This is a genomic window from Paraburkholderia sp. MM5496-R1 (assembly GCF_050436205.1).
In the GTDB taxonomy this organism is placed as follows: Bacteria; Pseudomonadota; Gammaproteobacteria; order Burkholderiales; family Burkholderiaceae; genus Paraburkholderia; species Paraburkholderia tuberum.
The window spans coordinates 626245-741587 of sequence record NZ_JBNDLT010000003.1; the positions used below are offsets into that span (position 1 = coordinate 626245).

Here is a 115343-nt window from a genome sequence, read left to right on the forward strand (position 1 = left end):
CTGCACGCAGCGATTCTGCGCTCGCCGCACGCGCATGCGGAACTCGTTTCCATCGATACCGAAGCCGCATCGAAGCTGCACGGCGTACACGCCGTGCTCACGCGCGACGATCTGCGTCCGTGGTCGCGACCCTTCGTCGTCGGCGTGAAGTCGCCGATGGAGCAGTGGGCGCTCGCGATGGACCGCGTGCGCTACGTCGGCGAGCCGGTGGCGGTGGTGATGGCGGAATCCCGCGCGCTAGCTGAAGACGCGCTCGACCTCATCAAGGTCGACTACGCGATGCTCGATCCGGTCACGTCGATCGAACAATCGGTGCGGGGCGATGCGCCGGTGCTGCACGAGCGCGTCGGCAGCAACGTGATCAGCGACCGGCGTTTCCGCTATGGCGAACCGGAAGCCGCGTTCGAAAACGCGCCGCATCGCGTGAAGCTCGTCGCGCACTATCCGCGCAACACGTGCGCGCCGATCGAATGCGGCGTGGTCATCGCCGAGTATCTGTCGGGCGGCGAAGGCTATGACGTCACATCCAATTTCATGGGACCGTTTTCGCTGCACGCCGTCATGGCGATGGCGCTCAACGTTCCCGCGAACCGTCTGCGTCACAAGGCCCCGCGCGATTCCGGCGGCAGCTTCGGCGTCAAGCAGGCGGTGTTTCCGTATGTCGTGCTGATGTGCCTCGCCTCGCGCAAGGCCGGCGCGCCGGTGAAATGGGTCGAGGACCGGCTCGAACACCTGAGCGCGGCGACTTCCGCGACCGCGCGTCTTTCGACCATCGAAGCGGCCGTTCAAAGCGATGGCCGCATCGTCGCGCTTTCCTACGATCAACTGGAAGATATCGGCGGCTACGTGCGCGCGCCCGAACCCGCGACCTTCTACCGGATGCACGGCTGCCTGACGGGCGCATATGCCATTCCGAATCTCGTCGTGCGCAACCGCGTCGTGCTCACGAACAAGACGCCGACCGGCCTCGTGCGCGGCTTCGGCGGACCGCAGGTCTACTTCGCGCTGGAGCGGCTCATTCAGCGTATCGCCGTCGAACTGAGGCTCGATGTGCTCGATGTGTACCGCCGCAACTTCGTTCCCGCCGATGCCTTTCCGTATCGCGCGACGGCGGGCGCGCTGCTCGACTCCGGCAACTATCAGGAAGCGCTGCGCCGCTCGATGACCGAAGGCGGCTACGACGAACTCGTCGCGCGACGCGACGCGGCGCGCAAAGTTGGGCGTCTTTATGGCATCGGCTTCGCGGCGATCGTGGAGCCGTCGGTATCGAACATGGGATACATCACGACTGTGATGCCGCCCGACGCCCGCAAGAAAGCCGGGCCGAAGAACGGCGCGATCGCCAGCGCGACGGTGAGCGTCGATCTGCTCGGCGGCGTGGTCGTCACCATCGCGTCGACGCCAGCGGGCCAGGGCCACATGACGGTGTGCGCGCAAGTCGTCGCGGATGTGCTCGGGCTCGACCCGAAGGACATCGTCGTGAACGTCGAATTCGATACGCACAAGGACGCGTGGTCCGTCGCGGCGGGCAATTATTCGAGCCGATTCGCGGGCGCGGTGGCCGGCACGGTGCATCTGGCCGCGACCCGCGTGCGCGAAAAGCTCGCGCGCATTCTCGCGAAGCAGTTCGGCTGCGCGCCCGGCGACGTGCGCTTCGAAGGCGCGCGCGTCTTTCCGAACGGTGCCGAAGAGCGCGCGTTGCCATTCGCGCGCGCCGCAAGCAATGCGCCGCACTGGGCGCCCGCGCTGTTACCGGAAGGCGAGGAGCCGGGTCTGCGCGAGAGCGTCTTCTGGTCGCCGCCGCACATGGACGCGCCCGACGAGCAGGATCGCATCAACACGTCGGCGGCGTATGGCTTCGCGTTCGACATGTGCGGCGTGGAAGTAGACCGCGTGACGGGGCGCGTGCGCATCGACCGTTATGTGACGACGCACGACGCCGGCACGCTACTCAATCCCGCACTCGCCGATGGCCAGATTCGCGGCGCGTTCGCGCAAGGCGTCGGCGCGGCGCTGATGGAAGAGTTCCGCTACGGCGCGGACGGCAGTTTCCAGTCCGGCACGCTCGCCGACTATCTGATGCCGACGACCTGCGAAGTGCCCGACCCGTTGATCGTACATCTGGAGACGCCGTCGCCCTTCACGCCGCTCGGCGCGAAGGGGCTCGGCGAAGGCAACAACATGAGCACGCCGCCGTGCATCGCGAATGCGGTGGCCGATGCCCTCGGCGTCGACGATATCCGCCTGCCGCTCACGCCGCCCAAAGTGATGGCGCTGATCGGCATCGACGATCCCGAACCGTCGCGGCCCGAACTGCGCGAAGCACCGGCTGCGAAGCCCGCGACGCCGGGCGGCAAGGCGTTGACGGCGCGCGGCACGGTCGATTTGCCCGCGACGCCCGAAGCCGTGTTCGGCGTGCTGCTCGACCCGAAGGCGCTCGCGAAGGTCATTCCCGGCTGCCATGCGCTCGACGAGACCGCGCCGAATCAGTATCGCGCGGACGTGACGGTGGGCGTCGGCATGATCAAGGCGCGCTTCGAGGCGCGCATCGGCTTGTCGGAGATCGACGCGCCGCACCGGCTGCGGCTCGCGGGCGCGGGCATCTCGCCGCTCGGCAGCGCGCGCGGCAACGGTCTCGTCGAGCTGACGCCGCAGGCAACCGGCACCCGCCTCACTTATGACTATGAAGCGCAGGTGTCGGGCAAGGTGGCGGCGGTCGGCGCACGCATGCTCGAAGGCGCGGCGAAGGTCGTGCTCAAGCAATTGTTCGAATCGCTCGGACGGCAGGCGGCGGGCCAGCCCGTCGAGCAGCGCAAGTCGTGGATTGCGCGGATTTTCGCCCGCTTCAGGAGGCACGTATGAAGCCCGCGCCGTTCGATTATCTGCGCGCCATGACGACGCAAGACGCGCTCGACGCCCTCGCGCAAACCGGCGACGACGCGCGCGTGCTGGCGGGCGGTCAATCGCTGATGGCCGTGCTCAACATGCGGCTCGCGCAGCCGCGCGTGCTGGTCGATATCTCGCGCACCGCCGAACTCGACGCCGTGCGCGTGGATGACAAAGCAGGCCATCTCGTCGTGAGCGCGGCGGCGACGCAAGGCAGCGTCGAATGGCGTCCCACGCTGCGCGACGAAGTGCCGATGCTCGCGATGGCGTTCCCGCATATCTCGCATTTTCAGATTCGCAATCGCGGGACGGTGTGCGGCTCCGTCGCGCATGCGGACCCGAGCGCAGAACTGCCGCTCGTGCTGGCCGCGCTCGGCGGCGACGTGATGCTGCGCTCGAAAAAGAAGCGCCGCACGCTCGCCGCGCAGGACTTTTTTCAGGGAATGCTGATGACCGCGCGCGAGCCAAACGAACTCGTGGAAGCCGTGCGCTTTCCGCTCAGGAAGCCCGGCGAACGCTATGCGTTCACCGAGTTCTCGGCGCGGCACGGCGATTTCGCGATCGTCGCGTGCGCGGCGGTGGTGACGGACGATTCGATCCGTATCGCGGTCGGCGGCGTCGCGGACCGGCCGGTGGCGGAAAGCTGGCCGCGTCTGACCGGCGACGACCTGCGCGGCGCATTGAACGACCTGAGCTGGAAACTGAACGCGCAGGACGACGCGCACATCAGCGCGAAATATCGACGCAATCTCGTCCGGCAACTGGGATGGCGCGTGATCGAGGAGGCTACGTGAGCAGCAACACATCAGACAACATCATGCGGCAAGGGGAGCAGCGGCGCATCACGCTGACGCTCAATGGCCGCGAACGCAGCGGCCATTGCGAGCCGCGCGAACTGCTGTCGGATTTCATCCGCCACGAACTGGGCGCGACCGGCACGCATGTCGGCTGCGAGCATGGCGTGTGCGGCGCATGCACGGTGCACGTGGATGGCGTCGCGGCGCGCTCGTGCCTGATGCTCGCGGTGCAGGCCGATGCGCGGCGCATCGACACAGTCGAAGGTCTTGCGCCCGACCAGACGCTCGGCGATTTGCAGCAGGCGTTCCAGCGCCATCACGCGCTGCAATGTGGCTTCTGCACGGCGGGCATTCTGATGTCATGTGCGGACTATCTGCAGCGGGTGCCGAATCCGACCGAGGATCAGGTGCGCGACATGCTCTCGGGCCATATCTGCCGCTGTACCGGCTATACGCCGATCGTCGCGGCCGTGCTCGATGTGGCAGCGCGTCGTCAGGTCGAGGCGCGCGGCGAGAAGGAGGCCGAACATGCTTGATCTCGGCCGCACGTTTCTGCAAAGCGTCGAGCGCAGCCCGAACGCGCTCGCGCTCGTCGATGGCGACATGCAACTGACCTATGCGCAGTGGCATCGCATAATTCTGAATGTCGCCGATGCCCTGCGCGAACTCGGGCTGCAACGCGGCGACCGGTTGCTCGTCGTGCTGCAAAACCGCTGGGAAATGGCGACGCTGCACTGGGCGGGGCAATTCTCGGGCATCGTGATCGTGCCGCTCAACTGGCGCGCGAAGCCGGAGGAAGTCGAGTACTGCGTGACGGATGCGGACGTGAAGGCGATCGTCTACGAACCCGTTTGCGCCGATGCCGTCGTGGAAAGCGCCGCCGCGCAGCACGTGCCGCGCATCGGTCTGGACGACGCCCCCGGCCGCACGATGGCCTTCGACGCGCTGCTCGCGGAACGCACGCGCACCGGCGAGACGACGCACGCCACCGCCGACGATATCTCGCTGATCCTCTACACGTCCGGCACGACCGGCAAGCCGAAGGGTGTCCCGCGCCGTCATCGGCATGAACGCGCGGGCGCGCTCGCGCACGTCGCGCAGAACCTGTACCGGCGCGGCGAACGCACGCTCGGCGTGATGCCGCTTTATCACACGATGGGCGTGCGCTCGCTGCTTTCGATGGCGCTCGTCGATGGCGTCTTCGTCTGCCTGCGTCGCTGGAACGCGAAGCTCGCGCTCGAATCCATCGCGAAGTACGCGCTCACGTGCCTCTATCTCGTGCCGACGCTTTATCACGATCTGCTCGCGGACAGCGCGTTCGCCAGCACCGATACGTCGTCGGTCAGAAAGCTAGGCTTCGCGGGTGCGCCGATGAACGATGGTTTGCTCAAGCGCCTGTCGGCTGCGTTCGAGCCGGAGATCTTCGTCAATCACTACGGTTCGTCCGAGGTCTACACGGTCAGCATCGATCAGGACGCGACGCGCAAGCCGGGCAGCGCCGGGCGCGCGGGCGTGAACACGCGGCTGCGCGTCGTGAAGCTCGACGCCGTGTCGCCCGATGAGATCGCACAGGCCGGCGAGGAAGGCCAGATCATCGCGGACCTGCTCGGCGACGAAGCATTCGAAGGCTACTGGAACCGCCCGGACGCGAACGCGAAGTCGCTGCGCGAGGGCTGGTATTTCACCGGCGACACCGGCTATTTCGACCGCGACGGCGATTTGTACGTGACCGGCCGCGTCGACGACATGATCATCAGCGGCGGCGAAAACATCTCGCCGGTGGATATCGAATCGGTGCTCTCGCTGCATCCGGCCGTCGATGAAGTCGCGGTCGCGGGCGTCAAGGACGAGCGCTGGGGCCAGCGCGTGGTCGCGTTCATCAAGCGCCGCGAACACGTCGATGCCGAGGCGCTCGACGCCTGGTGTCGCCAGTCCGACCTCGTCAACTTCAAGCGCCCGCGCGACTACGTGTTCGTCGACGATATTCCGAAGTCGCCGGTCGGCAAGATTCTGCGCCGCAAGCTCTCGGCGGGCGAATACGCATCCGACGGCAACGTTCAACCTACACAGACCACAAAGGAGTAATCCGATATGAGCGATTTGAACCATCGCGGCCAGACGCTGCTGCAAGACCTCGACGGCTTCTCGGTCGAGATCGACGCCGAACGCGAGCGCGCCGACATCATCCTGCATCGGCCGCCGTTGAATGTCATTTCGATGCGCGCGCGCGACCAGTTGCGCCTCGTCTTCGAGGCGCTGGACGACGACGAGCGCGTGCGCGTGATCGTGGTGCGCGCGACGGGCGAGCACTTTTCGAGCGGCGGTGACATCAAGGGCTTTCTGGAAGCGTCGCCGGAGCACGTGTCGAAGCTCGCGTGGAATATCGCGGCGCCCGCCCGTTGCTCGAAGCCGGTGATCGCGGCCAATCGCGGCTTCTGCTTCGGCGTGGGGTTCGAGCTGTCGCTGGCTTGCGATTTCCGCATCGTCACCGAAACGACCTTCTATGCGCTGCCGGAGCAAAAGCTCGGGCAGATTCCCGGCTCGGGCGGCTCGGCTCGTCTTCAGGCGATGGTCGGCATCGGCCGGACGAAGGACATCGTGATGCGCTCGCGCCGCATTCCGGGGAAGCAGGCTTACGAGTGGGGCATTGCGGTGGACTGCGTGGCCGACACGGAACTGGAAACCGCCACCGATGCGCTCGTCGACGAACTGCGCGCGTTCTCACCGCTCGCTCAGCGCACCGCGAAGAAGCTGCTGAACGATTCGGAAGATGCGCCGCTTTCCATTGCTATTGAACTTGAAGGGCATTGCTATAGCCGGCTGCGCACATCGGACGATTTCCGCGAGGGCGTCGAGGCGTTCCATGGCAAGCGCAAGCCGGTGTTTCGCGGAAGTTGATAAGCAGCGTCACAGAAGAACAGGAGACAGAGGATGGAACGCTTCGATTACGTCATCGTGGGCGGCGGCTCTGCGGGATGCGTGTTGGCGCATCGGCTGTCGGCCGTGCCGTCGCTGCGCGTCGCGCTGATCGAAGCAGGCGCCGATACGCCGCCGGGCGCGGTGCCCGCCGCCATCCTCGACAGCTATCCGATGCCCGTCTTCTGTGGTGAGACCTACATCTGGCCGGACCTGAAGGCGAAAGCCACCAGGGACGCCGCGCCGCGCGTCTACGAGCAGGGCCGCGTGATGGGCGGCGGGTCGAGCATCAACGTGCAATCGGCCAATCGCGGCCTGCCGCGCGACTACGACGAGTGGGCTGCGAACGGCGCCGATGGCTGGGCGTGGCGTGACGTGCTGCCGTACTTTCGCAAGCTGGAACGCGACGTCAACTTTCCGGGCGGCGAACTGCACGGCAGCGACGGCCCCGTGCCGATTCGCCGCATCATGCCGAAAGACTGGCCGCCCTTCTGCGATGCGTTCGCCAAGGGCTTGCGCGCGAATGGCGTCGCGCAATTGCAGGATCAGAACGGCGAATTTGGCGACGGCTTTTTCCCCGGCGCGTTCTCGAACATCGACGACAAGCGCGTGTCCACGGCCATCGCCTATCTCGACGAAGCCACGCGCAAGCGCCCGAATCTCACGGTGTATTCGAACCTTCGCGTCGAGCACATCGTGATGGAAGGCGCGGCGGCGCGCGGCGTGATCGCGCTGGCGCAAAGCGGCGAGCGCGTGCGTTTCGAGGCGGGCGAAGTCGTGCTGAGCGCGGGCGCGCTTCAGTCGCCTGCGCTGCTGATGCGCGCGGGTATCGGCGATGCCCGCGAACTCGCGGCGCTCGGCATCGCGTGTGCGGTGGATCGGCCGGGCGTCGGGCGCAATCTGCAGGATCATCCGTCGCTCACGTTCTGTCATTTTCTCGAACCGCGCTTTCGCATGCCGCTCGCGCGACGCCGCGCCAGCATGATGGCCGCGCGCATGAGCTCCGGCGTCGCGGGCTGCGACGAGTCGGACCTGTATCTGTCGAGCGCGACCCGCGCGGCATGGCACGAGCTGGGCAACCGGCTGGGCCTTTTCTTCCTGTGGTGCAACCGGCCGTACTCGCGCGGCCGCGTGCAGCTCGTATCCGCCGATACCGCCGCCGCTGCGCGTGTCGACCTGAATCTGCTCGACGACGAACGCGATCTGCAACGGCTCGCTACCGGCGTGCGGATGCTCGCGAGCGTGGTCGAGGCGTCGGGGCTCGGACGCGATCCGCGCGACTTCTTTCCAGCGGCGTTTTCTCCGCGCGTCAAAGCGTTGAGCCAGGTCGGCGAGCGCAACGCGCTTTTGACTTCGATGCTCGGCACGCTGCTCGATACGCCCGCGCCGCTGCGTCGTTTTCTGATCGAACGCTTCTTCACGCGCGGGCTGGACATGGCCGCGCTTTTGGCCGACGACCGCGCGCTTGCCGACTTCATCCGCGCGAACGTGTTCGGCGTGTGGCATGCGAGCGGCACATGCCGCATGGGCGGCGCGCAGGATCGCGACGCCGTCACGGATACCGAAGGGCGCGTGCACGGCGCGCAGGGACTGCGCGTGGTCGATGCATCGCTGATGCCGAGACTGCCTTCGGCCAACACCAACATACCGACCATCATGATCGCCGAGAAGATCGCCCACGCGATGGTCGCGCAGCGACGCGCGAGCTTGGCATCGGGCGCATCCAGCGACTCCGCTGCGCCGCCGCTCGCCGCCGCGCACTGACGATTTTTTAACCTCAACAAGAGCACGCCAAAAGACAAACGTGCCTGCGACACGGGGGCGATCGAAAGACGGCCCAGTGACATACAAGGAGATGCAAATGTCCGTAGCAGCGCAAGAAGGTGCCGCCGCGCTTCACGTCAATCAGCGCCAGGTCATGGGCGCAGTCGTGGCCTCGTGCATGGGTTGGGCGCTCGATCTGTTCGACCTGTTCGTGTTGTTGTACGTCGCGCCGGTGGTCGGGCGTCTGTTCTTCCCATCCGAGCACGCGATGCTCTCGCTCGCGGCGGTCTATGCGTCGTTCGCGGTGACGCTGCTGATGCGCCCGCTCGGTTCCGCGCTTTTCGGCTCCTACGCGGACCGTCATGGCCGCAAGGGGGCGATGATCGTCGCGGTCGTTGGCGTTGGCCTCTCGACGGCGGCCTTCGGCATGCTGCCGACGGTCGCGCAGGTGGGCCTCGTCGCGCCGGTCCTGTTTACGCTGCTGCGCCTCGTGCAGGGCGTGTTTGTCGGCGGCGTGGTGGCTTCGACGCATACCATCGGCACGGAATCCGTCGCGCCGAAGTATCGCGGCGCGGTTTCGGGGCTGATCGGCGGCGGTGGCGCGGGCCTTGGCGCACTGCTCGCGTCGCTCACGTATCTCGCGATGTCGTCGCTTTTTCCCGGCGATCTCTTCGACGTCTGGGGCTGGCGCTGCATGTTCTTTACCGGCATCCTGAGTTCGCTGCTCGGCCTCTTCGTATTCAATAGCCTGGAAGAATCGCCGCTCTGGAAGAAGCTCGCCGCCGAGAAGGCCGCCAAGGCCGCCGCGCAGGTCAAGAGCGGGCAGGTGGAAGTGGTGCGCTCGCCGGTTCGCACGCTGTTCTCGCGGGACTATCGCAAGGTGCTGTTCGTGAACCTGCTGCTGACCATCGGTGGCGGCAGCGGCTATTACCTCACGTCGGGCTATCTGCCGACCTTCCTCAAGGTCGTGAGCCACGTGCCGAACGGCGCGGCCGCCGCGATCCTGATGATCTGCAGCGTGGCGGTGGTCGTCGCCTCCGTTGCGGCGGGGCATCTGAGCACGTTCATCGGGCGCAAGAGCGCGTTCGTGTGGCTCGGCCTCATCCGGCTGGTCGCGCTGCCTGCGCTCTTCGTGCTGCTGCCGACCGCGCAGAACATCACGATGATCGGCGTGTACGCGGTGCTGCTCTCCGCGCTCGGCAGCGCGGGCTATGCGCCGATCCTGATCTTCCTGAACGAGCGCTTTCCGACTGCGATCCGCGCGACCGGGACGGGTCTTTCATGGAACATCGGCTTCGCGATCGGCGGGATGATGCCAACCTTCGTCTCGCTCGTCGCGAAGGATGCGAGCCAGTTGCCGTCGACGCTCGCGATCTTCGTCGGCGCGATCAGCGTGATCTTCCTGATCGGCGCGTTCGTCGTGCCCGAGACGCTCGGCAAGCTCGAAAACGGGGCGGCGCGCAATCCGTCCTGAAGCATGCAAGCATCGGCGGGCGCGCCGAAGAGCGCGCCCGCGCATCGTCCGATAGAAAAAGGAGACGCTCATCATGAAGTATGACGACGACATTCGCGCGCGATCCTACAAGTTTCGCGACGAATATGTGCAGGCGACGCCGTGGTGGTATCGCGGAGAGATGCATCTCGGTTTCACGCTCATTTTCACGACGGCGGTGATCGTCTATTGCGCCGCGCAGCTTCATGCGCCGACGTTTGCGGAATGGCTCGCGGTCGTGCCGCTCTTTCTGTTCGGCAACTGGGCGGAATGGGCCGCGCACCGCTATGTGCTGCATCGGCCGACCAAATATTTCAGCATGGTCTACAAGCGCCATTGCGCGGTTCATCATCGCTTTTTCACGCATGTGACGCTGGAGTACAAGGGCCACAGGCATTGGCGCGCGCTGCTGTTTCCGCCGTTTGCGCCGGTCGCGTTCGTGCTCGCGGCCACGCCGCTCGCGCTGGTGATCGGCTTCGCGTTCTCGCGTAACGCGGGCTATATCGCGCTCCTGACGATGGCCGCGTACTATCTGATGTACGAAGGGCTGCACACGCTTTCGCATGTGACGGACAGCCCGTTTCTCGACCGCGTGCCGCTCATCAACACAGTCCGGCGCCTGCACGTCACGCATCACGATCCCGAACTTATGGCGACGCAGAACTTCAACCTCACGTTCCCGATCTGCGACACGCTGTTCGGCACGCGCAGCGATGCGTCGCGCAGCGCGCGTGAGCCGATGAGCCCGAGCGGCGGTTGAGTTTTCACTAAGCCCGCGCGCCAGTGGTCACGCGCCGGATCTCCTCGGTGATGATCGCAATGAGCGCCTGCGCGGCCGGCCCGATCGGCCGCTTCGGGTGCGTGACCTGAATGATGTGACGCACGATCGGCGGCGAGTCGATCGTGCGCGCCCGCAGCAGGCCTTCGTCCACCTTCGCCTGCACCACGACGCGCGGCAGGATCGTCGCGATGCTGCTCTGCTCGACGAACTGCACGATGGTGCTGAGCAGATCGATCTCGAACTTCGGCTGAATGACGACGTCGGCCGCCATCAAGGCGGCGTCGAGCGCGCCGCGCAGTCCGTTGCGGCGCGTGGGGAGCACAAATTCGATACCGGACTGCGTGACCAGATGCATCGTCTCCGGCAGATCCGGCCCGTGCGCCGCGCTCGTCACCAGCACCATTTCTTCCACCAGCAGCGGCTCCACGTCGAGCGTGAGCCGCCCGCGCGGCTTGTTGATGATCGCGGCATCGAGTCGGCCCGCTTCGACGGCGTCGATGAGTTGCGCGCTGAAGCCGTCCGCGACGGACACTTCGACTTGCGGAAAAAGGGCGTCGAACCGTGCGAGCGATTCGGGCAGCACGCTTTGCGCCTCCGACGACACCATCCCGAGCGACACGCGTCCCGTCACGATGACATCGCGCCGGCTCAGATGCTCGCGGGCATGTTTGATGTCGCGCATGATCGGCGTGTAGAGGCGGTACATGAGCCGCGCCGCTTCGGTCGGAGCCATGCCATGCGGGCCGCGCGCGAAAAGTGTCTGCCGCACTTCGGCTTCGAGCTTCGAAATCTGCATGCTGAGCGCGGGCTGCGCGATGTTCAGCCGCTTGGCCGCGCGGGTCACGGTGCCCTCCTCGAAGAGAGCGATGAAATACTGGATCTGCTTCAGTTCCATGGGGCGGTGGTCGGGCGGAAGGCATCGGCTGTCGGTTGAACGCAGATATCGTAACGCCGCGCGGGATTTGCGTCGCCCTTAAGACATCGGGCCGCTCGCCGTTAGCCCGTCGTTTTTCTGCTGCGGATAACCCGGGGATCATGCGGGCGACGGCGACTGCGGCGACGCATAGCTGCCACCAAAGCGGTAGTCGCCAGATAACGCACCCGAGTTCGCAGCCGCCGACGGGGATGTTTGCGTCGCAACCTTGCATTGCAGCGGTGCGTAAGCCAACAGCCTCGGCGTATCGAGCTTGGCGTAGTCTTGATAGCCTCGGATAGGGACGGACGCCGTGAGTATTCTTTGTCGAATCAAGATTGCCGTGACGGCCTGCTCGGTTGCCGCCGGATGCGTGTCGCAGCCCGTAGGGCCGGCGGTAGCCGTGAAGCCGGGGCGCGACAAGCCATTCACCGTTTTTCTGCGGGACGATGCGCAGTGCAAACAGTATGCGAGGGAGCAGCTGGCGAGCGGTGTCGACACGCGCGCTGCGAGCGACGCCCACGTGCCGCGGGCACAACTGAACGTGCAGCAAAGATACGATCTCGCGTACCTGGAGTGCATGCACGCGAAGGGGAATGATGTGTCGGAGCGTGCGGAGCCAACGACGGAGCCTGAACCGGACATTCGCACCTCGGCAGCCGCGAATTTCCCCTGCTTCCGAGTCACCCGTCTGACGGCGAGTGCCTTGCCTCAGACCAACCACCGCTTGATCGCCTCAACCATCGTCGACGTGGAAATTCCGTAGCGGTCATGGAGCGTAGGTAACGCACCGGCAGCAAGGAACGCATCCGGCAGTCCCACCTGCCGGAACGGACAGGACACGCCCGCGCGCATCAGTTCCGCCGCCACCGCTTCGCCGAGACCGCCAATTACCGTGTGATTCTCCGCTACCACCACGAGCCGACCCGAGCGCTTCGCTTCGCGGAGAATCGTCTCGGTGTCGAGCGGCTTGACGGTCGGTACGTGCAGCACGCCCACGTCGATCCGATCTTTTTCAAACGCCTTCGCCGCTTCAAGTGCACGCATCGTCATGATGCCGGAGGAGATGATCAGCACGTCGGCGCCGTCGCGCAGCATCTTCGCTTTGCCCAGTTCGAAGGTGTAGTCGTATTCGTCGAGCACAGCAGGTACGTTGCCGCGTAGCAGGCGCGCGTACACCGGTCCTTTATGTGCGGAAATCGCCGGCACCATCTGCTCGATATCGAGCGCATCGCACGGGTCGATCACCGTCATGTTCGGCATCGCGCGCATCAACGCGATATCTTCAGCCGCCTGGTGGCTCGGACCATAGCCAGTAGTCAGACCCGGCAATGCGCAGACGATCTTGACGTCGAGGTTGTCCTCGGCGATGGCCTGATGCATGAAGTCATAGGCGCGGCGCGTAGCGAATACCGCATAGGTCGTGACAAACGGTTGCGCGCCCTCGTGCGCAAGGCCGGCCGCGGCGCCCATCAGCAATTGCTCCGCCATGCCCATCTGGTAGTAGCGCTCGGGAAACTCCCTGGCGAAAATGTGCAGGTCGGTGTACTTGCCGAGGTCGGCCGTCATGCCGACGACGTTCGTGTTCTGCCGTGCCAATTCCACCAGTGCGTGGCCGAAAGGCGCCGAACGCGTGATCTGTCCTTCGCCGGCGATCGAGGCGATCATGGCCGAGGTCTTCAGGCGCGGCTTGCTTGTCGTTGCGTTGCTCATGCTTGTCTCCCTGCTTCGAGTGCCTGCAGCGCCAATTGCCATTCGTGGGCATCGACGCGGATAAAGTGGTTCTTCTCGCGTTCTTCGAGAAACGGCACGCCGCAACCCATGCGTGTATCAGCGATGATCATGCGCGGTTGCGCAATGGGATGCGCGCGGGCCGCGTCGAACGCAGCGGCCACGGCGGCAATATCGTTGCCGTCGACGCGTTGCGTGAACCAGCCGAACGCCTCCAGTTTTTCGACGAGCGGCTCGAACGCCATGATCTGCGTGGACGGGCCGTCGGCCTGCTGGTTGTTCACGTCGACCACCGCGATCAGGTTGTCGAGCTTCCAGTGGCTTGCCGACATGATGCCTTCCCAGATCGCGCCTTCATCCAGTTCGCCGTCAGAGAACAGCGTGTACACGAACGAAGCAGAATGCTTGCGCTTGAGTCCGAGGCACCGTCCGACCGCGATGGTCAGGCCGTGGCCGAGCGAACCACCGGACATCTCCATGCCAGGCGTATAGCTGGCCATGCCGGACATTGGCAAGCGGCTATCGTCGCTGCCGTAGGTTTCTAGCTCTTCGGCCGGCAGAATGCCTGCTTCGAGCAGCGCCGCATACAGCGCGATTGCGTAATGTCCGTTGGACAACAGGAAGCGGTCGCGCTCTTCCCACTCAGGGTCTTCGGGGCGATAGCGCATCGCGCCAAAGTAAGCAACGGCCAGCACATCGGCGATGTCGAGCGCCTGCCCGATGTAGCCTTGTCCCTGGACTTCGCCCATCAACAGGGCGTTTCTGCGGATACGGTAAGCGTGCTCGGCAAGCGATGCCGTCGAGGCATTGGATGGACTGTTCATGTCGTCTCCTGTGATCAGTCGGAATGGGTGAAGGAGGTTCAGCGGTTCACGGTTTTAGCGGGCACCAGGAAGACAAGGCAGGCACCGAGCGTGATAGCGGTCGAGATGAAGATCAGCCCCGCTGTTGACTTACCTGTCAGGTCGTTCAGCCAGCCCACGATCGCTGGAGAAAAGAAGCCGGCGAGATTGGCGACGCAGTTCACGGCAGCTATTCCGGCTGCGGCAGACATGCCGCCTAGCAAGGCTGTCGGCAACGACCAGAACTGCGACGACGAGGCGAGGATGCCTGCTGCCGCGATACTCAAACAGACGATCGAGGCGGGGATGCTGCCGAGCGTGGGCAATACGGCGAAGCCCGCGGCGGCGACCAGCATGGGAATCGCCAGGTGCAGCCGGCGCTCGCGGCGACGGTCAGCGCTCATGCCGATCAAGGACAGCGCGATGATGGCGCACAGATACGGGATCGCAGTGAACAGTCCCACCCACAGCGGATCGGCAACGCCGGACTTGCGGATGATCGTCGGCAGCCAGAACGTCAGACCGTACTGCCCGAGCACGACGCAGAAGTAGATCGCGGCCATCAGCCACAAGCGACGGTCCCCGATGAACGATCTGACCGAGATGTGGGCGATCTTATGCGCGTTATCGCTCGCGACATTGCGTGCGAGCAGGGTCTTTTCCGATTCGGTGAGCCACTTTGCCTTGACAATGCTGTCATCGAGATACAGCAGGATCGCTATACCGAGCACGAGCGAAGGCAGCGCTTCGAGCAGGAACAGCCATTTCCAGCCGGCCATATCCAGCGTGCCATGCAGCGAGTGCAAAATCCAGCCCGAAAGCGGGCCGCCGATTATGCCGGCCAGCGGAATCGCCATAAAAAACAGCGAGAGCGCCTTCGCTCGGCGAGCAGCCGGAAACCAGTAGGTCAGATAGAGAATTACGCCAGGTGCGAAGCCCGCTTCAGCGACGCCCAGCAGAAATCGCAACGCGTAGAACGCCGTCGGTGATTTCACAAACACGAAGCTAGCGGAAATCACCGCCCACGTGAGCATGATTCGCGCGAGCCATTTGCGCGCGCCGACACGGTGAAGGACGAGGTTGCTCGGCACTTCGAACAGAAAATAGCCGAGAAAGAAGATGCCTGCGCCCATGCCGTAGACGGTCTCGCTAAAGCGCAGATCGTTGAGCATCTGCAGCTTCGCGAAGCCGACGTTGACCCGATCGAGATATGCGCCAAGGTAGCACAGCATGAGGAATGGGATGAGCCGGCGGCTTACTTTCGCGTAGGTCTTCGATTCGAAGCTGGGCGAGTCGGCAAGGGGCAACACGCCGCCTTCGATGGGCGAAGCGGTATTCTTGGATTTCATGGTTTGTCTCCATCCACTGGCCCCGGGTTCGCCCGGGTACCTGGAATTCAGCGCCCTCTCTCGGGCGCACGCTGTCAGTCAATGAATAAGCATGCCGCCGTTCACGTCGAGTGTGACGCCGGTGAGATACGTTGACAGATCGCTCACCAGAAAGAGGCACGCGTTTGCGACATCGGCAGCATCGCCAAGCCGGCCAAGCGGAATGCCTTTGATGATGTCCACGCGCATCTCCGCGGTGAGTTTGTCGCCGGTAATGTCGGTCTGGATCAGACCGGGCGTGATCGAGTTGATGCGAATGCTGTCGGGACCGAACTCTCGCGCCATCGCACGGGCGAGACCGAGTACGCCGGCCTTCGCGGCGCTGTAATGGGGGCCGCCGAAAATACCACCGCCTCGTTGCGCCGACACCGACGACATGCATACGATGCTGCCACCTTTCTGCTCTTTCATCGCCGGCAATACGGCTTGCGACATATAGAGCGTGCCGCGCAGATTGACGTCGACGATTGCGTCGAAGCCCTCGGCGGTGATGTCTAGTGTGCGCACCGGCTGCGTGATGCCGGCGTTATTGATGAGGCCGTCGATGCGGCCGTATCGTTCGAGCGTCGCCTTTGCGGCCTTCACGCAAGCGTCTTTGTCGGTGACGTCGCAGGCGAGCCCGAGATGGGCTTCGCCGAGATCGGCAGCGGCCTGTTTCGCGTCTTCTTCGCGCAAGTCGAGGATCACGATTCGCGCGCCTTGCTCGGCCAGTGCTTTGGCGGTGGCTTTGCCGATTCCGCGCGGTGAAGCCGCGCCCGTGACGATAACGACCTTGTTGTCGAGCAGCATGATTGTCTCCTGGGTGTTGATCTGATGACGCAGTGTCCGGCACGCGGTCACTCGCATCAACACCGTGGCGCTCAACTATGCTTGAGAAATTTTCAGGTAACCGGCTGCCAGCCCGCGAGGCATGCCGGGTCGCTGTGTCGACGCGCCGAAACAACCCGCATGCTCATGCACGTACCGGAATACCCTGATGCCGATTCGGCGCAGTCATTACGCCGTACGGTCCCTGTGACCGATTTCCCGCTCGATCCAGGCGATGAACCGCGCAACGCGTGGGAGCTCCGCGTTCTGGGGCGGATAGACCAGATGATGCGCGCCCACTTCGACAGAGTGCGAATCAGCGAATACCGGCACGAGCGCACCTTCCTTGATTCGTACCGACGCGAGCATCAGGCTTTCTAACGCAATGCCCAGGCCAAGTGCGGCCGTCTCGAGCGACATGTACGAGCGGTCAAACGAGAAATCGAAAGTCTTGTGCGCAGCGGACACGCCGGTGCGTCCGAACCACTGCTTCCACTGGACGAGCGGCGTCTCCGAATAGATCAGACGATGCTCCAGAAGGTCTTCCGGCGTTCTGACCGGATGGCTTTCCAGATATCTCGGCGAGGCGAGCGGCGCGATGAATTCATTGCGCAGTGTCCTGACCTCGAGATCGCGCCAGTTCGCATAGCCATGCCGCAAGTCGATGTCGTAGTAGCCACTGGTAAACGATACATCTTCATACGAGCAGGCCAGATTCAACTGGATATCGCCATTGGCTTCCTGAAACGACTCGAGCCTGGGCAACAGCCACATGAGCCCGAAGCTGGGGCTGGAATGCACACGCAGGATATCGACGTCGGCGCGGCTCGATGCGCGCTCGGTCGCGCGGCTCAGATCAGCAAGAGAGCCCGTCACGTCCGACAGATAGCGCTCGCCTGTCGGTGTCAGGACGAGACCCCGGCCCGACCGATAGAAAAGTGGTTGGCCGATGATCGATTCGAGGTTGCTGATCTGATGGCTCACCGCCGAAGCGGTCAGACCAAGTTCCTCGGATGCACGGCTGACACTCCTGGTTCGGGCCACGCTCTCGAAAGCGACGATAGCTTTCACGGGTGGGATGCGCATAGTGAAATTTATTTCAGTCGAAGTTGAATGAAACCGCCTTGTTAGCACGCCATCCGCACTGCCATTCTGTGGGCAAGCCGCTTAACCCGGGACCGTGAAGTTTCCTGATGCTGACAGCGTCAATGCCCGGGCAGCACCGCGGTAAACCATAGACATATATTGCGCAGCGCAACAGCTGCGCAGGAGACAGCGATGAATTATCCGTCCTTTCTGCTGACGGCGCGTTCGATCGTCAAAAGCTTCGGACCCACGAGCGTATTGAAGGGTTTTGATATTTCAATCGCCGCAGGCGAAGTGCACGCGTTTCTGGGCGGCAACGGCGCAGGCAAATCGACGCTCATCAAAATCATCTCTGGCCAGTTCGACCGCGACGGCGGCTCGCTCGAATTCGACGGACAGGACATCGGCACATCCGTGGGCGGCCATGTCGCCGCGGGCACCATTGCCGTGGTCAATCAGGAACTGGCGCTGCTGCCGCATCTATCCGTCGCCGAAAACATCGCCATGCCGCGCTTACAGCGCGGGTGCGCCCGCTACAGCGAACGGGCTTCGATGGCCATCGCCATCGAAGCGCTCTCACTGATCGATCCTCACTTGCTCAACCACACCGGCATGCGAGTCGACCGGATGCCGGAAGAAATCGAAGGCTGGAAGCAGGGCATGAAATCGCTCGCATCGGCTCCCAACGTTTTCTGCAAGATATCCGGACTGGGCATGGGAGACTGGAAATGGACGGTGGATAGCATCCGTCCGTTCGTGCTGCACGCGATTGAAGCGTTCGGGGCAAACCGCTGTATGTTCGCGAGCAATTTCCCGGTCGACAAACTGTTTAGCAGCTATGACGCCGTATTCAATGCATTCAAGGAAATTACGCAAGAATTTTCGTCCGACGAGCGGCGCGCGCTATTTCACGACAATGCGGAGCGGGTGTATAGGCTCTGAACTGAGCGTTTTTCCGGCTTGCTGCGAAAAGCAATCTGCCGAGGGGGCACTTCGGGACATGCCCGACTTGCCGATGTGCCGCAATTGGGCTCGTGAACTGCCGTTCGCAGGCGCCTCGCGACACTCTGTACAGGATCGCGAAAAACCGTGGGAACACTTCCCGGTCGCCGGTCAGCGGGAACATCCGCTCGCTGAAATAAACCTGTAACTCCCGGTGTGCGGGTGCAATATGTCAGCGAGCGTTGTCATACAAGGCACAGATGGTGCTATCCCGCAGCGGCGTGCTGACTCGAAAGGCCTGCCAGTATCTTGCCCGGCAAAATGGGCAGGTCGCGCACACGCAAGCCAATGGCGTCGTAGACGGCTGCGGCCACTGCGGCATCCACGCCGGTCGCGCCGAGTTCTCCGATGCCGCGGGTACCGATCGCACTTGCATGCGGATCATACTCATTGACGAAGTGGATCTTGATATCGAGCGGAATGTCCGCACACACCGGGACCGCCACGTTCGACAGATTCTTCGCGAGCCAGCCACCGGTATTGGGCTCCTGCACGCTTTCTTCCATCGTCGCCTTGCCCCAACCCCAGATGATCGCGCCCGTCATCTGGCTTCGCGCCGTTTTCGGATTGATAATCCGGCCCGCGGAATAGGCACCCACCGCCCGGCGCAAGCGCACGAGGCCAAGCTCGGGATCGACGCCTACTTCGACAAAGATCGCACCCCACGTCCGCATCGCGTATGGCGTACCGTCGCCGTCCGCGCTGAAGCTGGCGCCACCCGGAAGCGTGAACGCACCGTCCGCGACCATCTCCGGTAGATTAGCCCGCCGCAGGCTCGCGCGAACGTCTTTCCCGCCGAGCGCATCGAGCTTCGCGTTGATTTCCCGGCAAGCCAGTGCGATCGCGCTTCCCGTGCTGCCCGTGGCGCTCGATCCATAGACGGGACTCGCCGGGTGAAGGTTGGTATCGCCCCACACAATCGACACGTTCTCGATCGGCAAGCCCAGCTCTTCGGCCGCGATCTGGCAAAAGACCGTCTGCGTGCCGGTGCCGATATCGTGCGTGTTCGCCTCGATCAGCGCCGTGCCGTCGGACCTCAGGCGCACGCGCGCCCCGCCGGGAAAGCGGAAATTGCCCATTGAGCTCGTCGCCATCCCATGTCCGATGCGCCACGCTCCGTCTCGTCGTGGCGTCTCGCCGCGCGTGCGCCAGCCATAAAGCCGCGCGCCTTCCTCATACGCCTCGCGAAGCTTTTTTGACGACCAAGGCTTGTTCGTATGCGGATCGACCTCGGCGTAGTTCGCCAGTCGTAGATCGAGCGGGTCGATCTTCAGCGCCACGGCGAGTTCGTCCATCGCGCTTTCGAGCGCCCATAGCCCCGGACCTTCCACCGGCGCGCGCATTGGCGTGGGCAAGTTGATGTTGCGCCGCTCCAGCCACTGCCTGGTGCGAATGGCGGGCGACGCATAAAGCGTCTTGCTTGCTTCGCTTGCGGGCTCCAGATGCGTGTCCGCAATCGCGCTCGAATTGACGATTTCGTGATCGATGGCGCTGAGCCGGCCGTCCGCCGTTGCCGCAAGCTTGATGTCCTGTTTCACCCACGGCTGATAGCCGACGCAGACGAACTGATCGTGACGCCGCAGATGAAGCTTCACGGGCCGCCCCGCGACGCGTGCCGCGGCGGCGGCAAGAATCTGGTGCGGCCACACATATCCCTTCGAGCCGAACCCGCCGCCCGTGTGCGGTGCGATCACGTGAATGTCGTCCGGCCTCATGCCGAGTGCCGCGGCTACGACAAGCGGCACATTCTCGCTCGCCTGAACCGCATCCCACAGCGTGAGCTTGCCGTGCTCGAATCGCGCAACGGTGCCCGATGTCTCCATCGCATTGTGGTGACGCGCGGCTTGAATATACGTCGCCGCCACGCTTGCCTGTGCGGTTCCGAAAATCGCATCGACGTCGCCCATCTCCAGATCGTCGCCGAGCATGCGTGGCTCGGGCGGCGGCTCGCGCGGCGCGGCGCCGGGAAGGATGGGGGCGTCGCGCTCGCAACGGACAAGCACGGCATCGCGGCCGGCTTCCGCCGCCTCGATGGATTCCGCAAGCACGATTGCGACCGGCTCGCCTTCGTACCGAATCGCGTCGTTTTGCAACGGCAGTGCGAGCACCGCCGCTGGCGGCTGAACCGCACCGAATCGCGGCATATCGTGCGCGGTAAGCACCCGCACCACACCGGGTAAGGTAAGTGCCGCGGTGGCATCCACGTCGATCAGCCGGCCCGACGCGACGGGCGCGCCGACCAACGCTGCATGAAGCGTGCCGGGCGGCGTGTTGTCAGCCGCGAATTTCGCCTGTCCCGTGACCTTCGCCTGGCCTTCCACGCGGGAGACCGCCGTGCCGATGCTCATGATCGCCCTGCTGCCGTCAGTAACGCACGCACCGCGGCATTGCGCGCCATCGTCACCTTGTAGCCATTGTGAGCGAGCGGCCGGGCGTCGCTCATTGCCGCGTCGACAATCGGCGTGACCACTTCCTTGGTCGGCGCCTGCCCGGCCAGCGACGCCTCCGCGGCTGGAAGGCGCCACGGACGTTGCGCCACCGAGCCAAGTGCGATGCGCGCCGACACAATGCGATCCCGATCGAGCTCCACGGATGCGGCTGCCGAGACCAGCGCATATTCGTAGCTGGCGCGCTCGCGGACTTTTACGTAGGCCGATCGTGCGTCCGCGCGGATGGGTATGTGAAAGGAGACGATCACTTCGTCGGCAGCCAGTCTCGTCTCGAGCCGGGCGGCATCGCCGCCCATGCCGGCCGCTTCCTGCTGCGTCAGGTGGAACTCCGTCATCTTGATCATTCGACCGCCGTTCGGCCCGATGACCTCAGCTGTCGCATCCAGACAAGCCAGTGCCACAGCCGGATCGGACGGTTGAACCGCGACGCATGCATCGGTCCAGCCAAAAATTGCATGCCGTTCGTTGATGCCATTGCGCGCCGGGCAGCCCGACCCGGGATTGCGCTTGTTGCAGCCCCATGGCAACGGCGCTTCCGAACGAAAATAAGCGCATCGCGTCTTTTGCATCACATTGCCGCCGAGCGTCGCGCGGTTGCGCACCTGCGCCGAGGCGGCGAGCAGACAGGCTTGAGCCAGCGCGCTCGCGTGGGCGCCGACGAGCGCGTCTTCACCGATCACGTTCAGGTCCGTCAGCGCGCCGATCACCAGATCGTCACGCTCGCGCACAATACGAACGAGACCTGTGAGTCCACCGACATCGATGACGCGATCGGGCGCTGCGATGCCGAGCCGCATCCAGTTGAGCAGCTCCGTACCGCCCGCGATGATCGCCACGTTGCCCGCCGCCAACGACGCGACTACCTGTTGCGCGGTTGCGCCACGCGCGTATTCGAAGTTTTTCATCGTTTGTCCCCGGCCGCGCCGGCGGCATCGAGCACGGCCGCCGCGATCTGCGGATAGCAAGAGCAGCGGCACAGATTGCCGCTCATCCATTCGCGAACGCTCGCCTCATCGGTCGCGTGCCCTTCAGCGATGCAGGCGACCGCGGAGACGATTTGCCCGGGCGTGCAATAGCCGCACTGAAAGGCATCGTGCTCGATAAATGCCTGCTGTACCGGATGCAGCGTCCCGTCGGAGGCGGCCAGACCTTCGACAGTCGTGACCTCGCAGCCGTCACATTGCACGACGAGCGTCAGACAGCTGTTCATCCGCTTGCCGTCGACCAGCACGGTGCAGGTGCCGCATGCGCCTTCATTACAGCCCTTCTTGGCGCCGCTGAGACCCGAGTCTTCGCGCAACCAGTCCAGCAGCGTGACGCGCGGGTTCACCGTAGCGGCCCGCGGCTGGCCGTTCACACGCATCGTCACCGTGACGCTGCTTGACCAATGCAGCCCGGCGTCTCCATTTGGAGCTAATTGCTCCCCGAAAGTAGCGTCGTCCATTCCCAATTCCTTGCCGGTTTCAACAATCACTCTGCTTGTATATAGACCATATGGAGTTGATATCAAGGGACGATATCCCTCCTGCTTCCGCACCGTCTCCCAAAGAATCGATCCGGCTCGAACTGCAAGGGCGAGCTGCTCGCATGCACCCGCTCGACACTTGCAAGCCATAGCGTTATACATAAGTCCTTAGCCGAGCCCGTCGCGGAGCGCGCGTAGCGTGTCAGCGGCAGCGAGTACCTGATCGAGCCCTCGCCAGATGGTCTTGGCACCCGGTTCACCGTCGCTCTTTCGGCCGAGGAAACCACCGATTTGCGCAATCAGCCGCACGACCTCATTCACAGTGGGCGGCGGCGTCGGCATCTTCTTTTTGGCCAGCAGGTGGGCGCCACGAATTTCGTCCGGATCGAAGAACAAGGCGGCATCCAGATCCGGACAGGTCCGGCCTTTGCGCATCAGATACGTCACACGCCATGCCACTACCAGGAACAAGGCCAGCGCACGCTCGATCCGGTCGACAGCGGCCAATTGCAGGGTCTCGACTTCGCAGCCGTTCTTGAGCACATGGAAATAGAGGTGAGTAGGCCGCAGGAATCTCACCTCCAGCCTCTCGCAGAACGGTGCGTGAGCCTCTCGACTCACACCGCTCCCATCAAGCGAACGCACCTGTCATCCCCCGTTGCCAGTGTACGAACAGTCGCGGTTGCCGCTTCGCAATGCCTTCGACGAAGAGAGCTGCCCGCGTTCTGTGTCCTTTCAGACGCTTATACTTCCGCATTGCCCAAGCGATCAACGTCCTGTTGAAGTGTCTGAGCACCGGATACATCGCTGACGGACTGAATTTCCCGTAATAGCTCAACCAGCCTCGCAGGACTGGGTTGTGCATACGGGCGATGTCAGCCACGCTGAGATATGTCCGGGTTTGGAAGCGTGCCTCGCGAGTCGTCTGCCGCATGGACTTTAGGGCCGCCGCACTGACGGCTGGCGTGAAGTTCACAAATATGCTGTTGCGTTTGCGATTCCTCACGATTCGCCGTCGAAAGCAGTATCCGAGAAAGTCAAACTGCGTGTTCGGATACCGCCCTTTGCGACTGCCATCCTTGCAGTAGACGATTTTGGTCTTGTCCGGATGCATTTCCAGATGGCACTCCGCCAACCTTGCCTGAAGCGCCGCCTTGACGGCTTGCGCTTCCTGCTCAGTCCGGCAGTGAACCAGTCCATCATCCGCATACCGGCACCAGGGAAGATCAGGAAACGTCCGGCCCATCCAGACATCGATCGTGTAGTGCAGGAACAGATTTGATAGCACTGGGCTGACGACCCCGCCCTGCGGTGTCCCCCGGGTGCGTTCCACCCGGGTTCCGTCCGACAGTTGCAGCGGGGCCTTCAGCCACCGGTCGATGTACAGCATGGCCCAGTCGCTCTTCACATGCCTTCTAAGAGCGCGCTGTAACAGGTCATGGTCGATGTTGTCAAACAGGCCTTTGATATCAAACTCAAGAACCCAGTCATATTTCCAGCACCGCTCCCGGGTTACCCCGACAGCATCCAGCGCCGATTTCCCGGGCCGGTAGCCATATGAGTCCGGCAGGAAGATCGATTCGATCTCCGGTTCAATGACCTGCTTGACCACCATCTGTGCCACACGATCCGATACAGTTGGCACCCCTAGAATTCTCTCCCCGCCATTCTTTTTCGGAATGGCGACCGCTTTGACCGGATCGGGGAAGTAGCTACCCGAGGACATCCGATTCCAAACCTTGTACAGATTGCCTTTCAGGTCCGCCTCGAAGTCCGCGAGCGACTGTTGATCCACCCCAGCCGATCCCGCATTGGCTTTAACCGCCTTGAAAGCCTCGTACACCAGCCACTTGTCAATGACAAACGGTTTTGTCGTGCTCATGAGTTTCCTCCTGTTGCCAGTTGAACCCCAAGCACGACTGCCTGACCCAACCCCTTTGCTCCAGCCGCATTACCAGCCTTCATCGCTCGTACGGGTTGGTCCGTCCCAGTGCTCCGCATCGGTACTCTCGCCTCGTGGCTTCTACCACTTGAGCTTCTCCCTTCACATCGGAACGACTGGTTCCCGCAGTTCCACACAAGAGCCTGGATCAGCTTCACGCCCCCTCTACGCCGGCCGCCGCCTGCCCAGTAATCAGGTTTCCGGCAGGCTTGTCCCAGAAGATAGAAACGCCCCTGGTTTTGACGACAAGTCTCTGGATTACGACGCGTGATCGGAAGGTTCACTTTCGTTCGTCTCTCTGATCCATACCTGCCCGAGGTATATCCTCAGCGCTTTGACCCCAACGCTCACCACCACGGCTCTTTACCGCAGCAGCTTGGGGTGGTTTGAAGCCCGCGCCTGAACGCCGACTCCGAGGGGCCTGCCCTCATCTCTCATGCAGCTTGTACACAGTCCATCAGTTCATACCGAACCTCTTTCCTGTGTGCTGCGGCACACTTTCGATTTCCCATCGGGCCCGGTACCAATTGATCAGTTCGACCGCGTCTTCCTGGGTTGCGACGGCTCGGTTGGTCAGCAAACGCCACTCAATCGGCTTGATGCCAGCGGGCGCCCCCACTTCGCGTGCGATTACGCAGTGAACCTTGAGCTTGCCGCGTTCGCCGTCCACTATCTCGACTTCGCGAGCCCACAGTTGCTGGCGTACGGTGCGGCTCTTCTGAGTCTCGCGGGCGCCGGTCATGAAGGTGATTTCACCCAAGGGCTCAGCGCTGGTTGTACTCGCCCACAGCCTGGCGCCGTCACCGCCGGGCAGGCAGCGGTCATGTTGGGCGCGCACCAGCCAGTCCGCTGGCGTGCCCAGTTCGTGCGCCCGGCGCATCATTTCCACCATGTCCGCCTCGCGGTCGGCCACGTACACCAGTCGCGTGTGCGGCATGTCCGGCGCCATTTCCGCCACGCGCTCGTAGCCTTCGATCCAGCGCGTGCTTTCTTTCGGCCCAGGACGTACACCATCGGCGTCAAGCTCCTCGCGCGCCCACATCCATGCATCGAGCACGCCCAGCGGTTCGCGTTCGGTCGTCACCGCATAGGTCGGGTGCAAGTACAGCCCGCGCCTTGCTTCGTAGTTCAACGGCCCCAGACCGTCGATGTCCTGGCCGTTAAAATCAAGCTCGGTGGTGTCCTGGATGCACAGCACGACCGACTGGCTGCGCATGCGTTCCTGCGTGCTCGCCCAATGCGGCTCCAGGATGGCTTCCCAGGCCACATCCGTATTGCGCAAAAATCGGTACGCCGCGCACGTCTCGCTCCAGCTATCGCACGCCTGGGGGATACTGGCCGTCGGATTGGCCGCAAGTCGTTCCATCAATTTCTTTGCCCTCCTGTCCAGGCGGGCGTCGCCAAGGTCCAGCCCCGCAAATTCCTGCTCGATCCACTGCTGTGCCGCCTTCGTCACCGCGTCCGCCCAAATTACGAGAGTAGACGCGATCCGGCCAAAGTTTACAAGCACGGCTTTCAAGTCATTGAATGTAAACGGCTTGCTGGCGCGGGCGGCTGCCGCAGCGAGATGTGTATAACGCTATGACTTGCAAGCGGGCCAGGATTAAGTGAGCCGATTTCGACCTGATGCTGATTGAGGCCCCAGGTCCCAGGCCCCAGGCGCCAGCGAAATGCAGTCGATGTAGGTGATGGCGGTCCGCACGATCCAGATAAAAAGTGTCGGCGCAGGGTTCAGCGTCGCGCCCGACCCGTTGTTGAAGGCGACGGTGTTGCCGTTGCCGATCGAGAAGCTGTGCCAGTCGATCACGCCGCGGGACGAGGACTGGTCGATCGTTAGCGAAGTGGTGCCGCTCGTTATCGCGCCCTGGCCCCGGACGAAGGCGCCGCCCTGCGGCAGTGGTCCGGCCGCGTGGGCCATCGGCACGCACCACGCGGCGAGCGCGAGCGGCACCCATAGTGCAAGCGTCAGCGGGCGCAGAACACGGTTCCACGCGGAAGGCCGCGACCGAGGCGCGATGAGTGCCGCGCCGGCATAAGCCAGCGAAAAGGACAGCCCATTGCGCGGGGTTGGGGGCGACTGGATCGCCAGTCTGGATGAATGACGCGACATAATCCCTCCCGAAACGTGGTTCGTGGAAAGTCGTCGTCGCGGAACGCAGATTGTTGCGACCAGGCAAGGCGCGAAAGCCGCCATACCGCACAACACAGCCTAATGGCAGCAGCGCGTTTCAAAAGACCAACCGGTATTTGGGCATGCACCCGGTGCTTGCTGGTACCGCTTCAAGCGTGGATGTGTGTCGGTCGCCGCGGCGGCAGGAATGGCCGTTCAACCCTCGGAAGCGGACGGAGAGAGCGGCAAGAAGCATTGGTCGCCGGCAAAAGCGATAGAATGCCCGCTCTGCAAAAGACAATATTGACGGGGTACACGGCATGGAGCGGCCGGGCGCGCAGCGTTGGCATGAGCAAACGTTTCTAGGTGTCTTTCGCGGACAACCTGAGAAGGAGCAGGCGCTCCTCCGGATATGCCTGGGCATGGTCGTGTTGATCGGCTATATCGCCGTCGCCGCGCTCCAACGCACGGCCGCCGCGTATGACACTCTGGGCGTGGTTTTCGCATACGTTGTATTCGGCGTGGCGACATACGTAGCCGCGACCGCCGCGACAGTTCGGCCGCGCCTTCGATTGACGGTCACCACCATTGCAGACCAGGCGCTTGTCATGACTGCCTTGGCGCTCGGCGGGCGCGTGGCGCTGCCCTTGCTCTGGGTCGTGTTCTGGTTCCTTGTGGGTGCCGGTTGCCGCCACGGCAAGCGGCCGTTGCTACTTTCATGTGCAGTTGCGCTTGCAGGCGTCGTGATTTTGATGCACGTCGAGCCGTGGTGGAGAGAAAACCTCGCGGTGGGATTGGGCATCATGCTCAGCATCGCGGCGACTTCCGTGTACTTGATGGCCCTCGTGCATCGGCTCGAACGGCAGGCTGCGACGGACCCTCTGACAGGACTCAGCAACCGCACTCGCCTCGAGCAGGCGATCGCTAAAGCGACTGCGGCGCGAGACGACGATAAAGGACAGTCTGTCTTGCTGTTCATCGATCTCGACGGCTTCAAGTACGTCAATGACGCTTATGGGCATGCGGTGGGTGATGAACTGTTGCAGTGCTTCGCCAACGGTCTGCAGACACGCATTCGCCGCGGCGATACGGTTGCCCGCCTGGGAGGCGACGAGTTCGCGGTGCTCGCCCGCCATGTGCATGGCAAGGTCGGCGCGCGCGCGATTGCCGACGGTATTCACGACATCCTTCATGGGCTTCGAGAGATCGGCGGTCATCCCGTCGCCGTATCGGCCAGCATTGGCGTGCGCATGCTCGGTACCAATAGCGCGGACGAACGTCTTGATGTACACGCCCTGATGCGCCAGGCCGATAGCGCGATGTATCGCGCCAAAGCGAACGGGACGGACAAAACCTCATTCTTCGATGAGACGGGTGCCGGCGCGTAAGCGGACCGGGTTCCCCGCGGTGCCCTGCTCGTGTTGGCGAGCGCATTTGATGCAGGTGCCCGGCCGCGGCCGCTCGTATCTGGGAGCATGTGCGCGTCGTCTCGCTGCGGAAGGTAGTTTCATTTCGCGGCTGGAGTTTGGCCCGGAGTGGGGCGAACTGAGACGGTCGCCATCCGGCCACGAACGGCCATACGCTCGAGCATTCGGACAGACACTCAAACGTCCGGTCCACTCAGATAGCGGACCTATGCCTGTCAGTCGAGCTCATTGCGTTACCTCACGGAAGCACACAACCAGGAACGGTCGCATGCCTTACGGACGGTGTGCTCAGTACACACCTGGCACGCCCGGTGGACGATTCTTGAAGCGTCGATGCACCCAGTAATATTGCTCTGGGCACCGATTGATCTGCGTTTCAAGAAATTCATTCAATCGGCGCGCGTCGATCGTCTCACTTTCTGAAGGAAAGTCGCTGAGCGGCTCGAAGATGGTCAGCTTATACCCGCGGTAATCGGGCAATACTTCAGTCACGAATGGTACAACCCGCGCATGGGCCAGTCGAGCAAGGCGCGAAACCGAAGTGAGTGTGCACGCGGGGACGCCAAAAAACGGCACAAAAACGGAGTTGTGTATGCCGTGATCCATATCAGCAGCCAGCATGACTGGTTTGCCTGAACGAAGTAAGCCGACGATCTTTCTGGCGCTTGTCGAACGTTCAATCATCTCGGCGCCAAATCTGCCGCGTTGCCGCTTGGCTAGACTGCAAAGCCGCGCGTTCGACATGCGTGTATACAGTGAGGCGGCGGGCAGGCGCGTTGAGTAGAGTATGCAGCCGACCTCGATGCTCACGAAATGGAAGCCCAGAAAGATGGTCGGCGGAGCATTCCTGTCTTCCAGATCGATTCGACTTTCGATGTGGACCAGCTTCCGTATCCTTTGCGCGCTGCCAAACCATTGAATGCCTCGTTCGAGATAGCTTCGAACGACGTGGCGAAAATGGTTTCTGGCAAGGTCGTCGTACTCGCGCTCGCTCTTGCCCGGAAAACAGAGACGCAGATTGACGAGAGCGATATGTTTTCGGGAGCTTGGAAGTGCATATAACATTGCCCCAAGCGCGCTGCCGAACCTTGCGACGAGCGTATAGGGAAGGACTGCGAAGACGCGCAGCAACACTACAATCAAGACATAGCCTAATCGCCCCAACAACCTCCCCCGCTTGCGAGAATCACTCATCGCGACACGGAAAAATACGAATACTTACGGATGTATAACAAAATTCGAGATCCTGGTGGCATAGCATGGCGATGGCAGAGAAGTATCGCACGTACTGCGTTGTGACGGGCTACCCAAATGGACGCTAGGGTTCTCGGTTCTCCCTGGCGAGAACGACTGCGTATGGGCAGCAAGCGCCTGCAGCGCGGATGCACCACCAGGCGGCCGTTCTACTTTGAAAGCCGCCGCCGAGTCCGCATTGGGGCGAAGGGCAGATCCGGGTCGCGAGCCGCCGACCGCCGTCAGGCAGAAGTCGGCCCAAGAGCGGCCGCTCGGACGCACGTTGATGCAACCCCTGGAATGTCGGCTCCCGCCCAGACTCCACACCTTCCGTCCGCAATCCGGCCATGGTCTGGCGTCGCATGCCCCATCCATCGCCATAAGCATGGTGGCAACGTCTTCGAAGCTACCGACGCCGCTTCGCTCAAAACGCTTACGTCCACTGGAACAAGCCGGCCCTCTCGGCAAGAGCCGATCGGCGTCGAGGTTTTTTGTTTCGGCAAAGATCCAGGTGACGCGTCTCTCAGCGCCCAACCGGCCTGAATAAGCGATTCTTGTCGAGCGTGGCTGGATCGAGCGTATTCTCGTTGCCTTCCGCAGGCGACTCGGGCGCGGCGTCTTCCAGCGCCGGCCCGGTATAGCGGCCTCGTGGCCGTATGACCTTGCTCACCCGGAGTTGCTCAATGCAGTGCGCGAGCAAACCCACGCTCCGGGCTGTTGCGAACAACGCGAACGACGCATCGCGCGGCAACGCCAGCTGAGCCGTCAGGGCCGCAAGCGCAACGTCGATATTTGGCTTGAGCCCGGTCAGCTCAACCACCTTGTTGATGAACGACATGATCTCTTGAGGCGGATCCAGCACTTCGAGCACTGCGGCCGCCCTCGGATCGCCGTCCGGATACAGATGATGTCCAAACCCGGGGATTGGAATGGCCGACTGCAAGTGATGGGCAACCACGTGCTGCGCACCGAGTCTTCCGACGTCGTCGAACACGGCCCGCACGCGGCCTGACGCGTCGCCATGCAGTGGGCCGGAGAAAGTCGCGAGTCCCGTGAGCAGGCATCCGGGCAGCGACGCGCCGGTGGAGGCGGTAATCCTGGCGGCGAACGCGGAACTCGTAATCTCATGGTCGGCCACGAGGACTAAGGCACGGCGGATAAGTTCGGCGCCATCGCGGTCCTGGCCCCAACCAAGCGCGAGCCGCTCATGCGTCATTTGTGCGTTCGCGCCGCGTCGCGCACCAAACGCTTGTGCGATGAGCGCCACGAGCCGGCCGGCCTCGACATGCAGTGCGCTGTCCGTGCGTCCGAGGGTCGAGTGTCCACAGGCCGCGAGCGCTGCCAGCGATGTGAACGCGCATTGCCTGCCGCGCTCGTCGCCCTGTAGCGGCAACTCGCCGCTTTCGAAGGAAACGGGGGCGCGCGCGTTCCAGAGAATGGCCGCCACGTCTTCAAGCGTCGCCGCGTCCGAAAGCCGGATGCTATCCCGCCCCCGGTAGTAGGGCCGGCCTTTTGAGAAGGTGGTAATGCTGCTGTAAATGCAGGGTTCCGCACCGAATATGGTCCCGGCGGCGAGCGCTTCGCGCTTGCGTCCCACCTGCTTTTTTCGGCACAGACCGGCGACGTCCTCCGCGCGATAGAGGCTCTTGCGTGGGTCGAGCGGATCCGGCATGACGGCGATGGTACCTCGACTTACATACGCATAGACAGTCTGCGCCTGCACTCCGAGTTGTCGAGCCGCTTCAGTCAGAGTGATCCAGTTTCGCATGGGATGGCAAGCAAGGTGATGCAGCGCAACGGGGCAACGGGGGAGTGACGACGCAGATCGCGCCTTGCACTCGAGCACGACCGATCCAGCGCCAATATTGACGTTTTTTCAGGTAAAAGTCATCTCGGCGGGTCGCCGCTCCAGTATCTCAACGAGAACGTCACCGGGCGAGCGCACGAAGCAGGCTCTGACGCCGGGGCGAACCTGCTTGATCGGTTCGACGATTTCCGCGTCGCAGAGCAACAGATGCACGAACGCCGCGTCGATATCGTCCACGACCACGCCGAAATGATCTATGCCCTGCTGCCGCTCGCAGCGAGGGTGGCCGGCTTGGACGCTCGCCAGCGAGGTGATGAAAAGGTTGATGCTGCCGATGCGCAAATCCACTCGCCCAGGACGACGCACGATCTCGGCGTTCAGGCAGCGCGCAAACCATGCCGCAGTGGCTTCGGCGTCCGCCGAGCACAGTTGCAGATGATCCCACTTGAATTCAATCATCCGATTTCACCGTATAGTTGAAAGCATCACAGTTCGATGCGGGAAAGCTTGCCCAGCAGCACGGAATACGAAAACGTTCCGAGCAGGCAGATCGCGCCCATCAGGTTGAGGGCCCAGTAGAAGTGGCCGGTGTGCTGGGTGATGTAGCCGATCATGAGCGGCGTGGTGACGGCCGCGATGTTGGCCGCGAGGCTCGTGATGCTGCTGGTCAGTCCCACGTACTGTCGAGGCGCGATTTCGGAAACGGCGGCCCACGACATCGACCCGACGCCCTGCGCGAAGAACGCGATCGTCAGGATGGCGATCACCAGCTCGTTCGACTCGACGAAATTGACAAGCACGATAGACGCGCCGAGCATCGTGCCGATGATGAGCGGAGCCTTGCGCGCTGTCGAAAGCGCCACTCCGCGCCGAATAAAAAAGTCCGAAAGGGAGCCGGCCGCGAGGATGCCGACCGTGGCGCCGATAAAAGGCAGTGCCTGGAAGATCCCAACCTTGATCATCGACATGTGACGCGCTTCGATCAGATAGGTCATGAACCACGTGGTGAAGAAGACCAGCAGCGTGTTGTTACAGAACTTTCCGAGACAGATGGCGAGAACCTGGCGGTAGCTGAGCAGCTTGAGCGCCATGCGCCAGTCGAACTTCTCGCGGGGCTTGCGCGTCGCCGCGGCACCTTCATTGATGTATTGCAGCTCGGTGGCATTCACGCGCGGGTGCTGATGCGGATCGCGGTAAACCCGGTACCAGAGCAGACTGAACAGAATGCCGAAGCCACCGGTCACATAAAAAACCGTCCGCCAACCGTACGCGGCGAAGATCCACAGCAACACTCCGGTGAACAAGGGCGTCCCGATGTATTGCCCCATTACATAGACGCTGGTCGCGAAGCCGCGTTCCCGGGCGGGAAACCACAAGGTCACGGCGCGTGCGTTTGAAGGGAAGGCCGGCGCCTCCAGTGCGCCGATGGCGAGCCGCGACCCGAGCAGCATCTGATAGCCGGTCGCGAAACCCTGCGTCAGCGTGGCGAATGACCAACCGACCAGAGACAGCGCATAGGCGAGGCGTGAGCCGAGAATGTCGGTCAGCACCCCGCCGGGCACCAGCGCAATGGAATAGGCAAGACCAAATGCCGCAAACAGCTCGCCCATCTGCATCTTGTTGAGCGCCAGCCCCTTCGAGAGGCCCGGCGCAACGATGCCCAGCGCCGACCGGTCCACGTAATTCAGAATGGTGGCCATGAGCAACATCGAGAGCACGACGTAGCGGACTCTGGAGCGATTCGTGGTATCCGCGTAAGCCGGGGTTCCCACCGGCAATGTTTGTTCCTCTGCGATTTTCATCGGTGTCTCCGTAACATTAGCCTGTTGTTTTTTTAGTTGGCTTAAGGGCGATTTATCCGCGGCCGACGAACGGCATGGCGGTCGCCATGATGGTCATATTGAGAACATTGGCTTCGAGCGGAAGACTGGCCATGTGCACGACTGCATTCGCCACGTGCGTCACATCCATTCTTGCTTCGGGTGCCAGGCGTCCGTCCGCTTGCAGTACGCCGCGGTTCATCCGTTCAGTGAGCGATGTGGCGGCGTTGCCGATGTCGATCTGGCTGCAGGCGATGTTGAATGCGCGTCCGTCCAGCGCGATCGATCTGGTGATGCCAGTCACAGCATGTTTTGTTGCCGTATAGGCAATGGTGTGCGGCCTTGGCGAGTGGGCGGAGATCGATCCGTTGTTGATGATTCGTCCGCCTTGCGGGGACTGTTCCTTCATCAAACGATAAGCGGCGCGAGCGCAGAGGAAAACGCCGGTCAGATTGGTGGCCACGACGTCGTTCCAGAAGTCGACTTCGTAGTCTTCCAGAGGGACAGCCCCAGCATTGCGCCCCGCGTTGTTGAACAGCACGTCGAGCCGACCGAATGCCTCGGCAATTCCCGAAAACGCGTGCTCGACCGATGCTGCGTCGCCAACGTCGGCCTGGAATACATCCGCTTCTCCCCCCGCCCTGCCGATTGCTTCCTTTGTTTCCAGCAGCGGCTCGGCTCTGCGCCCGATCAGCGCGACAGCGAATCCTGCGTTAGCAAGTGCGACGGCGGCGGTTCGGCCGATGCCGGAGCCGGCGCCCGTCACGGCTGCGAACTTCTTCGATGCAGACATTTCCTTTCCTCTCGTCAAGTCAATTGGACATGGGAAACAGAGTTGCATTCGCATCAGGGGTTGAGCAATCTTGATTCATTGAATCAACATCCGCGGGCCTTGCGGATGGGGATCGCATCAGGGTTTTCCTGATGCGCGTGTGGCCGCAAGCAAGATTGAAGAGGGACAAGACGGAAACAAATCGCAACGCGCAGGCGCCGCGAACAATAGGGGCGTGTCATCACCGAGGAGTTGATTCATCCAATCAACATTGACGGCCCGGCCAGCGATTTCGTAGTCTCTCGACGTCTGCCTACCAAAGGAAAAACCATGTCGGAAGATAAACGCACCAGCCTGTTGATTGCGCGAACGGTTCCCACCGCCGTGGCGAATCGCGCTGCGGCCGAATTCCATGCCTTCGTGACCGAGTCCGATATGAACTCGTGGTCTGTCGTCGACTTCTGCAAGAAGCACGACGTGCCGGCCGTACTCATCGGGAAAAAATCCGGCCTGCAAGCGGAACACATTGCCGCGCTGCCTTCGACGGTCAAGATTATTGCGAACGCGAGCGCGGGCTTCGATCACATGGACGTAGCGGCGGCCCGTGACAGGGGAATCGTCGTGACGAACGCGCCCGATGCGTTGACCGAGTGCACAGCCGATTTTTCCATGCTGCTCTTGCTGGCTGCGTGCCGTCGCGCGTCAGAATACGAACGGATCATGCGCAACGGATGGGGCAAATCGTTCGGCATGACCGAGATGCTGGGTATGCGAGTGAATGGCAAGACGCTCGGCATCGTCGGATTTGGGCGTATTGGACGGGCGGTCGCTAAGCGTGCGCAGGGATTCGGCATGCGCGTGATCTACACGGACATGCACCGTGCGGCCCCGTCGCTGGAAAATGGCGCGACCTTCTATGCCACTCTCGACGAAATGCTGCCGCACTGCCAGGTCCTCACGCTGCACGTGCCGGGTGGAAGCGTCCCGCTCATGACGAAAAGAGAGTTTGGACTCCTTCCCGCAGGCGCGATTTTCGTTAACGCGGCGCGTGGCGGCCTGGTGGACGAAGATGCGCTTTATGACGCCCTGACGTCGGGTCATCTGTTCAGCGCGGCTCTGGATGTGTACCGGAACGAGCCCAACGTCGACAAGCGGTTTGCTGAGCTCGACAACGTGTTCCTGACGCCCCATATGGCCAGCGCAACGATCGAGACCCGCGACCAGATGGGCTTTACGGCGCTGGACAATATCGCCGCCGTGCTGGAAGGACGGCCCGCCTCGAATCCTGTCTGAGGCTCGCCCTCATGGGGACAGTACGTTGCGACGCACGGCGGATTCAACCGGTCGATGCAATAGTTCGATGGAACCGTTCAGCCGGCGTTTCGTAATCCAACGTCTTCCTTGGACGCTCGTTCAGCCATCCACCACGGCGCAGTTCGTTATCTGACGCCATTCGCGGGGGGCGGCGAAAATCTCTTCCTCTGGCCCGAGACAGGTTTCTCCATGCGCGCCAACCATGCTTCGCCTACGCAAACTGGCATGCCCGTGCTCCAGACGACGGGCCACATCTCCTCGTTCGGCAACGACGCGATTGCATTGCGCTGGACGAACGAGGACAAACGTCTCGCCGGTTTCTCACTGATCGACTGCGAGCGCAAACGCACGTTGCGCGTCGTCGCGCCGTTCACGCTCACGCTCGCTGACGGAACCACCATCGGCCTGGCCGAGCTGAGGGTCGTTGCGCCCGTGAGCGACGCTGCGCTCGAACCCAACCCGCATGCGTCCCGCTTGGGCGAACGAATCGCAGGGCGACGCGCGAGCGTCTCCCTGGTAGATACACATGGACACCTAAAGGTGCAATGGAGCGTGGAGCAGCGCGAAGGGTCACGATATCTGCGCGTCCAGCTGGCGATTACGGCGCTTCTTCAGGACGAAGCGATCGCTGCCGTCTCATTGCTGAAGACGCGCGCTCCAGGCGCCAGGGCCAGTAGTGAGCGCAAGGGCACGCCGGTCATTGCGGGCAACTTCTATCTGGGCTTCGAGCACCCGCTGGCGACAAGTCAGGTGAAGGGCGACAGCCTCAGCTTCATGCTGCATCGCGCGTTGCCGCTGGAGAAAAACAGGACGCTGGTCTACTCCGCTGTGGCAGGTGTAGCCAGCGACGGCCAGGTTCGGCGCGACTTCGGCATCTATCTGGAGCGGGAACGGGCTCGCCCGTATCGCCCGTTTCTGCACTACAACAGTTGGGGCGACATCGGCTACCTCACGCCGTACACGCAGGAGCAGGCGCTCGAGCGCATCGCAACAATCGGCCACGAGTTGCACACAGCGCGCGGGGTGCGGATCGATTCGCTTCTGTTCGACGATGGCTGGGACGACCTTGGCGGCGGCTGGCATTTCAGCAAGGCATTTCCACATGGCTTCGTTCCGCTGCGCGACGCTGCCGCGCGATTCGGCGCCGCTCCCGGCATATGGCTTTCCCCGTGGGGCGGCTACGGTGCGCCGAAACAGGAACGCGTGACGCGAGGACGTGCCGCTGGTTATGAGGTCATCGACAACGGTCTCGCATTATCGGGGCCGACGTATTACCGGCGCTTTCATGAAGTCGTGATGGACTTGCTCGACAAGGGCGGCGTCAACCATTTCAAGTTCGACGGCACAGGCAATGCCGACAGGGTGTTCCCCGGCAGCCTGTTCGACAGCGATTGGGACGCGGCGATTCAACTGATCGAGGACATCCGCGCGGCCAAGCCCGAAATTTTCATTAATCTCACCACAGGTACGCATCCGTCGCCGTTCTGGCTGCGCCACGTCGACTCCATCTGGCGCGGCGGCAGCGACGATGGCCTGGCGGGCAGCGGCACGAACCGCGAGCGCTGGATCACATACCGCGACACGCAGACGTATCACAACGTCGTGGAGCGCAGTCCGTTCTTTCCACTCAATTCGCTGATGCTGCACGGCATCCTCTACGCGCAGTGCAATCCACGCCTCAATGCGTCGGCGGGCGACGCATTCTCCAACGAAGTGTGGTCGTACTTCGGGACCGGCACGCAATTGCAGGAGCTCTACATTACGCCGGCGCTGCTGGGCGAGCACGACTGGGATGTGCTTGCGCGCGCCGCCCGATGGGCGCGAGAAAACGGCGACATACTTCGCGACAGTCATTGGATCGGCGGAGCGCCGGACGAACAGGCGGCCTACGGTTGGGCAGCGTGGGCGCCGCACAAGGCGATCGTGACGCTGCGCAATCCTCACAGTCGCACGCAACGCTTCACACTCGAGCTGCGGCGCCAACTCGAACTGCCGGATAACGCGGTGGCACGATTCGAATCGCGCAGCCTTGGACGTGCGGGGGATTCCGGTATTCCTGCTCAACTGGACGCTGATCTGTCGCAAGCAGTGCAACTGGCGCCGTTCGAAGTGCTTACGCTCGAACTGCTGCCGGTTGCCGCCGCGAAGCGGTGAAGGGGGGACGATACGTAGGCGCTAGCACAACCTGTCGGCCAGTTGAATCGGCTTTGCCTCGATCTGATGGAGGTCGAAGACCAGCACCTCGTTGTTACCTTGCACGAGCCACGGCGCGGGACAATACAGGCGCCTTTGCGGGCCGATGTTCCAGTAGCGTCCGAGATTGTGGCCATTGACCCAGACGATACCCTTGGTCCAGTTGCTCATGTCGAGCCAGGTGTCGCCGACTTCAGTCAGCAGCACGTTCGCCTTATAAAAGAGACCGGGTTTCCCTGGGTTCGTGCAGTCTTCGTTGAGGTTGGCGATAAACGTTTCATCCATCGGCAGCAGGTAGATGTCCCATTCCTCGAGCAACGCGAGCGAGCCGTCGACGTGTTTCATCGTGACCGGCTCGAGCAGACCTTTACGGTCAACGATCGCGGGTCCGAAGTTGACGCGCCCCATGGCCTCGACGAGTATCTCCAGCGCTACCTGGCCGTCCGGGTTCGACCCGTGGTTGTGCCGCGCCGAAGGCAGGGCAAGCGGCGCGCGATGCATCATGTGGAGCGACTGCGCGTACTCCTGCGGCAGTTGCGCTCTCGATACGCCGCCCGCGTACCGTTCACCAAGGAAAACCGTTGCGTAGTCGTGAACGGCGCTGATATCCAGCACACCGCGCGCGTGCTCCGGCAAAGACTTGCGATACAGCACGAAGCCAAACGCCTGACCGTAGCGTTCAAACGACTGCGGCTCGACGCCATGCTCGCGTGGCAGTGCCGCGGGCAGGTTGTCCCAGATCGAGGCGTAGAGCGTCGGCATCAAGGCCTCAGCGCCGGCGCAGTCAAGCGTGGCGATGACCTCGGGTATGGCTGGCAAGGGTTCGGGCAGATAGCTGGCGATCAGGTCTCGATACTTGATGTACTTCGGCGTCGCCATGCCTTGCTCGCTGATCGGCGCGCAGTAGTCGTAGCTCGTGATGTCGGGCTGATAGTTGCCTGAAGCGTCCACGTTCGCGCCGGCAAAAAAGCCAAAGCTCGTGCCGCCGTGAATGACATACAGGTTGAACGACAGCCGCGCCTGCATGAACGTGGCCAAGGTACTGGAGAGGTCGTAGTCCACGCCCGCGAACCCCGCTTCGCCCCAATGCGTGAGCCACCCTGGGTACACCTCGCCTGCCATCGCGGGCACCGAGGGGAATTCGCGGCGCACGGTTGCGATCTGCGCTGCGTCGCCGTTGCTCAGCGCGATCGCGCCGCCCGTTACCGTGGTGCGATTGCGTTCGAGTTGCGGGAGACCGTCTTCGGTGTAGAACGGCCCGGTTATGCCTCCTGCTAGCCAAAGCTGCCTGAGCTCTTCGAGGTAAGCCGGATTGCTCGCATACGAACCGAATTCGTTCTCGATCTGGATCAACAGAATCGGTCCGCCGTGCTCGCTCATCAATGGCTTGATACGCGGAACCAGTTCGTCGATATAGCGAGCCACCGCCGCCATGTAGCGAGGATCGGTGGCCGAGTCGGTCCGCAACTGGATGTCCGGATCGCGTAACAGCCAGGAAGGGAGGCCGCCCAGATCCCACTCTGCGCACACGTAAGGCCCGGGGCGCAACAGCACCCACATCTGCTCGGCTTGGCATAGGCGGATGAAGGCCTCGATATCGCGATTCCCGCTGCGGAAGTCGAACACGCCTCTATGCGTCTCGTGGTAATTCCACATGATGTACAACGCGATGCAGTTCATCCCCATCGCCCTTGCCATGCGGATCCGGTGTCGCCAGTACTCGCGCGGGATGCGGGCTGGATGCATCTCGCCGCTGCGAATCTGGAACGGCAGGCCGTCGAGCAGGAAATGTTCGCCGTCGGGGCTAAAGGAGAAGGTATGGCTGCGTTCGAGGTTCACGATGGGCGTTGTCAAGTTGACGAATGCAGGCTACCTGTAAATCGGCTGCACCTGCGAGAACGGTAGAACGCAGTTCCTTAACGATCAACAGCTTGCGAACTTTTTCGGTCCGCGGCGGCGCCATGCCTCGCACGGACCAAAGGTGTCGTTCGCCGGACCGGCCGACCAACGTCAGCTGAGGAACGGCGGATTCAACCGGTGGACGCGATCGCTCGATGGAATCGTTCAGCCGGCGTGCGTATTGCCGGTGCGTGAACTATTCTGAAAAGATCGCAATTGTTCATTCCTTTTCAGGTATTCGACAGGAGGTGTGCCATGTCGATGTCGCCAACCTTGCAGGACCGCCTGCGCAGCAAGGGTTCCCGCTACGAAGTCGTGCGTCACCCATACAGCCACTCGAGTATCGAAACGGCTGCTGCGGCGCACATTCCGGGCGACCGCCTCGCCAAGACCGTGCTCCTCGAAGACGAACACGGCTACGTGGCCGCCGTGCTGCCGTCAACTTACGCCGTGCAGCTCTCCGAACTCTGGAGCAAGACAGGGCGCCGGCTCGCCCTGGCCACGGAAGTCGAACTACGCGAATTATTCAAGGACTGCGATGTGGGTGCGCTGCCGCCAATTTGTATGGCGTATGGCATGAAAACCTACCTGGAATCCAGCCTGGCAGGCCAGCCCGACGTCTACTTCGAGGCGGGCGATCACGAAGAACTGATTCATATGGAAGCGGATCAGTTCCTCATGCTGATGGACGATGCGGAGCGCGCCCATTTCGCCCGGCGGATGCGAGGGTTGAGCGGGCGGGCCTGACCCAACTGGCCAGCCCGTGCGCTGGCCGCGATAATTTGACCGCCTTTTGGTTCATTTGTCAGGGGGTAACTAATCAGCGGAAGCTAGAATTTTTTTCCAACTTCCGCTTGATTAGTCACGCGTCATTGCGCCAGCTGCCAGCGCAGCACCGGATGCGTCGCGCCGGCAGGCATCGCCCACACCCCCGTCGGACTGAAGTCCTCACCCACGAATGATGCCGGTGTGCTCATCTGCGCGGTGGTCAGCCCGTTCGCCGCGGGAATCGGCGTGCCGTAGACGACGCCGGCTGTGGCGGTCGTGGTGTCGGTGTCCCAGTACACATCGTTCCCGATCGTGCCTGTATTGGCCCGCGCGATGCCGATCGGCTGATAGTTGCTCCGGCTGACCCGGGAAGAAATTCATGGTGAGCTTTGCAGGAGTCCCGCACGGATTACCTGACTCGCCTCGGAAATCGAAAGCTGTTTTTCGAAGAGGGGGAGCGGGTTATCAGCGACCGCGGCATAAATCGACTACCCGTCACACTTCTTGCGTTCGACCTCGATCACTTCAAGAGAATCAACGACCACTTTGGGCACAAGACCGGCGACGAGGTTTTGAGGTCATTCGCGGAAACCGTTCGAACCGTGACGGGTACGGACGCGATTCTTGCACGCATCGGCGGCGAAGAATTTGCCGCCCTGCTGCCGGGCTACGACAGCGACCGCGCAAAAAAGCTAGGCGAGAACGTTCTCAGCCGGTTCGCCGCAATGTCCCATGGCGCCGACGGCGACCGGATTCGCGCCACCGTCAGCATTGGACTCGCCGAGTCAAGTCGCGAAACGGCTTCCCTCACCGACCTGCTCTCAGCCGCCGACCAGGCGTTGTATCGAGCCAAGTCGCTGGGCGGCAATCGGCTTGAACAGACGCCAACGACCGCGCTCGCCGCCGCCAGTTGATCTTCGAGTGGCGGCAATCGGATTCAAGCTCCCGCCGGATAGAGTGTGGGGAAGTTTCCGGTCCCGCTCGAAACACTGAATTCATTTGCCAGCACGGCTCCGTCGATTTTCCGCGTGGCCGAGGAGCCACGCGGATTTTCGTCCGAGCGCGATTGCGCACGCAGGTACGACACATGGATGCTCACGAACCCGACACGCGGCCGACCCAGCCCGTAACCCGCCCTGTCCTTGTCTGGGACGCGCCGGTGCGGTTGTTTCACTGGCTGGTGGTCGTGCTGGTCACGGCCGCGTATGTCACGTTGAAGCTGAACTGGATCGACTGGCACGTGCGCGTCGGCGAGACGCTGCTCGCCCTTGTTATTTTCCGCCTGCTGTGGGGCTGCTTTGGCAGTGAGACCGCCCGCTTTCGCAGTTTCGTGGCATCACCCGCGGCTGCGCTCCGTCATTTGCGCCGCCTGTTTCATCGCGAGCCCGATGTGCAGGTAGGCCACAATGCGGCCGGCGGCTGGATGGTTCTATTTCTGCTCGTCTTGCTGCTGACCGAGACGCTGAGCGGGCTCTACGTCAACAACGATATCGCCGACGAAGGGCCGTTTAGCGAACTGGTGCCCGTGTGGCTCGCCAACGCAATCTCGGCGTTGCACGGCCTTGTCTGGTACGTGCTGCTTGCCGCGGTGGTGCTGCACGTGCTCGTGATCGCCCTCTACGCGGTAGCGAAGGGACACAACCTGCTGCGCCCGATGCTGACCGGCTACAAACTGCTGCCCTCGTCCGTGGACGCCCCGCGGCAGGCGCCAGCGCTGCTGGCGCTGCTGCCATTCGGCGTCGGCGTTGCCGTGGTGATGCTGCTCGCGGCTTATCTGTGAGCCTGCCGCAAACCCGCTCTCCGGGCGCGGCTACCGTGCCTGGATCAACTGCCCTTCGGCGGCTTCACCTGGCCGCGGATCTCGCCATTCGGATTGTCCTTCGTGTGAACGTTGATGTACATGTCACCGGCTTCGAACATCTTGGCGTCGTCCGGAGATAGCGTGGCCTGACCGGTGATCGGGCTCGTCACCTCCATGTTGCCCTTCTGCGACAACCAGACTTTTATGCCTGCGTTTTTACCTGCCGGGGCGGGCCCGTGGAAATGCGCCATCGTGGCCGGACTCGTCAATCCGCTGAAGCTGATGTTCCAGGTGACGACCCGCGTGCTGGGGTCGTACGTGAGCTTGGCGGTGCCGCTGCCAGGCGTCTGCACCGGCGGAACCTGTTGGGCGCCCGTCAAAGGCACCTCGAACGAGACGGGCGCCGCTTGCGCCAAGGTCAGCGTACCCGCGAAGGCCAAACCACAGAACACCATGAAAGCGCGCCGCGTGATGGATCGTGACATCTGGTTTTCTCCTGTTGGGTTTGCCCTTGGTGCGCGGGCGATTATTGAAGACTGCAGAAGACCTCGTCGGCGTTGTTGGCAGCCAAACAAGTGAGTCAAGCATAGACGCAAGCAGGCCGTAACGCGAAGGTTGCATGAGGCCGAAATCCGGCTATGCGCGGCGACCGCCCCGTTACGTCGACGCCAGATCAGTCTGTCCAGCGATTCGAAAGGAAATCGTCGGGCGAAAATCGTTGAAATTTGATCCGGCGCGAAAAATTCTTCCGGTACGAGATGCGCTTTGTGCGAAGGCAGCGGATGTAACTGGCGCGACCTGGTGTTGCGCCAGGAGCCTTCATGGATCACACCCATTGTTGCGCTGCCATGTCCATCCCGAACGCCTTCATCGGCATCGCGATTCTGTCCTGCCTGATGAGCGTCGCCGTTCTCGGCTCGCTGTTTCGCGCTCAGGTTCCGGGGATACGCCATTGGTGTGTGGCAAGTGGCCTGCTGGCCGTCGCGGCCACGCTCCTTCTGTTCCGTCGGTCGGATATCGTCGTACTGGGCGCAAGCGCGTTGCTGCCACTGGCCTCGCTCCTCGCGATCCACGGCTTCCGGCGATTCTTTCATCAGCAAACGGCAGAAACTGCGTGATGCTGGCGGGGTCGTCGCAGCGTGCCGATGACATCGTTTTCAGTTTTTCGGCTTAGGAAAGGCTCCGCGCAGGGCTGCGCAGGAGACGCCTGAGCGATCGTCCATTCGCACTGCCACTGCAAAAAAAAACCGGCACACAGTCGCCCGCATACCGGTCTCTATTGGGGCCCAGTCGCGTCACCGCGAAAAGGGCCGCCGCGCCGATCCGCGCCAGTCCGCGCTTTACTTGCGCTTCAATTGCGAAATATCGCGCACCGCGCCGCGATCGGCCGAGGTCGCGAGCGCCGCATACGCCTGCAATGCCTGCGACACGACACGCTCGCGATTGGTCGGCTGCCATGCGTCGTCGCCGCGCGCTTCCATCGCCGCGCGACGGCGTGCGAGCTCTTCATTCGACACCGCAAGATGCATCTTGCGCTGCGGAATGTCGATCTCGATCACGTCGCCGTCTTCGACCAGACCGATCGTGCCGCCTTCCGCCGCTTCCGGCGACGCATGGCCGATCACGAGGCCCGACGAGCCGCCCGAGAAACGGCCATCGGTAAACAGCGCACAGCTCTTGCCGAGGCCCTTCGACTTCAGATACGAAGTCGGGTACAGCATTTCCTGCATGCCCGGACCGCCCTTCGGACCTTCATAGCGGATCACCACGACGTCGCCCGGCACGACCTTGTCACCGAGAATCGCGTCGACCGCGTCGTCCTGGCTTTCGAACACGCGCGCGCGACCCGAGAACAGCCACTGCGATTCGTCGACACCCGCGGTCTTCACGATACAGCCCTTCTCCGCGAGATTGCCGTACAGCACCGCGAGGCCGCCGTCCTTCGAGTACGCGTTTTCCTTGCTGCGGATACAGCCGCTCTTGCGGTCCGTGTCGAGCGTCGCGTAGGTCGCTTCCTGGCTGAAGGCGACCGTGGTCGGAATGCCGCCCGGCGCCGCGCGGAAGAATTTCTGCGCTTCCTCGCCCGCGCCGCCGGCGATGTCCCACTTCGCGATCGCGTTGCCGAGGGTGCCGCTATGCACGTTGCCGCACGACAGATCGAGCAGCTCCGCGCGCGCGAGTTCACCGAGAATACCGATGATGCCGCCCGCGCGATGCACGTCCTCGATGTGGTACTTGTCGGTCATGGGTGCGGCCTTGCACAGGCACGGCACCTTGCGCGAGATACGGTCGATGTCCGACATCGTGAAATCGACGCCCGCTTCCTGCGCGGCGGCCAGCAGGTGCAGCACGGTGTTGGTCGAGCCGCCCATCGCGACGTCGAGCGTCATCGCGTTTTCGAACGCCTGCTTGGTGGCGATGCTGCGGGGCAGGACCGAGGCGTCCTCTTCCTGATAATAGCGGCGGCACAGATCGACGACCAGGCTGCCCGCCTGTTCGAACAGGCCCTTGCGCCATGCGTGCGTCGCGACGATGGTGCCGTTGCCCGGCAATGCGAGGCCGATCGCCTCGGTCAGGCAGTTCATCGAGTTCGCGGTGAACATGCCCGAGCACGAACCGCAGGTCGGGCACGCGCTGCGCTCGACTTCGGCGACTTCGGCGTCGCTGATCTTCGGATCGGCGGCCTTGATCATCGCGTCGATCAGGTCGATCTTCGCGATCACCTGGCCGTCGGTCGGCGACTTGATCTTGCCCGCTTCCATCGGACCGCCCGACACGAACACGACCGGAATGTTCAGGCGCATCGCGGCCATCAGCATGCCCGGGGTGATCTTGTCGCAGTTCGAGATGCAGACCATCGCGTCCGCGCAGTGCGCGTTGACCATGTACTCGACCGAGTCCGCGATCAGTTCGCGCGACGGCAGCGAATACAGCATGCCGCCGTGGCCCATCGCGATGCCGTCGTCGACGGCGATCGTATTGAATTCCTTCGCCACGCCGCCGGCCGCTTCGATCTGCTTCGCGACCAGCGCGCCCAGGTCGCGCAGATGCACGTGGCCCGGCACGAACTGCGTGAACGAATTCACGACCGCGATGATCGGCTTGCCGAAATCGTCGTCCTTCATGCCGGTGGCGCGCCACAGCGCGCGGGCGCCGGCCATGTTGCGGCCATGAGTCGAAGTGCGTGAGCGATAGTTAGGCATCTGTATCCTCAGGTATTGCTGTTATCGGTTTTGATGAGCGCCCGCGCGGGCGTGGGGATCGCAGCGCGGACTTTGCGCTGGGAACGAATAGTGCAAGAACGCCAGTAAGACGTCCAATATATTTTTTCTGCGTAATTAGGTCGAGGAAAGTATTAAACGATGCCGCCACCGCTCAGCCGATTTCACCTTTTCTTGACATTGCCCGCGCTCACCGCGAATAATGCAGCGTTCGTTTAACGAAACCGTGTTCACCATAAGAACACCGAAACGGAAACAGAGGTCTTTTCGAGCGCAACACCGGGTTCGAGGCCAGGCGCGCCCAAGCCTGGGCCCACCCTCCTGGATTCGCGCCAATCTGTCCGCTGTGATCAAGATCAGGTAAGGCAAGTTTGCCGCCAATACGCGCCAGCACCCCGCGCCGGCGCGCCGTACCCGCCCCTCCGCCCAGCACAGGGCCGGGCACTACACAGAGTCACACACATGAAGCGAGACACTCCCTCCCGCGCCGCCGGCCGACCGGCCGCTTCGCGCGGCATCGTCGAAGGGCTGGTTTATGTTTTCGAGCAGGTCATGCCCGACCCGTTCGTACTGTCGATCTGCCTGACGTTCTTCGTCGCCGTGCTGGCGATGCTGATCGCACCGAACGGCACATTGCCGACGCTGCTCGACTCCTGGTACACCGGCACGTTCGGCATTCTGGGCTTCGCGCTGCAGATGATCCTGATCCTCGCGACCGGCTACGCGATCGCGGAAGCGCCGATCGTGCAACGCGGTCTGCGCGCGCTCGCGTCGCATGCGAACTCGCCGACGCGTGCCGCGCTGCTCGTGTTTCCGGTCGTCGCGGTTGCCGCGTGGCTCAATTGGGGGCTCGGGCTCATCGTCGGCGCGTTGCTGTCGCGGGAAATCGCGCGGCGCGTCGACGTCGACTTCGCATGGCTCGTCGCGGGCAGCTATTCGGCCTGGTCGATCTGCAACAGCGGGCTGTCAAGTTCGATCGCGCTATCACAGGCATCCCACGGCAATGCGCTGAATCTCGTCGAGAAAGCGACCGGCCACGTGGTGCCGCTCAGCGAAACCATCTTCGCGCCGTTCGTGTTCATTCCGACCGTGCTGGTCGTCGTCGTGATGACCGCGATCTTCATCAAGATGCATCCGAAGGCGGAGAACGTCGTCGCGTTTCGTCAGAGCGGCGAAGCAGCCGCCGACGCGCCGAGCGACGACCCGCATGCCCGCGCGAGCAGCGAGACATCGCTTGCGGCGCGCCTCGAGCAGTCGATGCTCGGCACACTGCTGATGCTCGCGCTCGGCATCGGCTATCTGGCGCTGACGTGGCACAAGGAAGGATTCGATCTCGACATCAACAACACGATCCTGATCTTCCTGATGATCGGTCTCGCGCTGCAACGCACGCCGATCGCGTACGCGAATTCGATTCGCCGCGCCGCGCGTCAGACCGGCTCGATGCTGCTGCAATATCCGATGTACGGCGGGATCATGGGCATCATGAAGGGCACGGGTCTCGCGTCGATGATCGCGAAAGCGTTCGTGACGATCGCGTCACCGGTCACGCTGCCGCTGTGGAGCTATCTGAGCTCGCTGATCATCACGCTGCTGGTGCCGAGCGCCGGTGGCCACTGGGCGGTGCAGGGTCCGTTCGTGCTGCCCGCGGCGCTCAGCCTGCATGCGTCGGTGCCGCGCACCGCAATGGGCGTCGCGATGGCCGAGAATGTATCGAACATGCTGCAGCCGTTCTGGGCCGTGCCGATCGTCGCGATCGCGGGTATCCGGATTCAGCGCGTCATGGGCTATACGGCGGTGACGTTCGCGGTGTCGCTGGTGATTTACGCGGTGGCGTTGTGGCTCGTGCCGTAACCACAATGACCTGAGTCGAACGATCTCGCTACCGTCAAAACAAAGGGCCGATGAAGCAATGCTTGATCGGCCCTTTGTGCTTTTGCGGCGTACCGCTCGCTGTTACATCTTGACGACGTCCAGCAGCGTCTTTTTGCCGTCCTTGTAGTCGTACAGCGAGATCACGCCGTGCTGAAGGTCGCCCTTCGCGTCGAACGTCGCGATTGGAGCCGCGTCAATTGGCGGTCGTTTCGTCGCTCGATTCAGCGGGAGGGTTTGATTCGTTCAGGAAATCGTCAGCAAAAGTGACGAGATAAGCAGCAACTCTGCGAATCACGGCTTGAAATCGGCCAGCATCACACCGTCGCGGATATGCGCGAGAGCGGCCGCCACGTAGTCGACGACCGGTGCCGGTGGATGGTCCGGCTTCGCCCACACGAAGCCCGAGCACTTGTGCGGCTCCATGTTCGCCAGTTCGCCTTGCCATGAACGGCACACGAGAAAGAAGCTGATGCGGTTCGTGTCCGAGTCGCGCCGCATCACGAGTTTGAATTCGAGCGCGCCGGGCGCGATCGTCACACCGGCTTCTTCTTTCGATTCTCGAATCGCGCATGCCTCGATCGATTCGCCCGGTTCGAGATGGCCGGCAATCAACGCGTACTGGCCGTCCCTGAAACCGGTATTCGCGCGCTGGATGAAAAGGCACTCGCCCTGCCCATTCAGGAACAGCACGTTCACATCGACGATGCTTTGCATTCGGCTCATTTTCTTGCCGGCATCATGACGGACTAGCCGCGTTGCGCGGTCAGCAGCTTGATGCCGAGCGCGACGAAGACGAGCCCGCTGCCGCGTTTGATGGCCGCGACCCAACGGCTGGCTCCGACGCGCGTATGGATACCGCGCACGCCGAGCGAATAAATGGTGTGCACGAGCGCGACGGTGACCGCGATCGTCAGATACATCACGATGAACTGCTCCGACAGGCCGCGCTCGTGGTCGATGAATTGCGGCATGAACGCCGATAGAAAGATCATCGTCTTCGGATTGCTGCCCGACACGAGCAAGGCTTCGCGGAATACCTTCTTGCGCTCGAACGTATAAGCGGACGATGCGACGCCCGCCGGCTGCGCGGCCCGCGATGCCTCTTTGTTGCCGCCGCGCAGTTGCCTGATGCCGAGATACACCAAATAACCCGCGCCGAGCACTTTCATCGCGACGAAGAGCGGTGGCAGCGTCGTCAATACCGCGCCGACACCTAGCGCCACGAGGACGACGACGACTCCTTGCGCGAGCAGATTACCGGCCACGCTCGCCGCCGCGCCGCGGTTTCCATAGCGGACCGAATTGCGGATCACGAGCAGAACGTTCGGTCCCGGCGAAATAGTGGTGAGCAGATAGGCACCGGCGAAAAGCAACCAGGTATGGAAGGACATGGCAGGCCCAGCGGTTCGTTGTGGTTGAATACCAATACACCGGACATCATCATGCCACGGAAAAAATCGCTGCCGCGTCGCGCGCCGCCTCAACGCTTCAGCCCGTCACCAGTTGCAGCGGCGTCTCGATCACCTTCGACAACTCGCGCTGCTTGCGCCGCTCGGTCACCGCCTTCAACGCGAAGTCGATGCCGAACACGGTCTGGCGGCCGGCGAACTGGTTCATCGTCGCGAGCACGCGGCCGTCGGCGAGTAGCGGCTTGATCGCATCGATCGCGTCGTAGCCGGTGACATAGACGCCGCCGCCGCGACCCGCGTCGCGAATCGCGTCGACCGCGCCCATCGCCATGTTGTCGTTGCCGCATAACAGCGCGCGCAACTGCGGATGCTCGGCCAGCATTTTCGTGGCCACGTCGCGGGCCTTGCCGTACTCCCAGTCACCCGACTCGACCGCGACGACCTGCACGCTCGCGGCATCCATCGCATCGCGGCTGCCGGCCGTGCGCTGCTGCGCATTGCTGCTCACCGAAATGCCTTCGATGATGCCAACCTGATCGCCGGGCTTCAGCCGCGTGGCCAGATATTGGCCGACCTGCTTCGCGCCGTTGCGATTGTTCGGCCCGACGAACGGCACCGAGATGCCGGCGGCCGCTTGCGCCGCATCGTCGAGCGGGTTGTCGATCGTGATCGTGATGATGCCGGCCTTGATCGCGCGCGCGATCACCGGGATCAGCGCCTTCGAGTCGGTCGGCGCGATCACGATCGCGTTCACCTTCGCCCTGATCGCCTCGTCGACCATGCGGATCTGCGCGGCGGTGTCGGTCTGTTTGGCCGTGCCGCGAATCGTCAGGCTGAATTGCGACGAGAAGTGGTCCTGGTAATTGCGTGCAGCGTCGACCATCGCGACCGTGAACGGGTCAGACATCGATTTGAGTACGAGCGCGATCTTCGGCTTCGTGCCGGGCAGCACTTCGGCGCCGGCATCGTCCGCGAACAGCGCGATGCCAGTGAGACCGGTTGCGGCCAGCGCGCCCGCGAGCAGCACGCGGCGGCGCATGTTCTGCGTCATGGCTTGACTCCTTCGCGGACGTGCCGGTTGCGGAGGTGCCGGTTGCGGACGTGCCGGTTGCGGACGGGCCGATCGAACGACGCGACGCTGGCGGCAATTTCGTCGAAGAGCGGCCGGCTGTCGATATCTTCGCTCAGACAACGCGTCTTCAAGGCGGCGAGTTGCGCGTCGAGTCCACCGGATACCTCGCAACGCTCGAGCAGTTCTTCGAGCAGACAGCCGTACGCCCTCACTTCGAGCCGCTGCAACGCGATAGCGAGCTCGCGATCGCCGGCGTCAAAAAACGACGCCGCCCCGAAATCGCCGAGCAGCGCGCGCCCCGCGCCGCCGTGCAGGATATTGTGCGCGTACAGATCGCCGTGCATCACGCCGCCCCGATGCAGATGACTCGCGACCTTCGCGATGCCGCTCGCGATACCGAGCACCGTCGCAAGGTCGAAGCGCGCGTCGTCGCGATAGATGTCGCGCGTACACGATGCGAGGCTCGGCGGACCGGCGAGATTGGCGAAGCGCGTATCGATCAATCCCATCACGAGGCCATGCGTATCCGACGGATGCCCGATCACCTTGCCGAGCACGGGGATCAGGTTCGCATGTTCGCCGCCGCGAATGCAAGCAGCCATCTCGCAGTCGGGCAAACCGTCGCTCGTCACCGCGCCCTTGAACAGCTTGACGGCGACCGCACGCGGCGCGGGCTCCTTGTCCGCGTGCAGCGCCGCGCGATAGATGACGCCCGATGCGCCCTCGCCCAACGGCCGTTCGAGCTGCAACGCATCCCAACGAATGCCGCTGATCGGTGTGTCGATGAGCGCCGCCTGTTCAAGCGCCGCGTTGAACGGATTGCCCGCATACGCGAGCCACGCGAGCCGCGGCAGACGCAGCAACCAACGCGGCAATGCATCGAAACGATTCGCCGCGACCCTCAGCAGTTCGAGCCGCGTGCATGCGGCCAACTCCTCGGGCAGCGCGCGCAGCCGGTTGCCGGCAAGCATCAGCTTCTGCAGTTGCGTGCAGCGGCCGAGCTCCGCGGGCAAGCGTTCGAGACCGTTGTCGGTCAGAATCAGCCAACGCAGCAGCGGCGGCAGCGCGCGCGCCGGCACCTCGCGGATGCGATTCGACTTGAAGCCGATCATGCTCAGTTGAGCGCATTCGCCGAGCACGCCGGGCAATTCGGTGAACGGGTTGTTGGACGCGAACAGGATACGCAGTTTGCGCAGACGCGGCAGATCGTCCGGCAGCGTCGTCAATGCGTTGTTCGACAGGTCGAGCACTTCGAGCGTATCGGCGAGATCGAAAATCTCGCGCGGAAATTCGCTCAGGCCGCACGCGAGTTTGAGTTCGCGCGCACCCGCCAGTCGCCCGGCCCGCAGTTGTTCTAAAGTCGTGGTCACAGTCGTGGGAAAGAAGATCGGGTAGCGCCCGCAGCGCGTCGTACCGAAGCTGTCGATTTTACTGAGTCGAAGGTCATCTGGGGTTCTCTGCGGTACAGTGATGCGAGCGTCGCGGGGGTCACGGCCGTCGCGGCCATGTCGAATGCGAATGAGACAGCAATATCTGGAGCGCGTTCGGGCCACGCAAGCGACACACTATCGGATAACGGCGCAGCCTTCATGCGGTTTTGCGCGTCCGGTCGTCGAAACGCCGCCTCGCAAGTCCTTGCGCCGCCACCCTGTCAGGAGCCTGAGAAAGTGACGTACGCATACAAGTTGATCGATTCGCCGGTCGGTCAGTTGAAGCTGGTGGCGAAAGGCGAATGCCTCGCCGCGATTTTGTGGGAGCACGACAAGCCTGACCGCGTGCGACTCGGCGAGATGAGCGAAGCGAACGAGCTAGCGGTGCTCGTGGAGACCGCGCGGCAATTGCACGAGTACTTCGCGGGCACGCGCCAGGCCTTCGATCTGCCGCTCGACTTTCACGGCACCGAGTTCCAGAAGCAGGTCTGGCGCGCGCTGCTGACCATTCCGTTCGGCCAGACGCGCAGCTACTCGGAGATCGCGCAGCAGATCGGCAACGTCAATGCGGTGCGCGCGGTGGGCGCGGCAAACGGCCGGAATCCGATCTCGATCGTCGCGCCGTGTCATCGCGTGATCGGCGCGTCGGGCGAGCTGACGGGATTCGCCGGCGGCCTCGCCAACAAGATGCTGCTGCTTTCGCTGGAGGCGGGGCAGACCTCGCTCGAAGCAGCGGCGGACCACGCGCAAAGGCGGGCGCCTGAGCGGGGAGCGGCGCAAGCGGTCAAGGACGATGCGCCCGCGAAACCGGCGCATCGTCAGCCGAGCCCGGGGAACGCAGGGTTCGCTGTTCGGTAGCTAAAGCAGCGCACACACCCGGCACGATGCGCCACCCACCGGCCGTAATCGCCGATGCTTCGTCCGCGATCAGCACCATCGCCCGCGCATGCAACACCTATCCTTAAGATGCCCTTTGGGGCATCGAACAGGAGGATGACATGCGCATGCTTCTCAACATACAAATACCGAACGAACCGTTCAGCACACTCGTGCGCGAAGGCCGAATCGGCGACCTGATGAGAAAGATCCTCGAGGACATGAAACCGGAAGCCATCTACTTCACCGAGCAGCAGGGCAAACGCGGCGCGGTGGCGGTCGTCGAGGTCGCCGATGCATCGGCGATCCCCGCGCTTGCCGAACCGTGGTTCCTGACGCTCGACGCCGACTGCGAGCTGCGCATCGCGATGCTGCCCGAGGATCTGATGAAAGCCGGGCTCGACGCGCTCGGCGACAAGTGGAAGTAGCGCGGCCCTCAGGAATGCCCAGCCGATAGCTGCAGCAGCATCGAAGCCGCGGCCGTCGCCGCGACCTGGCAGCCGAGCACGATATGCGCCTCGGCCGTGTCCTCGATAAAGTCGTGACTCACGCCGCCGATGCTCGGCACGAACATCATGCACGCCGGCATGCAACGCGCGATCACCTGCGCGTCGTGCGCGGCGCCGCTCGGCATGCGCAGCCACTGGCCCGGCGCGAGTGCTTCGGCGGCTCGCGCGATGTGCTCCGCGAGCGTAGCGTCCATGCTGACGGGTTCGATCGGCTCGTCGAGCGTCTGCAATTCGACGCTCACCGCGTCGTGCGCGTTGAAATCGCGCACCAGTTCCGCGAGCGCGCGTTCCATGGCCTGAAGCCGTGCGGGGTTCGCATCGCGGAATTGCAGGTACATGTCGGCCGCGCCGGGCACGACGCTCATCGAGCCCGGATCGAGATCGATGCGGCCCACGGTCCAGACGGTATCCGCGTCCGCCAGCTGCCCGAACGCGTCGTTCATCCGCGCGATGAACGCGACGAGCGCCGCGCCCGCGTCGCGGCGGATCGCCATTGGCGTCGTGCCCGCGTGGTTGCGCTGACCGGTGAAGCGCAGCCGCGATTCGCGCAACCCGACGATCGTCGTGACGACGCCGATCGCTTTGCCGATCGCTTCGAGACGTCCGCCCTGCTCGATATGCGGCTCCAGATACGCGACCTGGCGCCCTGCCTCGAAACGCGCACGCGGTCGGCCCGCCAGTCCAGCGGCCTCGAGTACGTCGGCGAGGCGTTCGCCCTGCCGATTCGTCGCGCCGCGAATCGAGTCGTCGACCGCCTCGCCGACGAAGCTGCGGCTGCCGAGCAGGCCCGAGAACGTGCCCTCCTCGTCGATCCACGACGCGACGTCGACGGCGAGGTGCCGCGTCGCGTCATGCTCCGCTAGCGCGCGGGCGATTTCGAGCCCGTACATCACGCCCATTGCGCCATCGAGCCAGCCGCCGGTCGGCTGCGTGTCGGTATGCGAGCCGATCACGAGCGCGGGACCGCTATTGCGTGAGCGTCCGAACACGGTGCCGACGCCGTCGATGCGCGCGTCGAGCCCCGCCTCCGTCATCCGGCCGACCAGCCATTCGCGTGCCGCCAGATCGACCGGCGACAGCGCGAGCCGGACCACGCCGGGACCGGTCGCGCCGAAACCGCGCAGCCGTTTGAGGTCGGCCATCAGCCGGTCAGGATCGATCTTCACCACGTTGTCATCTCCATGAATTGGTTGCGGATATACGCGTGAAGCCCAGCCTCCGGCTCGAACAATCGATACAGCGTGGGCCGCGACAGCTGCGACATGGCCAGCACGCAGTCGACCGTCAGATCAGGTTGGCCGGGATTTGCGTCGATATAGCGGCGCGCTGCCGTGAACATCGCGGTGCGTGCCACCGCCCGCGCACTGCCGGTCAAGCCTGTTTCCTTGCCGAACGCCGCCGCCATCAACAGCGCGCAGATGTGGAGCGCTTCCTGAGCCGCGGGCGCGTCCATCGTGGGCAACGTGCGGCACAGATCGGACGGCCGTATCAAGAAAGCGCCACGACCGCGGGCACTCTCACGAAGCGGACGAGCCGTCCGCTTCCGCCATTCACCAACTCATTTCCACAGCGTGCGGCCAAAGAACGTCAACGTACGATCCCACGCCTGTTGCGCCCAGACCGGGTCGTATTGCGTCCTCGCGATGCGGCCCGACCCGACCGCCGTTTCGTTCGCGAACGCGTGACGCGCCAGATAGCGATGAAACTCGACGTCGACTTTCGCGTCGGTGAGTTTCTTTTCGAGCGCGTCGACGGTGTCGGCGGCGAAGAACTCGTCCTGCAAACCCCAGTGGCCCATCATCGGAACCTTGATCTTCGACGCGTCGATATAGTCGAGCGGCGGGAAGCCATACCAGACGACGCCGGCCGCTACTTCAGGCACGTTGCACAGCGCGAGGAACGTCAGCGCGCCGCCCATGCAATAGCCGGTCAAGCCAACCTTCGCCGCGTGCTGCTGCAGATACTGGACCGCGCCGCGCACGTCCTGCGTCGCGGCATCGCCGAAATCGAGGCCGCTCATCAAGTGGTGCGCCTCATCCTCTTCGACCGTCGACTTGCCGCGATACAGATCGGGCACCAGCGCGAAGTAGCCGGCTTTGGCGAGGCGATCGGCGACGCCGCGAATCTGGTCGTTCAAGCCCCACCATTCCTGGATCACGACGACCGCGGGCGCGCCCGCGGTTTTTTCAGGCTTCGCGAGATAGCCCTGTAGCTGCTTGCCGTCGGGACGGTTGAACGTGATCATCGAACCTGCGTGTTGGGTCATCGGTCGCTCCTCGAGTAGACGAAACCGCTAGCATAGCGCCGCTACCCCGTTTTCTGTTCAATCGGAATCGTGCCAACGCGCGAGCGTGATCCCGCGGAATCTGCGCGTTATGTGAAACGCGACGCAGAAATCAGGCCCGCGCGACATGTGATTTCGCGCACGCATTCAAGCGCTTTTATCCAATGGGTGAATGACTCGACTGAAAGCTTGACGTATTGCGATGCGCGCTAGAACCGCTCTATCACACCGAATTGGACGCCCGCGACCGGCGCGCCCGGATAGGCAACGGGCAGCCCGGTCACGTTGACGCCGCGCAGCGTGAAGCGCGAGTCGTCGTGATTCGCGAGATAGGCGGCGCTGAAATACAGCAGCAGCGTCGGCGACATGCTGTATTCGAATGCCGCGCTGAACTGGTCCGCGCTGCCGCCAGGCGTCGTGTAGTCGCGCACGTGCGCATAGCCGAGCGAGGCACGCGCATTGGTCGAAAAACTGTACTGCGCCGACAGCGAGCCGCCCGCGCCGTGATAGACCGGCGTGCCGCCATCGCCGTTGAAAAAGGACAGCCACACGCGCAGCTTGCCGAAGGCGTAGTTCGCGCCGCCGAGGTTCGCGCGCAGCGCGCCGGCACCGTGCGTCTGCTGGCGCGCGTACAGCAGATGCAGGTGGTCGAGCCGATACGACGCGCTCACGTAATAACCGTCGATGCCGTTGCCGTCGGCCTCGGACGGATCGCGCATCGCCATCATCAGCGTCGCACTGAAGCCGGCAATGCGCGGCGACAGATACGCAACCGCGTTGTTCGCATACGGCGTGATCTTTGACAGATTGTTGAGCCCCGAGGCGATCGTGCCGGCGCCGAACGCGTCGAGATCGCCCTTGAACGGAATATAGATCGGCGAATACTGACGGCCGACGCGCAGTTCGCCCCAGCTGCCGCTCGCGCCGATCCATGCCTGGCGATTGAAGATCGAGCCGGGCACCTGCAAGCTGCCGTCGGTCGAGCTGAAGCCGTTTTCGAGCGTGAACACGATCGCGTTGCCGCCCCCGAGCGGCTGCGCGCCATGCAGCCCGACCCGCGAGCCGCGATACGCGCCGGAGTCCATGCGCGCGACCCAGCCCGAACCGGGGTCGGTGATTTCGACGCTCGTATCGATCACGCCATACAGCGAGACGAAGCCGGGGTTGATTCCTGAGGCGGCGCCGGTGCCGGTATCGATGTCGGTGTCGGTGACGGCGGCTGCGCCGTGCGCATAGAGCAGAAGCGCGCCACCTCCCCAAACCGCTCTCGCGCCGACGCTGATCGTCAAGGCTTCGCGGACTGTGTTCAGCAGGCAAGCCATGGCGTGACGCAGGATGAGTTCCTCCTCGAACACATCGATCGGATATTCCGCGAGCGAACGTACCACGTTCGGGCGTACCCGTGCGAGCCGTCCAGTACGCTCGCGCACATCCCTACGATGCAAGCGCGCGCCAGCGTCCGCGACTGGAGGACGGCGATGCAGGAGTCGCCGCGGCCCGTGTGCGGCGCCGTGCCCGGGGCACCACCTGTTTCCCGCGCCGTGTGGTATTTCGCGCGACGAATTCTTTTGACCAGGGGAAACCCGTATAATCCTCAAGACGTCAGACAACCTGCGTACAATCGCCGGCAGCCTGACCGCGATCCGCCGTGCAGCGTCCACCCCGAACCGCCTTCTGCCCGATCCGTGAATTCCACCGCCCCCGTCAGTTCCGCCGCCGCCGCCCCCGCCCTGCCGTTTCGCCACGCGCTTTACGCGATGCTCGGCATCGGCCTCGTCAACATGCTGGTCGCGCTCGACCAGACCGTCGTCAGCACCGCGCTGCCGTCGATCGTCGCCGAGCTGCACGGCTTCGAATATTTTGCGTGGATCGCAAGCGCGTACCTGCTCGCCTCGGTCGTCACGGTGCCGGTGTTCGGGCGGCTCGGCGACTACTTCGGCCGCAAGCGCTTCGTGATCGCCGCGGTGATCACGTTCACGGTCGCGTCCGTGTTGTGCGGCCTCGCCAACAGCATGCTGTTTCTCGCGATCGCGCGCGGACTGCAAGGCATTGGCGGCGGCATGATGGTCGGCACCGCGTTCGCGTCGATTCCCGATCTGTTCCCCGACCCGCGCACCCGCGTGCGCTGGCAGGTCGTGCTGGCCGCGGCCTACGGCATCGGCACGGCGGCCGGCCCGTCGCTCGGCGGCTGGATGAGCGAGCACCTCGGCTGGCGCTCGACGTTTCTCGTCAATCTGCCGGTGGGCGCGGCGGCGCTCTATTTCATCTGGACGCATCTGCCGAATTTCCGGCGGCCGCATGACGGCGAAGTAAAGATCGACTGGCTCGGCGCGGGGCTCGTCGCGGGCGTGCTCGGCGGCTTGCAGGCGTTTATCGAAGCGGTGCCGAAGCACGGCCTCACCGTGGGCAATCTCGTGCTCGGCGCGTGCGTGATCGCCGGCGCGATCGCACTCTTCAGGTGCGAAAAGCGCGCCACGCATCCGATCGTTCCGCTCGATCTGTTCAAGGACGCGCAGCTCGTCACGCTATTCACGCTCGGCATGCTGTCCGGGTTCGTGATGTTCTCGCTGATCTTCTTCGCGCCTTTGCTGCTGCAAGGCGGCTTCGGTCTTTCGCCGCAGCAGGCCGGCCTGCTCGCGACGCCGATCGCCGCGTGCATCGCACTCGGTAGTGTGGTGAACACGCGCATCGTGATTCACATGAAGAAGCCCACGCGCATTCTGACGATCGGTTTCGCGCTGCTGATGTTCGCGTCGATCGCGCTCGCGTTCGCCAATCCGAACACGCCGCACTGGCGCATCGTGCTGCCGATGGGCGCGGTCGGCATCGGCCTCGGCTTCATCCTGAACAACCTGAACGTGTTCGGCCAGGAGATCGCCGGACGCGAGCGCTTCGGCATCACGACCGCGCTTTTGCAATCGACGCGCATGGTCGGCGGCATGCTCGGCACCAGCATCGTCGCGACTGTCGTGCAGCATCACTATCGCAATGTCGTCACGCGCACGATGAGCGTGCTCGGAGAGCCGGCCTCATCGCAATGGCAGCCGCGTTTCGTCGATCTGCGCATCCTGATCGACGAAGCGTCGCGCACACAGCTGATTGCGGATATGAAGAAGTCGGGACTCGATACGCTCGCGCTGATCGATAGCGCACGCGACGCGCTCGTGCAGTCGATTCATATCGGTGTGTGGCTGACGGCGGTGGCATCGCTCGCGGCCGCGCTGCTGGTGCAGCGGATTTCGCATGTGGTGTTTCGCAAGAGCTGACAAGTGGTCCGATGGTGGCCGCCGACATCCGCGCTGCGGCTATCTCGCACCGTGCAATGCAAAAGGAAACAAAAAAGCCTGGTGAACCGCATCTTTCGTGCAGCCCGCCAGGCTTTTTGATTGAGTTGAATCGTCCTTAACGCACGAGACACGGCCGCTTGTTGTCGAACTTCCAGTTCGGAATCAGATATTGCATGGCAATGCCGTCGTCGCGCGCGCCGAGGCCGTGCTGCTGATACATCGCGTGCGCCTTCTCGAGCGCATCCATATCGAGTTCGATGCCGAGCCCCGGCTTCTGCGGCACCTTGACCTTACCGCCGACGATCTGCAGCGGATCTTGCGTCAGGAACTGACCGTCCTGCCAGATCCAGTGCGTATCGATCGCGGTGATCTTGCCCGGCGCCGCGGCCGCGACGTGCGTGAACATCGCGAGCGAAATGTCGAAGTGGTTGTTCGAATGCGAACCCCACGTGAGGCCCCAGTCGTTGCACATCTGCGCGACGCGCACCGAGCCCTGCATGGTCCAGAAATGCGGATCGGCGAGCGGAATATCGACCGATTGCAGCTGGATGGCGTGACCCATCTGACGCCAGTCGGTCGCGATCATGTTGGTCGCCGTCGGCAGGCCGGTTGCGCGACGGAACTCGGCCATCACTTCGCGGCCCGAATAGCCGTTCTCCGCGCCGCATGGATCTTCCGCGTAGGCGAGAACATCGTGCTTGTCACGGCACAGGCGCACCGCTTCCGCGAGCGACCATGCGCCGTTCGGGTCGAGCGTCACGCGCGCTTCGGGGAAGCGCTCAGCGAGTGCCGTGACCGCTTCGATCTCGGCGTCGCCCGGCAGCACGCCGCCCTTCAGCTTGAAGTCGTTGAAGCCATAGCGCGCCTTCGCGGCCTCGGCAAGACGCACGACCGTCTCCGGCGTCAGCGCTTTCTCGGTGCGCACGCGCTCCCAGTCGTCACGCGCGCCGGCGTTGTTCGCGTACGGCAGATCGGTCTTGTTGCGATCGCCGATATAGAACAGGTAGCCGAGCATTTCCACTTCGTCGCGCTGCTGGCCTTCGCCGAGCAGTGCCGCGACCGGCACGCCGAGATGCTGCCCGAGCAGATCGAGCAGCGCGGCTTCTAGCGCGGTCACCGCGTGAATCGTCGTGCGCAGGTCGAAGGTCTGCAGGCCACGCCCCCCAGCGTCGCGATCGGCGAACTGCGTGCGCACCTTGTTCAGGATCGCCTGCAGATTGCCGATCGACTGACCGACCACGAACGGCCGCGCGTCGTCGATCGTCTTGCGGATGTTCTCGCCGCCCGGCACTTCGCCCACGCCGGTATGGCCCGCGCTGTCGCGCAGAATCACGATGTTGCGCGTGAAGAACGGACCATGCGCGCCGCTCAGATTCATCAGCATGCTGTCGCGACCGGCGACGGGCACGACGCGCAGTTCGGTGACGACCGGCGTGGCGTTCGATTCGGTAGGTTTGGTGGACATGGGAAAAGCACCTGTGTGATGAAGTAGGCCGGCCGGCGGAAGCCGCCGCGCGCGGCGCGCGTGTTCGACCGGACCGGATGAGAACTCGAATACAGAAAAATCGACGGCCGCATGCGAGCCGTCAGTGTAGTCAATGCGCGTTGCCGTGCAACGAATCGGGCAACGGCTCGCGATTGCCGGGCTTGTTGCGCGTCAGGAAGCCGGCCGCCGCCGCGAGCAGCGACGCGACGCCGAGACCGTACAACCCGCCCGTGATCGAGCCCGTGTGTTGCTGCAGATAGCCGAAGGTGGCCGGCGCGAAGAAGCCGCCGAGGTTGCCGAGCGAATTGATCAGCGCGAGCACGCCGGCGGCGACGCGCGCATCGAGGTAGCCCTGCGGAATCGGCCAGAACAGCGACGACGCCGCCTTGAAGCCGATCGCCGAGAAGCAGATCGCGACGAACGAGAACACCGGGTTGCCCGACGTCGACGCGAACAGACCGACCGCCGCGATGACGAGCGCGACCGCGAGCCAGCCCTGCTGATGACGCCACTTCGCCGATACGACCGCGAAGCCGTACATCGCGACCATCGAGATCAGCCACGGAATCGCGTTGAACATGCCGACCTCGAAGTCGGACAGGCCGCCCATCTTGCGGATGATGGTCGGCAGCCAGAAAGTGGCCGCGTAGATGGTCAGTTGGATCGCGAAGTACAGGAAGCAGAACAGCGCGATTTGCGGGTCCTTCAGCAGCTTCACCGTCGGCAGATGCGCGCCGCCTTGCGCTTCGCGCTCGCCCTGTTCGGCCGCGATGGATTGTTCGAGCACACGCTGTTCTTCGGCCGTGAGCCAATGCGCGTCGCGGATGCGCGACTTCAACAGCAACCAGCTCACGACGCACAGCGCGATCGAGAACGCGCCTTCGATCAGGAACATCCACTGCCAGCCTTGCAGGCCGAGGCCGCGAATCGACAGCAGCGAGCCGGTGATGGGACCGGACAGCACCGACGCGAGCGCCGAGCCCGACAGAAAGATCGCCATCGCCTTGCCGCGTTCCTTTTGCGGCAGCCACTGGGTGAAGTAAAAGACGACGCCGGGAAAGAAGCCCGCCTCGGCGACGCCGAGCAGGAACCGCAGCACGTAAAACGACGTGTCGTTCCAGACGAACGCCATTGCGCCCGCCACCAGCCCCCACGTGCCCATGATGCGCGTGAGCCAGGCGCGCGCGCCGAACTTCTGCATCAGCACGTTCGACGGCACTTCGAACAGCGCGTAGCCGATGAAGAACAGCCCGCTGCCGAGCCCGTAGGCGGCCGCGCCGATGCCGAGATCGGCCTTCATGTGCGCGTTGACGAAGCCGATGTTCACGCGGTCGATATAGTTCGCGATGAACATGATCAGGAAAAGCGGCAACACGTTGCGCTTCACCTTCGCGACCGCCGATTCCAGCGGGTCGAGCGCGGTGCTCAGAACTGATGTCAAGTTGTGTCTCCCTGTCGGCCACGAGGCCTGGTGGAACGCAGCGCGGCGCACCCGGTGGGTGCAAGACCCTGCTCTACGCCTGATATGTTGTCTGACGACAGTCTACCGCGTTACTTTTGTCAAATCCAATGGGGTGTTTACCCTGTGTTTCCCGAGGGATCGCCTTGAAATAATGGCAGATTCAAAGGTTGAGAACCCTGTTGACCAACCCGGAATCCGCCTCGAACTAAGACGTCTGATGTCTCCAATTGGCAGACTGTCGTCTGCAGCCCTTGCGTTTGCGCAAATGTCCGCCTCATCCCCGCCCCCAACCGCGCATCCGCACGCAAAAAATAGCCCGCGCCGATGCCGCCGAACGCGGCAGAATCGAGTACAGTCCTGTGCGATACTTTGCAGGATCAGTCAACCAGCCACAAAAATGAGCAGCCTAACTGAAAAGGTGGTGGCCACCCTTTCCGATGAGATTCGCCGCGGGGCGCTGAGGCCAGGCGACCGCATCCCCACCGAAGTCGCGATGATGAAGCAGCTGTCCGTGAGCCGCTCCGTGGTCCGCGAGGCGATTTCGCGTCTGCAGGCAGAGAGGATCGTCGAGACGCGTCATGGCATTGGCACGTTCGTGCTCGCGCCCGCCGCCGAAAAGCCGATGCAGCTTCCCGCCGCCGATCTCACCAGCATGCTCGACGTGATGGCGATCATCGAGTTCCGGATCGACGTCGAAGCGGCCGCGGCCGCGCTCGCGGCATCGCGGCGCACCGAGCGGAACCTGAAGCAGATCCGCACTGCGCTCGATCGATTCGAGTCGGAGCTCGAGCGCGGCAGCACCGACACGCTCGCACACGACATCGAGTTCCATTTGCAGATCGCGCGCGCGAGCGGCAACCGCTATTTCTTCGACGTGCTGAGCCAGCTCGGCCGCTCGGTCAGCCCGCGCACCCGGCTCGGTTCGGCGGAGATCGCGGAGCTAGACCATATCGAGGTGTTGCGCAGCGTGCTCGGCGAGCATCTGATGATCTATCGCGCGATCGAGCGTCAGGATGCCGACGACGCGCGCGCCGCGATGCGCATGCATCTGAGCAACAGCCGCGAGCGACTGCGCCGCGCGCATGACCTGACGAAGGCTGGCGTGTGATCACATGCGGGGCTGAGCGGCCGCTCCGCAATACGACACGCCGCCGGCAATGCCCTCACTGCCCCACGTCGAGATCCATTAACGCCGAGCTCAGCGATTTGCCATGCGCGTCGAGCGCGAGCGAACGCGTAACGCCGCCGCCGAGCGCGTCGCCGAGCACGAAGTTGAATGCGGCAAGGCCCGGCAACTCATGGCGCACCACCTCGCCGCGCACCACGTCGCGCAGATGCGTCTTGACGCGCTCGGGCGTCAGCACATCGCGCAACCGCTCGTAATGCAGCGCGTCGTAGCAGATCACCGAGATATTGAGCGTATTGCCCTTGTCGCCGGTGCGCGAGTGGGCCAGTTCCCGTAGTTTCATCTCAAGCCTCCATCAGCGAGAAAGCCGGCGCCGCATGCTCGCGCGGCAGCAGCACCGACTGCACCGCGACCACCTCGCGCGCCGCCTTCGTCACGCCGCCGCCGCCCGCCGGTCCGTTCGTGTACAGCGTCTCGACCTCGTTGCCGATGCGCAGCGCCTGCGCGAGCGACGCCGTGCGTCCCGCCACCCGGGCGCGCACTTCGTACGGCTCGCCATGACCGGCCGCCGCCGCGTCACCATGCAGTGCGTTCACGCCGATCAGATCGAAGCGCAACTCGCGCGTCTGCACGCCGGTCAGCGCGAGACGCTCGCGCACGATATCGAGCGCGAGCCGCGCCCGCGCGAGCGCGCCGGGTCCGCCGTACGAAATCTGCCCCTCGCCGATATAGCCGTCGAAATACGCAACCGACACTTTCAACGTCGCGGTGCGCTCGGTGCCGCCACCGCCGGTGACGCGCACCCGGTCCACGGCTTCCTGCTCGACGCGCACCTGCGAGAAATCGGCGACCACGTCGGGCTGCAGATAACGACGCGGATCGTGGATCTCGTAGAGCAACTGCTCCTTGCAGGTCGCCTCGGTCACGAGCCCGCCACTTTGCGCGAGCTTCGTGATCACCACTGAACCGTCCCGCGCAACTTCGGCGATCGGAAAGCCGAGCCGCGCGAGATTCGGCACGTCCTTGAAACCGGGGTCCGCGAAATAGCCGCCGGTGATCTGCCCCGCGCATTCGAGCAGATGGCCGATTACCGTCGCCTGGCCGAGCATCGGCCAGGCGTCCATGCGCCAGCCGAATTCGTGGATCAGCGGCGCGACGAACAGCGACGGATCGGCGACGCGCCCGGTCAGCACGATCTGCGCGCCGGCCGCGAGCGCCTCGACGATGCCGCTCGCGCCGAGGTACGCATTGGCCGATATCAGCCGGTCCGCGTGCGCGGCCACCGCCTCGCCCGATTCGACGAAATGGAAGTCTCCCGCGCGCACGACGTCGAGCACGTCGTCGCCGGTGACTGCGGCAATCCTCAGGCCGCCGAGACCCAACTCGCGCGCGATCTGCGCGGTCCGGCGCGCTGCCGCGAGCGGATTGGCCGCGCCCATGTTCGACACGATACGCACGCCGTTGCGCGCCGCGACGGGCAGCACCGCGCGCATGCGCGCTTCGAGCAGCGGGTCGTAGCCGAGCTCCGGGTCCTTGCTGCGCGCCTGCTGCGCGATCGCGATCGTGCGTTCGGCGAGGCATTCGAACACGAGATAGTCGACCTGGCCGTGTTCTGCGAGTTCGAGCGCGGGTTCGATGCGGTCGCCCGAATAGCCCGCGCCCGCGCCGATGCGAACGACGCGTCGAGATTCAGTGGCTGTCATGGTGCTCCCGTTCCTTCAGTGAAGCTCACAGTGGAAAGATCCCGAGCACGACGCACGCGATCGTCATCACGACCGACGCGCCGAACAGCAGGGGAAACGTGAATCGTTGATGATCGGCCAGATCGATACCGCACAGCCCGACCACGAGGAACGTCGCGGGCGTGAGCGGACTGACCGGAAAACCGGTGGTCATCTGTCCGAGCAACGCGGCCTGACCGACGTGCACCGCCGGCACGCCGAGCTGGCCGGCCACTTCCGCGATCACCGGCAGTACACCGAAATAAAACGAATCGGGATCGAACAGCATGCTGAGCGGCATCGACAGCAGGCCGAGCACGATCGGAATATGAGTCGCCATCGCCGGCGGCACGAAGCCGACGGCCGCCTGCGCCATCGCCTTCAGCATGCCGCTGCCCTGCATCACGCCGGTGAACACGCCGGCCGCGAGCAGGATGCCGGCCATCATCAGCGCGGCGCGCGCATGCGCGTCGATCCGTTTGCGCTGCATGTCCACATTCGGATAGTTGACCATCAATGCGATGCACAGGCCCACCATGAACATGATCGCCGGCGGAATCTTCTCGCCCATCACGACCATCGTGCCGAGCACGACGAGCGTCAGCACGATGTTGAACCAGAAGTTTTGCGGGCGGCGCAGCGCCTGTTGTTCCGGCGTCAGTTCGCGTTGGGGCATCGGCACGGAACCGCTCGCAGCGTTGAGACCGAGGCGCTTTTCCTCGCGCCGCCCGAGCCAGTACGCCATCGAGAACACAAATACGAGGCCGATCGCCTGCACCGGAATAAGCGGATTGAACAACGCCGAGATCGGCAGATGCAGCGACGCGGACGCGCGGATCATCGGCCCCGTCCATGGCAGGAAATTGATGCCGGCCGCCATCGATACCGCCGCGGCGAGCACGCGCCGGTCCATCTTCAGGCGGTCGTAGAGCGGCAGCATCGCCGGAATGGTGACGAGGAAGCAGACAGCGCCGGAGCCGTCGAGGTGGATCAGCAGCGCGAGCAGCGTGGTGCCCATCACGATGCGCGTGGGCCGTGTGCCGACCGCGCGCAGGATGCGCTCGATGATCGGGTCGAGCGTACCGGCGTCGGTGATCGTGCCGAAGTACAGGATCGCGAAGACGAACATGCAGACGACGGGCGCGAGGCTCTTGAGGCCATCGACGACGAACTTGCTCGTCTGCAAGCCGAAGCCGCCGAGCAGCGAGGCCGCGAGCGGCACGATGATCAGCGCGACGAGCGGCGACATGCGTTTGGACAGGATCGCGCCGAGCAGCACGACGATGGTAGCCAGCCCCAGCAATGGCAGCATGAGCTTGTCTCCAGGTTGTTTTTTAGTGTGATCGAGCGTAAGTTCGGGGCAGCAATAATGCAATTGAAATGAATTGATTGCAGCAATCACAAATCATCATGGATCTGAATCTCCGGGACATCCGCGCGTTTATCGCGGTCGCGCAAACGGGCAGCTTCACGCGTGCGGCCGCGCGGCTGCATCTGTCGCAACCGGCGTTGACGGTGCAGATTCGCCGGCTCGAGGAAACGGTCGGCCTGCGCCTGTTCGATCGCAACAGCCGCAACGTCGCCCTGACGCCGACCGGCCGCGAGCTGCTGCCCGTGCTGCAGAAATCGCTGCACGACATGGAGCACGTGCTGCTCGATGCGCGCGCGCTCGGCGAAGGCGGGAGCGGCACGGTGCGCATCGCGTGTCTGCCGACCTACGCGGCGAGCGTGCTGCCCGAGCTCGTGCAGGCGCTGAGAAAAGCCGTGCCGCGCGTCGGCTTCGAGGTGCGCGATGTCGTCGCGAGCATGGTCAACACGTTGGTGCGCAACGAGGAAGCCGATATCGGACTGACGGGCGGCGAGCTGAACGACAGCGGGCTCGAGGTACTGCATGCGGGCCTCGACCGGCTCGTCGCCGTGCTGCCGAAGCAGCACGCGCTCGCGCGGCGGCGCCGGCCCGTCACGCTCGCCGATCTCGCCAGCGAGCCGCTCGTGCTGACCGCGCAGGGCACGAGCGTGCGAGCGGTCGTCGACAGCGCGTTCGCCGACGCGCAATGTGAGCCGCGCATCGCCTGCGAACCGACCTACATGATGAGCGCGGTAGCGATGGCGCGCGCCGGGCTCGGCATCACGATCCTGCCGGCGTCGGCGCGCGAGGTACGCGCGGAGCCCGAGCTGGTCGCGCGGCCGATCGACGAAGCCGCGTTCACGCGGCGCATCGCGCTGATCAAAAAGCGCGGCCGAACCTTGCCGCCGGTGACCGAGACCTTCGTCGCGATGCTGATCGAACGGCTCGGCGCGTCATAGGGCCGCACAGCGTCGTTTTGCGCGTCGCGCGCAGCCCCTAATTTTCACGATACGAAACGATGCCGCGCGTCGTAAAAAATCATGTTGCGGGGCACAAAGCGGCCATTTCACGATGCCCGGCGGCGTTGCACATCGCAAAACGGATCGCACAAGCCTTTGTTTTTACACGGATATTTTTAATATAAAGACCGGTTCGATGCCAATTGCCCGCCGATTCGCTGACGTAGACTCTTTCACAAGAGCACGCGCTTCACGCAGTCGGATTCGAGGGGCCTCGCGACATGGCCACCCAAATCCCGCAGATTGCGAAGAAGCCGTCACGAATCGCGGCTTTTTTTATTGGCAACTGGGAGACTAAAAATGAAAGGCTTTCGCTTTGGTTCGACGCAGGGAGCGTTCTACATTCTGCCGGGTCAGGACGGCTGGGAAGCCACCTACGGCAACGAAACGCTCGGAGAATTCTCGAGCCCGCAACAGGCCGCCGACGACCTCGCGCGCGGTCTGAGCTGCGAGCATCTGTCGGAGCTCGACACGTCGACGCTCGAGATTCCGGAGAAGCTCGCCGAATGGGAAATCGTTCACGTATAAGGACGGGCATGACCGACGGCGACGTAGCAGTGACAGTAGAAACGACAATGGCGCCCGAAGGCGCCATTGTCGTATTTGCGGTCCTGCTTGCGGCCTTGTCCGCGGTTGTGCTGCGTGCTTACCGCGCGGCTTTCGGGGCCAGCGCAGGTGCGGCCGCGGCGCTTACCGCATCAGTCGCCCGCGCGAGCTCAAACCACCGAATCGACGATTGCGTTCAGCGTCGCGCTCGGGCGCATCGCCTTGCTAGTCAGCTCGACGTTCGGACGGTAGTAGCCGCCGATATCCACCGGCTTGCCCTGCGCCGCGCCGAGTTCCGCGACGATCTTCGCCTCGTTGTCGGCCATCGCCTTCGCGACGCCCGCGAACTGCGTCTGCAGCGCGGCATCGTCGGTTTGCGCGGCCAGTGCTTCGGCCCAGTACATCGCGAGGTAGAAGTGGCTGCCGCGATTGTCGATACCGCCGACCTTGCGCGCCGGCGACTTGTCGTTGTCGAGGAACTTGCCAGTCGCCTGATCGAGCGTCTTCGCAAGAATCTGCGCCTTCGGGTTGTGATATGCGGTGCCCAAATGCTCGAGCGATGCCGCCAGCGCGAGGAATTCACCGAGCGAATCCCAGCGCAGGAAGCCTTCCTCGACCAGCTGCTGCACGTGCTTCGGTGCCGAACCGCCCGCGCCGGTTTCGAACATGCCGCCACCGGCCATCAGCGGAACGATCGACAGCATCTTCGCGCTGGTGCCCAGTTCCATGATCGGGAACAGGTCGGTCAGGTAGTCGCGCAGCACGTTGCCGGTGACCGAGATCGTGTCCTTGCCGGCGCGGATGCGCTCGACCGAGAACTTCGTCGCTTCGACCGGCGTCATCACGCGGATGTCGAGACCGTTCGTGTCGTAATCCTTCAGGTACTGCTCGACCTTCCTGATGATCTGCGCATCGTGCGCGCGCGCCGCGTCGAGCCAGAATACGGCCGGCGTGTTGGAAGCGCGGGCGCGGTTCACCGCGAGTTTGACCCAGTCGCGGACCGGCGCGTCCTTGGTCTGGCACATACGGAAGATGTCGCCCTGTTCCACCGGCTGCTCGAGCAGCACCGCGCCGGCTTCGTCGGTGACGCGGACCACGCCGTTCGCCGGGATCTGGAACGTCTTGTCGTGTGAACCGTATTCTTCGGCGGCTTGGGCCATCAGCCCGACGTTCGGCACCGTGCCCATCGTGACCGGGTCGAACGCACCGTGCTTCTTGCAGTCTTCGATCACCGCCTGGTACACACCGGCGTAGCAACGGTCCGGAATCACCGCCTTCGCGTCGTGCAGCGCGCCATCGGCGCCCCACATCTTGCCCGACTCGCGGATCATCGCCGGCATCGATGCGTCGACGATCACGTCGCTCGGCACGTGCAGGCTCGTGATGCCCTTGTCCGAGTTGACCATCGCGAGCGGCGGACGCTGTTCGTACTGCGCCTTGATGTCGGCTTCGATCGCCGCGGCCGTTTCAGCCGGCAGATCCTTCAGACGCGCGTACAGGTCGCCGATACCGTTGTTCGGGTTGAAGCCGACCTTGGCCAGTGCTTCCGCATGCTTCGCGAGCACGTCCTTGTAGAACACCGACACCACGTGACCGAAGATGATCGGGTCCGAGACCTTCATCATCGTGGCCTTCAGGTGCACCGAGAACAGCACGCCGTTCGCCTTCGCCTCGGCGATCTGCGCTTCGATGAAGCTGCGCAGCGCGTTCTTGCTCAGCACCGACGCGTCGATGATTTCGCCTGCCTGCACCGGCGTCTTCGCCTTCAGGATCGTGATCGTGCCGTCGGCGGCGGCCAGTTCGATCTTCACGCTACCGGCCTGGGCGACCAGCGCCGACTTCTCGCTGCCGTAGAAATCGCCATCGCTCATGTGCGAGACGTGCGACTTCGAGTCCGCGCTCCATGCGCCCATCTTGTGCGGATGCTTGCGCGCGTAGTTCTTCACCGACAACGGCGCGCGGCGGTCCGAATTGCCTTCGCGCAGCACCGGGTTCACCGCGCTGCCCTTGATCTTGTCGTAGCGGGCCTTGACGTCCTTCTCGGCGTCGGTCGTCGCGACGTCCGGGTACGACGGCAGCTTATAGCCCTGGTCGCGCAGCTCGGCGATCGCGGCCTTCAACTGCGGCACCGACGCGCTGATGTTCGGCAGCTTGATGATGTTCGCTTCCGGGCGCATGGTGAGTCTACCGAGCTCCGCCAGATCGTCGGAAGCCTTCTGCTCCGCGCTCAGGTAGTCCGGAAATGCGGCAATGATCCGGCCGGCGAGCGAGATGTCGCGCGTTTCGACGAGCACGTCGGACGAGCGCGTGAACGCCTTGACGATCGGCAGCAGCGAGTACGTCGCCAGTGCGGGCGCTTCGTCGGTCAGGGTGTAGATGATCTTCGGCGGTGTGGACATGATTAATGCTTTGCTAGGAAGTGATAGACAGAGCGTTGGCAGTCGAGGCCAGCGCAAACCGTGACGCGACGGCTGACGGCGTCAGTTCGGCTCGACGCAACCCCGCGACCTTCGTTTTGCGATACGACCGAGAGTATATGCGCGTTTTCCACTAAATGTGACTAGACAAACAGGTCGCGAGACCCTACCCAAACGGGTCGATCCAGGACTGGCAAGGGTTTGCCGCCGATTACCCCGGTCTTAAGACAGATATCTTATAGATGACTTGAGGAATATTATTTTTGGATGAATGCGAATTGGTCGCATTGACGAGCCGCAAATGCCGCCACCGAGCCGTGACTGCTGCCCTCCAGCGGACGACGCCGCGGGTAGTGATGGGCGGGTGCCGAAGAGTGTGACTCGGATGCCGGCGGCGAAGTGATGGGGTCGCTCGCCGCGGATTGGTTTAGTTCGTATCGTCTTTCCCGTCATTCCAGAATCGTTTGAAGTCGGGCGAGCGCGTCCTCGACTACCTCGGCCGGAGCGCGCTCGACTTTGCGTGCGCCACGGGCCTCGAGGTCCAGAGTGCGCACCATATTCACCAGAGCCACCCCCTGAGTCCCTGTTCCCGAACCCGAGAGCGGTACCGCGAACCCAGCGTATCGAGCGAACTCCCCCCCCTGCGTGATCGGCGCAACGAGCGCGACCCCAAGAGCATTGAATGCGGCAGGCGACAAAACCAGCGCGGGACGGAAATCGCCTTGCTGCTCCTTGCCAGGCGTCGGATTCAGGCTCACGCGCACGATATCGCCGCGCTCGAACTTGATGCGCCTTACCATGCTTCGCGCCCCGCCGGTTTGACTTCACTCCAGACGTCGAGATCGGCTGGCGGTGGCGCCTTCGGATCGCACTGCGCGACGAGTTCATCCAGTGAATACTTGCGACGCGCAGGCGTAAGCAACACCCCCTCGGGTCGCACGTCCGCGTTCAGCGAGCTGCCCACCGACGCATGAATTTGCTCCAACAACACGGCCGGCAACCGTACCGCAGCGCTGTTGCCCCACTTCTGAATCTTGAGTTCCATATCCCAGCTCCAAATGTATATCCATTGTAGATACTCACAGCGAAAACAGCAAGTCGCCCGTATCTACATTGACTCTACATTTGGAACTTGAAATCGCCTGTTAGTCGGCGAAGAAAAGAACCCAAACCTAAACGAGGCAACCAGCCCGCCGCCGCAACGACGCACCAGTCGCCCACAACGACAACCCTGCTTATTGCCCGCGTCCCAGGAACTCCCCCACCATCCGGTTGAACTTGTCCGCGTGCTCCCACTGCGCCCAATGCCCGCAGCGGCCGAACACATGCAGATCGGCGTTCGGCATCCCGGCAACGAGCCGCAGGCCGATGTCCATCGGCACGAAACGATCGTCGCGACCCCAGATCACGAGCGTCGGCGCGGTTACTTCGCCAAGGCGCGGCCCGTAGTCGTTGAACTGCTTCGGATTCGCGGCGAGGCTCGCGACGAAGTTCTCGAGATGATCGCGGCGCGCCAGCATGTTCGCGAGGCGCGCTTGCATCAGGTCTTCGGTCAACGCCTTCGTGTCGAACACGAAGACGCTCATCATGCGCTGCAGGTTCTCGATGGTCGGGTTGCGGTACAGCCCTTGCAGCAGCTTGATGCCTTCGGTCGGCATCGGCACGAACTGGCTCGGGCCGCCGGTGCCGCCGCCCATCAGCACGAGCTTGCCGACGCGTTGCGGCTCGGCGAGCGCGAACGCGACCGCGCTATGCCCACCCATCGAGTTGCCGATGATATGCGCGCGTTCGATATCGAGAGCATCGAGCAGCGCCTTCAGGCAGCGCGCGTTCAGTTCCGAGCGCGAGCCCTTGCAGACGATCGGGTCGCTCTTGCCCCAACCGAGGCAGTCCATCAGGATCACGCGATAGCCCGCCGCGACGAGCGGCTCGACGTTCCGATTGAAGTTGGCCCAGCCGGTCGCGCCCGGTCCCGAGCCGTGCAGCATCACGACCGTTTTCTCACCCTGCCCCACGTCGTTGTAGTGAAGCTGCATCTCGCGGCCGTCTTCGGTGATGCGGACGAATCGGCTGGTCGCTTCCTCGGTGATCGCCGCTGCTTGCGTGTCGGTGTTGCTCATGTCGAATTCCTTTGTTTCACGGATCAAGTGACCGCGAGTCGCCGTTGACGGCGGACCCGCGCGGTATTTCGGGCTGCAAAGCTATTGCGCGGCCACCGGGGTATAACGAAGTGTCGAGCGATTCACGACGAGCCACGCGCCAATCGCGGCGACCGCGATCAGCGGAATGCTCGCGCCGAGCAGCACGCTCGCACCCTGACCGATCGCGAGCAGTTGCCCGGCGATCAACGGTCCGAGGATCGAGCCGAGACGGCCCACCGCCACGGCCGCGCCGACGCCGGTGCCACGCACTTCGGTCGGGTACAGGCTGCTCGCCAGCGCATACAACACCGACTGGCCGCCAACCAGGAACAGCCCCGCGAGCAGACCGCCCCACGCCATCGACGTGCCGCCATGCGCGCTCAGCAACGCGCCGAGCGCAACGACGATGCCGACATACATGCCCGCGACCGTGCGGCGCCGGCCCATCCGGTCCATCATGCCGGCGATCACGATCGCGCCGATGCCGCCGCCGATGTTGAACATCATCTGTACGACACCGGACTGGACGCGCGTCAGACCGCGAGTCAAGACGAGCGACGGCAGCCAGTTGATCAGGAAATACAGCACGATCAGCGTGCCGAGATAGCTGATCCACAACGCGATCGTCGTGCCCGCGCGTCCTTCCTGCCACAGCGCGTGCGTCACGCTCGCCGACGCATCGCGTCGCGCGCCTTTGGTTGCACGCGCCGCGACGAACTGCGCCGACTCGCGCAGGAACAGCGCAAGCAGCGGCAGCACCAGCAACGGCCCGAAGCCGCCGACGTAGAAGATATGCCGCCAGCCCGCGTCGCCCGGGCTGATGATGCCGACCACCGCCGCGAGCGCCGCGCCGAACGGCATGCCGCAATACATGGCGCCGACCGCGCTGTTGCGCTGATGGGGCGGCGCCGCTTCCGAGCACAGCGCGATCAGATTCGGCATCGCTGCGCCAAGACCGAGGCCGGTCAGAAAGCGCGCGGCGAGCAGGCTGTTCAGGTCCCACACCTGCGCGGTCGCGAGCGAGAAGATGCCGAATAGCGCGACTGACCACATCAGCACGCGCTTGCGCCCGAGCCGGTCGGCGAGACGTCCGCCGATCGCGGCTCCTGGCAGCAGCCCGAACGCGCCGATGCTGAACGCCCAGCCCATCTGCGCGACCGCGAGATGAAATTCGCGCGCCATGCGCGGTGCCGCGAGGCCGGTCGATTGCAGGTCCACGCCTTCGAGCAGCGCGACGATCAGGCAGAGCCCGATCGTCAGCGCGCCGCCGGCAAGAGGTTTCGTCGACTGTGTTGTTTGCGTTGCTTGCGTTGACTGCCGCATAAAAGTCTCCAATGTTGAGTCAGCGTCGCTCTTGCGGCGACCTTGCTGGATGAAATGAACGCTGCGCGCGCGGCATGCGGCGCCGTCGCGCAGCGTCCGGGTCATGAAGCCACTGCGTCGGTTGCGTGCGCGCGCTTCAGATCCAGTGCGACGTCGACGATCATGTCTTCCTGGCCGCCCACCATGCGGCGTTTGCCCAGCTCGACGAGAATGTCCACGGTCTTCAGGCCGTATTTCTTCGCGGCCACTTCCGAGTGGCGCAGGAAGCTCGAATACACCCCCGCATAGCCGAGCGCGAGCGTTTCGCGATCGACGCGCACCGGCCGGTCCTGCAGCGGACGCACGATGTCGTCGGCGGCGTCCATCAGCGTGTAGAGGTCGGTGCCGTGATTCCAGCCCACGCGCTCGGCCGCCGCGATGAACACTTCGAGCGGCGCGTTGCCCGCACCGGCGCCCATGCCCGCGAGCGATGCATCGATACGGTCGCAGCCCTCTTCGACCGCGACCATCGAGTTGGCCACGCCCAGCGACAGGTTGTGGTGCGCGTGCATGCCCGTCTGCGTTTCGGGTTTCAGCACCGCCTTCACCGCGCGGAAGCGGTCGCGCACGTCGTTCATCGTCAGCGCGCCGCCCGAGTCGACCACATAGATGCAGGTCGCGCCGTAGCTCTCCATCTTCTTCGCTTCGATGGCGAGGTTCTCCGGCGTAGTCATGTGGCTCATCATCAGGAAGCCGACGGTGTCCATGCCGAGTTCGCGCGCGTATTCGATGTGTTGCTTCGAGATGTCCGCTTCCGTGCAATGCGTGGCGACGCGCACCACGCGAGCGCCCGCGTTGTATGCGGCCTTCAGATCGTGGATCGTGCCGATGCCAGGCAGCAGCAGGGTCGCGATCTGAGCGTGCTCGACCACGTCAGCCACCGCTTCGATCCATTCGAGGTCGCTGTGCGCGCCGAAGCCGTAGTTGAAGCTCGAACCCTGCAGGCCATCGCCGTGGGCAACTTCGATGCTGTCCACCTTTGCGCGGTCCAATGCGCGTGCGATGTCCTGCACGTTCTGGATCGAGTACTGGTGACGAATGGCGTGGCTGCCGTCGCGCAGCGTCACGTCGGAGATATACAGTTTCTTGTCCATGCGGGAAGTCTCCTTAAGCCTCTGATGCCTGCACGAGCGCCTGCGCCATGCGCTCGGCGGTCGCGAGAGCGGCCGAAGTCATGATGTCGAGATTGCCCGCGTAGGCGGGCAGATAGTGCGCGGCGCCTTCCACCTCGATGAAGATCGAGGTCTTCAGACCGCTGAACTTGCCGAGGCCCGGAATGTTCAGCGGCGCGCTCGCGCTGATTTCGTCGAACTGCACCTTCTGCTTCAGGCGATAGCCCGGCACGTACGCCTGCACCGCGGCGGCCATCTGCTCGATCGACTGCTCGACCTTGTCGAGGTCGGCCAGCTCCGACAGCGTATAGACCGTGTCGCGCATCATCACCGGCGGCTCGGCCGGGTTGAGTACGATGATCGCCTTGCCCTTCGCGGCGCCGCCGACCACTTCGATCGCCTTCGACGTGGTCTCGGTGAATTCATCGATGTTCGCGCGCGTGCCTGGGCCCGCTGACTTGCTGCTGATCGACGCGACGATCTCCGCGTAATGCACCTTCGCGACGCGCGACACGGCCGCGACCATCGGAATGGTCGCCTGTCCGCCGCACGTGACCATGTTCACGTTCGGCGCGTCGAGATGCGTGTCGAGATTCACCACCGGCACGCAGTACGGGCCGATCGCTGCCGGCGTCAGATCGATCACGCGAATCGAGGGCTTCAGCTTTCGCAACAGCGCATCGTTCTTGACGTGTGCGCCGGCCGAGGTCGCGTCGAACACGAAGTCGATGTCGTTGAACACGGGTAGACGAGTCAGACCTTCGACACCATCATGCGTGGTCGCGACGCCACGCCGCGCGGCGCGCGCGAGGCCGTCGGAGTTCGGATCGATGCCGACCATCGCCGCGACTTCGAGATGCTTGCCGTGACGCAGGATCTTGATCATCAGATCGGTGCCGATGTTGCCGGAGCCGACGATCGCGGCCTTCAGTTTTTCGCTTGCCATATGAGTTCCCAATCGAGTGCTTGCGAGTGCATGCTTTATGCGGAAAAAGTCGCGCGGACGTTGCCGAGACCTTCGATCTGCGCGCAGTAGGTGCCCGGCTCCTTGACGGCGACCATCGGGCCCAAAGCGCCTGTCATCAGCACGTCGCCGGCACGCAGCGGCGTGCCGAGCCGGACCATGCGATCCGCGAGCCAGGCGGCGGCATTCAGCGGATTGCCGAGACACGCGGCGCCATTGCCGCGCGACAGGACTTCCGCATCCTTCGATAGCGTCATTGCGCAGGCCGCGAGATCAATATCGCGCAGCAGGACCGGCCGGCTGCCGAGCACAAAGCGCGCACTCGACGCGTTGTCCGCGACCGTATCGACGAAACGGATGTTCCAGCCTTCGATGCGGCTGTCCACCACTTCGATCGCCGCGACCGCATACGCGGTTGCGCGCATCAGATCGGCGTACGTGTGCCGCTCGTACAGCAGATCGTGTTCGAGCACGAGCGCGATCTCCGCTTCGACCTTCGGCTGAATCAACTGCTCGAGAGGAATCGACTGGCCGTCGCCATACGCCATCGATGCGAACAGCGCGCCGAAGTCAGGCTGGTCGACACCGAGTTGACGCTGCACCGCCGGCGACGTAAGTCCGATCTTGCGTCCGACGACGCGCTCGCCCGCCGCGATGCGCGCGGCCACGTTGGCCTGCTGCACCGCGTACGCGAGCTCCTCGGCGTCGGCCGGGTTCGACAGTTCGACGAAACGCCGGTCGTCGCGCAACGGCGCGATGGTCGCGCGCGTACGTTCCGATTCGCGCAGGCGCAGGGCCAGCGCGTCTATATTGCTTTGAGTGGTCATAGCGGGTTCCTGATTCGGTTAGACGTGGGCCGTCACGGGTCGGGCATGCATCGCGCCGAAGCCCGCGATCCATTCGGGAATCGGACGGTAGTAATCGAGCGACGCGCGATACGGGCCGCTCGCGTTCAGTGCGCCGAACGCGGCGATCCACGTGCGGATTTCGTGCGCGGACTTGCCGGCCTCGCGCGTGATCGCGTGGTTGGTCAGACCGTCGAGCGCGGTGAGTTCGCCGTCTTCGAGCAGCTTCAGGAACGCGCGATCCCATTCCGGATTGAGCGGATGCAGACGGCTGTCGCCCGCGGCGAACGCGCGCGCCGCCGCGATCGTGCGCGCCTCACGCGCCGCACGCGATTCGGCCGACGGATTGCGGCCCGCGATCAGACGCTCGGCGGCTTCCTCGCTCGCGCCCGCGAGTTCCGGCACCGGCGGCTCGTGCGAGATGCCGCCCGAGCCGATCACGAGCACGCGTTGCTTCGAGCGTGCGAGCGCTCGACCCAACGCATCGCCGAGCAGACGCGCGCGGCGGCATGAAGCCATCGGCGCGGCCACCGAATTGATGAATACCGGCACGACCGGATATCGATCGAGGCCGCCCGTCAGAATCGCCAGCGCTTGCGCGCAACCGTGATCGACCTGCATGCGGTACGAGACGGCGACGTCGACGTCGCTCGCGAGCACCGCTTCGGCAAGGTCGAGCGCGGTATGGACGGGCACCTCCAGCGGACCGGCGAGGCTCTTGAAGTCGCCGATCGCGCTCGCCGATGCGCCGATGCAAAACGGCGGCATCACGTCATAGAAGAAACCGTTGTAATGATCGGGCGCGAACACGACGACCAGTTCGGGATCGAACTCGACGACGCGCGCACGCGCTGCCGCATGCACGCGCTCGACTTCCGCGACGACTTCGGGCGCGGGATCGTAATAGCCGTGCAACGGCGTGTGCGAAAGGCATTCGAGCAGCATCGGCATATCAGGCTCCGGCGGTTGCTGCGGTGGCGAAAGTGGCGACGGCATCGGGCGCGAACGCTGCTTCGTTGCCAGAACCGGCCACGTCAGCCCGCCCCGCCAGGTCGAGATGCAGCTGCCGCGCGAGTGCGACGACGAGTTGCGACACCTGCTGCGGCGAGCCCACGCCCGCGACGAAACGATCGGGACGCAACAGCACCACCGATTCCGGCACTCGCGTGAACCAGTCCTTCAGCCGCGTGTTCACATCGCCGATCGCGATGACGTCTTCTGGCACGTCGTCATGGAAAGACATCTGCGTGTCCGGCTTCGCGACCACGAAGCAGCCGCCGAGCCGCCGCCAGATCGCACGCGCCTGCTCCGACAAACCGAAGGTCGGTTCCGCGCCCCAGCCGACGATCGCGAAGCGGTTGCCGAGCACATCGTCGAGTCGCACGACCTCGCCGCTCTCAGTGCGCACGCGCGGTTGAATGAACATGCGGCCGACCGGCGAATGACAATGCGGGTCGCGTCCATACACCAGACGGCCGAGCCGCGACTCGCGCTTCTCGCTCATCAGACCGAGCAGGCGGCCCGGCGCCGAATGCCCCGAGCGTTCGAGCACGCGCGCGAGCCAGCCATGCTTGCGCGGCGTGCGCGCCAGCAATACGACGCCGCTTTCATAGCGTGGCATCGGCTTGAAACGCATTTCGACGAAGTAGCGCTTGACCGCCGGGAACCAGTTGAACGTACGCACGAACGCGTCGCGAAACTTGATGCCGAAGCGGCTCATCGGCGCGAAGATGTCGCCCGCGACCTCGGAGAGGTGGATCATCGAGCGCGCATGCGAACGGCGCTCGGCGGTGTAGCTATCGAGCAGCGCATCGCCGGCGACGCCCTTGACCACCATCGCGAGTTTCCAGCCGAGGTTGCTCGCGTCGCGAATACCGCTGTTGTAGCCCTGGCCCTGCCACACCGGCATGATGTGTGCGGCGTCGCCGGCGAGCAGCACGCGCTTCACGCGGAAGCTGCTCGCGAGGCGCGCGTTGTGCGTATAGACGCGCTTGCGGATGTAGTCGACCTTCTCCGGCTCGGCGACGACCTTGCGGATCAGCGCGGCCATGTTCTCCGGCTTCGACAGCTCTTCCTCGGTCTCGCCGGGCATCACCATGAATTCGAAGCGGCGAATCCCGTGCGGCAGCGCGGCCGACACATACGGGCGCCGCGGATCGCAATGCATGTACACGTGCGGCGAGCCGATCGGGTCGTTGCGCACGTCGACGACGATCCACTGATTCGGTTTCGTGCGGCCCTCGAACGGCACGTCGAGGGTGCGGCGCACGAAGCTGTTGCCGCCGTCCGCACCGACCATGTACGACGCGCGGATCGTGCGGCGGCCGCTCTGCGCGTGTTGCGCTTCGATCGTGACGCCGCTGCCGTCCTGCGTGAACGAGTCGACCGTGTGGCCGAACAGCACCTCGACGTGCGGGAAGCGTTGCAGGCCGTCGTACAACACGCGATCGGCCAGCGGCTGAATGAACGCGTTGCGGCGCGACCAGCCGAATTCGTCGGTGCGCGGCTCGATAGATGCGAAGCAGTGACCGTTGCTCGTGACGAAGCGCATCCAGTGATCGGGGGTCGTGTGCGGCAGCAATGCATCGGCGAGGCCGACGGACTGAAACACGCGCAGCGCTTCGTCATCGAGGCCGATTGCGCGCGGATAGTCGATGATCCCGTCGAGCTTTTCGATCAGCACGACGCGCACGCCCTGCAGGCCGAGATAGTTGGCGATCATCAAGCCGACCGGGCCGGCGCCGATGATCGCGACGTCGGTGGTGACGGGTCCACTGTGGCCTTGCGCGGCCACCGGGTCGAGCGGTTGGGGCATGTTGTCTCCGTATGTCGACCAGAGTGACCGGGTCGAGATATTCACGGAGCGCGGCGGCGGGAACCGGCTGTCGCCATGGCGAAAAATCGCCTGCGGACAACAGCTTGCGTCTCCATGAAATCGTTGATTTGGTGGCAGTCTAGGACCGGCCACCTGCCCGCTCAACAAAATCTGGAAATTGTGCATAGAATGCACATAGTTGATTTGATTGAGGTTTCAAGTGACCAAATACACGAACGTGCGAGGTCTGTCGCGCGGCTTGCAGGTGCTGCAGGCGCTCAACTCGATGGACAGCGGCCGCGCGACGAGCCAGCAGATCAGCGAGCTGACCGGCCTGCATCGCACCACCGCGCGGCGGCTGCTCGAAACGTTGATGGAGGAAGGCTTCGTGCGGCGCAGCGCGTCGGACGACAGCTTCCGGCTCACGCTGAAGGTGCGCGCGCTGAGCGAAGGCTTCACCGACGACGAACGCATCGCGACGATCGCGCCGCCGGTGATGGGGCGTCTGCTGCAACGCGTCGCGTGGCCGTCCGATCTGACCACGCCCGACGGCGACGCGATGATCGTCCGCGAGACCACGCACCGCTTCAGTCCGCTATCGTTTCATCGCGCGATGGTCGGCCGCCGTTTGCCGATCCTGCTGACCGCGGCGGGTCGCGCGTACTTCGCGATGTGCCCCGACGAGGAGCGCGAGGACATTCTCGATCTGCTGCGCGCGGGCGCGGGCGGCGAGGAGCAGAAGGCGCTCGCGTCGAACGACGCGTTGATTCGCAGTCTCGTGCGACGCGTGCGCGCGGATGGGTTCGGCTCGAATCACGGCGACTGGGCGGATCAGGGGAAGATCGGCGCGGTCGCCGTCGCGATCGTGTTCGAGGAACGCGTGCTCGCGAGCTTGAACGTAGTGTTTCTGTCGCGCGCGGTGTCGCTCGCGGAAGCGAAGCGGCGCTATGTGCCCGAGTTGCAGACGGCCGCGCGGGAGATGGTCGAGGAACTCGCGGCGCAGACCCGCGCGAGGAGCGGAGCGGGCAAGACGCGTGCGGGACGCGAGCGGAAGTCGTGAGGTGGCATTCGCAAGCCGTCCCGCAACTCAGAATCGCGTGCGAATACTCGTCGTCAATTGCAACTGGTTCTTCGCGCCAAACGTCGTCGCGACGACGCAATCATTGTGAAGCTTCCTCTTGTGCTAGAAGCGACCCACGCGGTCAGCCCGCTTTCAAGGCTTCACGTCATCGACGAACTGATCGGTAAACGTGCGCGACAGATCGATATGCCGCCCCTTCACCGCCGGATTGAAGCTCGACAGTACCTTCAGCACCGTCTGCGGACCGTCGGCTGGCATCTTGCCGTCGACGGTGTACATCGGCAGCGAGGCCTGCAATGCGCTGATATACAGCGCCCTGTCGTTGCCGATGTCTTCTTTTGGCATCTGCGCGGCGATTTGTTCCGCGCTGTGGGTGTGCATATAGCGCAGCGTCTTGACGAATGCGCGCGCGAGTTTCGCGGCTTCGTCGGCATGCGCGTCGAGCCACGTGCTTTGCACGTAGAGGCTCGACGCGGGATACATGCCGCCGAGCGCGGCGCGCGTGCCATCGACATTGCGCATGTCGACGAGTACTTTGGCGTCGCCAGCTTTCAATAGCTGAGTGACGGTCGGCTCGGTCGTCATACCCGCGTGAATGCGTCCTTGCCGCATCGCCGCGATGAAACTGCTGTCCGCGCCGACCGGCAGCAGCGTGTATTGCGTGGACCGCACGCCCGCGCGCTGTGCGAGGTACTGCGTGAGAAAACTCGTCGACGAGCCGAGCCCCGTCACGCCGAGCGTTTTACCGCGCACGTCGGCCATGCTCCGGATCGAATCGGCCGATTTCGCCGCGACCAGTTGCACTTCGCCGGGCACCTGGCTGAACACGACGATCGTCTTCACTTCCTTGCCGCGTGTCTGCAGATCGATCGTGTGATCGTAGAAGCCGACCACGCCCTGCACCGCGCCCGCGAGCATTTCGTTTTCGCCGTCTATTCCAGTCGGCTGCGACAGCAGTTCGACGTCGAGCCCTTCGGCCTTGAAATAGCCGAGCTGTTCGGCAAGACGCGCCGGCAGATAGATGAGCTTGTTGGTACCGCCCACCATGATCGCGAGTTTCTCCGGCGCGGCGGCTTGCGCAGACGTCGCGAGTCTCGCGAGCGCGCACAGCGCGAGCGACGCCGCGACGGCGGCATAGGCCGCGCGCGAGAAACGCGTCAAGGAAAGCTTCATTGGGGCTGTCTCCGTTATCTTGCGTCTGGGCGCCGCGCGGGTCGCCTGCCCGTGATTTTGAAGGTGCGAACCCTTCCCGATGCTTTTCCCGGCTGTGCATGTTGCGCAAACCTCGGGTTTATCCCGATCACTTCGGCGTTGCGCGCGGAAACGTCACGGCGATATGCACACCCTTGCCGCCCTCGCCCGCCTTCAGCGTGATCTCGCCGTGATGGGCGTCCGCGATTTCGCGCACGATCGCAAGACCGAGGCCCGTGCCCTCGGTATCCGTCGACGCACGAAAGAACGGCTCGAACACGCGGCTGCGCGATTCGGCCGGAATGCCGGGGCCGTTGTCGGTCACGCTGACCGTCACCGCATTGGCCGCAGTATCAGCGTTCACGGCGACCGTCACGTGACCACCGCTGCCCGTATAGCGAATCGCGTTCTCGGCGAGATTCGCGATCAGTGCCTGCAACAAGCCGAGATGTCCGAGCACCGGCGCCGCGCCGTGCAATTCCGCGCCCAGATCGATTTCACGTGCCTGCGCGAGCAGGCCGAGATCTTCGACGACCTCCATCGCGAGCGGCACCAGATCGACGCGTTCCATGGCGATCTGCGAGTTGTCGGCGGCCTCGGCCTGCGCGAGCAAAAGCAGCTTGTTGGTGAGCCCGACCATCGACCGGTTGCTGCGATGCATCGCGGCAAGCGCTTCGTCGAGCGCGGGATTGAGGCCTTCCTGCTGCCGCGCGAATTGCAGTTGCGTGCCGAGCAGCGTGAGCGGCGTGCGCAACTGATGCGCGGCGTCGGCGATAAAGCGCCGCTGCGCCGCCACCTGCACGCCGAGCCGCGCGATGCACTGATTGATCGCATCGACGATGGGCCGCAGTTCCGTATGCAGACGCTCGACGCGAATCGGTTCGAGCTGCATCGGATCGCGGTCGGCCACCTCGTCTTTCACCTTCATCAACGGCCGCAACTCGAACGTGAGCCCGATGCAAACGAGCGCCACCGCCAGCGCGATCATTTCGAGCTGGCGCACGAGTTGCGGCCGCCACAGCTGTTGCGTCATCGCATCGCGCGAGCGCACGGTCTTGCCGACCGTCACACGCACGGGACGCGTCGCGCCGTTGTCGTACATGAGCCGCACGATGTCGACAGCGCGCACCTGCTGGCCGTGCAACTGCGTGTAGTACGAATCCGGCACGTCGGGCGCCCGCAGCGGACGCGGCGGAAAATCAGGCGTACCCGCGAGCAGCCGCCCCTCGTCGACACGCACGCTATAGAACACCTGGTCGCGATATGGCGATGCGAAGATCTCGAGCGCGGCGGGCGGCACATCGACACGCAGAAAGCCGTCGCTCCATTCGACCTCGCCCGCGATCATCCGCGCCGACGCGACCAGCTGATTGTCCTGCACCAGATTCGCGGTGTGCCGCGCGTTGTCGTACTCGGTCTTGCCGGTCACGAACACATAAAGCGCGAGCGGGACGAGCAGCCACCACAGCAGGCGTATGCGTAGGCTATTGGCCATCGTTACTGGTCGTCTTCCCGCTTGCGCAGCAGATAGCCGAGCCCGCGCAGCGTGACGATCGCGGCCGAGCTGCCATCGAGCTTCTTGCGCAGACGCGAAATGTAGATCTCGACCGCATCCTCGCTCGGCTCGTCGGCGAGCGTGAAGATCGCATCGACCAGCGCCGGCTTCGTCACCGTCTTGCCGAGGCGCAGGATCAGCGCTTCGAGCACCGAACGCTCGCGCGGCGTCACATTCAGCGGCGCGCCCTTCAGCGTGAACTGGCGCGTGTCGATGTCGAACGACAGATCGCCGCACACCACCTCGCCCGCTTTCGACGGCGACTGCCGCCGAATCGCCACCTTGATGCGCGCGATCAGCTCGCGCACTTCGAACGGCTTCACCAGATAGTCGTCGGCGCCGGCGCCGAGCAGCTCCACCTTCTCGTCGATCGAGCCGCTCGCGGTAAGGATCAGCACCGGCGTCGCGTCGCCACGCTGACGCAGCCGGCGCAGCACGTTCTTGCCCGACAGCTTCGGCAGGTTCAGGTCGAGCAGGATCACGTCGTAGTGATTGGTGCGCAGCAGGCGGTCGGCTTCATCGCCGTCCTGCACGGCGTCGAGCGCGAAGGCCTCCTGCTCCAGCATCTTCGCGAGCCAGTGCGCAAGCGTGGGGTTGTCTTCGATCAGCAGCAGCTTCATGGCGGCAACGGCAAAAGTCAGGTCGTCGATTGTGCCTTAAAACAAGGGGGCCGCGCGCATACCGTGTGGTGTGCCGCATACGTCCAGTGCCCGCCGCGAGCGCGGTGCCGATCCGCGCGCAATGTCGGCGCATTTTCGGCGCATTTTCGGGTTAACACCCATGTTTTGCGCCAAACCCCGAAAGCTGCCAGAAGGTTTCGCGTTTCTATAATCGCCCCCATTGACCCAGAAAAGCGCCGCGCACCACGGGGTCGCGGCGACCCACCTAAGGAGACTGCTTCATGCGTACCTTGCGCCAGATTGCCGCTGTATCAGGAGTTGCGTTCGCCCTTGCCGCCGCTTCGGCCGCCGCTCACGCCGAGAAGATCACGATCATGGTCGGCGGCGCCACCAAGATCATCTATCTGCCGGCCAAGCTCACCGAGCAGCTCGGTTACTTCAAGGACGAAGGCCTCGACGTCGAGATCCTGTCGCAGCCGGCCGGCGTCGATGCGGAGAACGAACTGCTCGCGGGCGCGGTGCAAGGCGTGGTCGGCTTCTACGATCATACGATCGACCTGCAGAGCAAGGGCAAGGAAGTGCAGGCGCTCGTCGTCTTCGGCCAGGTGCCGGGCGAAGTAGAGATGGTCTCGACGAAGGCGGCCGATTCGCTGAAGAGCATGGCCGACGTCAAAGGCAAGACGCTCGGCGTGACCGGCCTCGGTTCGTCGACCAGCTTCCTCACGCAGTACCTCGCGCAGCGCGCGGGCGTGCCGTCGACGCAATACACGATGTTGCCGGTCGGCGCGGACAACAGCTTCATCGCCGCCGTCAAGCAAGGCCGCATCGACGCCGGCATGACCACCGAGCCGACCGTCTCGCAACTGCTCAAGACCGGCGACGCGAAGGTGCTGGTCGACATGCGCAACGTGGACGGCACGCGCGCCGCGCTCGGCGGCACCTACCCCGCTTCGAGTTTCTACGTGCAGCGCGCGTGGGCCGAAGCGCACAAGGACGAGGCCGCGAAGCTCTCGCATGCGTTCGCGAAGACGCTGAACTACATCGCGACGCATAGCGCCGAGGACATTGCCGCGCAGATGCCGAAAGACTACTACGGCAACAACAAGGACCTGTACGTGAACGCGCTGAAGGCGTCGCTGCCGATGTTCACGAAGGACGGCAAGATGCCCGCCGACGGCCCGGATACGGTACTGAAGGTGCTGTCCGCATTCAATCCGTCGGTGAAGGGCAAGCATATCGATCTCGCCAAGACCTACACCAACGACTACGTGTCGGCGCCGGTCAAGACCGCGTCGAAGTAACGCTTCTTTCATCTTCACAGAACTGCGAGGCACCCGCCGATGAATCAACCTATGTCACGCGAGACGCCAGCGATCGAAATGCGCAACGTGTCGTGCCGTTTCATTTCCCCGGACGGCAAGGCCACGATCGCGCTGCGCGACTTCAGCATGTCGGTGGCACGCGGCGAATTCGTCGCGGTGGTCGGCCCGACCGGCTGCGGCAAGTCCACCACGCTCAGCATGATCACCGGCTTGCTGAAGCCGACCACCGGCGAAGTGCGCGTGATGGGCGCGCCGGTGGACGGCATCGATCCGCGCATCGGTTTCGTGTTTCAGGCGGATGCGGTGTTTCCGTGGCGCTCGGTGCTCGACAACGTCGCGGCGGGTCCGCTGTATCGCGGCCGCTCGAAATCGGCCGCTTACGACGAAGCGAACGAATGGCTGCGCCGCGTGGGCCTCGACAAGTTCGGCAAGCACTATCCGCATCAACTGTCCGGCGGCATGCGCAAGCGCGTCGCGCTTGCGCAGACCTTCATCAACAAGCCGGAAATCCTGCTGATGGACGAGCCGTTCTCGGCGCTCGACATGCAGACGCGCACATTGATGCAGGACGAGTTGCTGCAATTGTGGGGCGGCGCCGGCTCGGTCGTGTTCGTCACGCACGACCTCGAAGAAGCGATTGCGCTCGCCGACCGCGTGTTCGTGCTAACTGCCCGCCCCGCCACGCTGAAGAAAGTCTACGAAATCGATCTGCCGCGACCGCGCGTCACATCGGAGATCCGCTACGACTCACGCTTCATCGAAATTTCGCGCGATATCTGGCATGACCTGCGCGAAGAAGTGCAGATCGGTTAATCAAGGAACGGCAAACATGTCTACACCCTCTCAACAGATGATGCCCTCGGGCATCGACGCCGCGTCGCTCGCTCACGTCGAGCGTATTGCGCAGAAGAAGATCCGCCAGCGCCAGGTTCTGGTGATTTCGCTGCGCATTCTCCTGCTCGTGGTCGTGCTCGGCGGCTGGGAACTGTCCGCGCGCCTGAAGTGGATCGACCCTTTCTTCTTCTCGATGCCGACCGAGATCTTCGCCCAGATCGTCGACTGGTTCGTGAACGGTACCTCGCAAGGGCCGCTGCTCACGCAGGTGTGGGTCACGCTCGAGGAAACGGGGCTCGGCTTCATCATCGGTTCGATCGGGGGCATCTTCTGCGGCATCGTGCTCGGCCGCAACAAGCTGCTCTCCGACGTGTTCAGCCTCTACATCAAGATCGCCAACTCGATCCACGCGCGTCGTGCTCGGCTCGGTGTTCGTGATCGCGCTCGGGCTCGGCATGGCATCGAAAGTCGCGCTCGCGGTCGTGATGGTGTTTTTCGTCGTGTTCGCCAACGCGTTCCAGGGCGTGCGCGAAGCGGATCGCTACATGATCGCGAATGCGCAGATTCTCGGCGCGTCGCGCCGTCAGGTGACGACCTCGGTCGTGATTCCGTCGGCGCTGAGCTGGATTCTCGCGAGCCTGCACGTGAGCTTCGGCTTCGCGCTGGTCGGCGCGGTGGTCGGCGAGTTTCTCGGCTCGAAGCAGGGCATCGGCTTGCTGATCTCCACCGCCCAGGGCGCGTTCAATGCCGCCGGCGTGTTCGCGGCGATGATCGTGCTGGCGGTGGTCGCGCTTGCCGCCGACTACCTGCTGACCGCGGTGGAGAGTCGATTGTTGAAGTGGCGGCCGAGTTCGGTTTAAGCCACGGCAGCGCAGAGTCCACAAACAGTAGTTCGCTTCACCGATGCCGCTCAGTCTTCTGGACTGAGCGGCATTTTTATTTGCTAACGCACATCCTGTCTCCCGCCAGCAAACTGTTTTTCGCAATACGTTGGCCACCTCGCAACACTTCTTTCTTTCAATCCCCCACCAGAAGCCAACATCCGGCTGCCAGCCCGTTCCATGCGCTATGGCACGCTCGATGCATACCCCACCGCGCAAGTCAGGCGATCGCCAACATCGATCGCGGATCGAAGCGAGGTGAGTCATGTCGAGTGCACAGAGTCAACGCCGGTCAACCAACGGGTACGGCGGCCCGTTCATGCGCGCCAACACCGCGAATCGCCGCGATCGTCATCATTCGAGCGGATTCGTGCTGTTCGGCTTGCACACCGCCGGTGTGATCGGCCGCGGACCGAAACGCCTCTGGCCGTATGTCCTGCCCTGGTTGTTCATCTTACTGACGATCGGCTCCATCTGCCTCGTCGTGCGCGGCGTGCTCACGCGTCAATTGCTGGTACCGCCGGTGGAGACACCGCAAACGCTGACCGAGCGCGGCTATACAGCGAACTTTCTCGCCGAGCGGATCATGTCGGCGATGAAGGAAATCGGCCAGGATGCCGAATCGATTCCGCACGACACGATGACCAGCAACGACGCGCAACAGGACATCCAGATTCCGGGTCAGGAAATGTCGTATGCGACGACGGTGCGCTTCATCAAAGGCGTGCTCAAACGCGACGATGTCGCCGTGCACATCGGCATCACGAAGACGAATAGCAGCGCGGATTCATACGTCGCGCACGTGCAGATAGAACACGGACCGTTCAACGGCCGCGAAAGCACGGTGCCGTTCGAAGGGCGCGACCTCGAAAAGCTCGTGCACGACATCGCCGTCACGGCGATGCGCCTCGCCGAACCTAACATCCTCGCCAGTCATCTGTTCACGCAGGTGCAAAAGACCAAATGCTCGCTCGCGCAATGCGACTATCGCGAGATCGTCGGGATCTATGACGAAGTCCTCGCGTTGCCCTCATCCGAGCAAGCCCAATGGGCAGTCGCGGGCAAGGCGTGGTTGCTCGACAGTCAGCAGCGCTCGACAGAAGCCGAGCAGCAGATCCGCGAAGCATTGACCCAATACAAGCACTCGGCGGTGCTGCGCGCGAGTCTCGGCATTGCACTCGAACAGCAGAACCGCATCGACGATGCGGTAAAAGAACTGCGGGCCGGCGCGAAGGAAAAGTCGCGCACCGCTGAAAACCTGCGACTGCTCGGCGACGTGCTGTTGCATTCGAAGAAGCACGATCGCGAAGCACTCGAAGCATTCCGGCAGGCTGCCAAGATGAACCCCGACTCCGTCGACACGCTGCACGACTGGGCCGAGGCGCTCGTCAAAACCGGCCACGACGACGAAGCGATCGACAAGCTGTCGCACGCCGTCGCATTGCGTCCCGATCTCGCGCCGTCCTATGTGGAATGGGGCCACGCGCTGGAACACAAAGGCGCGCTGCGCGAGGCCGCGCGCAAGTATGCACAGGCATTGCAGCGCGACGCCGGCACGTTGTCGGCGCGCGAACGCGAGCTGGCGCTCTCGACGGACGCATCGCCCGACGAAGCCGACACCCGGACATCGAGGCCTGAGCTGCACGTCAAGCCCGTTTCGAATCCCATGACGTCGTACCCGCTTCGGGCCTCGCTCGATACGGTACGCGACGCCGTAGGACGGGCGATGCGAGCGGCCTGAGCCGCGCGCATTCGCCATTTGAGTTGGCAACACAGCCGAACAGGAGAGAGTTCGATGGACAGCTTCGAAGATGCATTCAAAGCCTTGATCGGAAACGAAGGTGGGTACAGCTTCAATCCGGCCGATCCAGGCGGCGAAACGATGTGGGGTGTGACGGCGTGCGTCGCGCGCAGTGAGGGCTATAACGGCGCGATGAAAGACCTGCCGCTCGATACCGCCCATCAGATCGCCAAGCGCAGGTACTGGGACCCGTTGCATCTCGACGAACTCGATCCGCGCGTGGCTTTCCAGATTTTCGATGCGAACTACAACGGCGGCCTCGTCGTGCTGTGGATGCAGAAAGCGTCCGGCGCCAGGGAGGACGGCAAGTTCGGCCCCGACACGCTCGATGCGGTCAAGAACGCCGATCCGATGAAGTTCGTGATGCGCTTCGCCGCGTATCGTCTGCGCTACCTGCGGAACCTGCATTCGTGGCCGAATTTCAGCCGCGGCTGGACCGAACGCATGGCAGCCAATCTTCTCCTGGGAGCAGCATGATGGACTGGTCTAAAGTTGCGAAGAATATCAACAGCACCGCCCCGCTTCTCGCCGGGCTCGTAGGGGGGCCGGTCGGCCTCGGCGTGACCGCTGCCGCCGCGATCATCTCGCACGCGCTCGGCACGCCGAGCGACCCGGCCTTCGTGGAACCCGCGTTGAACGACCCCGGCGCACTCGAAAAACTTCGCCAGGCCGAAAGCGCGAATTCGCTGCAATTGCAGCAGTTGATGGTGACGGCCGCGCAGTCGAGCCTCGCGCACGACGCCGACATGGCCCGCATCGCCACGAGCGACACCGCGAATGCACGCGCGATGGGTGTCGCCAATCGCGACTGGGTCCCGAAGGTGCTCGCGATGGCGGTCACCACCGGCTTCTTCGGCATTTTGCTGCTGATGGCGTTCCAGCCTTTGCCGGGTACCAACAAGGATCTCGTCAACGTGATCGTCGGCGCGTTGGGAACCGCGTGGATCAGCATCATCGGCTATTACTTCGGCACGTCGGTCGGCTCGATGCGCAAGACCGAGCTGCTCGCGAAGCCGAGCGTGTCGATCACGGCCGATAGCGCGTTGACGTTGCGCGAACCGGCGTCGCAGTCGGGAGCGCACGCACCGGCGGCGGCCGCGCCGTCCGGCGACCACTTCCCATCGTTCGCGCCGGGCGGGCAAGGTCCGATCTTCTCGGGCGGCAGTTGAGTCGATGCTACGCTAAGCGAGTCATGCACGCGACGAAGTACATTGACCGTCGCGTGCATGTCCGCATCAAAGCAGGGCTCTTTCGCCGGCGCGCGTTTTGCGCTAAGTTGGCAACGCGAAGTCCATCCCGTCCCGAGTGGAGCGATAAAAGATGAGTGACGTCGAGCAGAACGCGCAGAACGATCCGATCGAACACGTCGTGCTACTGTTGATGGAGAATCACTCGTTCGACCAGATGCTCGGCTGCCTCGACGCCGTGCACGACAAACTGGACGGCGTGCGCAACGCGGCCGGCAAATCGAACGCCGACGGTCAAGGCCACACCTTCTATCCGCGTGAAACGCGCGAGCGGCAGATGAAGCACGATCCGAATCACGAGCACAAGGCCGTGATGGAACAGATCGCCGCCGACAACAGCGGTTTCGTGCGTACGTTCGTGAACGACTACCCGAAGAGCAGCCTCGCCGCGCGGCAAGACGTGATGGGCTATTACCCGCTCGGCTTTCTGCCCGCGCTGCACACGCTCGGTTCGCAATTCACCGTGTGCGACCGGTGGTTCTCGTCATTGCCGGGGCCGACGTGGCCCAACCGTTTTTTCGCGCTGACGGGTACGTCGAAAGGCGAGATCGAAATGCCTTCGGGACTCGACGGGCTCAATCCGCGCTGGTACACCGAGCAGGATCAGGACACGATTTTCGATCGGCTGAACGCCGCGCGCAAAACGTGGAGCGTCTATTTCTACGACTTCCCCGCCTCGTTGCTGCTGAAGAACCAGCGACGCGCGGAAAACCTCGCGAATTACCGCTCTTTCGATCAATTCTTCGAGGACGCAGCGGGACCCGCCAGTCAGTTTCCGCAATTCGTACTGATCGAGCCGAAGTACTTCGGCGAAGCGCAGAACGACGATCATCCGCCGCACAACATCATGAAGGCAGAGAAGCTGATCGCGGATACCTACAATGCGCTGCGCTCGAATCAGGCGCTGTGGGAGCGCACGTTACTGGTGGTCCTCTACGATGAGCACGGCGGTTTCTACGACCACGTATCGCCGCCGGCCGACGCGCTCGCGCCCGACGACCACACCGCGAGCTTCGATTTCAAACGACTCGGCGTGCGTGTTCCCGCCATCCTGGTGTCACCGTGGTGCGAAGCCGGCGTGTGCAACGAACGATTCGATCATTGCAGCCTGCTGAAGTACCTGTGCGACAAGTGGCAAATGCCACCGCTCGGCAAGCGCACCGAGGCGTCCGCGAACCTCGGTGTGGCGATTCGCCGTGGCGGCGGCGCGCGCACCGATACGCCTCCGTTTATTCGCGTGCCCAATCAATCGCTGATTGCGCAGCACGTCGAACTGGAACGCAAATCGTCGAATGGCAATCAGCATGGCCTGCATCATTTCGCCGACTATCTGCACGCGGAACTGGACCGGCTCGCCGCCGAGGCGGTCGAGGCGGCCGCGCAACTGGCGCGCACCGGCAACGCATGGGTGCGCTTCAAGAGCGCGTTGGGCTCGCTGATGATGAGTCTCGGCCAGTGGCTCAGCAAGGACTTCTACGACGCACGCGACCAACGCGATGCACGCACGAGCCAGGCGTTCACGCGCTTGCGGCAATCGGTCCGTGAGGCGACGCCGGGCATCGCGCGAGACGATGCGGAAGAAACGGCCTTGCCCGTCAATCCGGTCTCGGAGAAATAGCACGCCGCAAAGCGGTGGTAGTGCGGAACGTTGCCGGATGCCAGAGTTCGTGAAATCGGGGACTTTGGATTTCTTCGACTATTTCAATCGTCTTGACGCAGTGGCCGGTTGGCAGTGACGGTATCAGTGAAGCGGACGGTGAATCGTGCCATAGAAACTGGGAGTTTCGGTTCGGACCGCCGCAGCGCAGCGCCGCCGGCTATTTTCCCGGCGACAAGCGCTATCGCGCGAACAACGGCCACAAACAGACAGTCGACACGGTGATCAAAACCGTTGACAATTTCCTCAACGGCTCGCCACTCGTCGCATCGAGATGCCGGCCCAACGACTTCAAACAGTTCCCATCTAACAAGCATGAGCAACGTTCCTCCTGTCGTTTTCGTTCACGGCTTCATCGGTACGCTCGACGTCACCGGATACGAGTTGCCGCATGCCGCGCCCGATCTGCTTGGGTACGGCGAGCACCAAAACGTTCCGTTCAATGCCATATCCCTACCGGGCCAAGTCGAGCATCTGCGAGCGTTCGTGGATGCCCGTTTTGGAAGCAAACCAGTTGACGTAGTTGGTCATTCCGTTGGTGGTGCGATCGCTATGTTGTTCGCTCGGACCTACCCTGAGTACATCCGCAGGATCGTCAATGCCGAAGGGAATTTCACGTTGGAGGATGCGTTCTGGTCCGCGTCGGTAGGACGGATGAACCAGAGCGAGGCTGACGCCATGCTGGCAGATTTTCGTGCTGACCCACTAGCCTGGATCAGCAGTTCCGTTACTACATCTGCGCCGTATGTCGGCGAGATCGCCGCCCGGTGGCTTGCTCATCAGCCAGCATCCACTCTCCGCGCAATGGGTCAATGTGTAGTCACGACGACGGGAAAAGATGATTACCTAAGATTGCTCGAGCAGGTCTTCGATCGGCATCCGGTGTATTTGCTGTCCGGTGAGCACTCCCGCAAAGGCTGGAACGTACCAGACTGGGCATCGAAAAAATGCGCTGGAGATTACACGATTGCCAACAGCGGCCATCTGATGATGCTCGACAACGATGTCGAATTTTCAGCAGCGATCAAGCGATTCTTGGCAGAATAGGTCGGCTGCTGCGGATCACGTGGGGGGCGACAGTCGCCGCGACGCGACAGGCACAGTGCGGCCAAGACGCGTCGTTCGCTTATGCCGTCGCTCTGACGTTCAGACGCCTGTTCCTCTCAGCAAGCAGCCATTCGGCATGCAAAGACGAAGGTCACATCATCACCCGTTTGGGGCATGTACGGCCTGTGACAAGGCAACTACAGGACTTGGGCCGACACACCGAGGTAGTGCGGCTGCACACATGCCCCACTTTGCCCGCAACATCCACCACGCTAGCTACGTCCAGCCTTCTTCACGCCCCGCCGGCGCGGAGTGCCGCTGTCATGGTCCATACTTGCGAACGTCGGCAGCACACTGAGAATTGCATCATAATGGTGTAAAGTGGTGCATCTTAGCCAACGGAACTCATGATGACAATCGGCAGGAATAAGGAAGGGGTAAGAGCGAGGGGCGATGCGGCGGTTCGTGCCTCGGTGAGTTTCCCGCCCGAGTTGTATCGTCTTCTCGAACACATCGCCTTGCAGAAGAAGGTCTCCATCGCTTGGGTTATCCGCGATGCTGCCGAAAAGTACGTCTCCGATCAATTGCCGAATGCGGGTTAATGCTGAACCGGAGCGAATAAGCTTGAATTGCAAGCAGGACATGGGGATGATGCAAAACGATATGACACGATCTCAGGCGCTCAATGAAGCGCTGGAGCAGCCGAATGGCGCGCGTTTTTATCGCTGCGCTCTTCAGGTTAACCCGTTTGCTTACCACGGTCGCCATGCCAAGCGGTCCGCGTTTCAAAACGAGGCGGACTATAACGCCGCGATCATCGAGGCTTGTCATAACAATGGCATCGAAGCGATTGCCATCACTGATCACTACCGCGTTAGTGATTCCTTTGGCCTAATCAATGCGGTTCGGGCGGCTGGCATTTTCGCGTTTGGCGGCTTCGAGGCGGCAACCAGTGATGGCGTTCATTTTCTATGCCTCTATGATCCTGACAAAGACAATCTCCTGGAACGTTTTATTGGCAAAATGGTGGGCGTGCGCGATCACGCAGCGCTCTCACCACTAGGCGACAAGAACTGCCTTGATCTACTGGCCTGCGTACACCATCAGGGTGGCATCGCAATCGCCGCCCACGTCGCCGCAGACAACGGCCTGTTGGCTACCCTTGAGGGGCAGCCGCGCATGAATGCGTGGAAATCCGCTGATCTCTACGCCTGCGCCCTGCCTGGAGCAGTTGACGACGCTCCGCAAAACGTGCGCGCCATCTTGGAGAACAAGGATGCGGCGCATAGGCGAGAACGACGCGTCGCCATTATCAATGCATCCGATGTGAACAGCCCAGAGGAATTGGCTGAGCCACGATCAAGCTGCTTTATCAAAATGTCGGCTCTGTCGGTAGAGGGCCTACGTCAAGCGTTTCTCGATCCAGACTCTCGGATACGCCTGCACAGCGCTCCCCACCCCGAGCCCCATGCCGAGTTCATCGCCATGACTTGGGAAGGCGGATTCCTTGACGGAACGCGCCTGCATTTCAACGGCAACCTGAATGTGCTGGTGGGGGGGCGGGGCACGGGGAAATCGACGGTCATCGAGAGTCTTCGCTACGCCCTTGCCATCGATCCCATTGGAGAAGAGGCAAACAAGGCCCACCAAGGCGTTCTGAAGCACGTCCTGAAAAGCGGTACCAAGATCTCGTTGCTCGTGCGGTCACATCATCCCGCCAGGCATGATTACACGATCGAGCGGACGATACCCAACCCGCCTGTGGTCAAGGACGAGCTTGGTAACGTTCTAAACCTGTCGCCTCTTGATGTGGCACCGGGCGTTGAGATATTCGGCCAACACGAAATCTCTGAACTAACCAAGAGCCGACAGAAGCTTACGCTCCTGTTGGAGCGATTTGTCGAGCGTGATCCGAATGCCGGCGCCCAAAAAGCGAAATTGCGCCTGGAACTCGAACGGTCACGCGGCCGGATCGATGATGTGCAACGGGAAATCAAGCTGATCGAGGAGCGCCTTAGCCTTTTGCCGAGCCTGGAAGAAACGCAAAAGCGATTTCAGGACGCTGGTTTGGAAGAGCGATTGAAGGAGAAGAGTCTCCTAGTACGGGAGGAGCGAATTTTGGGGACCATCAAAGAAAGGCTGTCTCCAGTTTCGACGTTGCGCGAGGAACTGGCCGGACTTCTGCCGATCGATACTGCTTTCCTATCCGCCAAGGCGTTGGAAGGCCTCCCGAACCGTGAGATGCTGCTAGAGGGTGCAGCGATTCTCGACCAAGTGACCGCGCAACTTCAAACGATTGCCGGACAGATCGAACAGGCGCTTTCCACCTCCGATATTAACCTGTCGGCCTTGCGTAGCCGTTGGGACGAACGCAAGCAAACAGCAGAAGCCACTTACCAAGCCCTCTTGCGCGAACTTCAGAAGTCCAAGATTGACGGCGAGGAGTTCATCCGTCTGCGCCGGCAGATCGAGGAATTAAGGCCGCTTCGGGAAAAAAAGGAAGCGCTCACTCGTGACTTGGTCGCGTACGAGCAGAATCGGCGCAACTTGCTCGATGAGTGGGTCAACCTTCAGTCCGCCGAGTATCGCGCCTTGGAGAAGGCCGCCAAGCGTGTCTCCAAAAAGCTGTGTGGCCGGGTGCGGGCCGCGGTTACGATGGGCGGCAATCGTGAGCCGCTAGAAAAGCTTTTGCGTGATGAAATTGGCGGAAATCTTGCAGCACTGCTGGAACGCTTAAAAAGCCGCGATACCCTGTCGCTGTTGGACTTCGCGCAACGCTGCCGTGAGGGTAAAGATTCGCTCGTCAGTAACTACAGCATTCCGCCCGCCGCTGCTGAGCGCCTTGCCCAGGCAGGGCCTGATATTTTCATGCGGCTGGAAGAACTGGAGTTGCCCGCGACTACCAAGATGGAGCTAAACACCTCCTCCGAAGGCGGCCCGGAAACGTGGCAAACGATTGAGGCCCTCTCGACCGGCCAAAAGGCAACGGCCGTTCTCCTGCTTCTGCTGTTGGAGTCGGAAGCCCCTCTCGTCGTAGATCAGCCCGAGGACGATCTCGACAATCGCTTCATCACGGAAGGCGTTGTGCCGACAATGAAGGACGAAAAGCGTAAGCGACAATTCGTCTTTTCGACGCACAATGCCAATATCCCAGTGCTTGGCGACGCCGAGCTAATTATCGGCCTTTCGACCGGCGTTCAAAATGAGGCTGTTCAAGGGCGCATCAACGAACGGCACGTGGGCTCGATTGATATGGCGCCCGTGCGCGAGATGGTGGAAGAAATCCTTGAAGGCGGTAAGGCCGCTTTTGAGATGCGCCGCCAGAAATATGGATTTTAGATATGACCATGACCCACACCGAATTGCTTGAAATCATCCGCAATGGCGAAAGCTCAGGCGTCGAATTCAAGCGTGACGATATTCAAAACCATGACTTGGCGAAAGAACTCGTCGCCTTCTCCAACCTTGAGGGCGGGATCGTCTTGTTGGGGGTTGAGGATGACGGAAGCATCAGCGGCATCACGCGGCAACGCCTAGAAGAGTGGGTTATGACAGCCTGCCGAGACAAAATACGACCAGGGCTGATTCCGTTCTACGAGCAGATCAAAGACGTTGAGCCGGGAAAGGACGTTGCGATTGTGCGTGTTTCACGCGGATTTGATGTTCATACTCTTTGGCACAACAACAGGAATGCGTATTTTATTCGAGTTGGAACCCAGAGTCGCGAGCCAACTCCGGAGGAACTCGGCCGGCTTTTTCAGCAGCGTGGCAGCTTCCGTGCCGAACTGCGACCCGTATCCGGCGCAACCTTGGACGATTTGGACATGCGGCGTCTATCGAATTATTTCGTATACGTGAGAGGGCAAGATGCGCCGGATATCAATGATGAATCTGCGTGGGAGACCTTACTCTTTAATACGGAAATCATGGTCGAGGACGGTATTACTGTTTCTGGCGTTCTTCTGTTCGGCCGGACACCAAATCGATTCCTGCCACAAGCCGGCATCGATGCCGTCGCTTATCCGGGCGTAGAAAAAGACTACGCGGCCCGTGAAAGAGCTGCTTTGCGGGGACCTATATCTCCTTTGCTAAACAATGCCGACGAGATCGTTGATGCCGGTCTTGTGGAGCAAGCCATTGCATTCGTCCAACGCAATACGCCGATTGGCGGGCAACTCGAGGAAGGCGGCGCGCGGCGCGAAAGCCGCCCGACCTATCCCGTCGAGGCTGTTCGCGAGGCGATCGTTAACGCCCTGGTGCATCGAGACTATTTGCTTTCCAGCACCGATATTGAGCTTTCGATCTATGAGGATCGGCTAGAAGTCACTTCTCCCGGCCGCTTGCCTAACGGCATTACACCCGCACGAATGCTTACTGGCTGCCGCGCCGCGCGAAATCAACTTCTCAAAGACATTATGCGCGACTACGGATACCTTGAACATTCCGGCATGGGTGTTCCGCGCAAAATTGTGAAATGTATGCGAGAACACAATGGGACCGAACCAGAACTGATCGAGGATGGAGAACGTTTCACTGTTCGACTTCTCCGGTAATCCGGGCGGCCGGTGAGTGATCCATTCTGTCATAGTGGAATGCAATGATGAGCATGGTATTTTTAGTGATACGGGATGTGGATGTATGTGCAATAGCAAGCGAGTAGCAGTGAGCCAAAAATTGGACAAGATTCGGATAGCGTTATGGCGCGCTCAATATGAGGTCGGACAGGGGTGTTCATCTTGAGCGCGCGCCTAACACCGGGACAGCAACTGGGACCGATTAACGCCCCGATCAACTTCATGGGGCAATCGACAGCTATACTTTGCGGTCATTGCCAAAGCCCGAATCCGAACGACGCTTCCGGGTCGTTCACGGTCCTCCGTCGTCGCCGGTAACGGTTGTCGGTGTAGCGAACAACAATTACGAGGACCAAGGGCAGCGTAACGCGAAGACTCTGATGCAGATCCTCGGCGGCGACGCAATTCAGCCTTGAACGCCAGCAGGCAGCAGTCGGCCAACTGCGGTCAGTCACCGTCACTGGCTGGATTGCCGACAATCGGCTCGCCAGCAATGCAGGTGACATCGCCTCTCTTCACCGCCCAAGCTAGGCTTGCACCAACAGCGCGGGCATCCCACCTCCAATATCTCCGAAGTCCGCCTCGGAAAATATTAGCCTTCTTGCAGACGAGACAATGACACTCCCTTCCCGCATTCCTCTTGTTCAAGCTCCGATGGTCGGTTCTCTGAGCCCCCTTGCAATTGCGGTCAGCCAGGCAGGTGGCCTAGGTTCGCTTGCTTGTGCAGCGCTCACTCCTGCGCAGCTACGCGAACAGATCGGCGCAATTCGCGCGGAAACGTCAGCTCCGTTCAATGTGAATTTCTTCTGTCACGTCTCGCCGAGCCTGGATGAGGAAGCTGAAGCGATATGGCTCGAATTACTCGCCCCCTATTACAGGGAAGTCGGCCTTGATTTGTCCGCTGCCCAAAGAGGACCGGGCAGAGCGCCTTTCAATGAGTCCATGTGCGATGTAATCGAAGAGACCAGGCCACCTGTGATCAGCTTCCACTTCGGGCTGCCCGACGAGGGCCTGCTTGCGCGGGTGAGATGCACCGGTGCGATGATTGTGTCTTCCGCGACGACGGTCGACGAGGCGCGCTGGCTTGAGAGTCGCGGTGTCGACGCCATCATCGCGCAGGGCGCAGAGGCCGGCGGCCATCGGGGCATGTTCCTCACCACCGATATCACTGCGCAACCTGGCTTATTTGCGCTTTTACCGCAGATCGTGGACGCGGTGAGCGTACCTGTTATCGCAGCGGGCGCGATTGCCGACGGAAGGGGGATTGCAGCAGCCTTTGCTCTTGGCGCGAGTGCCGTGCAGTTGGGAACGGCCTACTTGATGACGCCTCAGGCTGGCAGGTCCGGCGTTCACCGCGCAGCCTTGCGTGCCGCGCGTGACGACATGACACGGCTGACTAATCTTTACACGGGTCGGCCGGCACGTGGATTGATGACCCGCTTCATGCGCGAACAAGGACCGATGAGCGCGGTCGCACCGACATTTCCGCTGGCAACCGGTGCCGTGGATCCGCTTCGCGTCGCGTTCGAGAAAAGTGGATACAGCGATTTTTCGCTTCTCTGGGCGGGCGAAGCGGCAGCATTGGCGCGCGAGGAGGATGCCGGGCTTTTAACACAGCGGCTCTGGGAGGAAGCGCTGAAATGCGCGTCCGGTCTTCGTTTGTAGGAGAGTGTGAGCCAGAGGCGCCAGGATCCGGGCATACGCGTGCAGACGCCGTTCACAGCGCTTTCGTCCGGCGCCACACAGGTTCTAAAGACAACGCGTCTTGTTCAACTGTGGGTACGATCCGGACCGGTCCTATCCGCTTTTCTCTGCGGCCGCAACGAGATGCCGGTCCGTGGAGACTGTGTGACCTTGGTAGACACCCGGTAGCCTAGCAGCTGTCGACGTGATCCTCGTGAATGTCTGTGATCGAGAAAGCTGAGGGTGTACTGTGGGTCGCTATGTAAAGCTTTGCATAGCGACCCCTATGTATAGATCTCAACTATGTATAGTTTGCTGGCTTCGAATTCGCGTAATGTAGGCGCAGCGCGGCTGGTGGCAGGCCGGTCAGCGATCTTCTAGACATAGTTTTGGTATCGGAGTCCAGTGGTGGTTCCACTTCAGGAGACCGTCATGGGAAACGTCCGACTGCCTCAACGCAGCTTCAGCAACTGGCTCGACGTGGGGCCCTTGGCGCCTCATGTCGATGCGTTCGTGCAATATCTGGCGGACCGTGGTTACGCCAAGAACAGTTTTGCCACTTACGTGCGCAGCATCGATCATTTTGCGCAATGGATTCATCGCCGTCGTGTGGATGTTTGTCGCATCGACGAATCAGTGCTCGCCGAGTTTCTGAACGAGCACCTTCCGTCCTGCCGTTGCGACGGTGTCGTTCAACGCCATCGACCCAGTCTGAGCGCTGCACTAGGGCATCTGCTGGTAGTGCTACGCGCTCGAGGAGTGATCACCCCACCGGTCGTGAGCAAAGCGCCGGTAAGCGAAGAACTACGCCAGTACGACGAGTACATGGATCATGTTCGTGGCCTCGCTCCCAAGACCCGGGAGTCGGCACTACGCATCGTAGGTCGGTTCCTGACCTCGCGGTTCGGCGACTACGTCATCGACATCCCGATGGTCAGGCCTGAGCACGTGCGCCGCTTCTTCGCCCAAGAGGCAAAGCTCTACAGCAAGCCGGCGAGTGCCGGCGCAGTGGTGGCCGCGCTGCGCGGCTACTTCCGCTACCGCGCGTCACTCGGCGATCTTGTACATGGGCTCATCGGCGCGCTCTCGTATCCTGCCAACTGGCAATTGGCTTCGCTGCCCAAGACCCTGACGACCGAAGAAGTCGAGCGGCTGATCGGGTCTCTCGGCCAAGCCGGCCGCTGCCCGATGCGGCGTACCGCCATCGTACGATGTGCCCTTGATCTTGGGCTTCGCAGCGGTGAAGTTGCGCGGCTCGGCCTTGATGACATCGACTGGCGCGCCGGTACGATCACACTCCGGCACACCAAGGGGCGTCGGGAAGACGTACTGCCGCTGCCATCGACCACCGGCGCAGCGATTGCCGCGTACCTGAAGGATGAACGTCCCAAGACCCGCAATCGCGCTGTCTTCGTACGTCACGTCGCCCCACGCGGCGAGCCCGCAGGCCCCGATCTCGTGCGCAAGACGATTCGCCAGGCCTACGCTCGCGCTGGGCTGCCATACACAGGCTCACACCTGCTTCGCCACACCATGGCAAACCGACTGCTGGCAAGCGGCTCCTCCCTCAAGGAGGTGGCCGACGTGCTGCGCCATCGGTCCCTGAACACGACACTAATCTACGCCAAGCTCGACAGCCGTAAATTGGTCGAGGTGGCGCTGCCGTGGCCGGGGAGCCCATCATGAGCGCCGTCCTCTCTCTGCACGCGTACGTTGAGCGCTACCTTACTGAGCGCCGCGGCCTCGGGTTTGGTCTACGCAGCCCGGCTTATGCCTTACGCAGCTTCGCACGGCACGTTCAGTCCATCGGTCACCGCGGACCGTTGACTGTGGAGGTCATGGCCGATTGGGCGCGACGCGACAGCCATGGCAGCAGCGACCCGCACACGTGGGCGAGACGACTCAAACAGTTGCGCTCGTTCATGCGCTGGCTGCAACAGTTCGAGCCGCGTACCGAGGTTCCCGACGATGCGATCTTCGGTCGCCTGCCGGAGCGACAGGCACCGCATATCTATAGCGAGAGCGAGATCGTTGATCTGCTGGCTGCCGCTCGACAGCTTGGGCCGGCCCCGGGCTTGCGCGGAATCATCTTCGAGACACTGTTCGGACTGGTCGCCAGCACGGGGCTGCGAATCTCAGAAGCGCTGGCGCTGCGCATCGAGGATGTCGACCTCACGCGCGGCATGCTCACCATCCACCAGACCAAGTTCGGCAAGTCGCGGCAGGTACCTATGCACCCCACCACGATCGAAACCCTGCGTCGCTATCGGTTGACGCGTGACCTGTCTGGCGAGTCCGTGCAGGAGGACGCACCGTTCTTCGTCGGCACGCGCGGTCAACGCCGGGGACTGCCGCTGGGCGAGCGCCAGGTACATCGCGTCTTCAAAGGGCTACGCGAGAACCTGAACTGGCGCAACCGCGGGACCCATCACGCCCCGCGTATCCACGATCTGCGGCACACCTTCGTCGTGCACCGCATCATGCGATGGCACACGCAGGGTGTTGATATCGATCAGGCGATGCTATCGCTGTCGACCTACGTCGGGCACGCCATGGTGACCAACACGTATTGGTACCTCTCGGCGGTTCCGGAGTTGATGGGTTTGGCTGCAGAGCGATTCGAGTCGTTCATGCCCCAGGTGGAGGTGCCCGATGCGTAATGCCGTCGCACCCAAGCCGCCTTCATTCGCTTCGCTCGTGCAGCAGTTCTTTACCGAATACCTGGTCACACAGCGCGCGCTCAGCTCGCGCACGGTAGCGTGTTACCGCGACGCCCTGGTGCTGTTTCTGGACTTCGCCGGGCGCAAGCTGGGCAAGGAGCCGACCGCGATGCAACTCGTGGACATCCAGCCCGATCTGATCCTGGCATTCCTGGATCATCTGGAGCGCGAGCGGAACAACTCGGTTCGCAGCCGCAATCTGCGGCTGACCGGGCTGCGCGCATTCCTGAAGTTTGCCGGCCGACGCGATGTCGCCTCGCTACATGTTGTAGAGCGAGCCTTGGCGGTGCCGATGAAGCGCTTCGAACGCCCGATGCTGGGTTTCCTCACTCGCGAAGAGATGGTGGCAGTCCTGGGGCAACCCGGACCGACCTGGTCCTCGCAGCGCGACCATCTACTCATGGCGATGCTCTACAACACCGGCGCTCGTGTGTCCGAGATTATCGGCGTGCGCGTGAGCGATGTCGTACTCGACGGAGCGGCTTGCGTGCACCTGCAGGGCAAGGGTCGCAAACAACGATCGGTACCGCTGTGGAAGACGACTGTGCAGGAAATCCGCGCATGGCTGCGCCTCAACCCACAACTGCGAACTGAAGCAGCCTTGCTTCCTAATCGCGACGGGCGCGCGATGACTCGCTGTAATGTTGGGCAACGCTTGGATCTTGCCGTCGCCCGCGCCGCGACCAGCCTGCTGAGCCTTGCCAACAAGCAGGTTTCACCGCATACGTTGCGTCACACCACGGCGATGCACCTGCTGCAATCGGGCGTGCCCTTCAACGTGATCGCACTCTGGCTCGGACATGAGAGCACCAATACCACTCACCGCTACGTTGAGGCAGACCTCGCCATCAAGGAGAAGGCACTCGCTCGGCTGGAAGCTCCCGCGACCAAGATGCGGCGATTTCGTGCGCCGGATTCGCTCATCCGCTTCTTACAGACGCTATAACTATGTAAAGATCCGTCGGCCCCTCAAGCCCTGCGGAACAGGGGCCGATACCCGCCTTCGAGCCAACCTATACATAGTTGAGATCTATACATAGGGGTCGGTTTCTGCCGATAGTCGTCAAGCAGAGGTCGGCCAAGATCGTTCACCGGTTCACGACCAGCGCTCCTTCGCTCGTGCTACGATCGCGGAGCCTAACTGAAGTAACGAAAGCAGGCCTTGATCCGCCCCACGGTTAACCGTATAAACCTCTATTCGAACAATGCACGCAGCTGCCTGGCCTCCCTCGAAAATGCACTGAAAGCCTGTGTCGATGCGGTAATTGCATCGACGCTGGCGTTCGTCCCGGGCCTGTGAACAACAGTCCGGTGATGTCGCTCGAATCGAATTTCTTGCCTCTAGATTCGTGCGATTGCATTTTCATGAGACCACAACATGCGTATTTTCAATACGATGGCGGCTCGCGCCATCCCGCTCGTTCCTCGTGCACTGATCCGTAAGATTTCTCGCCGCTACATTGCCGGCGAAACGCTAGTCGACGCCCTCGCGCGCATCCACGCGCTCGACGCAAAAGGCTTCCGAACAACCATCGACGTCCTGGGCGAGACTGCGTCCTCTTTGGATCAGGCAGAGTCGATGACTGGCGATTATCTCGATCTCGTTCAGGCGCTCGGTGCGGAAAATATGCGCACCGAGTTGTCGATAAAGTTGACCGCGCTGGGGCTGCATCTCGACGAAAACGCGTGCCTGGCGCGTGTCTCGAAGATTTTGCGGGCGGCGGCGCCGCACGGAATCAGCGCGTGCATCGACATGGAGGACGTCAGTTGCACCCAGAAAACGCTCGACGCTTTCTGCAGGCTCGAAGCCGAGGGGTATCCAGTTGGTATCGCACTACAGGCATATTTGACGCGGACGAACACGGACATTGTCTCGCTGCAGGCACGCAAGAGCGCAATGCGCATTTGCAAGGGAATTTATGCAGAGGCAAACGAGCATCTCGTTGACGGCGCATCGAGAGACCGTGCTGCGATCAATACCCACTTCGTTCGGCACGTTTCGAGCGCAATACAGGCGGGGGCATTCGTAGGTATTGCAACGCACGATGCTCAATTGATAGATGCGCTGATCGATTGGCTGCAACGCGAGCGGATTGACAGGTCACGATTCGAGTTCCAGATGCTACTAGGGGTATGCGAACCGCTGCGCGACGCTCTGCTTGCGCAAGGTTTCAACGTGCGCGTCTATGTGCCATACGGTCATGACTGGTATGGCTACAGCACCCGGCGAATCAAGGAGAATCCGCGCATTGCGGGATATATCGTGGCGACGATGATAGGTAGCGCTCGAGCGGGGTGGTAGTTTCGGCAGAGCGAGCGGAGCGGGACCGACCAAATCGTTGATCCCGCTTCGATGTTAATCGAGGATGACCGTAAAGCCCCGGCCCGCCGCTAGCGCGGTCTATGTTTCGAACGGCCACTTTCGATAAGTCCGGACGGCCGTTGTGGGGTCGTTCACTGCCCTCCGTCGTCGCCGGTAACGGTTGTCGGTGTAGAGAACAACAATTACGAGGACCAAGGGCAGCGTAACGCGAAGACTCTGATGCAGATCCTCGGCGGCGACGCAATCCAGCCTTCAACGCCAGCAGGCAGCAGTCGGCCAGGAACGGACGGTCGACGCCCTCGGTAAGATCGCTGACAATTTACGACCTGCGTCTGCCGAAAGAAGGAGTCGACCGATAACTCATCCGGCATCACGCTTCAATTGTCTAGAAATCCCTCTTCACTCAGGACGCGCTGGACCGTTGACCTATCCCTGACACGTTCGTACCAAGCCTGCAGGTGACGGTGCAAACTGAAATCAACGTTCGCGTTGTACACGGACTGCATCCATGTAGCCTTACCCCAGCCCGTTAGCGCGAACAAATAGGCGTCGGCGATGGTGAAAACGTCTCCCATTAGAAACTGCTTGCCAGCGAGTTGCTGATTAATCCACTCGTACCTGCTTTCGAGCTTTGGCCTAGCGGTATCGACCCATCTGCCCGCCGCGACAGCATAGAGCAATGGGATGAAGCCTTTATGAACTTCAGAAGTCAGAAAATTGAGCCATTCAAGCATTTGGTAGCGTTCTCTCGTGCCGTGGGCGGGTGCCAATCCCGACTCGGGGCGCTGATCGGCAAGATACTGCGCGATGACAGGTCCTTCACGCAAAAACGTACCATCGTCTAGCTGCAAGAGCGGTACGTATCCCAGTTCGGCAAGATCGTAGTAGCTAGTTCCGTCATCCAATAAATGATTGCGGGCATTGACCTTGATGATTTCCGTATTCAACCCGGTTTCCTGCAAGACGATGCAAATCGCTTGTGAGCAACTACCGGGTGCGTGATATAGCTTCATGCGTTTTTCCTCATGACCGAAAACATGTACCGCCACGTTTGTGGGGTGGAAACTAATATCGCCCATCGAGGATAAAAAGAGAAGAAGGCAGAATTTTGTGGTATAGGTACAAAATATATACTTAAGCGGGAAAAAGCAATGAAGATAAGCGCAACAGGGTGTTCAGTTGAAGAGGCAATGCGCTTGCTGGGTGGTCGCTGGCGCCTGCTGCTGGTGTCATATTTGCTGAATGGGCCAAAGCGGTTCAACGATCTGCGCAGGGATGTCCCGGGAATATCGCAGCGCATGTTGACGCTTGATTTGCGTGCACTCGAACAGGTCGGCCTTGTCCAACGGACAGTGTTCGCCGAAGTGCCGGTAAAGGTGGAGTACCAACTCACCGAGGATGGGCAGCGGCTAAAGCCTGTCGTCGACGTCATGCGCGACTTTGGACTTTGGCTTAAGACCCGCCCTGAACTGGAACCTGAAAGTCCAGCGCTCGAATCTCTCGAGGAGACACAAGCAGTTGCGCCTCCGAACAGTACTTGATTTCCGAACGTCCGTTGTTGGCAGAGGCGAGGGGCTGCTCAGGGTCGCTATGCAAAGCTTTACATAGCGACCCCTATGTATAGATCTCAACTATGTATAGGTTGGCTCGAAGGCGGGTATCGGCCCCTGTTCCGCAGGGCTTGAGGGGCCGACGGATCTTTACATAGTTATAGCGTCTGTAAGAAGCGGATGAGCGAATCCGGCGCACGAAATCGCCGCATCTTGGTCGCGGGAGCTTCCAGCCGAGCGAGTGCCTTCTCCTTGATGGCGAGGTCTGCCTCAACGTAGCGGTGAGTGGTATTGGTGCTCTCATGTCCGAGCCAGAGTGCGATCACGTTGAAGGGCACGCCCGATTGCAGCAGGTGCATCGCCGTGGTGTGACGCAACGTATGCGGTGAAACCTGCTTGTTGGCAAGGCTCAGCAGGCTGGTCGCGGCGCGGGCGACGGCAAGATCCAAGCGTTGCCCAACATTACAGCGAGTCATCGCGCGCCCGTCGCGATTAGGAAGCAAGGCTGCTTCAGTTCGCAGTTGTGGGTTGAGGCGCAGCCATGCGCGGATTTCCTGCACAGTCGTCTTCCACAGCGGTACCGATCGTTGTTTGCGACCCTTGCCCTGCAGGTGCACGCAAGCCGCTCCGTCGAGTACGACATCGCTCACGCGCACGCCGATAATCTCGGACACACGAGCGCCGGTGTTGTAGAGCATCGCCATGAGTAGATGGTCGCGCTGCGAGGACCAGGTCGGTCCGGGTTGCCCCAGGACTGCCACCATCTCTTCGCGAGTGAGGAAACCCAGCATCGGGCGTTCGAAGCGCTTCATCGGCACCGCCAAGGCTCGCTCTACAACATGTAGCGAGGCGACATCGCGTCGGCCGGCAAACTTCAGGAATGCGCGCAGCCCGGTCAGCCGCAGATTGCGGCTGCGAACCGAGTTGTTCCGCTCGCGCTCCAGATGATCCAGGAATGCCAGGATCAGATCGGGCTGGATGTCCACGAGTTGCATCGCGGTCGGCTCCTTGCCCAGCTTGCGCCCGGCGAAGTCCAGAAACAGCACCAGGGCGTCGCGGTAACACGCTACCGTGCGCGAGCTGAGCGCGCGCTGTGTGACCAGGTATTCGGTAAAGAACTGCTGCACGAGCGAAGCGAATGAAGGCGGCTTGGGTGCGACGGCATTACGCATCGGGCACCTCCACCTGGGGCATGAACGACTCGAATCGCTCTGCAGCCAAACCCATCAACTCCGGAACCGCCGAGAGGTACCAATACGTGTTGGTCACCATGGCGTGCCCGACGTAGGTCGACAGCGATAGCATCGCCTGATCGATATCAACACCCTGCGTGTGCCATCGCATGATGCGGTGCACGACGAAGGTGTGCCGCAGATCGTGGATACGCGGGGCGTGATGGGTCCCGCGGTTGCGCCAGTTCAGGTTCTCGCGTAGCCCTTTGAAGACGCGATGTACCTGGCGCTCGCCCAGCGGCAGTCCCCGGCGTTGACCGCGCGTGCCGACGAAGAACGGTGCGTCCTCCTGCACGGACTCGCCAGACAGGTCACGCGTCAACCGATAGCGACGCAGGGTTTCGATCGTGGTGGGGTGCATAGGTACCTGCCGCGACTTGCCGAACTTGGTCTGGTGGATGGTGAGCATGCCGCGCGTGAGGTCGACATCCTCGATGCGCAGCGCCAGCGCTTCTGAGATTCGCAGCCCCGTGCTGGCGACCAGTCCGAACAGTGTCTCGAAGATGATTCCGCGCAAGCCCGGGGCCGGCCCAAGCTGTCGAGCGGCAGCCAGCAGATCAACGATCTCGCTCTCGCTATAGATATGCGGTGCCTGTCGCTCCGGCAGGCGACCGAAGATCGCATCGTCGGGAACCTCGGTACGCGGCTCGAACTGTTGCAGCCAGCGCATGAACGAGCGCAACTGTTTGAGTCGTCTCGCCCACGTGTGCGGGTCGCTGCTGCCATGGCTGTCGCGTCGCGCCCAATCGGCCATGACCTCCACAGTCAACGGTCCGCGGTGACCGATGGACTGAACGTGCCGTGCGAAGCTGCGTAAGGCATAAGCCGGGCTGCGTAGACCAAACCCGAGGCCGCGGCGCTCAGTAAGGTAGCGCTCAACGTACGCGTGCAGAGAGAGGACGGCGCTCATGATGGGCTCCCCGGCCACGGCAGCGCCACCTCGACCAATTTACGGCTGTCGAGCTTGGCGTAGATTAGTGTCGTGTTCAGGGACCGATGGCGCAGCACGTCGGCCACCTCCTTGAGGGAGGAGCCGCTTGCCAGCAGTCGGTTTGCCATGGTGTGGCGAAGCAGGTGTGAGCCTGTGTATGGCAGCCCAGCGCGAGCGTAGGCCTGGCGAATCGTCTTGCGCACGAGATCGGGGCCTGCGGGCTCGCCGCGTGGGGCGACGTGACGTACGAAGACAGCGCGATTGCGGGTCTTGGGACGTTCATCCTTCAGGTACGCGGCAATCGCTGCGCCGGTGGTCGATGGCAGCGGCAGTACGTCTTCCCGACGCCCCTTGGTGTGCCGGAGTGTGATCGTACCGGCGCGCCAGTCGATGTCATCAAGGCCGAGCCGCGCAACTTCACCGCTGCGAAGCCCAAGATCAAGGGCACATCGTACGATGGCGGTACGCCGCATCGGGCAGCGGCCGGCTTGGCCGAGAGACCCGATCAGCCGCTCGACTTCTTCGGTCGTCAGGGTCTTGGGCAGCGAAGCCAATTGCCAGTTGGCAGGATACGAGAGCGCGCCGATGAGCCCATGTACAAGATCGCCGAGTGACGCGCGGTAGCGGAAGTAGCCGCGCAGCGCGGCCACCACTGCGCCGGCACTCGCCGGCTTGCTGTAGAGCTTTGCCTCTTGGGCGAAGAAGCGGCGCACGTGCTCAGGCCTGACCATCGGGATGTCGATGACGTAGTCGCCGAACCGCGAGGTCAGGAACCGACCTACGATGCGTAGTGCCGACTCCCGGGTCTTGGGAGCGAGGCCACGAACATGATCCATGTACTCGTCGTACTGGCGTAGTTCTTCGCTTACCGGCGCTTTGCTCACGACCGGTGGGGTGATCACTCCTCGAGCGCGTAGCACTACCAGCAGATGCCCTAGTGCAGCGCTCAGACTGGGTCGATGGCGTTGAACGACACCGTCGCAACGGCAGGACGGAAGGTGCTCGTTCAGAAACTCGGCGAGCACTGATTCGTCGATGCGACAAACATCCACACGACGGCGATGAATCCATTGCGCAAAATGATCGATGCTGCGCACGTAAGTGGCAAAACTGTTCTTGGCGTAACCACGGTCCGCCAGATATTGCACGAACGCATCGACATGAGGCGCCAAGGGCCCCACGTCGAGCCAGTTGCTGAAGCTGCGTTGAGGCAGTCGGACGTTTCCCATGACGGTCTCCTGAAGTGGAACCACCACTGGACTCCGATACCAAAACTATGTCTAGAAGATCGCTGACCGGCCTGCCACCAGCCGCGCTGCGCCTACATTACGCGAATTCGAAGCCAGCAAACTATACATAGTTGAGATCTATACATAGGGGTCGGTCTGAGGCATTCACATAGGTGGGCCGAGTGTTTGACTCGGCCCTGCCACCACCGGTCATTCGACACTGACGCCTGAATCGCTGATAATCGGTAACTGCCCGCCGTTATATCCCTGAGTCTTGGTCGCAATCATGCTCAAACTCGCCTATCTGTTTCTCTCGATCACGCTCGCCACCCCGCTCTCGGCCCTAGCGTACGGTAGTGATAATCCAGACTACGATCAATGCATTCTGCATTCGTTGGGAAACAGTCAGAGCAGCTTTGCGGCTCGCCAGATCAGCAACTCGTGCGACGCGATTTACAGAAATGGCGCAATGCTTTTGCCGCGCGAAAGAGCGTATCACCTGTGTGTCCTGCAAAATGTGCAGACCGTGAGAGGAGCATTTGCGGTCAACGAGATACTGCATGCATGCCGACGTCAAAATCAGATGTAGGACGGACGCCATTGACGATTGCAGCCCTGGGATTCGCAAGATTTAATTTCGATTGCGTTCATTGACCTCGCCCCGTGGAGACGTGGCGAGACACTGGCACGAACGGCTGCTTCCGGAAAATGCCAAGGTCCGCTTCGGGTCCGACTGCTGCCCGACCCGAGGCATCAATGGCGGAGCACGCCGTCAGCTCATCGTCGGACCGGGTTCGGCCACAACCGGTCACTCGGCAAAGCGGCGAGAATTGGCGACAATTTTCGTTCGACGTATCCTTGAGGATCGATGTTCTGACACTCTTGGCCAACGACCCGATAACAAAGCCCGATGCAATCACATCTCAGAATCGCCAGGCCTGTCAGTGACCTTACGCGGGCAGAAAGCATGTATTGCGCCGCGCTCAGCTTGGTTGTGCTGGCAAAATTTCAAGACCATCAGGGGTTCGATGGGGTGATGCTCGGACGTTCCGGCATGGACTATCACTTCGAGTTCACACAGTGCCGCGAACATCCGGTAGCGCCAACACCGACACGTGAGGATTTGCTGGTGTTTTACGCCCCGGATCGAGTTGAGTGGCGGTCGACTTGCGATCGCCTCGCCGAGAGCGGATTTGTTTGCGTGACGTCGCTCAACCCTTATTGGGATGTGTCAGGTAGAACATTTGAGGATCACGACGGCTATCGAATCGTTTTGCAAAACTCGGCATGGTCCTCATGATGCATGCGTAATGCAATTCGACGCCAGCTCGACCGCTTTGCAGCAAGTCGCCCGGTCGCGTAAAAGGCAAACTCCGGCCACAAGCCGTCACTCGACAGTGGCTCTCGAAAGCGGCCGCTCACTGACATTGACCTAAGGAGCGGCAAGCTCTAACATGCCTTTCATGCTCGCTTACGCCCATTCCCCCTCCCGCCTCGTTCACGCATGCTGTCACGGCCTGCCAGGGGGAGCTTGCGTCTAGCGCGCCAATCTGCGTCACGTCCGAGCCTCAACTGGCCACCCGTTGCGAAACCGGTGGCCTTTTTGTTTTTCACGATCGCTCCACCACGCGAAAATTCCAATGCCACTCGTCCTGTATGACACCTGGTCGCGCGCCGTGCGCCCCTTCATGCCGATACAACCCGATCACGTCGGCCTGTATTGCTGCGGGCCTACGGTGTACGACCACGCGCATATCGGCAATCTGCGGACCTATGTGTTCGAAGACGTGCTCCGACGCGTCCTGATGCTAAACGGCTACCCCGTACAGCACGTCGTCAATATCACCGATGTCGGTCATTTGGTCTCCGATGCCGATGAGGGCGAAGACAAGATGGAGAAAGGAAGCCGCCGAACAGGAGAGTCGGCATGGGCGATCGCCGAGCGTTATACAGAGGCTTTCCTGGCCGACTGGCGAGCGCTCAACTTGCTGGAGCCTTCGGTCTGGTGCCGCGCAACCGACCATATCGCGGATCAGGTCGCCTTCATTGTCACCCTTGAACGCGCCGGTTACACGTACCGGACCGCAGATGGCGTGTACTTCGACACCAGCAAGCAGGACGATTACGGCTTTCTGGCTCGCCTCGACCATCAGGGCCTGCAAGCCGGCAAGCGGGTTGCACTAGGCGAGAAAAAGCGCGCCATGGATTTCGCGCTATGGAAATTCAGCCCCGCTGATTCCCGGCGCCAGATGGAATGGGACAGCCCTTGGGGACGCGGCTTTCCCGGCTGGCACATCGAGTGCTCGGCGATGTCGGCCAGGTACCTGGGGTCCTGGTTCGATATTCACTGCGGAGGTGAAGACCACATCGCCGTGCATCACAGCAACGAAATCGCGCAGACGCAAGCCGCGCACGGTACCCGGCTCGCCAACTTCTGGATGCACGGCCATTTCCTTACACTGGACGCTACGAAAATGTCCAAGGCGGGCGGTGACTTCCTCCGCCTGCAGACACTGGTCGACCGCGGAGTCGATCCGCTGGCGTATCGCTACCTGTGCTTGACGGCGCACTACAGAAGCTCCCTGCGTTTCAACTGGGATGCGCTTGAAGCCGCAAAGGTCGCGCTCGACCGGCTACGCAACGTCTATGCGAGTTGGCCCACCGGTGGTACGGCGGATGAGCGTTTTGTCGCCCGGTTCAACGCTGAGGTCAATCAGGATCTGAATCTACCCCGCGCACTAGCCGTGCTGTGGGATCTGGTGAGGAGCGATTTGCCTCCTGCCACGCGACGGGCCACCGTTGACAGCTTCGATTCGGTACTTGGGTTACGACTGCCCGATTGGCAGCCGGACAAGCGGGATATCCCGGCAGACATTGCTGCGTTGGCCGAGCAGCGCGAAAAGGCGCGCGCCAACAGGGACTGGGACCAAGCGGACCGCCTACGTGACACATTGAGAGCCTTGGGATGGCAAATCGAAGACGGTGAGCGCGGGCAACGACTGATCCGGACTGTCAAAGGAACGACGATACTTGGGGACGGCTGCGTATGACGCTCGAAAGATTGGCGGCTGTGCGTCCTATGCGCTATGCGGGGCGCACAACCGCAGGCGAGATGGCAACGGCTCGGCGCGACCGGTTGAACGTCTGCCTCGCGTACGATCGACGGCCCGCTCCTGGTTGCTTTATGCCTTTTGCATGATGCGCACACCGCAGACGATCGTCGTGCTATGTCGCGGGACGCAGTGCGGCAAATTTCGGACTTTCGGTATCGACCGTCAATTCGGTGACAATCGAACCGGGCGGTGGCGCTCCGGTAGACTTCAACTCCTACCCAACCTTGCCGGGATTGCATGGACACCCAGCTTTTTATCATCTGCGCACTTACATTCGTAATTCACGTCATCGCGACACTGGCTTACGCTGTGCGGATCGCGGGTGTTCGCACTCGGCGTATCGCTGTGTCGTTTTCTCTGTTCGGAATCATCGCCCTTGTCTCCCGCACGGCGAACTCCTTTCAAGGGCCGTTCATAGCTAAGCGCGTCGAGCTTGATATCGCTCGGCATCTTGAGGGGGGCCTGCTCGGTGACTTTCGGCTCTTCCTGATTACCGCGACGGCGGCAAGCATAATCGGCGCGTTGCTGATCCCAACGTTCCAGCGCTATTTCAGTCGCGCCGTCGAGCACTTCCAGGCTAATCGTTCATTGTCACGCCTGTTGCTCCACATTTTTAGCCGTGGCGGCATCAACTATCTGCGGGACGGCGCGCAGGTTCCGTCGCGCCAAAACATCGCCCAGCTAGCGAGCGGTACCGGTGTCTCCGCGACGGTGATAGCTCTCAATATCTTCGCCATGGCGATCTGGACTGTCGGCGTTTTTGCGTCGCTCTACGCGGGATACCTCAAGCCAGATTTGCGCGTGACGTGCGCCAATCTATCGTCGGTCATTAATGGCTTTGCGACCGTAGTGTTAGCGGTGGTCATTGACCCGCAGGTTTCCGTCATGACGGACGACGTCATCGAAGGCCGAATCCCCGAAAACACCTTCCGGCGAGCGATCACTACCCTTGCCGGGGCGCGTGTTCTCGGGACCGTGTGTGCACAAATAATGCTCGTACCGGCCGCGCTCATTATCGTACGCGTCGCCGAGCTGATTTAGAGCGCAGTGTGCCATCCTCGGACGCGGTGATTGACCGATCACGGCGATAGTAAGGCCGCTCCGGGATTCGTTAGCGCCGGCATCAGTCAGGCTCGATCCGGCCAATTCCAGCCGCTCGACATCACCGCCGAGATTATCGACGATCTAGGTCGCGACTCGGACGCTGGGTAATTAGACAGAAATCATATGGGCAGTGTCCGCCCATCAGTCTCCGCCCCGTATTACGCCACCAATTTTGGCCTAGTCAAGATCGTCCGGGTTGACCAGTGACGTAAGTACGTGATCGGCCCAAGAGCCATTGATCTTCAAGTACGATCGAGCCACGCCTTCCTTCTCGAAGCCGAGTCGAGCCAGCAAGTGTCTGCTGCGGACGTTCTCCGGTCGATAGTTCGCCATGATTCGGTGCAGTCTCAAACCGCTGAACACATGCTCGATTGCGGCCGTCAGGCCCTCTCGCATCAGTCCTTTCCCTTCGAACATCGTTGCAACAGAGAACCCGAGATGACACGCTTGGAACGGTCCTCGAACGATATTGGTGAAGTTGCAGTCTCCGATCAACTGACCGCCTTCCCGTTCAAACAGCATAAGATGGAGAGCCGTACCAAATGCGGTTTGATGAGCCATCGCGCGGAGTCGGTCAGCGATGGTGTCCAATTCAAAAAACCTCTCTGGCCTCGACGGCTCCCAAGGCTGGAGATGCATTCGATTAACCGTGTGATACTTCTGTAGTTCGCTCGCGTAATCTTCACTAACGGCGCGCAATATCGTACGTTCGGTCACCAATCCATCGACGGGATACGTTGTAGCAGGCGTCATTGTTGTACTTAGCAGTTCGTGTGAAATTCAAGGCGGCATTGTATCGGAGCCGAAATTGGTGTGTTCAGCGCCTTCGATGTCGAATGACCATGTGTTTTCGACCCGACGACGGTTGGGCGCGCAATCAACGGGCGAATGGCGAGCGCAAAAAGCAATGAACAGAACGGGGCGCATGAAATTTCGCTGCTGCCAGCGCCCAAATTGTCAACGCGCGGTCGCGCTGTCAGTTAAATGAACATCCGCTTACCGGCATCGCGACTGGCTCGAACGGGTCGGCTCATGCCCTTTGCATAGCTCGCACGCCAGAGACGATCGTCGCGCTCGTTCGTCGGGCGCTGGTCGGCCACTATGCTCAGGTCGCAACTATGCGCAGATGGTTATAGCGAACGCGGCCAGCCCCTTAAGGGGTGCGGTAGGGGCTGGCGGAGCCTACGCATAGTTACAGCGTCTGCAGGAATCGAAGCAACGAGCCCGGTGCCTGATACCGGCGAATCCTGGCATCGGGCGCCTCTAGCCGACCGAGCGCTTTCTCCTTCATCGCGAGGTCAGCTTCGACGTAGCGATGGGTTGTCATCGGGCTCTCGTGACCGAGCCACAAGGCGATCACGTTGAATGGAACGCCCGCCTGTAACAGGTGCATCGTAGTCGTATGGAGCGGTACCCATTCTGTGGACGCCATGAACTGGCTTTCGAGCGTTGAGTCCATCTGTCGCGAGACCGGCCTTTGCGGCCGTTGGCGCCCCGTCCGATCGCAGCCTGTCCAATGGCTGCTCCCGAAAACTCGGAGGACTGAGGTCGAACTGTTTTCGACCGTTCGAGACTACCGTGACCGGGGTTCGTTTCTCGATATCTGACATACACTCGTTCGACGATAGCTCACGATTCGTCGCGCACCTCTTGGTGAGCCGCCTGCCTGGCTGTCGGCCATACCCGCTCCTCAAATTGATCAGGCGGAACCGGCTCCGAATACAAAAAGCCTTGCGCAAAGTCACAACCCACGGCGGCGAGAAAATCACGTTGATCCGTCGTCTCGACCCCCTCGGCAATAACCTGCAATCCCAACTTGTGAGCGAGCATGACCATTGCTTCGCAGAGCGCCTGATTGCCGCCGTCGAAACCGAGGTTCTGTACGAATGAACGGTCGATCTTGAGATAATCGATGTCGAAGCGCTTCAGATAGGCTAAGGACGAGTAACCGGTCCCGAAGTCGTCGATCGAAATCCCGATTCCTGCCTCGCGGAAACTCAGCAACTTCTCGTTCAATTCGGCGTCCAGTAACAGCCCTTCGGTTATTTCAATTGCCACGCTCTGTCTAGGCATGCCTTGCCGAATGAGGTATTCCGACCATTGGATACACACCAGATTGTCCTGGCGAATCTGCACCGGTGAAATGTTGACACTGATCTGAAACGATGGATGAAATCGTCGGCGCCATTGATGCGCCTGGCGCACGGCCTGTTTGAACACCCAATCGCCGATCGGAACGATGAGCCCCGTGTCTTCGGCCAATGCGATGAAATCCAATGGACTGATCGTGCCGCGCACAGGGTGGAGCCAGCGAATTAGCGCTTCAGCTTTGTAAATTTCGCCCGTCGCCAGATTGACGATAGGCTGGTAATAAACACGGAACTGTTCGGCTTGCAGGGCGGTACGTAGATCGCTCGTGAGACGCTGGCGCTTTTCTGCCGCCACTTGCAACTCGGGCGTAAAGTAGTGGAAACGGTTGCGCCCCGCGGCTTTGGCCGCGTACATAGCCTGGTCGGCATTCTTGAAGAGAACATCCAGTTCTGTCCCGTCGTTAGGGTAAAGCGTGACTCCGACACTCGCAGAAATGAAAGCCTCGTCCGGACCAAGCTTGAAGGGTTGGGTCAGCGTGGCGATGATCGTCTTCGCGATCTGTTCGATGCTCCCGGTGTCGTCCAACTCGGGCAGAATCACCGTGAACTCGTCACCGCCAAGTCGAGCGACCGTGTCGAATTCACGCACACACGAGGTAATGCGCCTCGCGGCCTCGATCAGCAGGATGTCGCCCATATCGTGTCCGAGCGAGTCGTTGACCTCCTTGAAGCGGTCGAGATCGATCAGCATCAAGGCCATCGGCCGCCCGGAGCGATGGGACACGCCGGCTTCATGCTCGAGACGGGCATGAAACATCTGGCGGTTCGGGAGATGGGTCAGCGCATCGTAATTAGCCTGTTTCCATATCGTTGCCTCGAATGCCATCCGGTCCGACAAATCACGACCGACCGCCAACACGGAGTTCACCTCGCCCGACGCGTCGATCTCTGGAGTGAGCCTGATATGGCTGCACTGTTCCTGTCCGTCCTTACTGAGCCATCTCAGTTCGAATTGGCGACTTTTCCCGGTTGCAATGGTTTCGCTGATCTTCTTCTCGTAAGCCAGCGCGTTGGCACCGCCCGGTATCTCCGAGGGCCGTTTGCCGAGCGATTCGCGAAGGCTGCGGGCCGCCGAGACACAGAAAGCCGGATTGGCGTAGGTGCGGCGCAGCTCCCGGTCGTAGCGCGTGATCGTGTCAGGTGAATTCTCGATCAACGTGCGCGACTCCTGCTCTTTGGCGACGAGCTCGGCCGTGCGCTCGATGACCGTCTGCTCCAAGGAAGCGTTGATCTCGTTGATCTTCTGGATCTTCTGCCCGATCGCCGCACTCATTCGTTCGAATCTGTGCGCCAATCTGCCCAATTCATCCTTTGCGCCAATCTCACTGCGCGCGTCCATCCATGCCTCCGCCTCTGCGCCTGCATCGCTACCGGTGTCGTCCATCCTTCGCACCAGATCTTTGAGCGGTACAGAGATGCTGTGTGAAATGAAATTGGCGAGGAAGATCGAAAGCAGAAACCCCGAAATGCCCACCAGTATGATCTGATCGCGTACGGACTGTGCCTCCGCCGTCAACTTCTTCTCCGGGATCGTGCTGACCACAAACCATTTTGTGCCGGCGATACCCGTGTATGCAGCGAGATATCGGTCGCCATTCTTGCCATGGAAGTCGACGAAGCCATTTGGCTCGCCGTGCGGATCGGCGTTTGTGATTCTTTCGAGCAGACCCGGTTCAGCCTTTCCGTCGGTGCTCATTGAAGAGCCGTCGGCATGAACAATCAGCTTGTCGCTGCTGGCGTCAAGTACATAGATCTCCGTTCCACT

95 protein-coding genes and 7 pseudogenes (2 of these 102 only partly in view) are annotated in these 115343 nt (G+C 62.4%); 46 read left to right on the top strand and 56 right to left on the bottom strand.

All coding sequences use genetic code 11. From position 1 onward, the window contains the following. From OKW38_RS29150 to OKW38_RS29185, 8 genes are all read left to right on the top strand, one after another. Nucleotides 1-2862: the 3' portion of a xanthine dehydrogenase family protein molybdopterin-binding subunit gene (locus tag OKW38_RS29150; RefSeq protein WP_429364364.1), read on the top strand. The gene continues 168 nt to the left of window position 1, outside the view; 2862 of the gene's 3030 nt are visible here — the last part of the coding sequence; its start codon lies off the left edge, out of view; its stop codon occupies nt 2860-2862. After that, entirely contained in the window at nt 2859-3680 is an 822-nt protein-coding gene (locus tag OKW38_RS29155; protein WP_090807402.1) for an FAD binding domain-containing protein, read from the top strand. Before OKW38_RS29150 ends, OKW38_RS29155 begins: the two co-directional genes overlap by 4 nt. Beyond that, nucleotides 3653-4219: a (2Fe-2S)-binding protein gene (locus OKW38_RS29160; RefSeq protein ID WP_090807404.1), complete on the top strand. Its 567-nt coding sequence runs from the start codon at nt 3653-3655 to the stop codon at nt 4217-4219. Before OKW38_RS29155 ends, OKW38_RS29160 begins: the two co-directional genes overlap by 28 nt. Further along, nucleotides 4212-5768, top strand: coding sequence for an AMP-binding protein (locus OKW38_RS29165; protein ID WP_090807406.1), 1557 nt, complete (start codon nt 4212-4214; stop codon nt 5766-5768). The genes OKW38_RS29160 and OKW38_RS29165 overlap by 8 nt, the downstream gene beginning before the upstream one ends. A 6-nt stretch (nt 5769-5774) precedes the next feature. After that, complete coding sequence (locus OKW38_RS29170) at nt 5775-6581, top strand: enoyl-CoA hydratase/isomerase family protein (protein ID WP_090807408.1); 807 nt, start codon at nt 5775-5777, stop codon at nt 6579-6581. Nucleotides 6582-6614: 33 nt separating this feature from the next. Continuing rightward, entirely contained in the window at nt 6615-8363 is a 1749-nt protein-coding gene (locus tag OKW38_RS29175; protein ID WP_429364365.1) for a GMC family oxidoreductase, read from the top strand. A 97-nt stretch (nt 8364-8460) separates the two neighbouring features. Further along, nucleotides 8461-9837 (top strand): MFS transporter, encoded by a 1377-nt coding sequence (locus OKW38_RS29180; RefSeq protein ID WP_429364367.1) that lies wholly within the window; start codon nt 8461-8463, stop codon nt 9835-9837. 73 nt (nt 9838-9910) lie between these two features. Beyond that, on the top strand, nt 9911-10615 hold the full coding sequence (locus OKW38_RS29185; RefSeq protein ID WP_429364369.1) for a sterol desaturase family protein: 705 nt from the start codon (nt 9911-9913) through the stop codon (nt 10613-10615). A gap of 7 nt (nt 10616-10622) precedes the next feature. On the opposite strand, the gene OKW38_RS29190 is transcribed toward OKW38_RS29185, so the two are convergent. Next, nucleotides 10623-11531, bottom strand: coding sequence for a LysR family transcriptional regulator (locus OKW38_RS29190; RefSeq protein ID WP_090807413.1), 909 nt, complete (start codon nt 11529-11531; stop codon nt 10623-10625). Nucleotides 11532-11862: 331 nt separating this feature from the next. Here OKW38_RS29190 and OKW38_RS29195 point away from each other — a divergent pair, with 331 nt between their 5' ends. Further along, the gene (locus tag OKW38_RS29195) at nt 11863-12315 is read left to right on the top strand and encodes a hypothetical protein (RefSeq protein ID WP_429364371.1); all 453 of its coding nucleotides are present in this window, start codon (nt 11863-11865) and stop codon (nt 12313-12315) included. On the opposite strand, the gene OKW38_RS29200 is transcribed toward OKW38_RS29195, so the two are convergent. The 5 genes from OKW38_RS29200 to OKW38_RS29220 all read right to left on the bottom strand — a co-directional run bounded on the left by OKW38_RS29200 (nt 12261) and on the right by OKW38_RS29220 (nt 17403). Next, entirely contained in the window at nt 12261-13262 is a 1002-nt protein-coding gene (locus tag OKW38_RS29200) for a transketolase family protein (RefSeq protein ID WP_090807419.1), read from the bottom strand. The genes OKW38_RS29195 and OKW38_RS29200 overlap by 55 nt on opposite strands. Continuing rightward, nucleotides 13259-14104: a transketolase gene (locus OKW38_RS29205; RefSeq protein ID WP_184063147.1), complete on the bottom strand. Its 846-nt coding sequence runs from the start codon at nt 14102-14104 to the stop codon at nt 13259-13261. The genes OKW38_RS29200 and OKW38_RS29205 overlap by 4 nt, the downstream gene beginning before the upstream one ends. 38 nt (nt 14105-14142) lie before the next feature. Beyond that, complete coding sequence (locus tag OKW38_RS29210) at nt 14143-15471, bottom strand: MFS transporter (RefSeq protein WP_429364373.1); 1329 nt, start codon at nt 15469-15471, stop codon at nt 14143-14145. Nucleotides 15472-15549: 78 nt separating this feature from the next. After that, entirely contained in the window at nt 15550-16299 is a 750-nt protein-coding gene (locus OKW38_RS29215; protein ID WP_090807424.1) for an SDR family NAD(P)-dependent oxidoreductase, read from the bottom strand. Between the two features lie 207 nt (nt 16300-16506). Beyond that, nucleotides 16507-17403, bottom strand: coding sequence for a LysR substrate-binding domain-containing protein (locus OKW38_RS29220; RefSeq protein ID WP_090807426.1), 897 nt, complete (start codon nt 17401-17403; stop codon nt 16507-16509). A gap of 192 nt (nt 17404-17595) precedes the next feature. On the opposite strand from OKW38_RS29220, the gene OKW38_RS29225 reads away from it, so the two are divergent. Next, nucleotides 17596-18345, top strand: a complete 750-nt coding sequence (locus tag OKW38_RS29225; protein ID WP_429364375.1) for an amidohydrolase family protein — start codon at nt 17596-17598, stop codon at nt 18343-18345. Between the two features lie 266 nt (nt 18346-18611). Here OKW38_RS29225 and OKW38_RS29230 read toward each other — a convergent pair whose 3' ends face one another. The 7 genes and pseudogenes from OKW38_RS29230 to OKW38_RS29260 form a co-directional block, all read right to left on the bottom strand. Beyond that, complete coding sequence (locus OKW38_RS29230) at nt 18612-20753, bottom strand: xanthine dehydrogenase family protein molybdopterin-binding subunit (protein ID WP_429364377.1); 2142 nt, start codon at nt 20751-20753, stop codon at nt 18612-18614. Next, complete coding sequence (locus OKW38_RS29235; RefSeq protein WP_090807430.1) at nt 20750-21760, bottom strand: FAD binding domain-containing protein; 1011 nt, start codon at nt 21758-21760, stop codon at nt 20750-20752. Before OKW38_RS29235 ends, OKW38_RS29230 begins: the two co-directional genes overlap by 4 nt. Continuing rightward, a complete protein-coding gene (locus tag OKW38_RS29240; protein WP_429365547.1) occupies nt 21757-22299 on the bottom strand; it encodes a (2Fe-2S)-binding protein in 543 nt (180 codons plus the stop codon). Before OKW38_RS29240 ends, OKW38_RS29235 begins: the two co-directional genes overlap by 4 nt. Before the next feature lie 189 nt (nt 22300-22488). Next, nucleotides 22489-22872: pseudogene (locus tag OKW38_RS29245) on the bottom strand (IS4 family transposase); the annotation flags it as partial. 79 nt (nt 22873-22951) lie between these two features. After that, on the bottom strand, nt 22952-24202 hold the full coding sequence (gene ltrA / locus OKW38_RS29250) for a group II intron reverse transcriptase/maturase (RefSeq protein WP_429359465.1): 1251 nt from the start codon (nt 24200-24202) through the stop codon (nt 22952-22954). A gap of 556 nt (nt 24203-24758) precedes the next feature. Then, nucleotides 24759-25718 (bottom strand): annotated as a pseudogene (locus OKW38_RS29255) (IS4 family transposase); the annotation flags it as partial. 147 nt (nt 25719-25865) lie between these two features. Further along, complete coding sequence (locus OKW38_RS29260; protein WP_429364379.1) at nt 25866-26372, bottom strand: hypothetical protein; 507 nt, start codon at nt 26370-26372, stop codon at nt 25866-25868. 320 nt (nt 26373-26692) lie between these two features. On the opposite strand from OKW38_RS29260, the gene OKW38_RS29265 reads away from it, so the two are divergent. Further along, nucleotides 26693-27760: a diguanylate cyclase domain-containing protein gene (locus tag OKW38_RS29265; RefSeq protein WP_429364381.1), complete on the top strand. Its 1068-nt coding sequence runs from the start codon at nt 26693-26695 to the stop codon at nt 27758-27760. Between the two features lie 327 nt (nt 27761-28087). On the opposite strand, the gene OKW38_RS29270 is transcribed toward OKW38_RS29265, so the two are convergent. The 5 genes from OKW38_RS29270 to OKW38_RS29290 form a co-directional block, all read right to left on the bottom strand. Beyond that, nucleotides 28088-28993, bottom strand: a complete 906-nt coding sequence (locus OKW38_RS29270; RefSeq protein ID WP_176078957.1) for a lipid A biosynthesis lauroyl acyltransferase — start codon at nt 28991-28993, stop codon at nt 28088-28090. Between the two features lie 562 nt (nt 28994-29555). Continuing rightward, complete coding sequence (locus tag OKW38_RS29275) at nt 29556-30800, bottom strand: citrate/2-methylcitrate synthase (protein WP_429364383.1); 1245 nt, start codon at nt 30798-30800, stop codon at nt 29556-29558. 108 nt (nt 30801-30908) lie between these two features. Then, nucleotides 30909-31298 (bottom strand): VOC family protein, encoded by a 390-nt coding sequence (locus tag OKW38_RS29280; protein WP_090807437.1) that lies wholly within the window; start codon nt 31296-31298, stop codon nt 30909-30911. 26 nt (nt 31299-31324) lie between these two features. Further along, nucleotides 31325-32641, bottom strand: a complete 1317-nt coding sequence (locus OKW38_RS29285; protein ID WP_090807439.1) for an MFS transporter — start codon at nt 32639-32641, stop codon at nt 31325-31327. A gap of 52 nt (nt 32642-32693) precedes the next feature. Then, complete coding sequence (locus OKW38_RS29290) at nt 32694-33452, bottom strand: SDR family oxidoreductase (protein ID WP_187631276.1); 759 nt, start codon at nt 33450-33452, stop codon at nt 32694-32696. Nucleotides 33453-33761: 309 nt separating this feature from the next. Between OKW38_RS29290 and OKW38_RS29295 the strand changes: the two genes are divergently transcribed. Both OKW38_RS29295 and OKW38_RS29300 read left to right on the top strand, forming a co-directional pair. Beyond that, entirely contained in the window at nt 33762-34724 is a 963-nt protein-coding gene (locus OKW38_RS29295) for a 2-hydroxyacid dehydrogenase (protein WP_090807443.1), read from the top strand. Nucleotides 34725-34934: 210 nt separating this feature from the next. Next, nucleotides 34935-36899, top strand: coding sequence for an enterotoxin (locus OKW38_RS29300; protein ID WP_429364385.1), 1965 nt, complete (start codon nt 34935-34937; stop codon nt 36897-36899). A 21-nt stretch (nt 36900-36920) separates the two neighbouring features. On the opposite strand, the gene OKW38_RS29305 is transcribed toward OKW38_RS29300, so the two are convergent. Then, the gene (locus OKW38_RS29305) at nt 36921-38792 is read right to left on the bottom strand and encodes a beta-galactosidase (RefSeq protein WP_429364387.1); all 1872 of its coding nucleotides are present in this window, start codon (nt 38790-38792) and stop codon (nt 36921-36923) included. 300 nt (nt 38793-39092) lie between these two features. On the opposite strand from OKW38_RS29305, the gene OKW38_RS29310 reads away from it, so the two are divergent. Further along, nucleotides 39093-39584, top strand: a complete 492-nt coding sequence (locus OKW38_RS29310; RefSeq protein WP_429364389.1) for an aminoacyl-tRNA deacylase — start codon at nt 39093-39095, stop codon at nt 39582-39584. Between the two features lie 122 nt (nt 39585-39706). On the opposite strand, the gene OKW38_RS29315 is transcribed toward OKW38_RS29310, so the two are convergent. Then, entirely contained in the window at nt 39707-39904 is a 198-nt protein-coding gene (locus OKW38_RS29315) for a hypothetical protein (RefSeq protein ID WP_429364391.1), read from the bottom strand. Nucleotides 39905-39956: 52 nt separating this feature from the next. On the opposite strand from OKW38_RS29315, the pseudogene OKW38_RS29320 reads away from it, so the two are divergent. Together OKW38_RS29320 and OKW38_RS29325 are read left to right on the top strand one after the other, a co-directional pair. Beyond that, nucleotides 39957-40519, top strand: a pseudogene (locus OKW38_RS29320) (GGDEF domain-containing protein); the annotation flags it as partial. 173 nt (nt 40520-40692) lie between these two features. Further along, on the top strand, nt 40693-41385 hold the full coding sequence (locus tag OKW38_RS29325; RefSeq protein ID WP_090807451.1) for a cytochrome b/b6 domain-containing protein: 693 nt from the start codon (nt 40693-40695) through the stop codon (nt 41383-41385). A 44-nt stretch (nt 41386-41429) separates the two neighbouring features. Here the strand turns inward: OKW38_RS29325 and OKW38_RS29330 are convergent, their stop codons facing one another. Then, nucleotides 41430-41891 (bottom strand): CHRD domain-containing protein, encoded by a 462-nt coding sequence (locus OKW38_RS29330; RefSeq protein WP_090807453.1) that lies wholly within the window; start codon nt 41889-41891, stop codon nt 41430-41432. A 336-nt stretch (nt 41892-42227) separates the two neighbouring features. Here OKW38_RS29330 and OKW38_RS29335 point away from each other — a divergent pair, with 336 nt between their 5' ends. Then, a complete protein-coding gene (locus OKW38_RS29335) occupies nt 42228-42524 on the top strand; it encodes a hypothetical protein (RefSeq protein WP_429364393.1) in 297 nt (98 codons plus the stop codon). A 222-nt stretch (nt 42525-42746) separates the two neighbouring features. Here the strand turns inward: OKW38_RS29335 and ilvD are convergent, their stop codons facing one another. Further along, nucleotides 42747-44609: a dihydroxy-acid dehydratase gene (gene ilvD / locus OKW38_RS29340; RefSeq protein ID WP_429364395.1), complete on the bottom strand. Its 1863-nt coding sequence runs from the start codon at nt 44607-44609 to the stop codon at nt 42747-42749. A gap of 480 nt (nt 44610-45089) precedes the next feature. Here ilvD and OKW38_RS29345 point away from each other — a divergent pair, with 480 nt between their 5' ends. Beyond that, nucleotides 45090-46481, top strand: coding sequence for a short-chain fatty acid transporter (locus OKW38_RS29345; RefSeq protein WP_429364397.1), 1392 nt, complete (start codon nt 45090-45092; stop codon nt 46479-46481). Between the two features lie 102 nt (nt 46482-46583). Here the strand turns inward: OKW38_RS29345 and OKW38_RS29350 are convergent. The 5 genes and pseudogenes from OKW38_RS29350 to OKW38_RS29370 form a co-directional block, all read right to left on the bottom strand. Next, a pseudogene (locus tag OKW38_RS29350) lies at nt 46584-46679 on the bottom strand (ABC transporter substrate-binding protein); the annotation flags it as partial. A 114-nt stretch (nt 46680-46793) separates the two neighbouring features. Then, on the bottom strand, nt 46794-47225 hold the full coding sequence (locus OKW38_RS29355) for an NUDIX hydrolase (protein ID WP_090807459.1): 432 nt from the start codon (nt 47223-47225) through the stop codon (nt 46794-46796). A gap of 23 nt (nt 47226-47248) precedes the next feature. Continuing rightward, nucleotides 47249-47893 (bottom strand): LysE family translocator, encoded by a 645-nt coding sequence (locus tag OKW38_RS29360; protein WP_429333397.1) that lies wholly within the window; start codon nt 47891-47893, stop codon nt 47249-47251. 97 nt (nt 47894-47990) lie between these two features. Continuing rightward, nucleotides 47991-48962, bottom strand: a complete 972-nt coding sequence (locus OKW38_RS29365) for a substrate-binding domain-containing protein (RefSeq protein WP_429364399.1) — start codon at nt 48960-48962, stop codon at nt 47991-47993. After that, nucleotides 48959-50353 carry a leucine-rich repeat-containing protein kinase family protein gene (locus tag OKW38_RS29370; protein WP_429364401.1) on the bottom strand — a complete coding sequence of 465 codons (1395 nt, stop codon included), beginning with the start codon at nt 50351-50353 and terminating at the stop codon, nt 48959-48961. The genes OKW38_RS29365 and OKW38_RS29370 overlap by 4 nt, the downstream gene beginning before the upstream one ends. A 297-nt stretch (nt 50354-50650) precedes the next feature. Between OKW38_RS29370 and OKW38_RS29375 the strand changes: the two are divergent. Together OKW38_RS29375 and OKW38_RS29380 are read left to right on the top strand one after the other, a co-directional pair. Beyond that, a pseudogene (locus tag OKW38_RS29375) lies at nt 50651-51275 on the top strand (methylated-DNA--[protein]-cysteine S-methyltransferase). A 136-nt stretch (nt 51276-51411) separates the two neighbouring features. Then, nucleotides 51412-51717, top strand: a complete 306-nt coding sequence (locus tag OKW38_RS29380) for a panthothenate synthetase (protein WP_090807469.1) — start codon at nt 51412-51414, stop codon at nt 51715-51717. Between the two features lie 8 nt (nt 51718-51725). Here OKW38_RS29380 and OKW38_RS29385 read toward each other — a convergent pair whose 3' ends face one another. The 4 genes from OKW38_RS29385 to OKW38_RS29400 all read right to left on the bottom strand — a co-directional run bounded on the left by OKW38_RS29385 (nt 51726) and on the right by OKW38_RS29400 (nt 55470). Next, on the bottom strand, nt 51726-52967 hold the full coding sequence (locus OKW38_RS29385; RefSeq protein WP_429364403.1) for a Zn-dependent hydrolase: 1242 nt from the start codon (nt 52965-52967) through the stop codon (nt 51726-51728). Further along, the gene (locus tag OKW38_RS29390) at nt 52961-53290 is read right to left on the bottom strand and encodes a hypothetical protein (RefSeq protein WP_429364405.1); all 330 of its coding nucleotides are present in this window, start codon (nt 53288-53290) and stop codon (nt 52961-52963) included. Before OKW38_RS29390 ends, OKW38_RS29385 begins: the two co-directional genes overlap by 7 nt. 66 nt (nt 53291-53356) lie before the next feature. Continuing rightward, entirely contained in the window at nt 53357-54064 is a 708-nt protein-coding gene (locus tag OKW38_RS29395) for a dienelactone hydrolase family protein (protein ID WP_429364407.1), read from the bottom strand. A 227-nt stretch (nt 54065-54291) separates the two neighbouring features. Next, nucleotides 54292-55470, bottom strand: a complete 1179-nt coding sequence (locus tag OKW38_RS29400) for a porin (protein ID WP_429365548.1) — start codon at nt 55468-55470, stop codon at nt 54292-54294. Nucleotides 55471-55839: 369 nt separating this feature from the next. Here OKW38_RS29400 and OKW38_RS29405 point away from each other — a divergent pair, with 369 nt between their 5' ends. Next, the gene (locus OKW38_RS29405; RefSeq protein WP_429365549.1) at nt 55840-57348 is read left to right on the top strand and encodes an MFS transporter; all 1509 of its coding nucleotides are present in this window, start codon (nt 55840-55842) and stop codon (nt 57346-57348) included. A 136-nt stretch (nt 57349-57484) separates the two neighbouring features. Here OKW38_RS29405 and gudD read toward each other — a convergent pair whose 3' ends face one another. Together gudD and OKW38_RS29415 are read right to left on the bottom strand one after the other, a co-directional pair. After that, nucleotides 57485-58834, bottom strand: coding sequence for a glucarate dehydratase (gudD, locus tag OKW38_RS29410; protein ID WP_184073645.1), 1350 nt, complete (start codon nt 58832-58834; stop codon nt 57485-57487). 130 nt (nt 58835-58964) lie between these two features. Continuing rightward, nucleotides 58965-60296 carry an MFS transporter gene (locus OKW38_RS29415; RefSeq protein ID WP_429364408.1) on the bottom strand — a complete coding sequence of 444 codons (1332 nt, stop codon included), beginning with the start codon at nt 60294-60296 and terminating at the stop codon, nt 58965-58967. Between the two features lie 418 nt (nt 60297-60714). Here OKW38_RS29415 and OKW38_RS29420 point away from each other — a divergent pair, with 418 nt between their 5' ends. Beyond that, complete coding sequence (locus OKW38_RS29420; protein WP_090807481.1) at nt 60715-61425, top strand: FadR/GntR family transcriptional regulator; 711 nt, start codon at nt 60715-60717, stop codon at nt 61423-61425. A 55-nt stretch (nt 61426-61480) separates the two neighbouring features. Here OKW38_RS29420 and OKW38_RS29425 read toward each other — a convergent pair whose 3' ends face one another. Genes OKW38_RS29425 through OKW38_RS29435 form a run of 3 tightly spaced genes read right to left on the bottom strand, consistent with a single transcriptional unit; the run spans nt 61481 to nt 64476 of the window. After that, on the bottom strand, nt 61481-61786 hold the full coding sequence (locus OKW38_RS29425; RefSeq protein ID WP_184061648.1) for an AtuA-related protein: 306 nt from the start codon (nt 61784-61786) through the stop codon (nt 61481-61483). A 1-nt stretch (nt 61787) separates the two neighbouring features. Beyond that, a complete protein-coding gene (locus OKW38_RS29430) occupies nt 61788-63146 on the bottom strand; it encodes an acyclic terpene utilization AtuA family protein (RefSeq protein ID WP_429364410.1) in 1359 nt (452 codons plus the stop codon). 25 nt (nt 63147-63171) lie between these two features. After that, nucleotides 63172-64476, bottom strand: coding sequence for a CitMHS family transporter (locus OKW38_RS29435; RefSeq protein WP_090807486.1), 1305 nt, complete (start codon nt 64474-64476; stop codon nt 63172-63174). Nucleotides 64477-64574: 98 nt separating this feature from the next. On the opposite strand from OKW38_RS29435, the gene OKW38_RS29440 reads away from it, so the two are divergent. Both OKW38_RS29440 and OKW38_RS29445 read left to right on the top strand, forming a co-directional pair. Continuing rightward, nucleotides 64575-65471 carry a LysR family transcriptional regulator gene (locus OKW38_RS29440; protein WP_429364412.1) on the top strand — a complete coding sequence of 299 codons (897 nt, stop codon included), beginning with the start codon at nt 64575-64577 and terminating at the stop codon, nt 65469-65471. Nucleotides 65472-65831: 360 nt separating this feature from the next. After that, the gene (locus OKW38_RS29445) at nt 65832-66059 is read left to right on the top strand and encodes a hypothetical protein (protein ID WP_090807491.1); all 228 of its coding nucleotides are present in this window, start codon (nt 65832-65834) and stop codon (nt 66057-66059) included. Nucleotides 66060-66247: 188 nt separating this feature from the next. Here the strand turns inward: OKW38_RS29445 and OKW38_RS29450 are convergent, their stop codons facing one another. From OKW38_RS29450 to OKW38_RS29495, 10 genes are all read right to left on the bottom strand, one after another. Beyond that, nucleotides 66248-68476: an NADP-dependent isocitrate dehydrogenase gene (locus OKW38_RS29450; RefSeq protein ID WP_429364413.1), complete on the bottom strand. Its 2229-nt coding sequence runs from the start codon at nt 68474-68476 to the stop codon at nt 66248-66250. A 467-nt stretch (nt 68477-68943) separates the two neighbouring features. Next, a complete protein-coding gene (locus tag OKW38_RS29455) occupies nt 68944-69294 on the bottom strand; it encodes a type II toxin-antitoxin system ChpB family toxin (RefSeq protein ID WP_090807495.1) in 351 nt (116 codons plus the stop codon). Then, nucleotides 69288-69539 (bottom strand): AbrB/MazE/SpoVT family DNA-binding domain-containing protein, encoded by a 252-nt coding sequence (locus tag OKW38_RS29460; protein WP_184073637.1) that lies wholly within the window; start codon nt 69537-69539, stop codon nt 69288-69290. Before OKW38_RS29460 ends, OKW38_RS29455 begins: the two co-directional genes overlap by 7 nt. Nucleotides 69540-69729: 190 nt before the next feature. Continuing rightward, the gene (locus OKW38_RS29465) at nt 69730-70614 is read right to left on the bottom strand and encodes an alpha/beta fold hydrolase (protein WP_429364415.1); all 885 of its coding nucleotides are present in this window, start codon (nt 70612-70614) and stop codon (nt 69730-69732) included. Between the two features lie 81 nt (nt 70615-70695). After that, nucleotides 70696-71958 carry a 3-(3-hydroxy-phenyl)propionate transporter MhpT gene (mhpT, locus tag OKW38_RS29470; protein ID WP_429364416.1) on the bottom strand — a complete coding sequence of 421 codons (1263 nt, stop codon included), beginning with the start codon at nt 71956-71958 and terminating at the stop codon, nt 70696-70698. A gap of 101 nt (nt 71959-72059) precedes the next feature. Then, nucleotides 72060-73091: a 4-hydroxy-2-oxovalerate aldolase gene (gene dmpG, locus OKW38_RS29475; RefSeq protein ID WP_429364418.1), complete on the bottom strand. Its 1032-nt coding sequence runs from the start codon at nt 73089-73091 to the stop codon at nt 72060-72062. Between the two features lie 13 nt (nt 73092-73104). Then, nucleotides 73105-74055 carry an acetaldehyde dehydrogenase (acetylating) gene (locus OKW38_RS29480; protein ID WP_429364419.1) on the bottom strand — a complete coding sequence of 317 codons (951 nt, stop codon included), beginning with the start codon at nt 74053-74055 and terminating at the stop codon, nt 73105-73107. 35 nt (nt 74056-74090) lie between these two features. Continuing rightward, nucleotides 74091-74900 (bottom strand): 2-keto-4-pentenoate hydratase, encoded by an 810-nt coding sequence (locus tag OKW38_RS29485; RefSeq protein WP_429333380.1) that lies wholly within the window; start codon nt 74898-74900, stop codon nt 74091-74093. An 18-nt stretch (nt 74901-74918) separates the two neighbouring features. After that, nucleotides 74919-75869: a 3-carboxyethylcatechol 2,3-dioxygenase gene (locus OKW38_RS29490; RefSeq protein ID WP_429364421.1), complete on the bottom strand. Its 951-nt coding sequence runs from the start codon at nt 75867-75869 to the stop codon at nt 74919-74921. Nucleotide 75870: 1 nt separating this feature from the next. Continuing rightward, nucleotides 75871-77733, bottom strand: a complete 1863-nt coding sequence (locus OKW38_RS29495; RefSeq protein WP_429364423.1) for a bifunctional 3-(3-hydroxy-phenyl)propionate/3-hydroxycinnamic acid hydroxylase — start codon at nt 77731-77733, stop codon at nt 75871-75873. Between the two features lie 220 nt (nt 77734-77953). Here OKW38_RS29495 and OKW38_RS29500 point away from each other — a divergent pair, with 220 nt between their 5' ends. After that, complete coding sequence (locus OKW38_RS29500; protein ID WP_184024662.1) at nt 77954-78793, top strand: DNA-binding transcriptional regulator; 840 nt, start codon at nt 77954-77956, stop codon at nt 78791-78793. 153 nt (nt 78794-78946) lie between these two features. Here the strand turns inward: OKW38_RS29500 and OKW38_RS29505 are convergent, their stop codons facing one another. The 3 genes from OKW38_RS29505 to OKW38_RS29515 form a co-directional block, all read right to left on the bottom strand. After that, entirely contained in the window at nt 78947-79987 is a 1041-nt protein-coding gene (locus tag OKW38_RS29505) for an ABC transporter substrate-binding protein (protein WP_090807499.1), read from the bottom strand. A gap of 127 nt (nt 79988-80114) precedes the next feature. Beyond that, entirely contained in the window at nt 80115-81500 is a 1386-nt protein-coding gene (locus tag OKW38_RS29510; RefSeq protein ID WP_429364425.1) for a sensor histidine kinase, read from the bottom strand. A 2-nt stretch (nt 81501-81502) separates the two neighbouring features. After that, the gene (locus OKW38_RS29515; RefSeq protein ID WP_018423692.1) at nt 81503-82180 is read right to left on the bottom strand and encodes a response regulator; all 678 of its coding nucleotides are present in this window, start codon (nt 82178-82180) and stop codon (nt 81503-81505) included. A 281-nt stretch (nt 82181-82461) separates the two neighbouring features. Between OKW38_RS29515 and OKW38_RS29520 the strand changes: the two genes are divergently transcribed. The 16 genes and pseudogenes from OKW38_RS29520 (at nt 82462) to OKW38_RS29595 (ending at nt 102248) form a co-directional block, all read left to right on the top strand. Then, nucleotides 82462-83481, top strand: a complete 1020-nt coding sequence (locus OKW38_RS29520; protein ID WP_018423693.1) for an ABC transporter substrate-binding protein — start codon at nt 82462-82464, stop codon at nt 83479-83481. A gap of 39 nt (nt 83482-83520) precedes the next feature. Then, on the top strand, nt 83521-84315 hold the full coding sequence (locus OKW38_RS29525; RefSeq protein WP_184024643.1) for an ABC transporter ATP-binding protein: 795 nt from the start codon (nt 83521-83523) through the stop codon (nt 84313-84315). 16 nt (nt 84316-84331) lie between these two features. After that, nucleotides 84332-85196, top strand: a pseudogene (locus tag OKW38_RS29530) (ABC transporter permease). A gap of 286 nt (nt 85197-85482) precedes the next feature. Further along, nucleotides 85483-86958, top strand: coding sequence for a tetratricopeptide repeat protein (locus OKW38_RS29535; RefSeq protein WP_429364427.1), 1476 nt, complete (start codon nt 85483-85485; stop codon nt 86956-86958). 54 nt (nt 86959-87012) lie between these two features. Continuing rightward, nucleotides 87013-87495 (top strand): glycoside hydrolase family 108 protein, encoded by a 483-nt coding sequence (locus OKW38_RS29540; RefSeq protein WP_429364429.1) that lies wholly within the window; start codon nt 87013-87015, stop codon nt 87493-87495. Further along, nucleotides 87495-88187 carry a hypothetical protein gene (locus tag OKW38_RS29545; protein WP_429364431.1) on the top strand — a complete coding sequence of 231 codons (693 nt, stop codon included), beginning with the start codon at nt 87495-87497 and terminating at the stop codon, nt 88185-88187. Before OKW38_RS29540 ends, OKW38_RS29545 begins: the two co-directional genes overlap by 1 nt. 151 nt (nt 88188-88338) lie before the next feature. Beyond that, nucleotides 88339-89883, top strand: a complete 1545-nt coding sequence (locus OKW38_RS29550) for an alkaline phosphatase family protein (protein ID WP_429364433.1) — start codon at nt 88339-88341, stop codon at nt 89881-89883. Nucleotides 89884-90237: 354 nt separating this feature from the next. Further along, on the top strand, nt 90238-90969 hold the full coding sequence (locus OKW38_RS29555; protein ID WP_429364435.1) for an alpha/beta fold hydrolase: 732 nt from the start codon (nt 90238-90240) through the stop codon (nt 90967-90969). 407 nt (nt 90970-91376) lie between these two features. Then, nucleotides 91377-91571, top strand: coding sequence for a CopG family transcriptional regulator (locus tag OKW38_RS29560; protein ID WP_429333367.1), 195 nt, complete (start codon nt 91377-91379; stop codon nt 91569-91571). 46 nt (nt 91572-91617) lie between these two features. Continuing rightward, nucleotides 91618-94308 carry a TrlF family AAA-like ATPase gene (locus OKW38_RS29565; protein ID WP_429364437.1) on the top strand — a complete coding sequence of 897 codons (2691 nt, stop codon included), beginning with the start codon at nt 91618-91620 and terminating at the stop codon, nt 94306-94308. Between the two features lie 2 nt (nt 94309-94310). Then, on the top strand, nt 94311-95522 hold the full coding sequence (locus OKW38_RS29570; RefSeq protein ID WP_429364439.1) for an ATP-binding protein: 1212 nt from the start codon (nt 94311-94313) through the stop codon (nt 95520-95522). A 636-nt stretch (nt 95523-96158) separates the two neighbouring features. Next, nucleotides 96159-97208 carry an NAD(P)H-dependent flavin oxidoreductase gene (locus tag OKW38_RS29575; RefSeq protein ID WP_429364441.1) on the top strand — a complete coding sequence of 350 codons (1050 nt, stop codon included), beginning with the start codon at nt 96159-96161 and terminating at the stop codon, nt 97206-97208. A gap of 450 nt (nt 97209-97658) precedes the next feature. Beyond that, nucleotides 97659-98912 carry a site-specific integrase gene (locus OKW38_RS29580; protein WP_429359805.1) on the top strand — a complete coding sequence of 418 codons (1254 nt, stop codon included), beginning with the start codon at nt 97659-97661 and terminating at the stop codon, nt 98910-98912. Then, a complete protein-coding gene (locus OKW38_RS29585; RefSeq protein WP_429359807.1) occupies nt 98909-99886 on the top strand; it encodes a tyrosine-type recombinase/integrase in 978 nt (325 codons plus the stop codon). The genes OKW38_RS29580 and OKW38_RS29585 overlap by 4 nt, the downstream gene beginning before the upstream one ends. Further along, a complete protein-coding gene (locus OKW38_RS29590; protein ID WP_429359809.1) occupies nt 99879-100892 on the top strand; it encodes a tyrosine-type recombinase/integrase in 1014 nt (337 codons plus the stop codon). The genes OKW38_RS29585 and OKW38_RS29590 overlap by 8 nt, the downstream gene beginning before the upstream one ends. A 432-nt stretch (nt 100893-101324) precedes the next feature. Further along, nucleotides 101325-102248 carry a proline dehydrogenase family protein gene (locus OKW38_RS29595; RefSeq protein WP_429364443.1) on the top strand — a complete coding sequence of 308 codons (924 nt, stop codon included), beginning with the start codon at nt 101325-101327 and terminating at the stop codon, nt 102246-102248. A gap of 398 nt (nt 102249-102646) precedes the next feature. Here the strand turns inward: OKW38_RS29595 and OKW38_RS29600 are convergent, their stop codons facing one another. Beyond that, complete coding sequence (locus OKW38_RS29600; RefSeq protein WP_429364445.1) at nt 102647-103282, bottom strand: glutathione binding-like protein; 636 nt, start codon at nt 103280-103282, stop codon at nt 102647-102649. 138 nt (nt 103283-103420) lie between these two features. On the opposite strand from OKW38_RS29600, the gene OKW38_RS29605 reads away from it, so the two are divergent. Further along, nucleotides 103421-103810, top strand: a complete 390-nt coding sequence (locus OKW38_RS29605) for a winged helix-turn-helix transcriptional regulator (RefSeq protein WP_429333362.1) — start codon at nt 103421-103423, stop codon at nt 103808-103810. 167 nt (nt 103811-103977) lie between these two features. Here the strand turns inward: OKW38_RS29605 and OKW38_RS29610 are convergent, their stop codons facing one another. The 3 genes from OKW38_RS29610 to OKW38_RS29620 are packed head-to-tail and all read right to left on the bottom strand — an operon-like array spanning nt 103978 to nt 107211. Further along, complete coding sequence (locus OKW38_RS29610) at nt 103978-104991, bottom strand: tyrosine-type recombinase/integrase (RefSeq protein ID WP_429359809.1); 1014 nt, start codon at nt 104989-104991, stop codon at nt 103978-103980. After that, on the bottom strand, nt 104984-105961 hold the full coding sequence (locus tag OKW38_RS29615; protein WP_429359807.1) for a tyrosine-type recombinase/integrase: 978 nt from the start codon (nt 105959-105961) through the stop codon (nt 104984-104986). The genes OKW38_RS29610 and OKW38_RS29615 overlap by 8 nt, the downstream gene beginning before the upstream one ends. Beyond that, entirely contained in the window at nt 105958-107211 is a 1254-nt protein-coding gene (locus tag OKW38_RS29620) for a site-specific integrase (RefSeq protein ID WP_429359805.1), read from the bottom strand. The genes OKW38_RS29615 and OKW38_RS29620 overlap by 4 nt, the downstream gene beginning before the upstream one ends. A 286-nt stretch (nt 107212-107497) precedes the next feature. Here OKW38_RS29620 and OKW38_RS29625 point away from each other — a divergent pair, with 286 nt between their 5' ends. The 4 genes from OKW38_RS29625 (at nt 107498) to OKW38_RS29640 (ending at nt 111365) form a co-directional block, all read left to right on the top strand. Beyond that, nucleotides 107498-107800 carry a VF_A0006 family four-cysteine protein gene (locus tag OKW38_RS29625; protein WP_184046296.1) on the top strand — a complete coding sequence of 101 codons (303 nt, stop codon included), beginning with the start codon at nt 107498-107500 and terminating at the stop codon, nt 107798-107800. Nucleotides 107801-108121: 321 nt separating this feature from the next. After that, nucleotides 108122-108511, top strand: a complete 390-nt coding sequence (locus tag OKW38_RS29630) for a VOC family protein (protein ID WP_429333358.1) — start codon at nt 108122-108124, stop codon at nt 108509-108511. Between the two features lie 340 nt (nt 108512-108851). After that, nucleotides 108852-110261, top strand: coding sequence for a cysteine--tRNA ligase (cysS, locus tag OKW38_RS29635; RefSeq protein ID WP_429364447.1), 1410 nt, complete (start codon nt 108852-108854; stop codon nt 110259-110261). Between the two features lie 300 nt (nt 110262-110561). Beyond that, nucleotides 110562-111365 (top strand): lipid II flippase Amj family protein, encoded by an 804-nt coding sequence (locus tag OKW38_RS29640; RefSeq protein WP_429333356.1) that lies wholly within the window; start codon nt 110562-110564, stop codon nt 111363-111365. A gap of 240 nt (nt 111366-111605) precedes the next feature. Here the strand turns inward: OKW38_RS29640 and OKW38_RS29645 are convergent, their stop codons facing one another. The 3 genes and pseudogenes from OKW38_RS29645 to OKW38_RS29655 all read right to left on the bottom strand — a co-directional run. Continuing rightward, entirely contained in the window at nt 111606-112181 is a 576-nt protein-coding gene (locus OKW38_RS29645; RefSeq protein WP_429333355.1) for a GNAT family N-acetyltransferase, read from the bottom strand. A gap of 439 nt (nt 112182-112620) precedes the next feature. Beyond that, nucleotides 112621-112833: pseudogene (locus OKW38_RS29650) on the bottom strand (integrase); the annotation flags it as partial. A gap of 224 nt (nt 112834-113057) precedes the next feature. Then, a protein-coding gene (locus OKW38_RS29655; protein WP_429364449.1) for a bifunctional diguanylate cyclase/phosphodiesterase crosses the window boundary here: on the bottom strand, nt 113058-115343 show its 3' portion. Its footprint extends 663 nt past the window's final position; the window shows 2286 of its 2949 coding nt (coding positions 664-2949); its start codon lies beyond the right edge, outside the window — the gene reads right to left on this strand; the stop codon is at nt 113058-113060.

Coding starts and splice junctions, on each gene's coding strand:
- OKW38_RS29155 (WP_090807402.1), top strand. CDS start 2,859: ATGAAGCCCGCGCCGTTCGATTATCTGCGCGCCATGACGACGCAAGAC.
- OKW38_RS29160 (WP_090807404.1), top strand. CDS start 3,653: ATGGCGCGTGATCGAGGAGGCTACGTGAGCAGCAACACATCAGACAAC.
- OKW38_RS29165 (WP_090807406.1), top strand. CDS start 4,212: ATGCTTGATCTCGGCCGCACGTTTCTGCAAAGCGTCGAGCGCAGCCCG.
- OKW38_RS29170 (WP_090807408.1), top strand. CDS start 5,775: ATGAGCGATTTGAACCATCGCGGCCAGACGCTGCTGCAAGACCTCGAC.
- OKW38_RS29175 (WP_429364365.1), top strand. CDS start 6,615: ATGGAACGCTTCGATTACGTCATCGTGGGCGGCGGCTCTGCGGGATGC.
- OKW38_RS29180 (WP_429364367.1), top strand. CDS start 8,461: ATGTCCGTAGCAGCGCAAGAAGGTGCCGCCGCGCTTCACGTCAATCAG.
- OKW38_RS29185 (WP_429364369.1), top strand. CDS start 9,911: ATGAAGTATGACGACGACATTCGCGCGCGATCCTACAAGTTTCGCGAC.
- OKW38_RS29190 (WP_090807413.1), bottom strand. CDS start 11,531: ATGGAACTGAAGCAGATCCAGTATTTCATCGCTCTCTTCGAGGAGGGC.
- OKW38_RS29200 (WP_090807419.1), bottom strand. CDS start 13,262: ATGAGCAACGCAACGACAAGCAAGCCGCGCCTGAAGACCTCGGCCATG.
- OKW38_RS29205 (WP_184063147.1), bottom strand. CDS start 14,104: ATGAACAGTCCATCCAATGCCTCGACGGCATCGCTTGCCGAGCACGCT.
- OKW38_RS29210 (WP_429364373.1), bottom strand. CDS start 15,471: ATGAAATCCAAGAATACCGCTTCGCCCATCGAAGGCGGCGTGTTGCCC.
- OKW38_RS29215 (WP_090807424.1), bottom strand. CDS start 16,299: ATGCTGCTCGACAACAAGGTCGTTATCGTCACGGGCGCGGCTTCACCG.
- OKW38_RS29220 (WP_090807426.1), bottom strand. CDS start 17,403: ATGCGCATCCCACCCGTGAAAGCTATCGTCGCTTTCGAGAGCGTGGCC.
- OKW38_RS29225 (WP_429364375.1), top strand. CDS start 17,596: ATGAATTATCCGTCCTTTCTGCTGACGGCGCGTTCGATCGTCAAAAGC.
- OKW38_RS29230 (WP_429364377.1), bottom strand. CDS start 20,753: ATGAGCATCGGCACGGCGGTCTCCCGCGTGGAAGGCCAGGCGAAGGTC.
- OKW38_RS29235 (WP_090807430.1), bottom strand. CDS start 21,760: ATGAAAAACTTCGAATACGCGCGTGGCGCAACCGCGCAACAGGTAGTC.
- OKW38_RS29240 (WP_429365547.1), bottom strand. CDS start 22,299: ATGGACGACGCTACTTTCGGGGAGCAATTAGCTCCAAATGGAGACGCC.
- ltrA (WP_429359465.1), bottom strand. CDS start 24,202: ATGAGCACGACAAAACCGTTTGTCATTGACAAGTGGCTGGTGTACGAG.
- OKW38_RS29260 (WP_429364379.1), bottom strand. CDS start 26,372: ATGTCGCGTCATTCATCCAGACTGGCGATCCAGTCGCCCCCAACCCCG.
- OKW38_RS29265 (WP_429364381.1), top strand. CDS start 26,693: ATGGAGCGGCCGGGCGCGCAGCGTTGGCATGAGCAAACGTTTCTAGGT.
- OKW38_RS29270 (WP_176078957.1), bottom strand. CDS start 28,993: ATGAGTGATTCTCGCAAGCGGGGGAGGTTGTTGGGGCGATTAGGCTAT.
- OKW38_RS29275 (WP_429364383.1), bottom strand. CDS start 30,800: ATGCGAAACTGGATCACTCTGACTGAAGCGGCTCGACAACTCGGAGTG.
- OKW38_RS29280 (WP_090807437.1), bottom strand. CDS start 31,298: ATGATTGAATTCAAGTGGGATCATCTGCAACTGTGCTCGGCGGACGCC.
- OKW38_RS29285 (WP_090807439.1), bottom strand. CDS start 32,641: ATGAAAATCGCAGAGGAACAAACATTGCCGGTGGGAACCCCGGCTTAC.
- OKW38_RS29290 (WP_187631276.1), bottom strand. CDS start 33,452: ATGTCTGCATCGAAGAAGTTCGCAGCCGTGACGGGCGCCGGCTCCGGC.
- OKW38_RS29295 (WP_090807443.1), top strand. CDS start 33,762: ATGTCGGAAGATAAACGCACCAGCCTGTTGATTGCGCGAACGGTTCCC.
- OKW38_RS29300 (WP_429364385.1), top strand. CDS start 34,935: ATGCGCGCCAACCATGCTTCGCCTACGCAAACTGGCATGCCCGTGCTC.
- OKW38_RS29310 (WP_429364389.1), top strand. CDS start 39,093: ATGTCGATGTCGCCAACCTTGCAGGACCGCCTGCGCAGCAAGGGTTCC.
- OKW38_RS29325 (WP_090807451.1), top strand. CDS start 40,693: ATGGATGCTCACGAACCCGACACGCGGCCGACCCAGCCCGTAACCCGC.
- OKW38_RS29330 (WP_090807453.1), bottom strand. CDS start 41,891: ATGTCACGATCCATCACGCGGCGCGCTTTCATGGTGTTCTGTGGTTTG.
- OKW38_RS29335 (WP_429364393.1), top strand. CDS start 42,228: ATGGATCACACCCATTGTTGCGCTGCCATGTCCATCCCGAACGCCTTC.
- ilvD (WP_429364395.1), bottom strand. CDS start 44,609: ATGCCTAACTATCGCTCACGCACTTCGACTCATGGCCGCAACATGGCC.
- OKW38_RS29345 (WP_429364397.1), top strand. CDS start 45,090: ATGAAGCGAGACACTCCCTCCCGCGCCGCCGGCCGACCGGCCGCTTCG.
- OKW38_RS29355 (WP_090807459.1), bottom strand. CDS start 47,225: ATGAGCCGAATGCAAAGCATCGTCGATGTGAACGTGCTGTTCCTGAAT.
- OKW38_RS29360 (WP_429333397.1), bottom strand. CDS start 47,893: ATGTCCTTCCATACCTGGTTGCTTTTCGCCGGTGCCTATCTGCTCACC.
- OKW38_RS29365 (WP_429364399.1), bottom strand. CDS start 48,962: ATGACGCAGAACATGCGCCGCCGCGTGCTGCTCGCGGGCGCGCTGGCC.
- OKW38_RS29380 (WP_090807469.1), top strand. CDS start 51,412: ATGCGCATGCTTCTCAACATACAAATACCGAACGAACCGTTCAGCACA.
- OKW38_RS29395 (WP_429364407.1), bottom strand. CDS start 54,064: ATGACCCAACACGCAGGTTCGATGATCACGTTCAACCGTCCCGACGGC.
- OKW38_RS29405 (WP_429365549.1), top strand. CDS start 55,840: ATGCTCGGCATCGGCCTCGTCAACATGCTGGTCGCGCTCGACCAGACC.
- gudD (WP_184073645.1), bottom strand. CDS start 58,834: ATGTCCACCAAACCTACCGAATCGAACGCCACGCCGGTCGTCACCGAA.
- OKW38_RS29420 (WP_090807481.1), top strand. CDS start 60,715: ATGAGCAGCCTAACTGAAAAGGTGGTGGCCACCCTTTCCGATGAGATT.
- OKW38_RS29425 (WP_184061648.1), bottom strand. CDS start 61,786: ATGAAACTACGGGAACTGGCCCACTCGCGCACCGGCGACAAGGGCAAT.
- OKW38_RS29430 (WP_429364410.1), bottom strand. CDS start 63,146: ATGACAGCCACTGAATCTCGACGCGTCGTTCGCATCGGCGCGGGCGCG.
- OKW38_RS29435 (WP_090807486.1), bottom strand. CDS start 64,476: ATGCTGCCATTGCTGGGGCTGGCTACCATCGTCGTGCTGCTCGGCGCG.
- OKW38_RS29440 (WP_429364412.1), top strand. CDS start 64,575: ATGGATCTGAATCTCCGGGACATCCGCGCGTTTATCGCGGTCGCGCAA.
- OKW38_RS29445 (WP_090807491.1), top strand. CDS start 65,832: ATGAAAGGCTTTCGCTTTGGTTCGACGCAGGGAGCGTTCTACATTCTG.
- OKW38_RS29450 (WP_429364413.1), bottom strand. CDS start 68,476: ATGTCCACACCGCCGAAGATCATCTACACCCTGACCGACGAAGCGCCC.
- OKW38_RS29455 (WP_090807495.1), bottom strand. CDS start 69,294: ATGGTAAGGCGCATCAAGTTCGAGCGCGGCGATATCGTGCGCGTGAGC.
- OKW38_RS29460 (WP_184073637.1), bottom strand. CDS start 69,539: ATGGAACTCAAGATTCAGAAGTGGGGCAACAGCGCTGCGGTACGGTTG.
- OKW38_RS29465 (WP_429364415.1), bottom strand. CDS start 70,614: ATGAGCAACACCGACACGCAAGCAGCGGCGATCACCGAGGAAGCGACC.
- mhpT (WP_429364416.1), bottom strand. CDS start 71,958: ATGCGGCAGTCAACGCAAGCAACGCAAACAACACAGTCGACGAAACCT.
- dmpG (WP_429364418.1), bottom strand. CDS start 73,091: ATGGACAAGAAACTGTATATCTCCGACGTGACGCTGCGCGACGGCAGC.
- OKW38_RS29480 (WP_429364419.1), bottom strand. CDS start 74,055: ATGGCAAGCGAAAAACTGAAGGCCGCGATCGTCGGCTCCGGCAACATC.
- OKW38_RS29485 (WP_429333380.1), bottom strand. CDS start 74,900: ATGACCACTCAAAGCAATATAGACGCGCTGGCCCTGCGCCTGCGCGAA.
- OKW38_RS29490 (WP_429364421.1), bottom strand. CDS start 75,869: ATGCCGATGCTGCTCGAATGCCTTTCGCACACGCCGTTGCACGGCTAT.
- OKW38_RS29495 (WP_429364423.1), bottom strand. CDS start 77,733: ATGCCCCAACCGCTCGACCCGGTGGCCGCGCAAGGCCACAGTGGACCC.
- OKW38_RS29505 (WP_090807499.1), bottom strand. CDS start 79,987: ATGAAGCTTTCCTTGACGCGTTTCTCGCGCGCGGCCTATGCCGCCGTC.
- OKW38_RS29510 (WP_429364425.1), bottom strand. CDS start 81,500: ATGGCCAATAGCCTACGCATACGCCTGCTGTGGTGGCTGCTCGTCCCG.
- OKW38_RS29515 (WP_018423692.1), bottom strand. CDS start 82,180: ATGAAGCTGCTGCTGATCGAAGACAACCCCACGCTTGCGCACTGGCTC.
- OKW38_RS29520 (WP_018423693.1), top strand. CDS start 82,462: ATGCGTACCTTGCGCCAGATTGCCGCTGTATCAGGAGTTGCGTTCGCC.
- OKW38_RS29525 (WP_184024643.1), top strand. CDS start 83,521: ATGAATCAACCTATGTCACGCGAGACGCCAGCGATCGAAATGCGCAAC.
- OKW38_RS29535 (WP_429364427.1), top strand. CDS start 85,483: ATGTCGAGTGCACAGAGTCAACGCCGGTCAACCAACGGGTACGGCGGC.
- OKW38_RS29540 (WP_429364429.1), top strand. CDS start 87,013: ATGGACAGCTTCGAAGATGCATTCAAAGCCTTGATCGGAAACGAAGGT.
- OKW38_RS29545 (WP_429364431.1), top strand. CDS start 87,495: ATGGACTGGTCTAAAGTTGCGAAGAATATCAACAGCACCGCCCCGCTT.
- OKW38_RS29550 (WP_429364433.1), top strand. CDS start 88,339: ATGAGTGACGTCGAGCAGAACGCGCAGAACGATCCGATCGAACACGTC.
- OKW38_RS29555 (WP_429364435.1), top strand. CDS start 90,238: ATGAGCAACGTTCCTCCTGTCGTTTTCGTTCACGGCTTCATCGGTACG.
- OKW38_RS29560 (WP_429333367.1), top strand. CDS start 91,377: ATGATGACAATCGGCAGGAATAAGGAAGGGGTAAGAGCGAGGGGCGAT.
- OKW38_RS29565 (WP_429364437.1), top strand. CDS start 91,618: ATGATGCAAAACGATATGACACGATCTCAGGCGCTCAATGAAGCGCTG.
- OKW38_RS29570 (WP_429364439.1), top strand. CDS start 94,311: ATGACCATGACCCACACCGAATTGCTTGAAATCATCCGCAATGGCGAA.
- OKW38_RS29575 (WP_429364441.1), top strand. CDS start 96,159: ATGACACTCCCTTCCCGCATTCCTCTTGTTCAAGCTCCGATGGTCGGT.
- OKW38_RS29580 (WP_429359805.1), top strand. CDS start 97,659: ATGGGAAACGTCCGACTGCCTCAACGCAGCTTCAGCAACTGGCTCGAC.
- OKW38_RS29585 (WP_429359807.1), top strand. CDS start 98,909: ATGAGCGCCGTCCTCTCTCTGCACGCGTACGTTGAGCGCTACCTTACT.
- OKW38_RS29590 (WP_429359809.1), top strand. CDS start 99,879: ATGCGTAATGCCGTCGCACCCAAGCCGCCTTCATTCGCTTCGCTCGTG.
- OKW38_RS29595 (WP_429364443.1), top strand. CDS start 101,325: ATGCGTATTTTCAATACGATGGCGGCTCGCGCCATCCCGCTCGTTCCT.
- OKW38_RS29600 (WP_429364445.1), bottom strand. CDS start 103,282: ATGAAGCTATATCACGCACCCGGTAGTTGCTCACAAGCGATTTGCATC.
- OKW38_RS29605 (WP_429333362.1), top strand. CDS start 103,421: ATGAAGATAAGCGCAACAGGGTGTTCAGTTGAAGAGGCAATGCGCTTG.
- OKW38_RS29610 (WP_429359809.1), bottom strand. CDS start 104,991: ATGCGTAATGCCGTCGCACCCAAGCCGCCTTCATTCGCTTCGCTCGTG.
- OKW38_RS29615 (WP_429359807.1), bottom strand. CDS start 105,961: ATGAGCGCCGTCCTCTCTCTGCACGCGTACGTTGAGCGCTACCTTACT.
- OKW38_RS29620 (WP_429359805.1), bottom strand. CDS start 107,211: ATGGGAAACGTCCGACTGCCTCAACGCAGCTTCAGCAACTGGCTCGAC.
- OKW38_RS29625 (WP_184046296.1), top strand. CDS start 107,498: ATGCTCAAACTCGCCTATCTGTTTCTCTCGATCACGCTCGCCACCCCG.
- OKW38_RS29630 (WP_429333358.1), top strand. CDS start 108,122: ATGCAATCACATCTCAGAATCGCCAGGCCTGTCAGTGACCTTACGCGG.
- cysS (WP_429364447.1), top strand. CDS start 108,852: ATGCCACTCGTCCTGTATGACACCTGGTCGCGCGCCGTGCGCCCCTTC.
- OKW38_RS29640 (WP_429333356.1), top strand. CDS start 110,562: ATGGACACCCAGCTTTTTATCATCTGCGCACTTACATTCGTAATTCAC.
- OKW38_RS29645 (WP_429333355.1), bottom strand. CDS start 112,181: ATGACGCCTGCTACAACGTATCCCGTCGATGGATTGGTGACCGAACGT.